The sequence below is a fragment of the Ideonella sp. sgz306126 genome (assembly GCF_056032705.1).
This window is the reverse complement of the sequence record NZ_JBVYWP010000002.1, coordinates 57,192-170,080: the sequence shown is the minus strand read 5'-3', so window position 1 is coordinate 170,080 and position 112,889 is coordinate 57,192. Positions and strand designations below refer to the sequence as shown.

The following is a 112,889-nucleotide window of genomic DNA, read 5'->3' as shown; positions in this document are numbered from 1 at the left end:
TGCGGCGGCCTACGACTTCAACGAGATCTCGATCTACGGCAACAGCGCTTTCTCGGGGGTCGACTATGTCAACGACGCAAACCAGGTCACGATGGGCGCGACCAGCAGCTGGGCGGACCGGGCGACCGGTGCCGAGTTGATGCGCCTGGGGGTGGCGCAGCGCTACCAGTTCCGGCCGTCGCGCATCACCGCGGATCGCCTGACGGCCAACGGGCTCGCACCTGCCACCCCCGGCGCGACCAGCTCGCCGTTCTCGGACCTGATGCTGTTCGGCTCGACCACCTTGCTGCCCCATTGGCGGCTGGATGCCACCGAGGACTACAACGCCGCGGCCGGCCGGACCGAAGGCGCGCTGATGGCCGTGCACTGGCAGCCCGGCCCGTTCCGGACCTTGTCGGCCACCTACCGCTACACCCGGGGCGTCAACGAGCAGGTGGAACTGGGTTGGCAGTGGCCGGTCTATCGCGGCAGGCCGAGCGACGGATCGACCTGCAACGGGACCTTGTACGGCGTGGGACGCGTCAACTACAGCATGATGGACAGCCGCATCACCGACGCCATCGCCGGACTCGAATACGACGCGGGCTGCTGGATCGGCCGGCTGGTGGCGCAACGCCAGTCCACCGGCGCGTCCGAGGCGACGACGCGTCTGATGATCCAGCTGGAACTGGTGGGCCTGTCCCGGCTGGGTTCCAATCCGCTCAAGGTCCTGAAGGACAATATCCCCGGCTACCAGATGTTGCGCGACGACGGCGCACCGACCGCTACCCCCACCGCACCATGACCTCATCTTTCTACCGTCCCCTGCGCCGCCTGGCCTGCCTGCTGTCGCTGGCCTTGTCCTGCGGCATCGGTTTCGCCCAGCAGAAGACGCCGGCGGCACCCGCGACGCCCCGCGCGGCGGATTACATCGTGGCCGTGGTCAACAACGAGCTGGTGACCGAGTTCGAGGTCCAGCAGCGTCTGGCCCAGATCCGGGACGATGCCGGCCGAAAGAACCAGGCCTTGCCGCCGGCGGCCGAATTGCGCCACCAGGTGATCGAATCGCTGATCAACGAACGGGTGCAGGTGACGCATGCGCGCGACAGCGGCATCAAGGTCGACGATCAGGAACTGGATCGCGCGGTGATGAACATCGCGGCGATGAACAAGCTGACGGTCGACCAGCTGCGCCAGCGGCTGAAGGACGAAGGCATGGATTACACCCGCTTTCGCAACAACATCCGGGACCAGATCATGGTCGAGCGGGTGCGCGAGCGCGAGGTGCAGGCCCGCATCAAGGTCTCCGATTCCGAGGTCGAGGACTATCTCGAGAAAGAGCGCGCCAAGGCGGCCAAGGTGCCGATGCTGGACATCGCCCAGATCCTGGTGATGGTGCCGGACGGCGCCTCTGATGCCGAGGTTGCGCAGCGCCGCGCCAAGGCGATGGCGGCGCTGGCACGGGTTCAGAAGGGCGAGCCCTTCGACGCGGTGGCGCGCGAAGTCTCCGAGGACAACAACCGCCAGCGCGGCGGCGAGATCGGCCTGCGGCCGGCCGACCGCCTGCCCGACCTGTTCGTCAATGCCGTCAAGGCGCTGCCGGTGGGCGGCGTGACCCCCGACCTGGTGCGCAGCGGGGCTGGTTTCCATATCCTGAAGCTGGTGTCGCGCAGCGATGCGGGTGCGCCGACGACCATCCAGACCCATGCCCGCCACATCCTGTTGCGGCCGTCGGAACGGCTCAGCGTTGCGGAAGCCACGCAACGCCTGTCGGAATTCCGCGATCAGATCCTGGCCGGCAAGGCCACGTTCGAGCAGCTGGCGCGCAAGTATTCGGAAGACGGCAGCGCGCCCAACGGCGGCGACCTGGGCTGGGTGTCGCAGGGCGCCTTCGTACCCGAGTTCGAGCAGGCGATGAACGAACTGCCGCTGGGCGGCATCTCGCTTCCGGTGCAATCGCGCTTCGGGGTGCACCTGATCCAGGTGCTGGAGCGCCGCAGCGTACCGATCGATCCCCGCCAGCTGCGCGAACAGGCCGTCAACGCGTTGCGCGAGCAGAAGTATCCGGCCGCCTATGCCGAATGGGCGGACGAGCTGCGCTCGCGTGCGTACGTCGAGATGCGCGAGCCGCCTCAGTGAGCGCGGCCCACCACGCGCGCAAGCGCTTCGGTCAGCATTTCCTGACCGATGGCGCGATCATCGACGCGATCATCCGCGCCATCCAGCCCAAGGCCGGCCAGGCGCTGGTCGAAATCGGTCCCGGGCTGGGCGCGCTGACCCAGCCGCTGGTCGAACGCTGCGGTCGCCTGACGGTGATCGAGCTCGACCGCGATCTGGCCGCGCGGCTGCGGCAGCGGCCCGATCTGAACGTGATCGAGTCCGATGTGCTGATGGTGGATTTCGCGGCGCTGAGTGCGACCCTGGGGGCGAAGCTCCGTGTGGTGGGCAACCTGCCCTACAACATTTCCACCCCGATCCTGTTTCATCTGCTCGGACAGGCGCAGCACATCGAAGACCAGCATTTCATGCTGCAAAAGGAAGTGGTCGACCGGATGGCCGCGGCGCCTTGCAGCAAGGCCTATGGCCGGCTGTCGGTGATGCTGCAGTGGCGCTACGACATCGAGGCCTTGATCGACGTGCCCCCCAGCTCGTTTGATCCGCCGCCCAAGGTCGATTCGGCGGTGGTGCGCATGCTGCCTTTGCCTGGGGTGGCGGCGATCGACCTCGCGCGCTTCGAATCCCTGGTGCAGGCCGCGTTCTCGCAGCGACGCAAGCTGCTGCGCCACACCCTGGGCAAATGGCTGGACGCCGAAGGGTTCCAAGGGGTCTTCGATCTGCAACGGCGCGCCGAGGAGGTGCCTGTGGCCGAGTTCGTCGCGTTGGCGCAGGCCTTGCCCGCACGCTGAGCGCCGGACCGAGGGGGCACGCCTCAGGGTCCGTGGCGCTGGTTGCCGCGATCCACCCCAGAAACGAGAAAGGCCCGCGGATGCGGGCCTTTCAGCATCAGGAACGACGCGGCACTCAGGCCGCGCTCAACCACATCGCCGTGTCGAAGGCGCTGCTCATCATCGGCATGTTCATGCCGAAGTTGGGGTTGGTGCCGTTCTTGGCACTGGCCTTGGTGGCCGGCTTTTCCGCGGGGGCCGTCTCAGCAGCCCGCTCCCATGACCCGATTTCTTGGGAGCGGGCTACTGAAAAGAATAGAAACATCTGAACGGGACCTTTCGGTCGGCCCAGAAGTCGGCGGCGTCTCGGAACACGTCGAGCAACTGCTCCCGCGATTCGCGATCGAAGCGTGGATTGTCCGGAATCTGCTCCAGCACCACCACGAAGCCCGGTTGGGCGCCCGACTTGTTGACCAGGTCGGTCATGCAGTCGTACAGCGCGTCCAGGTTCTTGCCGAAATGGGCCGGAAACAGGAACGAGGTGGCAATGCCTTCCAGCACGTCCTGCTTGGACTCGGCCTCGGTGAGGTTGGCGAAGAGAAAGTGCTGCCCAGCCTCCTGGGCTGCGCGCATCAGGTCATCGACCCGATAGGCGCGTATCGCCTGCACGATGTTGGGACGGACGGTCTGCAAGAGCATGGTCGCGTTCCTCCTGTTGTCAAAATGAAAAGTCGCAAGGTTCACAGCAGATCACTGCACGATGCGTCGGAAGCTCGCGTAGTGATCTTCGGTATAGAAACAGGCCGCAGGTTCCGTGAGCTGTCGGCCGCCACAGATGATCCGGCGCGCGCCGCGGTCTCTGGCGCCCGGGGTGCGCACGGTGTATTCGTGGTAATAACCCCGAGGCTGACGGGGCAGCAGGCGTTCGCGATTGCCGAACACCCCACCGTCTTTCTCGTAGGCGAAAGGCCCGCCGCGGCGGATCAGCTGCTCGACCCGCTGCGCCTCGGGCGGCAACTCGGCCAGGCTCACCACCCCGACGTCGGCCTGAGCGGTCGGCCGGGGTTCGCGCGCTTGCGCGCACCCAACACCGCCCAGCAAACCCAGCACCGTGAACGCCATGACGGCGAAGGTCCGTCCCGCTGCGAGCGAGGACTTTCCCACCGACGATGTCACTGTCAAAGCCACGGGTTTACCCTGAACCATCAAACTACAATCGTATCTGATTGGCGGGAAAACCACAAGTCCGCTGCTCAAAGAATGGGCAGGGAACGGTGCCGTAAGTGTTTACTGACTTGCTAATTTTTCCAGGAAAATCAACGGGCTGCGTTGGCGTCCGCGACCGTCAGGGCGGTCATGTTGACGATCCGACGCACGGTGGCCGAAGGCGTGAGGATGTGCACCGGCTTGGCCGATCCCAGCAGCACCGGCCCGATCGCAATGCCACCGCCGGCGGTCGTCTTGAGCAGGTTGTAGCTGATGTTCGCCGCGTCGATGTTGGGCAGCACCAGCAAGTTGGCTTCGCCTTTGAGCGTGCTGCGCGGCATCAATTCGGCCCGGTAGGCGGCGTCCAGCGCGGCGTCGCCGTGCATCTCGCCGTCGATTTCCAGCCAGGGCGCGGCCTGTTGCACCAGCGCCAGCGTCTGGCGCATCTTCACGGCGGAGGGCTGATCGCTGGAGCCGAAATTCGAATGTGACAGCAAGGCGGCCTTGGGCTGGATGCCGAAGCGCCGCATCTCCTCGGCGGCCATGATGGTGATTTCGGCCAGTTGCTCGGCGCTGGGGTCGTAGTTGACGTGGGTGTCGACCAGGAAGATCTGGCGGTTGGGCAGCACCAGGCCGTTCATGCAGGCAAAGGTCTTGACGCCGGGGCGGCGTCCGATGATGGCCTCGACATGGTGGAGGTGCATCGCGGTCGACCCCCAGGTGCCGCAGATCATGCCGTCGACCTCGCCCTTGTGAAGCAGCATGGTGCTGATCAGCGTCAGGCGGCGGCGCATCTCGATCTTGGCGAACTGCTCGGTCACGCCGCGCCGCTCCATCATGCGGTGGTAGGTCTGCCAGTAGTCGCGATAACGGCCATCGTCGTCGATGTTGACGATCTCGAAGTCGCGGCCCTCCTCGATGCGCAGCCCCAGCTTCTCGATGCGGGCCTCGATGACGCTGGCGCGCCCCACCAGCACCGGCCGCGCCAGGCCCTCGTCGGCGATCACCTGGACGGCGCGCAGCACGCGCCGGTCTTCGCCCTCGGCGAAGGCCACGCGGCGCGCCTTGGCGCGCTTGGCCACCGCGAAGATCGGCTTCATCAGCGTGCCCGACGCGTAGACGAAGGTCTGCAGCTTGCCGCGGTAGGCGTCCAGATCGGCGATCGGGCGGGTGGCCACGCCGCAGGCGCGGGCCGCCTCGGCCACGGCCGGCGCGATCTCCATCATCAGGCGCGGATCGAAGGGTTTGGGGATCAGGTACTCGGGGCCGAAGCTCAGCGTGGCGCCAGCGTAGGCCGAGGCCACTACGTCGTTCTGCTCTGCCTGGGCGAGTTCGGCGATGGCCCGCACTGCGGCGATTTCCATCTCGTCGGTGATGGTGCTGGCGCCGCAGTCCAGCGCGCCCCTGAAGATGTACGGGAAGCACAGGACGTTGTTGACCTGGTTCGGGTAATCGGTGCGACCGGTGGCCATGATCGCGTCGTCACGCACCGCCTTGACCTCCTCGGGCATGATCTCCGGCGTCGGATTGGCCAGCGCGAAGATCAGCGGCCTGGCGGCCATCGACGCCACCATGTCGGGCTTCAGCACGCCGCCGGCGGACAGGCCCAGGAAGATGTCTGCGCCCGCGATCGCCTCGCGCAGGCTGCGCTGCGGCGTGTCCTGCGCGAATTCGGCCTTGTCCGGGTCCATCAGTTCGGTGCGGCCCTTCCAGACCACGCCGGCCAGGTCGGTCACGAAGATGTTCTCGCGCGGCAGGCCCAGCTTGACCAGCAGGTTCAGGCAGGCCAGCGCTGCGGCGCCCGCACCGGAGGACACCAGCTTGACGTGCTTGATGTCCTTGCCCACCACCTTCAGGCCATTCAGCAGTGCGGCGCCGACGACGATCGCCGTGCCGTGCTGGTCGTCGTGGAACACCGGGATGTGCAGGCGTTCGCGCAGCTTGCGCTCGACATAGAAGCAGTCGGGAGCCTTGATGTCTTCGAGGTTGATCCCGCCGAAGGTGGGTTCCAGCGCGGCGATGACATCGACCAGCTTGTCGAGGTTGTCTTCCTTGATCTCCAGGTCGAAGACGTCGATGCCGGCAAACTTCTTGAACAGGACCGCCTTGCCCTCCATCACCGGCTTGGACGCCAGCGGACCGATGTTGCCCAGGCCCAGCACCGCGGTGCCATTGGTGACCACGGCCACCAAATTGCCGCGCGAGGTGTAGCGGAAGGCGTTGGCCGGGTCGTCGACGATTTCCTCGCAGGCCGCCGCCACGCCCGGCGAGTAGGCCAGCGCGAGGTCGCGCTGGTTGATCAGCTGCTTGGTCGCGGTGACCGCGATCTTGCCCGGGGTCGGGAACTCGTGGTACTCCAGCGCCGCCCGGCGCAGTTCGGTTTGCTTTTCTTCGGCGGTGGACATCGGCGACCTCGGTAGTTCCGGAACGGGGCAGCGATTGTAGGAGCCGGCCACTGCCCCGGTGCTCGGGCCTTGCCCCGCCGCGTCCCGAGGGCAGCGACCCCGGTGGCGCCGGCGATCTCAGTGAGGCTTCGTGGAGGCGCCCATCAACTCGGTGGCCGCGAACGTGGTGGTCGCCGTGTCTTCCGCGGTGCCGCCGACGGACCGGCCCTGGCCTGCGGGCAGATGGCTGCGCCAGTCCTGGCGAAGCCGGTCAAGCTCGGCCTCCAGCGCCTTGACGTGGCTGGCATGGGTCTTGTGGATGCCGTCGACCTGCTCGACCAACAAGGCCATCAGGTACTTCAGTTCCGAAGAGTGGGTCTGGCGCAGCTCTTCGACACGCTGGTCGTAGTCTTCCTTCAAGGCCGCGACCTCGTCGTCCTTGTCCTTCAGCAGGCGGGCGTGCTGTGCCGCGCTGGCTCGCAGCTGCGCGCTCAGGTCGAGGTTGCTTTCGCGCAGCCGCTCCAGCAGGCGCTGCTGCGGTGAATCGGTCCGGTTGGGCAATTGGCTGTTGCTGCCGAAGGACGAGTTGTCGCCGGCCATCAAGGTGGTCAGCGGAGCGAGCTTGCTGTCGGAAGGGCGCAGGTCGTGGGCCGACTTGCGGCGCGGGGCCGGCTTCCGGCGCAGCATCCACGCGCCCAGCAGCAGGCCCAGCGCCAATCCTGCTGCAGCCCCCAGCACTTGCCACAACCAGCCCGGCACGGACGAAAAGAGCACGTTCACCTCCACGATGCGCTGCGGTCGGTCCTCGAGAGAAGCCATCGACTCGCGCGCTTTTGTGATGGAACATTGTGAAGGGTGCGACCCGAAAACACCGACGGCGGCGAGGCAATTCGGCGGTAACAAAATGTGTTGTTTGTCGGCGTCCACAGATCCGGTCGTGTGTCACGTCGAGCGGCGCAGGCCGCCTCCTAGAATCCGGCCGATGCGCCGTGACTCCCCGCCCTGTGACGCCGAGCCGGCGGCCGCTTCCCTCCCGGGTTCCTTGCCGCTCCGCCCGGCCTTGACCGCGGCCGGCGTGCACCGATGGCTGGTCGTCTGCGTGCTCGGCTTCGCCTCGGGCCTGCCGCTGGCATTGACCGGCCAGGCGCTGCAGGCCTGGCTCAGCACGGCGGGCATCGACGTGGCGACGATCGGCTTCCTGAGCCTGGTGGGCCTGCCCTACACCTTCAAGTTCCTGTGGGCGCCGCTGATGGATCGCTTCGACCTGCCGTGGCTGGGGCGGCGCCGCGGCTGGCTGGCGCTGACCCAGTTGCTGCTGGCCGGTGGCTTGTGGGCGCTTGCGGCCACCCCGCCGCAAGCGTCGCTGCAGTTGTTCGCCTTGCTGGCGGTCGGGGTGGCGTTCCTGTCCGCGTCGCAGGATGTCGCGCTGGATGCCTATCGCACCGATCTGCTGCTGCCGCGGGAGCGCGGCCTGGGCTCGTCGCTCAACGTGATGGGATACCGGCTGGCGATGATTCTGTCGGGCGGCGTGGCCTTGATCTGGACCGATGCCGGCCAGGGCGGCGGCTGGACCTGGCCTCAGGTCTACCGCCTGATGGCGGGGCTGATGGCCGGTGCGGCGGCGTTCAGCGTCAGCGTCACCCCACGCCTGCCGCAGCCGCAGGTGCGCGCCGCACCCGCTTCGCGCGAGGTGCTGGGCTTTGCGTCCGTGGCGGCCGTGGCCGTGCTGGGCTACCTGGTGACGCAGCAGTTGTTCACCCCGGTGCTGAGCGCGCTGCTGGCGCCGTGGTGGCAGGGCAGCCGCTTGCCGCCGCTGCTGCAGCAGCGCTGGACGGATCTGGCGGCGATGTTCGCCGGCCTGGCGTTCACCCTGCCGCTGGCGGCCTGGGCGGCAAGACGCACCGGCTTCGAGACCTTGCGCGCCGGCCTGGCCGACTACTTCGCGCGGCCGGGTGCCAAGGCGTTCTTGCTGCTGATCGTGCTCTACAAGCTGGGCGACGCGTTCGCGCTCTCGCTGATGACCCCGTTCCTGCTCAAGAGCATGGCGTTCGCGTCGGCAGAGGTCGGCGTGGTTAACAAGGTGCTGGGCCTGTGGCTCACCCTGTTCGGGGCCTTGCTCGGTGGCGCGTTGATGCTGCGCCTGCGCCTGTGGCGTTCGCTGCTGATGTTCGGCGTCCTGCAAGGGCTCAGCAACCTGGGCTTCTGGTGGCTGGCGGTGCATGGCAAAGGCGCCTTGCCGGGGCTGCTGCTGCCTGCTTTCGATTGGGGCATCGTCAAGCTGACCCATCCGACGACGGTGGATGGCGGCTTGCTGATGGCCGTCGCGCTGGAGAACCTGACCGGCGGCATGGGCACGGCGGCCTTCGTGGCGCTGTTGATGAGCCTGACGAGTCGTCGCTTCACGGCCACCCAGTTCGCGCTGCTCTCTGCGTTCGCATCGGTCGGCCGCGTCTGGATCGGGCCGTTGGCTGGCGTGCTGGCCGAGTCGATCGGCTGGCCGAATTTCTTCATCGTCGCCACCGTGCTCTCGGCGCCCGCGCTGCTGATGCTGTGGCGCCTGCGGGGCCCCATCCGGGTGCTGGAGGGCGAGTCGGCCGACGCGGAGGGCGCCGGCCCCTGACCCGGCCCGCGCCGGCCGGCGGCTCAGGTGCCGCGGACGTAGGGGTTGTGGCGGCGTTCCTCGCCGAAGCTGCTCTCCGGCCCGTGGCCGGGGATGAACACCGTGTCGTCGCCCATCGGCCACAGGCGCTGGGTGATGCTGGCGATCAGCGTGTCGTGGTCGCCGCCGGGAAAGTCCGTGCGGCCGATCGAGCCGGCGAACAGCACGTCACCGACGAAGCAGCGCTTGGCTTCGGCGCTGTGGAACACCACATGTCCCGGCGTGTGGCCGGGGCAGTGGCGCACCCGCACGGTGCTGTGCCCCAGCGCCACCGTGTCGCCATCGGCCAGCCAGCGCGTCGGCACGAAGGGCTCGGCCGGCGGGAACCCGAACATCTGGCTCTGCTGCCCGAGTCCGTCGATCCAGAACTGGTCGCCCGGGTGCGGCCCGACGATAGGCAGCCCCAGCTCGCGCGCGAGCGTGCCCGTTCCCCCGGCATGGTCGATGTGCGCGTGGGTCAGCCACAGGGCTCGCAGATGGACGCCCAGGCGCGCGACCTCCGCCTTCAACCGGTCCAGGTCGCCGCCCGGATCGATCAAGGCCGCGTCCATCGTCTCGTCGCACCAGACGATGGAGCAGTTTTGCTGGAAGCCGGTGACCGGTACGGTGCGATAGCGAAGCATGGTGAAGAAAGGTTCCAGGGGAACGGGGTGCTGATCCGGCAACCGGGGGGACGACTCTTCAGAGCCCCTCGCGAGGGGCCCACCCGCTCGGCGTCGATGCCGCAAAACTGCACCAGCAAACCCCGAGTATGCCCGCCGAGGCCGATCGGGCACCGAGGTCTTGTTGGTCGGGAGGGGGGCTGCTTCAGACTGGGTGCGGGCGGTGCGGTTTGGCGCTCGAATGTCGGCGCGCATCGGAACCTGTCATTCGCTGGCCGCCCTGGCATGCGACCGCTGCGCCTGGACTTCGACTCGTCCCTCCCGACCCGTTGCGGTCGATTTCCTCATCGGCGCGGACGTCTGCCTGCAGCTCCATGGGAGCGGCTGGGATGTGCCGTTATTTCGCCAGTTCAGGCCAAGGGCGACGTCAGCGCTTGAACGCAAGCACGAAGACGCCGGCACCCACCATCAGAATGCCGATCCATTCCCGCAGCGACGGCCGCTCACCCAGGAAGGCTACGGCAAACACAGTCACCAGAAGCACGCTGAGCTTGTCGACTGGCGCCACCTTCGACGCATCTCCGATCTTCAGTGCGCGGAAGTAGCAGACCCACGACGCACCGGTCGCCAGACCCGACAGCACCAGGAAAAGCCATGTCTTTCCTGAGAGCTCGAACGGGTTCGACAGCTTGCCTGTTGCATAGACGAAGGCGCCGAGCACGACGAAGATGATCACCGTGCGGATCAGCGTGGCGAGGTCGGAATCGACCCCTGCCAAGCCAATCTTGGCGAAGATTGCGGTGAGCGCCGCGAACACGGCCGAGAAAAGCGCCCAGGTAAACCAGTTGGAAGCGAGGAACATGTTTTTTCCACAATGGCAGACCGAAGTCGGAGACACCCGCTTCACGGGTGGATCATTGTCCGCACGAAGCCGCAGCATAGACCGCCGAGGCACTCAGCGCCTACTCGATCTGCATCAGCTACCTGCATTTCTCCTCCCACTCGGCCTTGGATCGGGCACGGTTGCGCAAACCTTGCGACGCGGCGACCCAGCGGGCCATCAGCGGAGCCGTGAGCTGTCACCGGCGAGCACCTGCTGCCGGCCAGGACTGCGAGTCGTTGCAGAGTGAAGGTTGCCGACGATCATTGAGAAGGGATCCACCCACCAGATTGCTCCGCTTGACGGACGGATTCCAAACCCTGCTTATGCAGGGGGGCACCCATGGCGCCTACTTGAGCTCGATCAGCGGGTCGGGCGCCACGAAGCGTCCGAATCGAAGCGCGAACGCCGGCAACAACAGCAGGTTGAGCAGCGTCGAGGTGACCAGGCCGCCGAGGATCACGATCGCCATCGGTCCTTCGACCTCGTTGCCCGGCTCACCACTGCGCAGCGCAAGCGGCAGCAGGCCCAGCGCGGTGACGCAGGCGGTCATCAGGATGGGCAACAGGCGCTCGCGCGCGCCACGCAGCGCTGCCTCCGGTCCCCAGCGCAGGCCTTCGTGCTCGACCAAGTGCTGGTAGTGCGAGACGAGCATGATCGAGTTGCGCAAGGTGATGCCGAACAAGGTCACGAAACCGACCATCGATCCCAGGCTGAGGTCTGCGCCGGTCATGAACACCGCAGCGACGCCGCCCACCAGCGCGAACGGCAGGTTCAGTAGCACCAGCGCTCGGGCCCGCCCGGTGCGCAGCGCCAAGGTCAGCAGCACGCCGATGCCGCCCAGGGCCAGCGCCGAGTTCACCAGCAGCTCGTGCAGGGATTGCGTGCGCGCCTGGGCTTCGCCTTCGAAGACCGCGTAGGTGCCGCGAGGCATCGGAACCTCGCGGCGCACGCGGGCCTGGGCGTCTCGCACGAAGTCGGCCACCGGGCGGCCACGCACGCCGCAGGTCACGGTCTGCAGCCGTTGCCCCCCGCTGTGGGCGATCTGCGCGCGCCCGGCCTGCTCGCGGATGTCGGCGACTTCGGCGAGCGGCACGAGCGTCCCCTGGCCATTGCGCAACTTCAACTGCCCGACGTCGGCCGGTTGCCGCCGGTGATTCGCATCGAGCTGGACCGTGATGTCGGTGACTTGATTGCTGTGCACCAGTTGGGCCACGGTGACGCCTTCGAACGCGGCCTGCACGGCGTCGAGCACCTCCAGCGGACGCAGCGCATTGCGCTGCAGCATCGCCGGACGCAGGCGGATCACGAGCTGTGGCGTGGACGGCGGAGCCGGGATGTTCACGCCGATCGCGCCGGGCACCTCGCCCAGCACCCTCGCGATGGTGCGCGCCTGGGCATCAATCAGGTCGAGGTCGTCGCCGTACACATTGACGATCACGGGCGAGGCGAAGCCCGAGAGGGTCTCGTCGATGCGCTCGGTCAGAAAGGTGTTGACCGAGGTGGTCATGCCCGGGAAGCGTTGACGCTCGGCGTTGATGCGGGCCAGCGTCGTCGACTGCGCGGCGGCGCCCATGGGCGCCAGATCGACCTCGAATTCGCTCAGGTTCACGTCCACCGGATCCACCACGTCGGCGGCTCGGCCCGCGCGCTGCGCCACCCGCCGCACGCCAGGGATCGCCCGCAGCGCGGCCGTGACACGATCGCCGATGCGCACCGCCTCCGCCAGGGAGGTACCGGGCGCCAGTGCCATGTGCACCGTGTAATGGTCCTCCTTGAGTTCCGGAATGAAACTGCCGCCCAGCAAAGGCACGCAGGCCAGCGCCGCCAGGCAGGCGACGGCCACGACGGCCACCAGACGCAGGCTGTGCCGCTCGACCGCCGCCAGCCAGCCGGTGTAGCGCCGCTGGAGCGCCTGCACGAAGCGCGGCTCGTCGCGGTCCGGCGGGGCCCCGGCCAGCAGTACGCAGGCCAGCGCCGGTGTCAGCGTCAGCGCCACGCCCAGCGAGGCCAGGACCGAGAACACATAGGCTTCGCCCAGAGGCGAGAACAAGGCGCCTGCGACGCCGGTCAGGGCCAGGACCGGCAGGAAGGCCAGCGTGACGATGAAGCTGGCGTAAACGACGGCCCCGCGGACTTCGACCGACGCGCGCCAGATCACCACCGGCGCGGGAAGCGGGCGTTCGGCACTGCGGTTTTCGCGCAGGCGGCGGACGATGTTCTCGACGTCGACGATTGCGTCGTCCACCACCTCGCCAAGCGCGATCGCCAGACCGCCGAGCGTCATCGTGTTGAGGCTGACACCGAAGCGATGCAGCACGATCACCGAGACCAGCAGCGACAGCGGGATCGCGCAAGCCGAGATCAGGGCAGTTCGCAGGTTGTGGAGGAACAGGAACAACACCGCGACCACCAGCGCGGCGCCGATCAGCAGGGCGGTGCGCAGGTGCTGCATCGCCACCGTGATGAACCGGGCGGGTCGGAACACGGTCGTGTCCAGCACCACGCCCTGGGCGAACAACAGCGGCGCCAGCGGCTCGAAGGCGCGGTCGAGCTCGCGGCTGACGGCCAGCGGGTCGGCCCCGTACTGGCTTTCGATCACCAGCATCACGGCGGGTTGCCCGTCGAGGCGGGCCGCGCCCACCGGTGGCGCCACGCCTTCGCGCACCCGCCCCAGGTCGCCCAGCCGGATCGGCACGCCCGCCCGCCACGCCACCGGGATCTGCGCCAGCTCCTGCACCGAGCGCAACTGGCCCTCGGTGCGCAAAGCCAGGCGCTGGTTCACCCCTTCGATGAAGCCGGCACTGCGCACACCCGTGGCCTGCCGCGCGGCTGCCAGCACCTCGTCCAGGCTCAGGCCGTCGGCCACCAGGCGCTGCGGATCCACCTGCACCTGCCACTGGCGCACATCGCCGCCGAACACCACCACATCGGCCACGCCGGGCAGACCGGTCAGATGCGGCTTGATCGTCCAGGCGGCGAGGTCGTGCAAATCGGCCAGCGAGCGGTGGGAGGAAGTCAGTGCGGCCACCAGCACGACGCCGGTCGACGAGGTCAGAGGCAGGAGCGCCGGCGGCAACACCCCCGCGGGCAGGCTGGCGCCCACTGCGCCCAGCCGCGAGCTGACGCTTTGCTGTGCCTGTTGAACGTCGGTGCGGGCTTTGAAGGTGATCGTGATCAGCGAGAGCCCGGGCAGGGACTTGGATTTCATCGTGTCCACATCGGGCAGGCCGCCCAGGACGTTCTCGACCGGCTGGGACACCAGTGCCTCGACCTGCTCGGCCGACAGCCCGGGTGCCTCGGTCTGAACGATCGCCAGCGGCGGCGCGAACTCCGGAAACACGTCCATGCGCGAGCTGCGCAAGGTCTCGACGCCATAGCCGAACAGCAGGCAGGCCAGCACGATGACGATGCCGCGATAGCGGATCGACAGGCGGACGAGGGCATTCACCACCGCGTGCGTCCCCGGCGGTTCGGTCGACTCAGTCGTCGCATTCGGGGTCTTTGCAGCCGACGGCGCTGCCCGGCGGCGGCAGTTGCTCCAGCGACAGCAGCAGGCCGGCGCCGCGCGTCACGACCCGCTGTCCGGGTCGCAGCCCGGCCGACACGAAGACGCCCTGCGGCGCCTGCCTCGCATCGAGCAGCGCAATGCGCGCGAAATGCGTGGCGTCGCGCTGCACGTAAGTCCACGCCTGATTGGCGTACCACACCACGGCTTGCTGCGGCACCAGGACGCCAGCCACCGGCGCGGAGCCCGGCAACTCGACGGTGACATGGGCCTGCGCCGGCAGCATCCGGCCGACCAGGTAGAGCTGCATCGTCGCGCCGAGCTGTGGGTCGGCTTGCACGGCCTGCGACAGCCAAGCGGCGGGCACGCCAGGACCGCCGGCCAGCGCCAGTTGCACTCGGCCCGGTGGCGTCGTGCCGTCCGGCAGCGCCACGCTCACGATGGCGCGCTGCCCGCCGAACAGCGCCCGGGCGTCGCTGTCGCGCTCGGCCAGGCGCACCAGCGCCGGGCCGAAACGCAACTCGCCCTCCCGCTGCAATGCCTGCAAGGCGGCGCGGGCGGTCGCCAGCACCGCGTCGGCCTGCGCCGCCGCGACATCGGCCGCCTGCCGGCTCTTGAGCGAGGCGTTCTGGTGGTCCTGGTACAAGGCCTCGGTCCGCACCAGATCGGCCCGGGCGGCCCGGGCCTGGACCTCGGCCGCGGCGACCTGGGCGCCCGCCGAGCGACGGCGGGCGGCCCAGTCGGCCAGCGGCAGCAGGTCCATCACGGCAGCGTCGGCGGTCGCATCGGGCGGCGGATCGGCGAGGGCAAGCGCCTGTTCGACGAAGCCGCCGCGACGCTGCGAGGCCATGTCGATCTGGACGATCGTCGTGCCGTCGACCACCGTCACCGGGCCGGCGGGCTGCGCGACGGGCGCCACCGCGGCCGGGCCCGCCACCGACATGGCATGCACCCACAAGCCCGCCAATGCCGGCAGCACCGACACCAGACCGAGCCAGGCCCTTGGCTTGGGAAACCTCATCGTGGCGCCTCCGCGAGCAAAGGGAACCGGGTGCGACCGGCCAGGACAGGCCTCACCGGCTAGACCGTCAAGGCCAGCAGCGGCCGGATGACGCGTTCACCGAACAGGGCCCCCGATGCCAGCGCGAGCAGCAACAGGGGGAGCAGCCACCAGGCCATTCGCGCGCTAAGCGAGCGATCCTGTCCTGACCGGGGCGGGAGCGGTTGCAGCAGGCGCTCCACGCGGAACTTCAGGCCAGCAGGGTCCCCCGTCAGTGCCGCCCGCGCCCAGGGGCCGCAGGCGCGCTGCAAGCGCAGCGAGGAGAGCACTGCCGCTGCGAGATCCGCGCCGTCGATGCCATGCGCCCGCGCCTCGTCGTCGCGCGCCAGTTCGAGCGCGCAGAGCCAAGCCTGAAAGCGCCGGTGCGCAGAGGGCCAGGGCCATTGCAGGTCGCTGGCAAACTGCCCGAGCCAGATCCGCAGCGGATCGCGATGCCGGACATGCGCAAGCTCGTGCTCGATCGCGGCGCGCCGGGCACGCTCGTCCAGCACGGCTGCAAGTCGCGGGGCGAACACGATGCGCGGACGCCAGAGGCCCACGGTCACGATCCCGCAATCGGTCGAGGCCGCGCGCAGTGACCAGGCCGCGCGGATCGCAGCACGGGCCACGACGACACAGAACGGAACCGCCACCGCGAGCGCCCACGGGTCGATCCGGTCGGGAACCGGATCGGGTTCGGACCACGCCCATCCGCACAGCCAAACCGCCACTGTCACGGCGGGGATCAAGGGCCACCACAAGAGCCACCAGAGCCGGTGCTCCAACGGCCTGGCGGTGGTCCCGTCACGCCCCCGCGCGGGCCAAGGCGCGCACAGCTGGAGCATCGCGCCGCCCAGCGCCGCGATCAGCAGGCACAGCAGGGTTTCACGCTCCATGGCCGCCCCTGCGGCGCGCCGCAGCGACTTCTCGCTCCAGCTCGTCGAGCAAGGCGGGATCCAGCGCGGCCACGGCATCCACCAGCGCCGCCACCGCGGCATGCGGCGTCGAGCTGAACAAGGGCTTCACCGCCTGCCGGGCGCGTGCCCGGTCCACCTCTTCGCGGCTGAGCCGCGGCCGGTAGACGAACGCCGCGCCATGCTGCCGACGCTGGAGCAAGCCCTTGGCACGCAGGCGATCGACGACCTTGGCGGTGGTCGTGTACGCGAGTCCGTCGGGCACCCCGAGCTGATCGTGCAGCTCACGCACCGAAGCGGCGCCCAGCTCCCACAGCCTGACCATGACGGCGTATTCCAGGTCGTCGCCGGGGAGACGGAACGGTGTGTTCATGCGGTCATGCTACGACACGTTGTCGTAGTATGGCAAGCGCTAGTCTCCTGCGCCAAAGGACCGGCGTCGGAATCGATGGGCTTCAGCAACAATAAGTTGGAGAGGAAACGACGGTGACCTCCACCTCGTAACCGTACCCGTGCCTGTTTGAGGTCCTTGTCGAACAGGCCTTGATCGAGATCCACTTCATCACGGTGGCTGGGACGTTGGCAGTACAACCTAGAGGGGTCATTCAGCGCTGGAGGACGCCGACTTCCGAATGACCGGTTGGTAGCACAGAGCGTGAATTCAGGTGGCTACGCCGACCGACATCATCCGCGGCACAGGCGAATTCCGTTCAGCCTCGCTTGCTTCCGCGTTCAGGTTCGTGCTCGTGACTCTTGCTGCGATCGCTCGAATTCAAGGCCTCAAAGCCGCCCCCCTAACTTGGATGGGCGGCGCTCCCGCCGCTTGACTCCGATCAATCGCGACGAGAAACTGAAACGGCCGGTGGGTCGACCACTGGGCGTACTTTGCCGAGTGCAACAACAAGGGAACCCGCATGAAATTTCTGACGAAGGCCACACTGGCCCTGAGTGTCATTGGCTTTGCACAAGTCGCTTGTGCGAGCTTGAATCTCACGCTGACCAACAGCGCCAATCAAGTGATTGACTCGTTCAGCCTGGACCTGCATGCCGGCCAGCCGGATGGCGCGGGATCCGACTACGTTTTCTACAACATTGCCAACGATGCGAAGGGCTACAACAGCGCCTTCTTCGGCGACAGCGCCACCGGTGGCTGGTTCGGAATCGGCAACAACATGGGCGGCAATGTGGTCGCCCAGTCCATCAGCGAGTATTTCGCTCCGGCGCTGTATTCAGGATCTGGCCTGGTCGCAAACCTGTCCCCCGGTGCAAGCTATTTGTCGACCACGGGAGACAGGCTGAACGTGGCCGCCGTGCCCGAGCCCTCTTCGCTGGCCTTGATGCTGCTCGGTGGACTCACCTTGTTCGGGCTGCGCGCGCGCCGCCGCACGTGATCCGTTCGCCCACGGCGCGGCGTCACCGCCCAGGGCATGAACGGGGTCTCCAAAAGCCAGGTCTCGCGCTGGTGTGGCGAGTTTGATGAACAGGTCGGCGCGTTCCTGAACTGATCGCTTGCCGGCGACGGGCCGTACCTGTGGATCGGCGTCACCTGCGTCAACATGCGCGGGGCCGGACGCATCATGAGCGGAGCGGTGATCCGTGGCAGCCATTCCAGCGCCACGGTCACGCTGTGCCCTCGGGACGATCGCCTCCAAGCACGTCCGCCCGCGAAGGCAGAGCGCCGTCGCCGATGGCCTGGCCGGTGTGCCGGCCCTTTGATCCCGCCGTGCCCGGCCGCCCGGCCGGTGGTGGTACTGTGGCACCGTCCATTCCAGCCAGAAGGTGTCGGTCGCGCACGGGGTGCGCGGCCCGGGATCGATAGCCACGCGAGCAGGCCATCCACCGTGCAAAGCTCTCCCGTCACCGACCTGCGTCACGACGGCTCCTCGGGCATTCCGTCGGGGGCCGTGTTCAGCCTGCGGTCGGTGAGCAAGGTCTACCGCATGGGCGAGTCGGAGGTCCGTGCGCTGCAGTCGATCGACCTGGACCTGCGGCCGGGGGAATTCGTCGTCCTGCTGGGGGCGTCCGGCAGCGGCAAGTCGACCTTGCTGAACATCCTCGGCGGCCTGGACCGCCCGAGCTCCGGTGAGGTGCGTTATCGCGACCATGATCTGGCCAGGGCGTCGACGGCCGAGCTCACGAGGTTCCGGCGCGAGCACATCGGCTTCGTGTTCCAGTTCTACAACCTGATTCCCAGCCTCACGGCGCAGGAGAACGTGGCCCTGGTCACCGAGATCGCTGCGTCGCCGATGGCGCCGGCCGAGGCGCTGGCGCGGGTGGGCATGGCGGAACGAAAAGATCATTTCCCGTCCCAGTTGTCCGGCGGCGAGCAGCAACGGGTGGCGATCGCGAGGGCGGTGGCCAAGCGCCCCGACGTGCTGCTGTGCGACGAACCCACCGGGGCGCTCGACTACCCGACCGGCAAGCTGGTGCTGTCGGCCTTGCAGCGCATCAACCAGGAGCTGGGGACGATCACGGTCGTCATCACGCACAACGCCGCGATCGCGGCACTGGCCGACCGGGTGATCCGCATCAGCGGTGGCCGCATCGTCGATGTCCGCCACAACCCCGTCCGGGCCTCACCGGACGACATCTCATGGTGACGATGCTGGGCCGGATGCTGCGGCGCGACCTGTGGCATCTGAGGGGACAGGTCATCGCCGCGGCGCTGGTGGTGGCCTGCGGGATCGCGACCCTGGTCGCCACGCGCGGCACCTACGAGTCGCTGCATGCGGCGCGGGACGACTATTACGCCGGCCACCGGTTCGCCGATGTCTTCGTCCACCTGAAGCGGGCGCCCGACGCCTTGGTGGCGGACATCCTGCGCCTGCCCGGCGTGGCCCAGGTGCGCAGCCGCATCGTGGTCGAGGTGTCGGTGGAGGTGCCGGGGCTTGCGGAGCCCGCCGTGGCTCGGCTGGTGTCCGTTCCGGGCCTGCGGACGCCGATGCTGAACGACCTCCAGATCGTGCACGGACGCTACATCGATCCCGGAGCGACGGATCAGGTGATCGTCAGCGAGGCCTTCGCGAAGGCCAATGCCCTGAAGGTCGGCGACCGGGTCGGGGCCGTGCTCCATGGTCGATGGCGGGCCTTGTCGATCGTCGGCATCGGCTTGTCGCCGGAGTTCGTCTACGAGGTCGGCAGCGGCATGCTGTTCCCGGACAACCGGCGCTACGGGGTGATGTGGATGGCCGCCGAGACGCTGGCCCCCGCGTTCGACATGCAGGGATCGTTCAACGACCTCGTGCTGTCGCTGGCCGCCGGCGCGCGCGAGCGCGACGTCATCGATGCCCTGGACACCCTGCTGCGCCGCTACGGCGGGCTCGGCGCCCATGGCCGCGACGCGCAGCTGTCGCACCGCTTCCTGTCCGACGAACTGGCCGAGCTCGGCGTGATGACGACCACCTTGCCGGCGCTGTTCCTCGCGGTCTCGGCCTTTCTGGTCTATGTCGTGCTGTCGCGCCTGGTCGCCACGCAGCGCACGCAGATCGGCCTGCTCAAGGCCTTCGGCCACACCGACTTCCGCGTCGGCCTGCACTACCTGCAGATCGCGCTGGCCACGGTGGCCATCGGCATCCTGATGGGATTCCCGCTGGGCATCGGCCTGGGCCATGCGTTCGTCGGCGTCTACAGGGACTACTTCCATTTCCCGCGGCTGACGCTGATCATCTCGCCCACCCTCTTGCTCGTCGCGGGCGGGGTGAGCCTGGCCAGCGGCAGCGTCGGCGCGCTGCTGGCGGTCCGACGCGCGGTGGCGCTGGCACCGGCCGAGGCGATGCGGCCCGAGGCGCCGGCCTCGTTTCGTGCCGGCCTCCTGGAGCGCCAGGGGATCGCCCGCCAGCTGCCTGCTTCCTTGCGGATGATCGTGCGCAATCTGCTGCGCCGGCCCTGGAAGGCCATGCTGTCGATGCTGGGCATCGCGCTGGCAATCGGCCTGATGGTGGTCGGCCGCTTCGCGCTGGATGCCGCCAACCACATGATGTCGGTGCAGTTCAACGAGGTGCAGCGCGAGGACGTGACGGTGCTCTACGCCGAGCCGCGCGGTCCCCAGGCCGCGCTCGCGATGTCGAAGATGGACGGCGTGGTGCAGGTCGAACCGTTCCGTCAGGTGCCGGTCTGGTTGCGGCGCGAGCATCGCAGCCAACGCGTCGAGCTCACCGGCCTGCCGCCGGATCACCCGTTGCGGCGCTTGCTGGGGCGGGACCTGCGGCCGGTCGACCTGCCGCCGCAAGGCCTGGTGCTCGGCGACAAGCTGGCGCGCATCCTCGCGGTCCGGCCGGGCGATGTCGTCACCATCGAGGTGCTGGAAGGCGCACGGCCCGTGCTGCAGGTGCCGGTGGCCGCCATCGTCGACGAGATGCTGGGGCTGGGCGCCTACATGGACGCGGGGGCGCTGGCGCGCCTGCTGGGCCAGGAGGACAACAGCTCGGGGGCCCATCTCCGGATCGAGGCCGACCATGCGGACGCGCTCTACCGCGAGCTCAAGCGCCTTCCCGCGGTGGCCGGCGTGGCCGTGCGCAGCGCGATGCAGCAAAGCCTGCGGGAGACGATGGACCGGTCGTTCTTTTTCTTCAGCGCGGTGCTGGTGGCGTTCTCCTGCGTGATCATCGCCGGCATGGTCTACAACAGTGCCCGCATCGCGCTGTCGGAGCGCGGCAATGAACTCGCGAGCCTGTCGGTCCTGGGCTTCACGCAGCGCGAGGTCGGACGGCTGCTGCTGGGAGAACAGGCCTTGCTGTTGCTGATGGCGATCCCAGTCGGCCTCGGTCTGGGCTATGGTCTGTGCGCGCTGCTGGTGCCGCTGTTCGACCGAGAATTGTTCCGCCTGCCGCTGGTGATCGGCACCGGGTCCTTCGTTCTGCCGGTCGTGGCGGCGCTGGCGGCCTCCGGCCTGTCCGGTCTGCTCGTGGCGCGCCGGGTGAGCCGCCTCGACCTGATCGCGGTCCTTAAGACCCGCGAGTGAAACGGAGCCCACGGCATGTTCTGGAAACGCTTGCTCCTCGGCGCCAGCCTCGTGGCCGGGATCGGATGGCTGGTCTGGATCCTGTTGCCGCCGCCGCTGGCGGTCGACCTGGCCACGGTCCGAACCGGGCCCATGCAGGTGACGGTGGACGATGTCGGCGAGACGCGCAGCCACGCACGGTTCCTGGTCTCGGCCCCGGTGGCCGGGCGCCTGTTGCGGATCGACCTGCACGACGGCGACGCGGTGGCCGAGAACCAGGTGCTGGCGCAGATCGCACCGGTGCCACTGTCGAGCCGCGAACGCGCCGAGATCACCGCGCGGGTGGCGTCGGCCGAGGCGACGGCGCGCGAGGCCGGGCAGCGGGTCCGGCATGCCGACGAGGACCTGGCGCAGGCCCGGCGCGAACTCGATCGCGTGGGGCGGCTGGTCCGCGACGGCTTCATGGCGCCGCAAGCGGCCGAGCAGGCCAGAAACCTGGCGATCACCGCAGCCAGCGAGGCCGAGGCCGCCCGGTTCCGGGCCAGGGCGGCGGAGGCGGACGTCAAGGTGGCGCGCTCGGGCCTCGAAGCCACGCGTGCGCTCGCGGCCGGCGAGGGTGGGCTGATGCCCATCCGCGCGCCGATGGCCGGGCGCGTCCTGCGCATCTCCGATGCCAGCGAGCGCGTGGTCTCGGCCGGCACGCCCTTGCTGACGCTTGGCGACCTGGACACGCTGGAGGTCGTCATCGAACTGCTGTCCACCGACGCGGTGAAGGTGGCGCCGGCCATGCCGGTGCTGGTGGAAGGCTGGGGCGGCGACCGGATCCTGCGGGCCCGGGTCCGACGGGTGGAGCCCTATGCGGTGACCAAGGTCTCGGCGCTCGGCATCGAGGAAAAACGCGTCAACGTCATCGCCGAGTTCGTGGACCCGCCGGACCGCATCGGCGACGGCTTCCGCGTGACCGCGCGCATCGTGACCTGGCAGGCCGAGCAGGTCCTCAAGGTGCCCACCAGCGCGCTGTTCGGGTGCGAGGGAGGCTGGTGCGTCTTCGTCGTCGACGGCGGACGCGCGCATCGGCGTCCCCTCGGACTGGGCCACCGCAATCTCGTGGAGGCGGAAGTCACCTCGGGGCTGGCCGCCGGGCAGCGCGTGATCCGCTATCCGGGCAATGCGCTGCAGGACGGCGCGCGAGTCCGGGGTCGGCCCGAGGGCTGAGCAGCGCCGAGCCTGCCGGCCGTCGACGCCTTCGCCAGCACCCGCTTTGTTGACCTGAGGCAGGCCGCGCGGCCGGCATCGGGACTACAAGTGAGCTTTGGTTCCGACGAACCAAGTCAACGCAACCAGGAGCTGACATGAAGCGCAAGAACATCGCATGGGTGGGACTGTTGGGCATGATCGCGGGGCTGTCCCTGGCGCAGGCCAAGGAGCCCGGTGGCGCCCCCCGGCTGGAGTTCCGCACGATCCCGATCGAGGGCGCCGACTCGTCGGTGCACAGCGTGACGCCGTACCGGATCTACGACCGGGTCGTCGTCACCGTGTCGGACCCCGTCGCCTGCGGCCAGAAGCCGAAGGACCCGGCGATGGCGATCGAGGGCAACCGGCTGTCGCTGAGCTACAAGCTGACGCCGGCATCGCCGGTCGCCAAGGCCTGCACGTTGATTTCCGAGTTCATCGTGCTGAACGCGCCGAAGCGGGACCTGGAGGTCAGCTTCGCGGGTGGACCGGAGCCGTATGTCGTGGCCCGCATGCGCAAGTGCCCGTTCTACGAGCCGAAGACCGCCGACATCTGGGAATGCCTGGCACCGGATGCCAATTGAGCCGGACCTGACACCGCGCCTCACGCCAGGCCGGCGTTCCTGATCAGCACATAGGCGCCGGTGCCGACCAGGATGCTGAGCAGCGCATGGCGCCGGTACCACTGCAGCAGCACCACGAGCGCCACCGCGAGCCCTTCGGGCCATGGCGGGCCGGGGTGCGTTGCCGCAGCGTCGACGCCGGTGTTCACCAGCAGCAGCGTCATGATGGCCAGCGGCAGGAACCGCCCCAGGCCTTGCACGATCGGATGATGCTCCAGCCACTGCGCGGCCAGGAAGGGCAGTGCCCGCAGCGCGAAGGTGACCAGCCCCATCGCGGCGATCGCCGCGATCACGTAGCCGGCGTCAGTCATGGGGCGCCTCCCGGGTCGAAGCGGCGGCCCGTGCCTGCCAGACGAGGCCGGCCGCGAAGCACAGGGCGATGGCGATCATCAGCGCCTGCTTCGGCGCCGCGGCGTGGGCCACCGCGTAGGCGGCCAGCGCCACCCAGAGCGGCGCGCGGGAGCGAGCCGTTCGCCACTGTTCCACGGTGAGCACCGCGAACAGCGCCGCCAGCGCGAAATCCAGCCCCACCAGCGTGATGCGCGCCTGGGCACCGATCACCGCCCCGATGGCCGTGCCGAGCACCCACCAGCCCTGGTTGAGCAACGCGACCCAGGCCAGTCGGGAGCGGTTGCCGGTGGCCGGCATCGCGGTCAGCACCGAATAGGTTTCGTCGGTCAGGCCGAACACCAGGTACCACCGCAGCCACCGGCCCGGCGGCAGGCGGTTCAGCAGCGACAGGCCGTAGAAGACGTGCCGCAGGTTCACGACCAGGGTCGCCAGCGCGATCGTCCCCACCGAGAGCCCGGCCGACAGCATCGGAATCATCATGTACTGGGCCGCCCCGGCGTACACCACCAGGCTGGACAGGATGGCCAGCCACCACGCCGCACCGGCCTGCACGCACAGGAAGCCGAAGACCGTTCCCAGCGGGATGTAGCCCATCGCGACCGGCGCGGTGAGCGCCAGCAGCGACAGCGGGCGTGCGGGGGCGGGCGATGGCGCGGGGCGGGTGGGCGGGTTCATGGCAGGCAAGGACACGATCAGCCTTGCATTGTCGATGGGAACCTCGGCCCTCGCCGGCGCGCGGCGGCGGCGGGATGGAGAATCGCGGCCAACGCGGCGGCACGACCGGTCGCCGCGCCCTGGCGATCCGGCCCTCGTCGCCGGCCGTCGCCGCATCCTCACCCCAGGAGACCGACCATGAAGCTCTATTACTCGCCCGGCGCCTGCTCAATGGCGCCGCACATCGTGGCCACCGAGGCCGGCACGCAGCTCGATCTGGTGAAGGTCGACATCCCGAACAAGAAGACTGCTGATGGCGGCGACTTCTGGAAGGTCAACCCCAAGGGGTACGTGCCGGCCCTGCAGCTCGACGACGGCACGGTGCTGACCGAGGTCGGCGTGATCTGCCAGTACCTCGCCGACCAATCGCCGCAGAGCGGCCTGGTGGCGAAGGCGGGCACGCTGGAGCGCTACCGCCAGATGGAGGCGCTGAATTTCGCCGCCACCGAAGTGCACAAGCAGATCGGCGCGCTGTTCAACCCCGCCATGACCGCCGAGATGAAGGCCGTGCAGCAAGGCGTGATCGAGCGGCGGCTGAACGCGCTGGAGCAGGCGCTGCAAGGCAAGTCCTACATCATGGGAGACACCTTCAGCGCGCCGGATGCCTATCTGTTCACGGTGCTGAACTGGACGGTGCCGCTCAAGCTGGACCTCGGCCGGTGGCCCAACATCCAGGCCTTCATGGCCCGCGTCGGCGCCCGCCCGAAGGTGCAGCAGACCTTGAAGGCCGAGGGCCTGCTGAACGCCTGATCGACCTGGCCAGGCGGCTCGTCCGGGCCACCTGGCCGGAAGGCCGCTGCCAGGTCGCGCGGGCCGGTCGCCCGACCCGCGCAGCGCCCGCTCACTTCGCCACGCGCTGCGCCACCTTCAGGCCGCCCCCGGGGCCGTTGTGGCAGTCGTAGCAGCTGACCTGATGGTCTGCGGCGAAATGCACCGTGCCGTTCTCGGTCTTGAAGTCGCGCGGGCTCTTGGTCTTGGACAGCGGGCTGCCGCGGAAATCCGCCGCGTGGCAGTAGGCGCAGGCGTTGCGGTTCTTGTCCGCATAGTCGCCGTGCGCGCCGACCCAGGCCGAGCCGATCGTGTGCAGCCCGTGCGGTCCGCCGTTGGGGGTGGTCTTCAGGCCGGTGTGGCAGGCCGCGCATTCGGCGATCATGCCGACATGGCCCTGGGTTTCGACCGACTGCACGTTGTCGCCGTCGTGCGAGCTGGTGTACTCGGCATGGGTCGAGCCGTGGCAGGCTTCGCACTGAAGACCGCCGTGCCCCTTGCTGAAGCGGTAGAGGTTGTAGCCGGGGGCGGGCACGTCGGCGTTGGTCGCGAAGGTGGGGTCCTTGGGCTGCTTCAGGTTGCCCTTGGCGTTCACTGCCATCAGGTCGCGCTGGCCGTCATGGTGGCAGGCCTGGCAGGTGGGTTCCTGCAGCCAGCCGATGCGCTTGGCGCCGCCCACCTTGCTCATGCCGGCGTGGCAGCTCTGGCACTGGATGGCCTGGGTGCCATCGGGTAGCAACGCGTTGCCCATCACGCCGCGCAGGCACTGAGTCAGCGCGCCGGGGTGGCACAGGTAGCAGGCGCCGCGGTCGCGCTCGTCGTCGAGCGGCAGGCCGGTGGCGGGGTTGATCACCCGGGCGTGCAGGCTGTGCGTCGCCTGGGTCAACGGCGAGATGCCGACGATGCCGGTACCGGCAAGGGCATTCGAGGCATGGCAGGCCGCGCACAGGATCGGCTTGCCGCTGTCTGCGGTGGCCAGCAGCCCCTGCTTCTTGTAGCCCAGGGCCTGCAGGGCCTTGCGGTACTTGGCGGTGGCGAGTTGGCGGTCGTCGTGCAGGGCCAGCGCATTGCGGCGGTAGTCTTTGTCGGGGCTGCGCGGGTCGTAGACCCAGCCGGCCACCGGTTTGGCGGCGTCGTCGGAACCCGAGGCGTGGCAGGCGATGCAGGTCATCTCGTCGGACACCGGCAGGATCACGTGCCCTGCCGCCAGCGCGTTGCCGGCGGCGTCGTGCGCCACGACCTTGACCATCGGGTAGGTGTTCTTGACGAGGTTGTCGTCGAACGGCGTCATCGGGATGCCCACCGCCTGGTGCATTCCGGCGGCGGCCTGGAAGCTCATGGTCTGCGGCGCGTAGCCCGCGGCCAGGAATCCGGCCAGGCCCTGGCCGGGGGGCAGGTCGACGCCGAACAGCGGCTTCGCATAGTCCCAGAAATTGGTCTTGCCCAGCGAGTAGCTGTTGACCGAGCCGTTCAGGTCGGGCGTGGCCTCGAAGCTCACGCTCACCCCGCTCGTGACGAGCTTGTTGTTGGTGATGTCGACGACCTGGGCGTGCAAGGTGTTGTACGGCGGCAGGATGGAGAACACCGAGTAGTCGGAGTCCATGCAGTGCATGCCCAGATCGTTCCATCCCAGGACCTTGTACTGCGCCGCCCGGGCGCCTGGCGAGGCCCCGGCGGCCAGCACAGCGAGCGCGAACGCGCCCAACCAACGGTGAAGACCGCGCATGATCAACCTCCTCCAGCCGGATGCGATGTGAAGGGGCTCACCCCTCCGGCCGAGGCGACCCGCGAAGCCCGGCGTCGATCGGCCGGGACTGCTTTTGCGGACCATGATGGGCGTGCGCTGCAGCCACCGTCAATCCCTTGGCGGTAAGCATTCGGCCTCGCTTTGTAAGGTGTCGTGACACGCCGGCGGACCTGGACGGGCGGTGCGGAGATGCCCGTCCTGACCCAGGTCAAGACTCGCTCGTGTCGTCCCTGGCGCGGCCGAGCTTGTACCAGAGCGATCGCTCGCTGATGCCCAGCAGCGCGGCGGCGCGGCGCTTGTTGTCGCCGCTGCGCTGGAGCGCCAGCGCGATCAGCTGCTGCTCCAGTTGCTCGACGGCGTCGGGCAGGTTCAGCGTCGCGGGTTCCGCCTGCATCGGGAGCAGGACATCGGCGGCGGCGGGCGCGGCGAGCGATGCCGGCAGGGCGGCGACCGCCGCGCGGAGATCGGCCGGCAGGTGGTTGTCGCTGATCAAGTCACCGCGGCACAGCACCAGCGCGCGCTGGATCACGTTGTCGAGCTCGCGCACATTGCCCGGCCAGCGATAGGCCTTCAGGCAGGCCAGGGCCTGCGCGGTCAGCTCGATCCGGCGGCCCTGGCGGCGGGCCAGGTGGCTGACCAGGCCGGGCAGATCGTCCACGCGCTCGCGCAGCGGCGGCAGGTCCAGCGCGAAGACATTGAGGCGGTAGTAGAGGTCTTCGCGCAGCCGTCCTTCGCGCACCGCCTCGCGCGGGTCGCGGTTGCAGGCGGCGATCACCCGCACGTCGAGCGCGATGCTGCGGTTGCTGCCCAGGCGTTCGATGCTGCCCTCCTGCAGCACGCGCAGCAGCTTGGATTGCAGCGCGATCGGCATCTCGGTGATCTCGTCGAGAAAGATCGTGCCGCCGCTGGCGAGTTCGAACTTGCCGATCCGCTCTTTCACCGCACCGGTGAACGCGCCCTTGTCGTGGCCGAACAGCTCGGCCTCGACCATCTCGGCCGGCAGGGCCGCGCAGTTGATCGGCACGAACAGCTGGGCGGCGCGGTCGGACGCGCGGTGCACGGCGCGCGCGGCCAGCTCCTTGCCGGTGCCGGTCTCGCCGGTGATGAGCACCGAGGTCCGGGTCGGGCCCACCTGCTCGATCTGCTCGAACACCGCCCGCATCGCCGGGCTGCGGCCGAAGAAATCCTCGCCCGGGCGCTCGACCTGTTCGCGCAGGAAGTCATGCGCCAGGCGCATCTGCTCGCCGGCGAGCACGCGGCGCACCGCCAGTTCCAGGACGTCGACGTCGAAGGGCCGCAACAGGTAGTCGCGCGCGCCCAGCTTCATCGCCTGCACCGCCGATTCGACGCTGCCCTGCGCGGTCATCACGATCGTCGGCACCAGGCGGTCGCGCTCGGCCATCGCCTGCAGCAGGCCCAGGCCATCGAGCACGGGCATGCGCAAATCGGTCAACACCAGGTCGAAGGATTCGTCCTCCAGCCAGGCCAGGGCCTGGCGCCCATCGGCGGCGCTGCGCACGCGGTGGCCGAGCTGGCCCAGCATGATCTCCAGCACCCGCCGCATGTGGGCTTCATCGTCGACGACCAGGATGTTCGCGGGGCTCATGCTCGGGCAGTCTCCAGAAGGGGGGCGGGCGGGTGGCGCGGCAGGTGGAGGGTGAACAGCGCGCCGCCCAGCGCGCTGCGGCCCACGCTGATCTGGCCGCCGTGGGCATCGACGATCTGGCGCACCACCGCCAGCCCCAGGCCGATGCCGCCTTCGCGGCCGGACACGAAGGGATCGAACAGGCGCTCGGCGACGGCCGGCGCGATGCCGGGGCCGTCGTCCTCGCAACGCAACTGCAGCCAGTCGCCGGCATCGGCGGTCGACAGCAGCACGTGCCCGGTCGGGCCCGCCGCCTGCTGCGCGTTGCTGAGCAGGTTGAACAGGGTCTGCATCAGCTGCTCGGCGTCGGCGTCGAGCCGCGGGTCGGTGGCCTCCAGGTGCAGCGTGATCGACGCGGATGTGGGCGCACCCGACGGCTGCACGCTGCGCATCTGGGTGCAGCGGCGCAGCAGCTCGTGCAGGTCGCAGGGGCCGAGCTGGGGCCGGCGCGGGCGCGCGGTGTCGAGCATGGTCGAGACCAGGCGGTTCAGCCGCTCGGTCTCCGATTCGATGAAGCCCATCAGTTCGCGGCTGTCGGCGCTGAGCCCGGGGTCGCGCAGCAGCACTTGCGCCGAGGAGCGCAGGATGCCCAGCGGCGTGCGGACCTCGTGGGCCAGCACCGCCGAGAACTCGCCCAGCATCGCGAGCTTGGAGCTGCGCACCAGTTCGCGCCGCGAGTGTTCGACCGACCGGATCATCGCCAGATAGGCTCGCCCCAGCTCGTCGAGTTCGGTGATGCGCGACGCCACGTTCGGCGTCGTCGGCAGGCGACCGTCCCGCTGATAGCGCACGGCGGTCTCGGTCAGCGCCGCGATCGGGCGCTCGATCATCGAGGCGGCCAGCGTGGCGGCGGCCAGCGTGGCCAGCAGCACGGCCAGCAACAGCACCAGGAAGGTCCTGGCGATGCTGCCGACCGGCGCCAGCGCCTCGTCGACCGGCTGCAGCACCAGCGTGGTCCAGCCCGACCCGCCGAAGGCGCGGGTGGCGCGCGACGGGCCGCGTCCGATCAGCATCGGCGCCGCCGACCACGGCTGGCCCGAGTCCACGCGGGTCGCACCCGACGCCGCGACGGCCAGGCCCGCCAGGCGCTGCGCGGCGTCGGGCAGGGCGAGTCCGCGCAGGCCGCGCGAGCCGGCGACCCAGCGTCCCTGGGCGTCCAGCACGACGACCTGCCGGCCGCCGAGGGCGGCGTTGTCGAGCAGGCGGCTGATCTGCGCCGGGTTGAACGCCAGGCGCAGCTGGGCGCCGGCGGTGCCGGCCGGGGCATCGCCGGCGCCCAGGTCGGTGTCGATCCAGATCGGCAGTCGATCGTTCAAGGTACCCGATGGCGGCAGGTAGAGCCGGGCCTGGCCGCCGGGCAGGCGGGCGATCGCCGACAGCTGGCGCGGGTCGTCGGCGGGCACGCGTTGGCCGATGTCGCTGGCCATCGAGCTGGCCAGCACGACGCCGTCCGTGCTGCGGCATTGCAGGCGCTGGTAGACGTCGCCGTAGCCGTCGGCCAGCCCGACCAGGTAGGAGGTCACCCGCTTGTCGACGTCGCCGAAGCGAAGATCCTGCATCAGCTCGGAGCGGCTCCAGACCAGCACGTTCTGGAAGCGCTCGAACAGCATCGTGTCGATGTCGGCCTGCAGGCTCTGCGCCTGCACGTTCAGCCCCTGGGCGATCTTGGCCTCCATCGCCGAGCGGGTGCGGCTGAAGCTGAGCCAGGACAGCACCACGCTGGGCAGGATGCCCAGCAGCAGAAAGGCCAGCAGCAGGGTTCGCCTGAGGGTCAACGCCATCCGCTCCGAGACCGTCCCCGGGCCGGCCGCAGCGCCGCCCGGGACCGTGCGCGCGACCACGCCGACAGGGCACGGAGATTGCGGTGCCGGCCATTGTGGACAATCACCGCTCCGTGCCTCACGCCATGAACCTCCTCCCCCCCGTCCGCGGGCGACGCCGCGACCGAGCGCTGACGACGATCTGGCGAGGCTGGCTGCATGGGCTCGGATTGTGCGCGCTGCTGGGCGCACCGCTGCTCGCCCGGGCCGACGCGGTGGAGGCGCCGGTGGCCGAGGAACTGCCCGCCGCGCCGCCGGCCGGCCGGGTGTTCGGCCCGGGCGTCCACCTGGCCGGATACGGCACGCTGCAGTTGCTGGTGCCGCAGTCCGGCGGCGCGGGCGTGGCGGCGGGTTCGGCGTCCAGCGACCCCCAGTTCAGCGACCGCAGCCGGCTCAACCTGAGCCACCTCAGCGCGATCCTGTGGTGGGAGCCCAGCGCGACCTGGAAGCTGCTGGGCGAAGTCGACGCCGAGGACGCGGCCCAACTGCCCTCGCACGTCGACAGCCAGGACGGCGCCGCCTCCGCGGCCTTCGTCTCGCTGGAGCGCCTGTACGCCGATTACCGGGCCAGCGACGCGCTGACGCTGCGGGTGGGCAAGTTCCTGACGCCGATCGGGCGCTGGAACCAGGAACACTCCGACCCGCTGACCTGGACCACGCTGCGGCCGCTGATTTCCGATTCGGCCTTCCCCACCAACGCCACCGGGGCGATGGCTTTCGGCAGCCTGCCGGTGGGCAATCACTGGGTCGACTACCAGCTCTGGGCCTCGCAGGGCAGCGGCTGGCGCGCCAGCCCGCGCGAGGATCCGTTCCGGCGCGCGCTCGGGCTGCGCCTGGCGACCGCGCTGACGCCGGCCCTGCAGGTCGGCGCCTCGCTGAGCGACTTCGTGCAACGCGACGACAGCACCGACAGCTTCCGGCTGGCCGGCATCGACCTGGTCTGGAGTTCGCACGGCACCGAGCTCAGCACCGAAGCGATCGCGCGGCGCAGCGCCACCGGCCAGCCGGGCGCCACCGAGCACGGCGGCTTCGTCCAGGCGGTCTTCCCGCTGACGCTGCGCTGGTTCGCGGTGACGCGGATCGAGACCTACAAGCGCGCCGACGACGCCTTGAGCAGCCGCTCGGCACTGCTCGGCGTGGTCTACCGCAGCGGGCGGCATTGGGTGGCCAAGGCCGAATGGGTGCGGTCGAACGCATCGGCCGAAGGGCTGCCGCAAGGCCTGTTGACCTCGGTGACGCTGCTGTTCTGAGCGGATGCCCGGCGTGCTTCGATCCGCTGCCAACCCGCTGTCGACCGCGCGGCGTCGCCTGGCCCTGGCGCTGTGGCTGGCGCTCTCGGTGCCGGCGGTGCGGGCCGGTCCGCCCGAGCCGCCGATCGCGGTGGTCGTCGCTCCCTCGTCGTCGCTGGCCTTGCCGCTGTCGCGCTCCCTGGTCTATGCCATCTACGCGCGCAAGCGGCTGCTGTGGCCGGACCGCAGCCGGGTGCTGCCGGTGAACTTGCCGGCGTCGCACCCGTTGCGGCGCAACTTCTCGATGTGGCTGTTCAAGCGCAGTCCCGAAGACCTGCAGGATTACTGGAACGACGAATACTTCCACGGCGTGCTGCCGCCGCCGGTGCTGGCCTCGGAGGAGGCGGTGCTGCGTTTCGTGGCGGCGACGCCGGGGGCGGTCGGCTACGTGTCGGCCTGCTCGGTCGATCCGCGCGTCGACGTGGCCGCGCTGATCGCCAGTCCGGACGGCACCGCACCCTGCCCGCATTGAGGCCGGGCGCCGTGTGCGCAAGTCTCGTCGGCTTGCGCAGCGCTCTCTGCAAGTTCTTGCGCACTGGGGCGTCGACCGACGCCGGCGCGGGCGTCGCGACGGGGCGGCCGATCGACCGCTTCGCCCTTGGCCACGCCCGGCGGACCGGCGCGGCGGCCCGCGCCGCGGACGGGTTGGCCCGCCGATTGCGTTGAAGCCTCGGCAGGCACCTCGCGATCCCCGCGCAGGACTTGTTCACCGCCCCGCCGGGCGCTGTCCGTTGTCGTCTTGTCGCCGCCGCCCACGCTGCGGGGCGTTCGTCGCGGAACAGCGTTACCGGGGTTCATGGAGGTATCGCCATGTTGATGCGAGGAACCCCGATCACGATTCGCTATGGCGACCGGATCTTCGGTGGCTTCTACGCCACGCAGTCGGACATGCTGACGGTCTGGAACCGCGACTTCGGCAGCCGCAGCGTCCAGCTGGAGGGACGCATCGCCACCGACGTGGCGCGCGGCCTGTTGCTGGAACTCGTGCAGGGCTGCAGCGTCGACGTCCTGCGCCGCACCATGCGGGCGGCCTGAGCGCGGGGTCGCCGCCGGCACAGGGGCCGGCGACCCGCGGCGACCCCCGCGGTTCGGGCCACGGCGGCGGTGCCCGCCACCTCGCGCAGGCGCGCGGGCCGGCAATGTACGAAAATGCGCCGCTGCCCAGCGGCTCGCCCGCCGATCCCGCTCGCCCGCAAGACCCGGTGCTGCTCGCGCGAGCAGGCCCTCCCCGGGGGCAGTCCACGCCTCTTCACCAGCAGTTTGAAAAGAGTTCGACCTTGGAAAGCTCCCGCCCGATCACGCCGCCAGACCTCTCGACGGCGGCCTTTCCTGCGCCAGCCGGCTCGCCGTGGCGGTTCCTGGCGCGCGTGCTGCCGGCCTCCTTTGCCTGGCGGGTCGTGCTGGGGCTGGCGGCGTTCGCCGCCGTCTGGCTCGGCGAGCTGAGCCTGGTCAGCCTGACGCCGCCGATGGACAACGTCGAGCAGCTGACCTGGGTGCGCTCCTTGCAGTGGGGCTACTACAAGCACCCGCCGCTGCCCACCTGGCTGCTGTGGCCGGTGGTGCACGAACTGGGCTTGCGCGCCAGCAGCAGCTACCTGATGGGGGCCTTGCTGACCCTGGCGTCGATGGGCGTGTTCGCCGGCCTGCTGTTCCGCCTGCGCGGCCGCACCTTCGCCAGCGTCGCGCTGCTGGCGGGGCTGTGCATCACCTACTACAACGGCCGCCTGCATTTCTACAACCACAACACGGTGCTGATGCTGTTCGTCACGACCAGCGCGGTGGCCTGCTGGCAGGCCTTTCGCACCCGCAGCCTGGGGTGGTGGGCCGCACTGGGCCTGAGCCTGGGCCTGGGCGGCATCAGCAAGTACCAGATCGCCGTCACCGGGGTGTGCGTCGCGGTCGTCTGGTGGCAGCAGCGCGGCTGGGCGGACCGGGTGCATCGCACCGGCGCCTGGCTGGCCACGCTGGTCGCGCTGCTGGTGATGACGCCGCACCTGGTCTGGCTGGTAAACCACGATTTCGGGCCGATCCACTATGCGATGAACTCGTCGCTGGCCGCCGACATGTCGGTGCGCAAGCGGGTGTCCGACGTGCTCTGGTGGCTGGTCGACCAGGGCTTCAACCGCCTGCTGCCGGCCTGGCTGCTGCTGGCCTTCGCGATCGCCTCGCCGGGCTCCGGCGCCGCGGCGCAGGACGGCGAACCGCCCGCTTCGGCAAGGCCTGCGGCGATCGATCTGGACCGCGCGCTGCTGTGGTCCTTCGGTTTCGTGCCGCTGCTGTTCATGGCCGGGATGGGGCTGGTCTTCGGATCCGACCTGCAGGCGCAATGGGGCACGGCCTTCGTGCACTTCACCGTGCCGGCGGTGATGGAGCTGTGGGCCTGGCGCCGCGGCGGCCGGCTGAGTTTGCATGTGCCGCGGGCGCTCAAGGCCTTCGTGGTCCTGCAGGGCTTGTTGCTGGCCATCAACCTGGCGACCTCGCCCAAGGCGCCGGCCGGCCTGCAAAGCCCCCACTGGAGCCGTTTCCCGTCGGCACGCCTCGCCCACGATCTGAGCCGGCCGGTGCGGCGGGCTCTGGGGGGCCCGGTGCGGGTGATCGATGGGCCGGGCGCGGTGGCCGGCGCCCTGTCGCTGCGCATGCACGAGCATCCGCTGGTGCTGATCGACGGCGACGCCACGATCAGCCCGTGGGTGAGCGACTCCGCCCGTCTGCACTGCGCCCGCCTGGTGCTGCGCGACAACCCGCCGGCGTCGGCCGAGGGCTGGCAGCCGGCCGGCGCGGATTTCCCCGGCCTGGTCTGGCGTGTCCAGCCGGCGCTCGATCCGAGCCGGCCCTGCGCGCGTTAGCCCGTGGCCTTGACGCGAGGGTGAGCGCTCGCGCGGCCGGCGCACCGCCTCCCGGCGGCGCGCCGCAGGCTCAACCGCCCCAGCCGAACGGCGAGTGGCGGCTCGATACCCGGTTGTCGCCGGTGAAGAACACCGAGCCGGTGCCGATCGACGGGTACACGTAGTACCAGACGGTGCGGCCGTCGACGGTGAAGATCTTCGACGGCTTGCCCAGCAGGGTCGAGACCTCGCTGGCCGGCATCGCCGCGGCGATCTTCGCCCAGTTGAGCCGCAGCAGCGCCTCGGGGCCGAGGTCGGCCGGGGTCGCGCCTGGTTGCAGCGCGGCCAGTGGGGCGGCCACCGGCGCCGGTTGGGCGGCCAGTGGCACCGTCACCGGCGCGGCCGGCATCGCCGCCGGCAGGGCGTTCGGTTTCGGCACCGCAGGGGCAGCCGCGGCGGCTGCCGCGGCCGGCGGCGAGGTGCCCTCCAGCCGTTCGACCCGTGCGTTCAGCTGCAACACCATGGTCTGGAGCGCCTGGACCTCGCTTTGCAGCGTGGCGACGTCGGGTTCGCCGGCCCAGGCGGCCTGCGTGCCGAGCAGCGCCAGCGACGCGATCAGCGGCAGGACCCGGCCTGGGCGGGTCACCCTGCGGGTCAGATCGGCACGTGGCATGTCATGCACCCCGGCCGGTCACTTCGCCGCCGCGTAGCTGGCCACCGCCTGCATCTGCTCGGTGCTCAGCGTGCGGGCCACGTTCAGCATGATGGGCGCGTTGGCGCGCACGCCGGACTGGAAGCCCTGCAGTTGCGCCACCAGATACTCGACATGCTGGCCGCTCAGGCGCGGGAACGCCGCCGCCCCTTCGGCATTGGCGCCATGGCAGCTGGCGCAGGCCGGCACGCTCTGCGCCGGGATGCCCTGGGTGTAGATCTTCTCGCCCTCGGCCATCAGCGCCGGCGTGCCGGCCTTCTCCTTGACGGCCGGCTGCTTGGCGTAGTACTCGGCCAGGCCGTTGATCGAATCGTCGCTCAGCTGCGAGGCCATGCCCCACATGTAGGCCTGCGCGTTCGGGTCGCCGCGGACATGGCCGCGGAAGGCGTCGAGCTGCAGCACGATGTAGGCGGCCTGCTGTCCCGCGAGGCGCGGGAACACCGGCGACACGCTGCGGCCTTCCGGGCCGTGGCAGGCCGAGCAGACGCCGGCAGCCAGCGCTTGAGGGGTCTGCTGCGCGAACGCCAGCCCCGAGGTGGCGCCCAGCAGGGCGGTCAGTGCGAATGCGGTGATCTTCTTCATGGTGGCCTGCTCAGAAGTTAATCCAGCCCAGGAGGTACACGGTGTTGTTGTCGCTGGCGTTGCGGCCCATGCCGTCGTAGTTGCTGCCGCCGCCGTTGAACTTGCTGTACGCGGTGTACTGCAGCGCGAACTTGGTGTTCTCGTAAGGCACCCAGTCGAACTCGGCGCTCCAGCCGCGGCTGTCGGGCGAGCCGTTGGCGTAGCCGCCGACCGGGACGCCGGTGGGATAGAGGGTGGCGTCGGTCGTGCCGGTGGTCGAGAAGTAGCCCAGCGCGCCACCGTAGCGGCGTTGGTAGTAGTAGCTGGTGCCGACGCGCAGCGTCTTCAGGCTGTTGGTCGGGTTGGCGGAGCCGCCGGCCGCGTAGGTGGCGTCCAGCGTCTGGTTTTCCTTGATGTAGGTGGCGGTCACCGACACCAGGTTCTCGTCGCCGATGTACTGGTATTGCGAGTCGATCGCCCAGTCGCGGTAGTGGTTGGTCGGGCCGGACAGGGCGTTGCCGCCGCCCGGGAACATGTTGACGTCCACGCCGTAGGCGCCCACCTCCCAGGAGTTGCGGTCCCACTGGCGCTCGTAGGCCAGGCGCCAGTACGGGGCCATGCCATGGACCACGTTGGTGCTGGTGCTGTCGATCTGCGCCGCCGCCGGGGCCGAGCGGTAGGCACCGACCTCGCCGAAGACCACGTCGTTCCACGAACCGTAGACGCTCAGGCCCGCGACGCCGGCGCCTGCCAGGCCGCCGTCGATCATGGTCGAGACGCCCGGCGTCGGCGCGGTGGCGCTGCGCTGGTCGAACGGCGACTGCCAGGCCGGGGTGGTGTTCCACAGGTCCTGCACGGTCGGGTTGTTGTTGGCGCTGACGCCCCACAGGAAGGTGTCGCTGGCCGGGCGGGCATAGCGGATGTCGGTGTTGTCCCAGCCGAAGGTGCCCGCGGTGCCGTCATAGGTCATCTGCACGAAGGCGCCGAAGTTCGGCGCGATGCGTCCGGCATAGAACAGGCTGGCCTGCTGGGGGAACAGCACCTGGCCGTTTTGTGCCAGCGCGTCGGCCGGCACCGAGCCCACGCCTTGCTGCGAGTCCGGCAGCTTGGCCTTGGTGCTGGTGTACGAGGCCTGCAGCATGAACGACAGCGGCGGCACCTGGTTGAGCACCAGGGTCTGGTCCTTGTTGGCGCTCATGCCGCTGACCTGCGGCAGGTTGTCGATGGTGTAGGCGTGCATCTTGAAGCGGCGCCCGAACGGCGTCAGCTCCGGGAACACGGTGTGGCAGGCCTCGCAGGCCATGCCGGTCTGGCGTGCGAAGCTGGGCACGGCCTGGGCGCTGCCGGGCGCCAGCAGCAGGGCGCCGCTGGCCGCGGCCATGGTGGCGAGGAATGTCCTCAGTTTGCTGGGTCTCATGACGATCTCCTGTTCAGCCTGGGTGGGATGTCGGGGCCTGGGTGGATCCCATGCCATCAATGATCGGAAGGCGTTCCGTCGGAGGCTTCATGCCCCGTTCGGCCGTGCGGTCCGCGTCGGCCGCGGGAACGAGTTCCCACGACGTGGTGGCGGTCGGCTTCAGAGGGGGGCACATCGATCGGTTCTCTGGCGGCAGGACGCCATGAGACGCTTTCAGGGTCGCGCGAAGGTTGACAGATGTCAACCTGGACGCATTGCGGACACCGACCTGCATTTGCATCGATATTTGTGCCCTGCACACCACAGAGGGTAAAGATTTATGTCTGTCAGGCTGACAAAAACGCTCGCCTTTACCCCGTGGTCCAGGCGCCACGACCCTCCCGGCACCCCGATCGGCGGCGGCGCCGCACCGGGCACGCCGGGTGGCCCGCCGGCCCACCGGCCGCGATCGGCGCGAGACTGATCGCTATCAAGCCGCCGCGGCCGGTCCGGACAGCGCGGCGGCGGACCCGGTCCTCGCGGCCCCGCGCCTCGGCTTCGCCGCCCGCCTCGGCTAGGGTTCGCCTAAGTGTGCGCGGGGATACTGGATGCTCCTCGCCTCATCCGCCGGCCCACCGGGGCCTGCCACGGCGACCTGATGGAATGGACGACCGATGAACAAGCGCACCGACCTGGCCCTGAGCAAGGTCCCCGAAGTCACTCTGGTGTTCTGGCTGATCAAGATCGCCGCCACCACCCTGGGCGAGACCGGCGGCGACGCCGTGTCGATGTCGATGAACCTCGGCTACCTGGTGGCCACCGCCATCTTCGCCGCCGTCTTCGCCGTGGCGGTGGCCGCGCAGATCCGGGCCCAGGGCTTCCACCCGCTGCTGTACTGGACGACCATCATCGCCACCACCACGGTCGGCACGACGCTGGCCGACTTCGCCGATCGCTCGCTGGGCATCGGCTACGCGGGCGGCGCCTCGCTGCTGCTGGGCTTGCTGCTGGCCTCGCTGTTCGTCTGGCACCGCACGATGGGCACCGTGTCGGTGACGTCGATCCGCACGCCCCGGGCCGAGATGTTCTACTGGACGACGATCATGTTCTCGCAGACCCTGGGCACCGCGCTGGGCGACTGGACGGCCGATTCGGAAGGCCTGGGCTACCGCGGCGGCATGCTCGTGTTTGGCGTGCTGCTGGCGCTGCTGGTCGCGGCCTACCTGTGGACCCGGCTGTCCCGCACTGCGCTGTTCTGGGCCGCCTTCATCCTGACCCGCCCGCTGGGCGCCGTGGTCGGCGATTTCCTCGACAAGCCGGTGGCGGCCGGCGGCCTGGCACTGAGCCGCTACACCGCGTCGGCGGTGCTGCTGGGCTTCATGCTGCTCAGCCTGACGCTCTTCAGGCACCGCGCGGCCGAGCGGGCGCACTGAGCGCCGCGGCGCCAACGCCATGCGGGTGCTGCTGGTCGAAGACGACGCGATGATCGGCGAGGCCGTCCAGGCTGCGCTGCGCGACGCCTCGTATGCCGTGGACTGGGTGCGCAACGGCCAGACGGCGCTGGACACGTTCGCGACCCAGTCCTACGACCTGGTGCTGCTGGACCTGGGCCTGCCCGGCCGGGACGGACTGGACGTGCTCAAGCGCCTGCGCGGCCAGGGCAGCCCGGTGCCGCTGCTGATCCTCACCGCCCGCGACGGGCTGGAGGATCGCATCCGGGGCCTGGACGGCGGCGCCGACGACTACGTCCTCAAACCCTTCGCGATGAGCGAGCTGCTGGCCCGGATGCGCGCGGTCGAGCGCCGCAAGGGCGGCGCGGCGGCGCCGTTGCTGGGCAATGGCGAACTGCTGCTCGATCCGGCGACCCGCGAGGCACGCTGCGGCGACGCGGCGGCGGTGCGCCTGTCGAACCGCGAATTCGCGCTGCTGCGGGCCTTGCTGCAGCGGCCCGGGGCGATCCTCTCGCGGGCCGAACTCGAAGAGCGCATCTACGGCTGGGGCGAGGAGGTCGAGAGCAACGCCGTGGAGTTCCTGATCCACGCGCTGCGCAAGAAGCTGGGCAGCCAGGCGATCCGCAACGTGCGAGGCGTGGGATGGATGGTTTCCAAGAGCGCCTGAAGCATTCGCTGCGGCTGCGGCTGTCGCTGGAGCTGCTGCTGGCCATTGTCGCGGTGGCCGTGGCGGCCGGCGCGCTGGCGTTCCTGAATGCGCTGCAGGAGGCCAACGAACTGCAGGACGACGTGCTGCGCCAGGTGGCCGCGCTGTTCGACCGGCAGCACCTGCCCGCGCCGCGCCCGGCCGACGCCCCCGACGCGTCCGCCGGGGACGTCGATTTCCCGGTCGCCGTGCAGATGCTGCCGTCGGCGGGGCAGCCCGCGGCGGCGGCGGCCGGCACGATGGCCTGGAGCGTCCCGTTGGTCGAGGGCCTGCAGACCGCGCCGGCGGGCGCGCGCCGCTACCGCGTGCTGGTGCGCACGCTCGCCACCGGCCAGCGCCTGGCCGTGGCGCAGGACACCGCGGTGCGCGACGAGGCCGCCCGGGCCGGCGCGCTGCGCACCGTGCTGCCCTTCCTGGTGCTGGTGCCGCTGCTGCTGCTGCTGGTGGCCCGGCTGGTGAGGTCGAGCTTCCGCCCGATCGCCGATCTGTCGGCCGAACTCGACCAGCGCAGCGAGTTGGGCCTGCATCCGATCGCGCCGCAGCCGCTGCCGCTCGAAGTGCGCCCGTTTGTGGTCGCGCTGAACCGCTTGCTGGCGCGGCTGGCGCAGTCGATCGAAACGCAGCAGCGCTTCGTCGCCGACGCGGCGCACGAACTGCGCTCGCCCCTGACTGCGCTGTCGCTGCAGGCGGAGCGCCTGGCCGACAGCGAGCTGCCGGCGGAGGCGGCCGAGCGTCTGGCCCGTCTGCGCGAAGGCTTGGCGCGCAATCGCCTGCTGCTCGAGCAACTGCTGGCACTGGCCCGTGCCCAGTCGGCCGCCGCGTCGCCTCCGGCGGATCGGGTGAGCGTGCAGGCGGTGATCCGCCGCGTGCTCGAAGACCTGATGCCGCTCGCCCAGGCCAAGGGCATCGACCTGGGGGTCACCGGTCAGGACGACGTGCGGTTGAGCGCCAGCGAGATCGACTTGTTCACGCTGCTGCGCAACGGCATCGACAACGCCGTCCGCTACACGCCTGCCGGCGGCCGGGTCGATGTCGCGCTGGAACTGCGGGACGGCGCCGCGCTGCTGCACATCGACGACAGCGGCCCGGGCATTCCTCAGCACGAGCGCGAGCGGGTGTTCGACGCCTTCTACCGCGTGCTCGGCAATGGCCAGCCGGGCTCCGGCCTGGGTCTGTCCATCGTCAAGACGCTGGTGGAACGCCTGGGCGGCGAGGTGCGGCTGGCATCCGCGCCGCCGCCGCTCGACGGGCTGCGCCTGAGCCTGCGGCTGCCGCTGCCGCCGGAGCGGGTTGACGCTGCGTCACCCGCGATCGGCTGATCCCCCGGAGTAATGCCGCGAGCCCCCGGGGGCTTGCGCGCTTACCGGGGACCGCCTTGCGGCAGTTCCGGTAGGACGTGCACGTGCTGGGCCGAGACCGCCTGCAAGGCGTCGGGCTTCAACCCCAGGGCCCGCAGCAGCGTGGGAGCGACCTGCACCGTGCTCACCGCCCGGCTCACCTGGGCCGGGCCGCTGAACGCCACCGGGTTCGACAGCAGCAGCGCGACATGGCGGTCGTCGTCCGAGAAGCCGCCGTGCTCGGCGCGCTTGTCGTCGCCGGCCTCGACGTAGATCACGCCGGCGCGCGGCACCACCACCAGGTCCGGCTGCCGGCGCGGCAACCCGCGGCCGCCGAAGGCGCGCGCCAGGCTCGGACCCCAGAGCACCCGGTCGATGCCCAGTTCGGCGGCGTGGCGGGTCAAGGCCGCGGCCACGTCGCGCGGCTTCGCGGGGTGGGTCGGGTCCAGCCAGACCAATGCGGCGGTGTCGGTGGTCAGCTGGGCCGGCGCCGCGCCGGCGGTCTGCGCGATCACGCGCTGCAAGCCGGCCTGGTCGATGCGGCGCAAGCGGGACGGATCGATCGGGCCGTTGCCGTGCTTGGCGCTCAGCACCACCAGGGTCGAATCGGCCAGGCCGTGCTGCCGCAGCGCCTGCATCAGGTCGCCCAGCAGCGCGTCGGTGTCGGCGAGCGCCTTGTCCAGCGCCGGGCCGGGGCGGCCGGCGGCGTCGAGGTAGCCGCCGCGCTTCTGCCCCACGCTGACGGCCTGCAGGTTCATCCCGAACAGCGCCGGCACCGGTTCGTCGCGGCTGCCGGCGTGGTCCTTGCCGGCGATCCAGTTCAGCACCGCCTGGGCCTTGTCGCGGTCGTAGGCCGCGGTGCGCTCGACCGACGCCGTGATCTTGTCGGCGCCCGGGTCGCTCGCGCCGCGGAAGTTGTCGCCGATCTCGGGCGTGTACAAGTCATCGATACCGTGACCCGACGGACCCTGGACCAGGTCGTAGGCGGGGTGTTTGTCGGCCCAGGCGGTGCGTCCGCCGGCGGCGTGCACCACGTCGAAGACGGTGTTGACCTGCAGGTACTGGTGCGGCGCGACCGGCGCGCAGCCATGAGCCGGATCCAGCGGCAGCTGGTGCGGGTCGAGCACCGCCGCCCCCTTGGGCGCGCCGGGCAGGTCCAGCGACTCGTCGTAGCGCACGACGCTGCCGTGGGAGCGGCAGTCGCTGCCGGGGGGCGACAGCGTGCGGTCGTAGGTGACGTCGTAGTAGACGCCGGTGGCCGAGGGCGTGCCGCCGGTGGTCAACGCGAGCAGGCCCGGAAACGAATCGGCCGGCGCCGGCGTGCGGGCCTGGGTGTAGGTGATGCCATGGGCCGCCAGCGTGGCGAACGTGGAAGCCGGATGGCTGGCGACGTAGCGTTGCAGGTCCTGCGCGTGCAGGCCGTCGACGCTGATCAGCATCACATGCTGGAAGCGCGGTGCCGGGGCCGGCGCGGCCACGGCGGTGGCGCTGGCGAGCGTGGCGACGGCGAAGGCCGCCAGCGCGAGCCGGCGGGGCCGCTGGCGACGGGAGAAGCGGTTGGTCATGGGATGGGGCGGGCAGGGCGCCCGGGTGAGCGACAGCGTGCTGCGCCGACCGACCGCGGAGTGGTCTGGTCGGCGCAGCACCGGAGTGCGCGCCAAGGCGCGCGCGGGATCAGAACGGGACCGAGAAGTTCAGCGTCACGCCGCGGCCCGGCAGCGAGAAGAACAGCGGCACGTTGTTGGCGGTGTAGGCCGCCAGCGCGTTCAGGTCGCGATGATCGAAGACGTTGTTGACCTGCACGCCGATCTTGGTGCCGGCCGGCACGCGCAAGCCATGCGGCACGGTGTAGTTGACGCTCAGGTTGGTGACGTTGTTGGCCGCGAAGTTGTAGATGCCCACCGGCGCACCCGAGGCGTCGGCATGGATGTCGCCATAGCGCGAGCCCACCACCTTGGTCACCGCCGAGGCGTACCACGGCCCGTCGTTGAAGATCAGGCCCAGCGTGGCGGTCGTCTTGGGCACGCCCGGCAGTTGCAGGCCGTTGGCGGTCTGCTTGGCCTGGTTGTAGGCCGCGTTGCCGTACAGGCTGAAGCCGGCGCCGACGTAGTAGGTGACCTCGGCCTCGGCACCGCGGTAGCGCGTGCCGCCCAGGTTGTAGAACTCCTTGACCCCGCCCACGGTGCGCGAGGCGATCTGGTTGTCGAAGTTGATCGCGTACAGGTCACCCGAGACCGTCATGGTGTGCGACTTCCAGGTGCTGCCGACCTGGAAGTTGTCGGTGCTCTCGGGCGTCGCGCCCTGGTCGGTCACCTGCGGGTTGGCGACGTAGAACAGGTTCAGGTTCGGCGCCAGGAAGCCCTTGGCGGCCTGCACGTAGGCGCTCCATTCCGGGTTGACCATGTAATGCAGGTCGATGCTGGGCAGCGCCTTGGACCAGCTGTGCGAATAGTTCAGCGGCAGCCCGGTCTTCTGGTTGACCGCGGCGTCGATCGTGCGGCGGAAGTCGGCGTACTTCAGACCCGGCGTCACGGTCAGCTGCGGCGCCGCGTGCCACGCGAAGGCGACATAGGGCTGGACGGACAGCAGCGTGTCGTGCATCAGGCGGTCGGTCGCGGCGGCGGCGTTCGCGGCGTTGAAGCCGCCGCCGTTGGTCCAGTCGATCTCGTACTGGAAGCGGTCGTTGGTCTGGTCGTCGACCCACACGCCATAGTTCAGCGTGCCAGCGGCCAGGTCCTGCGACAGGCGCAGCGTGTCGCCGACCGAGCGGTAGTTCATCATCATGCGCTGGCCGGGCACGTTCAGGCCGCTGTTGACCGTGCCGTTGGTGGTGCCTGCGCCGGCGGGGAAGGTGCCGTCGCCGGTCGAGCCGGCCGGGCCGTTGCCCGTGCCGTAGGCCAGGTTGCCGCCGTTCGGGTCCAGGCCGTTGTAGCCGCGGTGGTAGTAGGCGTAGGTGTAGAGCTTGTTGTCGATGCGGACCGCGCCCAGCTGCGTCTTCAGGCCGGCATAGGCCATGTTGGACGAGATGTCGTCGTAGTTGTAGCCGCTGTAGGCCTGGCTTTGCGGGTCGCTGCTCAGGCCATAGTTGCTGCCGAACTGCTGCATCTGGCCCGGCAGCGTGCTGGTGACGGGCTGGCCGTCGGCCTGCACGGCGACGTAGGGGTAGGAGGTGGCGCCGAACGAGTAGTGCTGGTTCAGCACGTTCTTCATCGCCACCAGGGTCAAGGTCGATGCCTCGCCCACCGGCTTCACGGCCTTGATGAACAGGTTCTCGCGCCGCAGGCCGGCGCCGGTGAGGTAGCCGTCGGTCTTGACCTGGCGGTAGTCGATGAAGGCTTGCAGGCCGCCGTAGTCCTTGAGCGTGCCGGTGTCGAATTCCGTGCCCAGCAGGCGCGTGCCGAAGCTGCCGATCGAGCCGTAGAGCGTGGTGCCTGCGGTGGCCAGCGGATCTTTCGATTCCACCGCCACGGTGCCGCCGAAGGTCGCGGTGCCGATCGTCGTGGCGTCGCCCGGGCCGCGGTCGACCACGATGCGGCCCAGGTCCTGCGGCATGAAGTACGAGGTGGAGTGGTGCGTGAAGTCGTTCGAGTCGCCCCAGGGGATGCCGTCGAAGGTCACGTTGTACTGGCCGTCCTGGAAGCCGCGGATCGTCGGGCCGCCCTGCGATTCCATCAGGCCCGGGCCGTTCGGGTCGACGCTGACGACGCTAGGCGAGATCGCGATCAGGTCGGTGTAGCTGGAGGTCGGCGCGGCGATGTTCTCGATCACGTGCTGGCTGAGCACCGACTGCGGCTGCGTCGACAGCAGCGAGCCTTGCGTGATCGCCTGCTCGGGCGCGCTGTGCTGCAGCGCCTTGAGCTTGTCGGCGTCGCTCTGGTTGCCCACCACGTTGATCACCTGCACCGCCGCGTCGACGGTCTGTGCATGGGCGGCCGGCCAGCCGATGGCCAGCGCGCACAGCAGCGCCTGGTTCACGGCCGTGAGGGGATGGGTCCTGAGGTGGAGAGGGATGCGCATGGTGGCCTTTTGTTTGTGAGCAAATGAAAAAAGGCGATTGAATGCAGCCGCCGTGACGTGGCCGTGACACCGGCGCGCCTTTGCGCGGGCGAAACGCAGGCGTTGCTTTCGTGCTTCAGCGCGATCCGGCGCTCACGCCGTGGTTGGCGTGGCAGGCAGCCGCATCAGGGCCTGGCCCGCGCGCAGCCGTGCACCGGGCGCCACGCCCTCGGCCAGCACGAAGCCCTTGGGGGCGAAGACGATGATCGTCGAGCCGTGCTGGAACCAGCCCAGTTCCTGCCCCTTGGCCACCGCGGCGTCGCAGGGCAGTTCGTGCGGTCCCGGGTAGCGGCCGTGCAGCAGCAGGTCGAGAAAGTGCAGGCGCAGGCTGGCCACCAGCACCGCGGCCACCGGCACCAGCGCGATCGGGTGGCCGCCCTGCGCCAACCTCAGGTGGAGGGCGGCACGCTCGTTCTTGCAGAACAGGCGCTCGACCCGCTTGAGCGCGATCGGGTTGACGTTCCAGGTGTCGCCGGCCAGGTGCGTCACGTGGGTCACCCGCGCATCGTGCGGCGCGTGGAAGCGGTGGTACATCGCCGAGGTCAGTCGCAAGGTGGCGAAGCAGCCGTCGCGAAAGGCCTCGGCGCGCCCGGCGTGGCCGAACAAGTCGTCCAGGGTGTAAGGGAAGCCTTTGGCCTGCCACAGGCTCAGCCCGTGCATCTGGCCGCAGGCGCCGACGATCGCGTCGCAGGGGCTGGCCAGCACGGCGGGGTCGGGGTCCACCGGGCGGGCGCCGGGCCGCAGTTCGCGCGTGAAGCACTCGTGCAGGCTGGCGAAGCGGGTCTGCCGGGCGTCGCTGAGGTCCAGGTCGGTGAAGCCGCGCCACACCGCGAGCGAGAGGCGGCAGACCAGCGGATGGCGGATCTGGCTGAACCAGCCCATGAAGCGGGTGGCGGCGATGCGCGGAATGCGGTTGGTGAGCAGGAAGTTCAGGTCTTCCTGCTGCAGCAGGCGGTCGCGCCAGGAGCGGGGTTTCATCACGCTGTCAATTCCTCAAGGTACAGATGCGTTCAGGCATCACTTCATGGGCATTCATGGATCACAGGTTCACTCTGACGGCGTTGGGGGCTGCGGCCCTCGCCACCGTGCTGCCGCCGTTGTGGCGCCGGCTGGCGTTGTCGCGCGCCAAGCACCCTTCGCTCGCCGGTCATGCGCGCATGGCCAAGCGGGTGGCCCGGTGGCTGCCCGGCTACGCCTACGACGCGACGCGCGTCTTCGGCTGCGACGGCGCACCGGCCGAGGTGACGGCCCGGCGCCGCGCCGGCATGGACCGGCTCTCGGCGGCCTTCGTGCAGCGCTGCCCGCGGTCGCTGGCGTGGACGGCCCAGGCTCGCGAGACCTTGTCCGACCTGCAGTTCACCGCGGCCTACCGCGTGCCGTTCCAGTTCAGCGCCTATGTGCGCCAGCGCCTGCCGGTGGGCGCGGTGCTGCAGGCCAGCAGCGGCGTGCAGCTGACCGACCTGGACGGCAACACCTACTACGATCTCGCCGGCTCGTACGGCGTCAACGTGTTCGGCTACGACGTCTACAAGCGCTGCATCGCCGACGGCAGCGCGCAGGTCCAGGCGCTGGGGCCGGTGCTGGGCAACTACCACCCGTGCGTGGCGGCCAACCTGGAGCGGCTCAAGCGCATCTCGGGGCTGGACGAAGTCTCGTTCCACATGTCGGGTACCGAGGCCGTGATGCAGGCGGTGCGCCTGGCGCGCTACCACACTGGCCGCAACTACTTGGTGCGCTTCTGCGGGGCCTACCACGGCTGGTGGGAGGACGTGCAGCCCGGCCCGGGCAACCCGCTGCCGCCGCGCGAGACCTACACCTTGAGCGACCTGAGCGAGCGCAGCCTGCAGGTGCTGCGCAGCCGGCGCGACGTCGCCTGCGTGCTGGTGAACCCGCTGCAGGCGCTGCATCCGAACCGCGGCGCGCCGGGCGATTCGTCGCTGGTCGACGGCTCGCGCAGCGCGGGCGTCGACCGCGCCGCCTACACGGCGTGGCTGAAGCGGCTGCGCGAGGTCTGCAGCGAGCGCGGCATCGTGCTGATCTTCGACGAGATCTTCGTCGGCTTCCGGCTGGCTCCGGGCGGCGCGCAGCAGTACTTCGGCGTCCAGGCCGACATGGTGACCTACGGCAAGACGCTGGGCGGCGGCCTGCCGGTGGGCGTGGTCTGCGGCCGGCGCGAGCTGATGAAGCGCTACCGCGACGACCATCCGGCCGATCTCTGCTTCGCCCGCGGCACCTTCAATGCCCACCCCTACGTGATGGGCGCGATGGCGGCCTTCCTGGACCATCTGGAGAGCGACGAGGCGGCCGCGCAGTACCGGGATCTGGACGCCGTGCAGGACCGCCGCGCCGCCGCGCTGAACGAACGCCTGGCGCAGGCCGGCCTGCCGGTGCGGGTGGCCCATCTGTCGTCGATCTGGACCGTCGACTACACCGTCGCGTCGCGTTATCACTGGATGCTGCAGTACTACCTGCGCGAGCAGGGCCTGGCGCTGAGCTGGGTCGGGACCGGCCGCCTGATCTTCAGCCTGAACTACCGCGAGGCGGACTTCGATGAGGTCAGCCGCCGCTTCGTGGCGGCGGCGCAGCAGATGAGCGACGACGGCTGGTGGTGGCGCGGGCCGGCCAGCAGCCGCCGGGCCATCCGCCTGAGCTTGCTGCGCGAGATGCTGATGCCGTCGCGTCGCTGAGGCGGTGGGGCGGCACCCCGGCCGGCCGCCGGGGCGGCCCACCGCTCAGCCCTGGCGCACGTGGGTCATCGGGTCGATCCACTCGCCGCGCAGCAGGTGCAGCGGCGCGCGGTGGTACAGCGCGATGTCGTGGAACGGGTCGGTCAGGATCTTGGTCATCCACGCCAGGCCCGGCTGCATGCCCTTCAAGAAGAACAGGTGCACGGTACGCGCCAGCAGGCCGGCCGCGCCCAGCGCCAGCCAGGCCCAGCCGACCTGGTGCCAGAAGGCCCAGGCGCCGGTGGCCGGCGCCACCCAGCCGCCGAGGCTGGGGCTGGCCCACAGCAGCAGCGGCGCGGCCACCCACAGCGTCAGCAGCACGAGCTTGCGCCGCAGGTTGTAGCCGACCTTGATTGCTTCCTTGTGCTCGTTGCTGGCCTGGTTGACCTCGTCGTAGCCCAGCGGCTCGAAGAAGAAATGGCCGGACTGGCGGGTGACCATCGACACCCCCCAGCCCAGCAGCGCGGCCGACGGCGGGTCGATGAACAGCAGCGCGTAGGCGATCAGGAAGCAGATCGCGCTGACCAGGTGCAGGCTCTGGTTGATGCGGCTGTGGTGGTAGTAGCGGTGATCGTCCCAGCGTTGACGGGCCAGTTCGTTGCGGAAGTCGGTGAGCATCGGCGGTCCTCGGGTGCCGGCGGGCCGGCGAAAAGGGGGGGTGACCGGATGGTGACGAGGCTTCATGAAACGTCGGTGACGGTCACGCGATGGACACCGACACGCGGCCGTCGTGCCGGTGTCACACCGGTGTCGCCGTGGCGCACGACGATCGCGCCATGCCGAACGATGCCGACGCTGATCCCGACGCCGATCTCGATATCCGGGTCGATGATTTCCCGGCGCAGCGGCGCTCGCTGCGCGTGGCCATCGTCACCGAGACCTACCCGCCCGAAGTCAACGGGGTGGCGCGCAGCATCGCCAGCGTGGTCGACGGCCTGCGCGAGCGCAATCACGAGATCCAGCTGATCCGGCCCAGCCAGGTCCGCCACGAGACGGCCACCAGCGACGTGCGCTTCCACGAGGTCCTGATGCGCGGGCTGCCGATCCCGCGCTACCCGCACCTGCGCATGGGGCTGACCTCGCGCAAGGCGCTGGTCCGGCTGTGGTCGCTGCGCCGTCCCGACGTGGTGCACATCGCCACCGAAGGCCCGATGGGCTGGACCGCGCTGCAGGCCGCGGTGCAGCTGAAGCTGCCGGTGTGCTCGGACTTTCGCACCAATTTTCACGCCTACAGCAAGCACTACGGCGTCGGTTGGCTGCACAAGCCCATCATGGCCTACCTGCGCAAGTTCCATAACCTGACCCAGTGCACGATGACGCCCGACGAGGGCCTGCGCCGCAGCCTGACCGAGTACGGCTTCCACAACGTGACCGTGGTGTCGCGCGGCGTCGACACCGCGCTGTTCGACCCGGCCAAGCGCTCCGAGGCCTTGCGGGCCCAGTGGGGTGCGGCGCCGGACGATCTGGTGGTGCTGCATGTCGGCCGGCTCGCGGCCGAGAAGAACCTGGTCACGCTGCTCCAGGCCTTCGAGGCGATGCGCCAGGTCGAGCCGCGGGCACGGCTGGTGCTGGTGGGCGACGGGCCGGCGCGGCGCGAGGCGCAGGCGCGCTGCCCGACGGCGATCTTCGCCGGCATGCGCCATGGCGACGACCTGGCGGCGCATTACGCCAGCGGCGACCTGTTCGTCTTCCCCAGCCTCACCGAGACCTACGGCAACGTGACGCCGGAGGCGATGGCCAGCGGCCTGCCGGTGCTGGCCTACGACTACGCCGCGGCACAGCAGCTCGTGCGCCCGATGATGAGCGGCCTGCTGGCGCCGTTCGGCGATGCGCCGGAATTCATCCGGCTGGCCCGCAGTCTGGCGCAGGACAAGGCGGTGCTGCGCACGATGGGCCTGCGCGCGCGCCAGGCGACCGTCGACGTCAGCTGGCAGGGCGTCCTGTCCAAGGTGGAGGCGGTCTACAACGCGCTGACCGCCACCGGACTCGCCGCGGCGGCCAGCCGGCCGTTGGCGTCCGAGGTCGTGGCCCGCCGGCTGGCCCGGCCCGGCGCGGACACCGGCTCGAGCCGGCCGCAGTCGGTGGCGCGGGCCAAGCCTTAACGCCCGGGTGCCACGCCGTCGGATGAACCGGTTTGCGTCGTGCCGCGTGGTGCCTGCCAGCGCCGCGACGACCAGCGGCCCCGTGCCAGCGCCCACACCTCGATCAGCCCGCCCAGTGCCGCGCCGGTCAGCGCCAGGGCGGGGTGGGTCAGCCAGCGGTGGACGGGGGGCGGAAAGATCATGGCGGGCAGGCTCGTGCAAGGGCGAAGAAGCGGCCAGACTAGGCTCGGCATGTGACGCGGTGATGGCACGGTCCGGCCCTATGCTGCCCCCTTCGACTCCATGGCCCGACGCCGCGTGATGCCTCCCGACCTGCCCGAGCTGCACGAACTGCAGGCGCTGTCCGACCTGGCCGGCCCGGCGATGGCGACGCAGCTGCTGTGCGAGGTCCGGGTCGGCCCGGCGCGCTGGCCGGTGCACGCCTACACGCTGGGCCGGGACGACCCGAGCCTGCCGGCGGTGGGCTTCTTCGGCGGGGTGCACGGGCTGGAACGCATCGGCGCCGAGGTGGTCATCGCCTACCTGCGCAGCCTGGTGATGCGGCTGCGCTGGGACGACAGCCTGCACCGGCTGCTGGCGTCGCTGCGCCTGGTCTTCGTGCCCTTGGTCAACCCGGGTGGGCTGTGGCACGGCACGCGGGCCAACCCGAACGGCATCGACCTGATGCGCAACGCCCCGGTGGAGGCGCCGGGCGCGCCGTTCCTGGTCGGCGGGCAGCGCTTCAGCGCCAAGCTGCCCTGGTACCGGGGCGCCGAGGGCGCGCCGATGGAGCCGGAGAGCCAGGCGCTGTGCGCGGTGGTGCAACGGGAGCTGCTGGGGCGCCCGTTCAGCCTCGCGGTCGACTGCCATTCCGGCTTCGGCCTGATCGACCGGATCTGGTTTCCGTTCGCCCACACCGCGCGCCCGATCCACCATCTCGCCGAACTGCACGCGCTCGGCGAGATGATCGACCAGAGCCTGCTCCACCACCGCTATGTGTTCGAACCGCAAAGCCGGCAATACCTGGCCCATGGCGATCTGTGGGACCACCTCTACCTGCAGGCCTGCGAGCGCCCGGGCCCGGTCTTCCTGCCGCTGACGCTGGAAATGGGGTCGTGGCTGTGGATCAAGAAGAACCCGCGCCAGCTGTTCTCCCGCCACGGCATCTTCAACCCGCTGGTGCAGCACCGCCAGCACCGGGTGCTGCGCCGCCACCTGGGCTGGCTCGACCTGATCACCCGCGCGACCGCCAGCTACCGCAACTGGCTGCCCGAGGGCGACGCTCGGCGGCAGCATCAGGCGCAGGCCCTGGCGCGCTGGTACGACCGGCGAGCGCGGCCGTGATGCCCGCCTGGATCCTGCTCCGGGGGCTGAGCCGCGAAAGCGGCCACTGGGGCCCGTTCGCCGAGCAGCTGCGCGCCGCGTGGCCGGACGCCCGCGTGATCGCGCCGGACCTGCCCGGCAACGGCGCGCTGTACCGGCTGCGCAGCCCGGCGAGCGTCGCGGCGATGACCGAGGCCTGCCGCGCCCAGCTCCAGGCCCAGGGCGTGCCGCCCCCCTACCGGCTGCTGGCCTTGTCGCTGGGCGGCATGGTGGCGGCCGACTGGGCCGCACGCCATCCGCAGGAGCTGGCCGGCGGCGTGCTGGTCAACACCAGCCTGCGCGGCGTGGCGCCCTGGTACTGGCGCATGCGCCCGGCGAACGCGCCCCGCCTGCTGCGCCTGCTGCTGGCGCACAAGGAGCCGCGCCGCCAGGAGGAGATCGTGCTGCGCCTGACCAGCCGGCTGCACCCGGCGGGCGACCCGGTGGTCGAGGACTGGGTCGGCCTGCGCCGCCGCCATCCGGTGTCGGCCGCCAACACGCTGCGCCAGCTGTGGGCCGCCTGGCGCTTCCACGCGCCGCGGCAGCGGCCGGCCGTGCCCTTGCTGGTGCTGGCCAGCGCACGCGACGGCCTGGTCGATGTGCGCTGCTCGCGGCGTCTGGCGAGCCGGTGGCAGCTGACGCTGGCCGAGCATCCCCGGGCCGGGCACGACCTGCCGCTCGACGACGCCGACTGGGTGCTGGCGCAGATCCAGCACTGGCTGAGCACGCCGCCGCCGCCGGCCTGACGCGCCGCGGCCGCCCCCGCCGGCCGCTCATCGCCCCACCGTTGCTGGCAGGGGAACTCGGCTGCCTTTCGGCGCCTGCGTGCACGTGGGTGCTTGCAAACCAAGCGTTAACCCTTAGATACTCGCCTGACCCCTCTCCCCACGGACTCATCCTGTCCACCGCGATCGAGCTCATCCAAGCTCCGGTCCCTTCGCTGAAGGCGCGCCATGAACCCGAATCTCCCGTCCGAAGAACGCCTCGTCGTTCCCGATCTGTGCCCCTTGGGCCGGGTCGGCATGCAGGTGGCGCAAGCTGTCCTGGGCCTGCCTTTCGACGCGATGCGGCTTCAGTACGCGACCGCGGTGCGGGCCGGCTGGATCGAGCGCTCGATGATCGCCTCGACCCGATTCGAGCGCTCGGTGGCGGCGCTGGAGCGGCTGTCGTGCGGCGCGCTGGCGCGCTCGGTCTGAGGCTCAGCGCCGGCGTCGCGGGTTGACGACCAGCAGCGCGAGCGTCAGCAGGCAGAACGCCGCGCCGGCATGGAAGGTCGCCGCGGCGCCGTAGCGCTCCCACAGCAGCCCGGCCAGCGCGCTGGAGGCCAGCAGCGCCACGCCGCTCATCAGGTTGAACAGGCCGAAGGCGGTGCCGCGCAAGTCCTTGGGCGCGACGTCGGCCACCATCGTCGCCAGCAGGCCCTGGGTCATGCCCATGTGCACGCCCCACAGCGCCATGCCCACCAGCATCAGCCCTTCGCTGCGGGCCAGGCCCAGCACCATGTCGGAGACGGCCAGCACCGCCATGCCCAGGGCCAGCAGGCGGCGATGGCTCATCCGGTCCGACAGCTTGCCGAAGGGGTAGGCGCTGGCGGCGTAGACGATGTTCATCGCCACCATCACCAGCGGCACCAGCGCGATCGGCGTGCCCAGTTGCTGCGCCCGCAGCACCAGAAAGGCCTCGCTGAAGCGCGCCAGCGTGAACACCGCGCCGACGCCGACGATCCACCAGTAGCCGCGGCCGAGCTGGGCCAGCGCCTCGCGCCGCACCGGGTTGAGCCGCACCGGCACGCCGGGACGGTCCGGCTCGTGCACGCCCCATACCAGCAGCGCGACGCACAGCGCGGCCGGCAGGCAGGCGGCCCAGAACACGGCGCGGAAGTTGTCGGCCCATAGCAGCATCAGCGCCGTGGCGGTGAGCGGGCCCAGGAACGCGCCCACCGTGTCCAGCGACTGACGCAGCCCGAAGGCCTCGCCGCGCCGCTCCACCGGTGCGATGTCGGCCACCAGCGCGTCGCGCGGCGCGCCGCGAATGCCTTTGCCGACACGGTCCAGCAAGCGCGCTGCCACCACCGTGCCGACGCCGGGCGCCAGCGCGAACAAGGGCTTGGTCACCGCCGCCAGGCCATAGCCCAGTACGGCCAGGCCCTTGCGGCGGCCCAGGTAGTCGCTCAGCGCGCCCGAGAACACCTTGACGATCAGCGCGGTGGATTCCGCCAGGCCTTCGATCACGCCCACCGCCTCGACGCTGGCGCCCAGGCCGGTGACCAGGAACATCGGCAGCAGGCTGTGGATCAGCTCGGACGAGGTGTCCATCAGCAGGCTGACGAAGCCCAGCACCCAGATGCCGGCCGGCAGGCCGCGCACGGTGCGCGTGACGAAAGCGTTCATGAGGCGCCGGGTCGTCGTCGGTCCGCGCTCAGGCCTGGCCCATGGCGGCGGCCACCAGGTCCAGCGAGCGCAGGCGCAGGGCCGGGTCGAACACGTCGCAGACCAGCATGAACTCGTCGGCCGCGGTGGCCTGGCGCAAGGCTTCCAGGCCCTGGCGCAGGGTCTGCGGGCCACCGATCACCGCGGCGCCGAGGAAATCGCCGATCGCGGCCTGCTCCTGCGGATGCAGGCGCGCCAGGTAGTCGGCCACCGGCGGCTGCAGCCGTTGGCGGTCGCCGTGCAGGATGCCCAGCACCCGCTGGTAGGTGCTGCTGGCGAGGAATTGCGCTTCCTCGTCGGTCGGCGCGCCGATCGCCGGCACGCCGATCACCACGTACGGACGGGCCAGCGTCGGCGAGGGCTGGAAGCGCTGGCGGTACAGGTCCAGCGCCGGCAACAGCAGGCGCGGCGCGAAGTGCGAGGCGAAGGCGTAAGGCAGCCCGCGTTCGGCCGCCAGCTGCGCCGAGAACAGGCTGGAGCCCAGCAGCCACAGCGGCACCCGGGTGTCGGCGCCGGGCATCGCGATCAGGCGCTGGCCGGGCTGCGGCGGGCCCAGCAGGCGCTGCAGCTCGGCGACGTCGCGCGGGAAGTCGGCCTCGGTCTCGGCCCGGTCGCGGCGCAGGGCGCGCATCGTCTCGCGGTCGGTGCCCGGGGCGCGGCCCAGGCCCAGGTCGATGCGGCCGGGATACAGCTCCGCCAGCGTGCCGAAGGCCTCGGCCACCACCAGTGGCGCATGGTTGGGCAGCATGATGCCGCCCGAGCCGACCCGGATGCGTTGCGTGCCGCCGGCGATGTGGCCCACCAGCACGGCCGTGGCCGAGCTGGCGATGCCCGCCATGTTGTGGTGTTCGGCCAGCCAGTAGCGGGTGAAGCCCAGGGCCTCGGCGTGCTGCGCGGTGCGCAGCGCGATCGCCAGCGCGTCGGCCACGCTGCCGCCTTCGCGCACGGCGACCAGGTCGAGCATGGACAAGGCGATATCGGGAAGGGTTTTCATCGTACGAGCGCGACCGCGCCTGCGCGGCGCGGCCATCATGCCATCACCGGCCGGGTGACCCCGGCCGGCGGTGCGAACGGCCCTGCGGCGACAGGGCCTCCGCCGGCACGCCAGAATGCAGCGACCCACAGGCCTGCCGCAGCGGTGGGCTGCCCTCTTTCGATGACCTGCTTTTGATGACCCTGAACGACGACTTCTCAGCGCGCATCGTGCTGCTTACGCCCGAGCTGCCCTGGGCGGCGTCGCCGATGCCGGGTGTCGAGCGCCGCCTGCTCGACCGCGTCGGCGGTGAACTGGCGCGCGCCACCAGCGTGGTGCGCTATGCGCCCGGAGCACGCTTCGAGCACCACGGCCACGACGGGGGCGAGGAAATCCTGGTGCTGGAGGGCGTCTTCTCGGACGAGACCGGCGACCACCCGGCCGGCACCTACCTGCGCAATCCGCCCGGCAGCCACCATGCGCCGTTCTCGCAGCCGGGCTGCCTGCTGTTCGTCAAGCTGCGGCAGTTCTCGCCGTACGATAGCGAACGGGTGCGGATCGACACCCATCGCGGGGTCTGGCGCCAAGGGCTGGTTCCCGGCCTGACGGTGCTGCCGCTGCACTCGCACGACGGCATCGACACTGCGCTGGTGCGCTGGGCGCCCGACACCCGCTTCAACGCCCATGCCCATCCGGGCGGCGAGGAGATCCTGGTGCTGGACGGGGTGTTTTGCGACGAGGCCGGCCGCTATCCGCAAGGAACCTGGCTGCGCAGCCCGCGCTGGAGCCGGCACACGCCGTTCACCGGGCCCGAGGGCGCCCTGATCTATGTGAAGGTGGGGCACCTCGGCGCGGCGTTCTAGCGCCCCCGGCACGCGCACCGCGCCGGGCGGCGCGATCAGGCAGGCGGGCCGCCCGGCGCCGCCCGCCAAGGACTCGCTCAGGCCTTCTTCGCGAAGGCGCTGCACCAGCCGGTGGGCACCACTTCCTTGCCGGCGAACAGCGGGCAGGCGCCCGACTTGGCACCCGGCTTGCCCTGGTACAGCGCGCAGACGCCGCACTTCTGGCCGGCGGCGTACATCGGGTACTTCTTGGCGTTGGCCTTGGTGGCGTCAGGCACGTAGCCCAGCGCGATGGCCTGGGCGTCCTTCTCGGTGACCAGCGACTGCGCCTGCGACAGCGTACTGACCGCCGCACCGGAAGCGGCGAGGGTCATCAGGAAGACACGACGGGGGATCTGCATGGGGTTCTCCATCAAGGGCGAAACAAGGGGTAGGGGCGTCGGCCCGGCGAGGTGCCGAGCGGCGATGGCAAGGGGAAGCGAGCGGGCCCGTCAACCCCCAGACCGACGGACCTTAGCAAAGTCCCTCGGCGCCAAGCTGGATCCAGATCAATTTACTGCGGGGCGGTGTGGCCAAACCGCGTCATACACGATCCAGCAACATCGGCCCGGGCCTCAATCCCGCTGCTGCAGGAAGCGGTTTGCCCGCAGGGCCAGCAGCGTGCAGGCCACGGCCGACAGCAGGTACAGGCTCACCGCGGCGAGGCCGAAGCGCGCCGACAGCCCCAGCGCCACCAGCGGGGCAAAGCCGGCGCCGATCAGCCAGGACACATCGGCGGTCAGCGCGGCGCCGGTGTAGCGAAAGTGCGGCAGGAAGTTCGAGGTGACCGCGCCGGCCGCCTGGCCATAGGACAGCCCGAGCAAGGCGAAGCCGATCAGGATGAACGCGTCCTGGCGGGTGGCGCTGCCGTCGAGCAGCCAGGGCACGCACAGGCTGAACAGGCCGATCAGCACGGCCAGCGCGCCGAGTGTGCTGCGGCGGCCGATGCGATCGGCGACCCAGCCCGACAGCGGCATCGCCGCGGCGGCCAGCACCGCGCCCGCCAGCTCCACCTGCAGGAAGCTGCCCACCTCGTGGCGCGAGTACAACGTGATCCACGACAGCGGGAACACCGTGACGATGTGGAACAGCGCGTAGCTGGCCAAGGCGGCGAAGGCGCCGAGGAAGACGTTGTGGCCCTGCTGGCCCAGCAGCTCGCCGACGTCGCAGGGTTCCAGCTCGTGCGCCTGCAGCTCGCGCTCGTATTCGTGCGTCACCACCAGACGCAGGCGGGCGAACAGCGCCACCACGTTGATGGCGAAGGCGGCGAAGAACGGGTAGCGCCAGCCCCAGCTGAGGAAATCGGCCGCCGGCAGGCTGCCCCACAGGTAGGCGAACAGGCCGCAGGCGACGACGAAGCCCAGCGGCGCGCCGAGTTGCCCCAGCATCGCGTACCAGCCGCGGCGGTGCTCGGGCGCATTGAGCGCCAGCAGCGACGGCAGGCCGTCCCAGGAGCCGCCCAGCGCCAGGCCCTGGCCGATGCGGCACAGCGCCAGCAGGCCGATCGCCAGCGCCCCCATGCTGCGGTAGCCGGGCAGCAAGGCCATGCCGGCCGTCGAGCTGCCCAGCAGGAACAGCGCGACGGTCAGCTTCGCGCCGCGGCCGAAGCGGCGCTGCACCGCCATCCCCGCCAGCGTGCCGAGCGGTCGGACGACGAAGGCGGCGGCGAACAGCGCGAACGCCATCAGCGTGCCGTGCAGCGCGTCGAGGAACGGAAAGAACACCGACGGGAACACCAGCACCGAGGCGATGCCGTAGACGAAGAAGTCGAAGTACTCGGAGGCGCGCCCGATGATCACGCCGACCGCGATGTCGCCGGGGGCGACGCTATCGGCCGCGTGACGCGACGGGGCCGGGCTGTTCCGGCCGGGCTGCAGGGGAGGGAGGAGCGCGGTGGCAGAGCTGGACATGATGGGTTCGACGCCGTGAGCTAGGACAAAATGTCCAATCGTTGATCTGCATCAATCAGGATACATTCCGGCCCCGCACGCAACTGTCGTTTTCCCGAGCGCTCGGTGTCCCTGATGTCTTCTCTTCGTATCCACAGTAAAACGCGCCTGGCCGGGCTCGCCGCCCTGCTGCCGCTGGCCGGCTGCAACACCGTGGTGATGCACCCGTCGGGCTTCGTCGCCGCCCAGCAGGCCCACCTGGTCGTCCAGTCGACGGTGCTGATGCTGCTGATCATCGTCCCGGTGATCGCGCTGACCCTGATCTTCGCCTGGCGCTACCGGCAGGCCAACACCGCGGCCGTGTACGAGCCCGAGTGGGACCACTCGACCCGGCTGGAACTGGTGATCTGGGGCGCGCCGCTGCTGATCATCATCGCGCTGGGCGCGCTGACCTGGATCGGCACCCACCGCCTCGACCCGTACCGCCCGCTGGACCAGATCGACGCGCAGCGTGCCGTGCCGCCGGAGGTCAAGCCGCTGGTGGTGGACGTGGTGGCGATGGACTGGAAGTGGCTGTTCGTCTACCCCGAGCAAGGCATCGCGACGGTCAACGAGCTGGCCGCGCCGGTGGACCGGCCGATCGAGTTCCGCATCACCGCGTCCACCGTGATGAACTCGTTCTACATCCCGGCGCTGGCCGGGCAGGTCTATGCGATGCCGGGCATGCAGACCCAGCTGCACGCGGTGATCAACCAGGCCGGCCGCTACGAGGGCTTCTCCGCCAACTACAGCGGCGCGGGTTTCTCGCAGATGCACTTCGGCTTCCTGGGCCTGAGCGGCGCGGATTTCGACCGCTGGGTCGCCGCCAACAAGTCGCAAGGGCAGGCGCTGGACCGCGCGACCTACCTGGCGCTGGACCGGCCCAGCATCGCCGAGCCGGTGCGCCGCTACGCCAGCATCGACCCGGGCTTGTACGACGCGATCCTCAACCGCTGTGTCGAGAGCGGCAAGATGTGCATCAGCCAGATGATGGCCATCGACGCCGGCGGCGGGCTGGGCAAGGGCGGCATCGCCGGCCTGGCGCAGCAGCACTGGGGCGCCGGGCGGCGCACCTACGTGGCGTCCGCCTGCAGCGCCGACAAGCTGCGCAGCGCCACGGTGCTGCCCGCCACCGTCCTCTCCCGACCCTGAAGCCGACGCACGGCCCTGGCCGTGTCCCTGTCCGCGCGCGACTTTCCGAGATCCCCCGATGTTTGACCATCTCACCCTGAGCCAGCTCCTCTTCGGCCGCCTGAGCCTGGACGCGATTCCGTACCACGAGCCGATCCTGGTGGTGACCTTCCTGTTCGCCGCGCTGACCGGCGCGTCGGTGTTGGCGGCAGTGACCTACCACGGTCTCTGGGGCAGCCTGTGGCGCAACTGGATCACCAGCATCGACCACAAGAAGATCGGCATCATGTACATCGTGCTGGCGATCGTGATGCTGCTGCGCGGTTTCGCCGATGCGCTGCTGATGCGCGCGCAGCAGGCCGTGTCGTTCGGCGCCAACCACGGTTTCCTGCCGCCCCACCACTACGACCAGATCTTCACGGCGCACGGCGTGATCATGATCTTCTTCGTCGCGATGCCGATGGTCACCGGGCTGATGAACTACGTCGTGCCGCTGCAGATCGGCGCACGCGACGTGGCGTTTCCGTTCCTGAACAACTTCAGCTTCTGGATGACGGTGGGCGGCGCGGTGCTGGTGATGCTGTCGCTGTTCGTCGGCGAGTTCGCGCGCACCGGCTGGCTCGCCTATCCGCCGCTGTCGGGCCTGCTGCAGAGCCCGGACGTGGGGGTGGACTACTACCTCTGGTCGCTGCAGATCGCCGGCGTGGGCACCACGCTGTCGGGCATCAACCTGATCGCCACCATCGTCAAGATGCGCGCGCCGGGCATGACGCTGATGAAGATGCCGGTGTTCACCTGGACGGCGCTGTGCACCAACGTGCTGATCGTCGCCGCCTTCCCGGTGCTGACGGCCATCCTGGTGCTGCTGTCGCTGGACCGCTACCTGGGCACCGCCTTCTTCACCAACGACCTCGGCGGCAACGCCATGCTGTACGTGAACCTGATCTGGATCTGGGGCCACCCCGAGGTCTACATCCTGATCCTGCCGCTGTTCGGCGTGTACTCGGAAGTGGTGTCCACCTTCAGCGGCAAGAAGCTGTTCGGCTACGCCTCGATGGTCTACGCGACGGTGGTGATCACCATCCTGTCCTACCTGGTCTGGCTGCATCACTTCTTCACGATGGGCTCGGGCGCCAGCGTCAACTCGTTCTTCGGCATCACGACGATGATCATCTCGATCCCGACCGGGGCCAAGATGTTCAACTGGCTGTTCACGATGTACCGCGGCCGCATCCGGTTCGAGGTGCCGATGCTGTGGACCCTGGGCTTCATGGTCACCTTCGTGATCGGTGGCATGACCGGCGTGCTGCTCGCGGTGCCGCCGGCCGACTTCGTGCTGCACAACAGCCTGTTCCTGATCGCCCACTTCCACAACGTGATCATCGGCGGCGTGCTGTTCGGCTCGTTCGCCGCGATCAACTACTGGTTCCCCAAGGCCTTCGGCTACAAGCTCGACCCGTTCTGGGGCAAGTGCTCGTTCTGGTTCTGGCTGGTCGGCTTCTACCTGGCCTTCATGCCGCTGTACGTGCTGGGCCTGATGGGCGTGACGCGGCGCCTGAGCCACTTCGACGACCCCTCGCTGCAGATCTGGTTCCAGTGCGCGGCGGTCGGCGCGGTGCTGATCGCGCTGGGCATCGCGTCCTTCCTGATCCAGCTGGTGGTCAGTTACCGCCGCCGAGAGGCCTTGCGCGATCACAGCGGCGATCCGTGGGGCGGCCGCACGCTGGAGTGGTCGACCGCCTCGCCGCCGCCGGACTACAACTTCGCCTTCACGCCCATCGTGCACGAACAGGATGCCTGGCACGACATGAAGCAGCGCGGCCACCAGCGCCCCGTCGACGGCTTCAAGCCCATCCACATGCCCAGCAACACCGGCGCCGGCTTCGTCATCGCGATGCTCGCCACGCTGTGCGGCTTCGGGCTGATCTGGCACATGTGGCTGATCGTCGGCGCCTCGTTCGCCGCGACCCTGGTCGCGGTGATCGCGCACACCTTCAATCTCAAGCGGGACCATCACATCCCCGCGGCCGACGTGGCCCGGACGGAACAGGCCCGCAGCCTGGCCCTGGCGGCCCAGGCCTGACCCACGCAAGGCATCCTCATGCTCAGCCAACCCACCCTCTCCGCCGCCGGCGCCGCGCCGCGCTTCTACGACGACGGCAGCCACCACCCGCCGTCGGGCACGCTGCTCGGCTTCTGGCTCTACCTGATGAGCGACTGCCTCATCTTCGCGGTGCTGTTCGCGGTCTACGCCGTGCTCGGCCGCAGCTATGCCGCCGGTCCGTCGGGCGCCGACCTGTTCGAGCTGCCGGTGGTGGCGGTCAACACCGGCCTGCTGCTGGTCTCGTCGATCACCTACGGCATGGCGATGATCGCGATGCAGCACGGCCGCAAGTCCAGCCTGCTGGCCTGGCTGGTCGTCACCGCGCTGTTCGGCCTGGGCTTCGTCAGCCTGGAGCTGAAGGAATTCGCGCACCTGATCCACGACGGCGCCGGCCCGCAGCGCAGCGCGTTCCTGTCGTCGTTCTTCACGCTGGTGGGCACGCACGGCCTGCACGTCAGCTTCGGCATCGTCTGGCTGGTCACGCTGATGGTGCAGGTGCGCAAGTGGGGCCTGACCGCCGAGAACAAGCGCCGCCTGATGTGCCTGTCGATGTTCTGGCACTTCCTGGACGTGGTCTGGATCGGCGTGTTCACCTTCGTCTACCTGATGGGAGTGCTGCGATGAGCGAGCATGGCGCACAACACGGCGCACAACACGACGGCGATCACCAGGCCGGGCATGGCGACGACGAGGCCTACCACGCCACCGTCAAGGGCTACGCGATCGGCTTCCTGCTGTCGGTGGTGCTGACCGCGCTGCCGTTCTGGCTGGTGATGGGCAAGCTGCTGCCGTCGGAGCACGCCACCGCGCTGGCGATCGTGGTGTTCGCGGCGGTCCAGATGGTGGTCCACATGGTGTACTTCCTGCACATGAACGCCAAGGTGCAGGGCGGCTGGTCGCTGCTGGCGCTGATCTTCACCGCCGGCCTGGTGCTGATCATGCTGGCGGGCTCGACCTGGGTCATGTACCACCTGAACACCAACATGATGCCCGGCACCGCGATGCGCGACATGCCCTGACCGTGGCCGACGCCGCCGCTCCCGGTCCGCGCAGCGCCGGCGCCCTGGCCCTGCTGCTGGCCGTGGGCGCCGGGGTGCTGGCGGGCTTCGTCGCGCTGGGGGTCTGGCAGGTCCACCGCCTGGCCTGGAAGGAGGCGCTGATCGCCCGGGTCGACCGCCGTCTGGCCGCCGCCCCGGTGGCGGCCCCCGGGCCGGCGGCCTGGCCGTCGCTGGCGGCCGAGCGCGACGAGTACCGGCGCGTGCGCGTCGGCGGCCGCTTCGATTGCACGCTGGACACCCGGGTGCGCGCCAGCACCGAACTGGGCCCGGGCGATTGGCTGCTGACCCCGCTGCTGCGCGACGACCACGGCGGCTGGGTGCTGGTCAACCGCGGCTTCGTTCCCGCCGGATGGCAGGAGCCGGCGACCTGCGACACCGCCGCGGCCGGGCCGCAGGCGGTGAGCGGCCTGCTGCGCCTGAGCGAGCCGCGCGGCAGCCTGCTGCAGCCCAACGACCCCGCCGCCTCGCGCTGGTATTCGCGCGATGTGGCGGCCATCGCGGCGGCCCGTGGCCTGGGCGGCGCGGCCCGGCCCGGGCCGGTCGCGCCGTATTTCATCGATGCCGGCGAGCCCGGCGTGGCCGCCCGCGGCTGGCCTCGCGCCGGCCTGACCGTGGTGCGCTTCCGCAACGAGCACCTCGTGTACGCTCTGACTTGGTTCGCGTTGGCGGCGATGACGGTCGGCGCCCTCGCATTTCTGCTCTTCGATGAGCGACGACTGCGCCGCGCCGCAGCAGGCCGTGCCCTTGCCCGAGATTGAATCCCCCGAAGCGCTTGCGCCGGCTGATGCCGGCCAGCCTCCCGAACGACTGGCCGGCCGCAAGAACCTCTTGCTGCTGATCCAGTTGCGCTGGCTGGCCGTGGCCGGCCAGCTGGTGACGGTCGTCGCGGTCGAGTTCCTGTTGAGCGCCCGCCTGCCGCTGGGCCCGATGTTCGGCCTGCTGGGCGCGCTGGTGCTGTTCAACGGCTTCTGCGAACTGCGGCGCCGCTTCGCGCCCGGCGCCGGCACCTGGGAGTTGTTCGGCGGCCTGGTGGTCGACGTGCTGGTGCTGAGCGGTCAGCTTTATTTCTCGGGCGGCATCACCAACCCGTTCATCTACCTCTACCTGCTGCAGATCGCCGTGGCGGCGGTGCTGCTGCGCCCGGCGTTCAGCTGGGCCATCGTCGCGCTGTCGGGCCTGTGCTTCGACGCGCTCACCCGCTGGCACCTGCCGCTGTACCTGCCCGACTCGACCCGCCTGGAGCTGTCGGCGCACTACGTCGGCGGCCTGCTGGTCTGCTTCGCGTTGAACGCCGCGCTGCTGGTGGTCTTCATCGGCCGCATCAGCCGCAATCTGCGCCAGCGCGACGCCAGCCTGGCCGACCTGCGCCAGCGCGCGGTCGAGGAGGAGCACATCGTCCGCATGGGCCTGCTGGCCTCGGGCGCGGCCCATGAACTCGGCACGCCGCTGGCCACGATGGCGGTGATCCTGGGCGACTGGGCCCGCATGCCGGCCTTCGCGCGCGAGCCCGAACTGCAGGCCGAGATCCAGGAGATGCAGGCCCAGCTCGGGCGCTGCAAGTCCATCGTCACCGGCATCCTGCGTTCGGCCGGCGATGCCCGCGGCGACGCGCCGACGCAGACCTCGCTCGCCGCTTTCCTGGATGACCTGGTGGCGCAGTGGTGCCGCACCCGCTCGGTGGTCGCGCTGCCCTATCGGCGCGAGCACCTGCCGGCGCTGCGCATCATCTCGGACACCGCGCTGCGGCAGATGATAGGCAACGTGCTCGACAACGCGCTGGAGGCCGCGCCGGATCAGCTGCCGACACTGACGGCGCGCTGCGACGACGCCCAGCTCCGGATCAGCGTGCAGGACCGCGGGCCGGGCTTCCACCCGGACATCCTGGCGCGCTTCGGCAAGCCGTACCAGTCGACCAAGTCGCGCCAGGGCGGCGGGCTGGGCTTGTTCCTGGCGGTCAACGTCGCGCGCTCGCTGGGAGGCAACATCGTGGCCCGCCAACGCGAGCAGGGCGGCGCCGAAGTGCTGATCAGCCTGCCGCTGTCGTCCCTCACGCCCCGCGACCCCGCCGTCCATGACCGCTGACAAGACCCTGCTGATCGTCGAGGACGACGAAGCCTTCGCGCGCACGCTGGGCCGCTCGTTCGAGCGCCGCGGCTACCAGGTCCTGCGCGCCGCCGGCCTGGCGCAGGTGCAGGCGCTGCTGGCCGCGCACCGGCCGGCCTACGCCGTGGTCGACCTGAAGCTGGCCGGCGGCGGCTCGGGCCTGGCCTGCATCCAGGCACTGCGCGCGCACGACGAGTCGCTGGTCATCGTGGTGCTGACCGGCTACGCCAGCATCGCCACCGCGGTCGAGGCGATCAAGCTCGGCGCCCGCCACTACCTCGCCAAGCCGGCTAACACCGACGACATCGAGGCCGCGTTCTCGCGCGCCGAAGGCGACGCCGAGGTCGAGCTGAGCGAGCGCACCACCTCGATCAAGACCGTGGAGTGGGAGCACATCCACGAAACGCTGGCCGCCACCGGCTTCAACATTTCCGAAACGGCGCGCCGGCTGGGCATGCACCGCCGCACACTGGCCCGCAAGCTGGAAAAGCAGCGGGTGCGGTGAGCGCCCGCGCGGCACGGCGCGAGCCGCCGAATCACTCCTGCGGGCTCGGTCCGGCCACACCGGTCAGCGGCCCCGCCACGCGGCGCCGGCGCAGCCAGGCCACGAGCTGGAAGGCGATCAGCAGCGCGCAGGCGGCGACGAAGCCGGTGCTGATCGGGCGCTGGACGAACACCGCCAGGTCGCCGCGCGAAAGCAGCAGCGCGCGGCGGAAGTTCTCTTCCAGCATCGGCCCCAGCACGTAGCCCAGCACGATCGGCGAGATCGGGAAATCGAGCGACAGGAAGATCGCGCCGGCGACGCCGAACAGCGCCACCATGCCGACATCGAACAAGGCGTTGTGCGCGCTGTAGACGCCGACGCAGATGAAGAACACCGCCGACGGGAACAGCAGCCGGTACGGCACCTGCAGCAGCTTGACCCAGACGCCGATCAGCGGCACGTTGAGCAGCACCAGCAGCACGTTGCCGATCCAGAAGCTGGCGATCAGCCCCCAGAAGATGTCGGGATGCTCGCCGATCAGCTGCGGCCCGGGCTGGATGCCCTTGAGGATCAGCGCCCCGAGGATCAGCGACATGATCGCGTCGCCCGGAATGCCCAGCGACATCGTCGGGATGAAGTCGACCTGGGTCTTGGAGTGCGAGGCGGCCTCGGGCGCGGCCACGCCCTCGATCGCGCCGTGGCCGAAGCGCTCGGGCGTCTTCGAGACCTTGCGCTCCAGCGCGTAGGCGATGAAGGTGGTGATCGTCGGCCCGGTGCCCGGCATCGCGCCAAACAGCGTGCCCACCAGCGTGCCGCGCAGCATCGGCACGAAGGCGCGGCGCAGTTCCTCGCGCGTCGGCCGCATGTCGCGCATGCGCACCTTGGCGTCGGACACCCGCGTGACCCGGCGGTTCACGTGGACCAGGAAATCGGCGATGCCGAACAGGCCCATGCTCAGCGCGACCAGCTCGATGCCGTCCGAGATCTCGGGAATGTCGAACGCGAAGCGGATCGTGCCGCTGGTGACGTCGGTGCCCACCGTGCCGCAGATCAGCCCGATCAAGGTCATCGCCACGCCCTTGAGCGGCGAGCCGCGCGACATCGTCGCGCCGGCCAGCAGGCCCAGCAGCATCACCGCGCAGATGTCGGCCGGACCGAACTTGAAAGCCATCAGCACCAGCAGCGGCGAGAGGAAGATCATCACCACGATGCCCACCGACGCGGCGAAGAACGAGGCCATCATCGTGATGCCCAGCGCCGCCCCGCCGCGCCCTTGCTGGGTCATCGGGTAGCCGTCGATGCAGGTCACCGCGTGCGGCGGGTGGCTGGGCAGGTTGAGCAGGATCGCGCCGATCGCCCCGCCGTACTGCGAGCCGTAGAAGATGCCCGCCAGCATCAGGATCGCCGGCACCGGCGCGATCACGTAGGTCAGCGGCAGCAGCATCGAGATCGTGGACATCGCGCCCATGCCCGGCAGCACGCCGATCAGGTTGCCCACCAGCACGCCGAACACCGACCACATCAGGTTGCTCGGTTCCAGCGCGACGCCGAAGCCGTAGGCCAGGTCGATCAGGGTCTGGTGCATGGCGCGTCAGCCCCAGGCGAAGGCCGGCAGCGGCAGGCGCAGCGCCAGGCTGAAGATCAGCTCGCTGGCCACCGTCATCGCCAGCGCCAGCAGCGCGGCGTCGCGCAGCGAGTTCTGGCGGTCGCCCAGCGCGGCGACGAACACCGACGCGAAGGTCGCCGGCAGCAGGCCGCCGTGGCGGCCCAGCAGCACGAAGGCCGCCACCCCGCCCAGGATGCAGGCCCAGCCGCGCCATTGCGGCGTGGCCGCCGTGGCCGGGCCGGCCGGCCGCGCGCCCAGGCCCAGCAGCACGCCGACGGCGATCAGCAGGCTGCCGTACAGCACCGGCATGAAGCCCGCGCCCATGTGGGTCAGGTGGCCCACGTGGTAGCCCGAGCCGATCGTCACCACCGCGGTCCCGATGAGGATCATCAGGGCCGCACCGTAGTGGTCCTTGTGGATGCGGCGCAGTGACGGCAAACGGGTCTCCGTGGGGGTGGCGGCGGGGCGGTGGATCGGCAGCCGCCGCGTGGCGCGCGGGGCCGGGGCAGTCTAGCAGCGGCACTCGGGGCCCCGCCGCGAGGCCGGAGGCGGATGCCGGTGGACGTCGGCGGTGCGACGAACGTTCCGAATCGGACCGGTGGACCTCAGGGATGAATCCCAGGGCCGCCCGTCCTGCCGGCGATCCGGGGCGCCGTGGAATCCTGGCATGCGATTTGTATGACGAGGAAGAACCTGCTCATACTCCACACCGATGCACGATCTTCCCACCGACTGGACGGCCTTGTGCCTCGTGGTCTATCTGCTGGGCATGCGCCACGGCTTCGACGCCGACCACCTGGCCACCATCGACGGCCTGACCCGCCTGAGCCTGCGCCGCGGCAGCCCCCTGGCGCGCTGGTGCGGGACCCTGTTCTCGCTCGGCCACGGCGCGGTGGTCATGGCCATTGCCCTGGCGGTGGGCCTGGTCAGCCGCTCGTGGCTGCCTCCGGCCTGGCTCGATGGCTTCGGCTCCGGTGTGTCCATCATGTTCCTGATCGGGCTGGGGGTCGTCAACCTGCGCGCCGTGCTGTCGGCCACCCCGGGCCAGTTGGTCACACCGGTCGGCTTGAAGGGCCGCTGGCTGGGCCGGCTGGTCCAGGCTCGGAGTGCCTGGGGCGTGGCGGGCGTGGGCTCGCTGTTTGCCCTGTCCTTCGACACGCTGAGCCAATCCGCGCTGTTCGCCGCCACCGCCGCCCAGTTCGGCGGTCCCGGCCGGTCGCTGACGCTGGGGCTGTTGTTCGTCGCCGGCATGTTGGCGACCGACGGCCTGAATGGCTGGTGGATCTCGCACCTGATCGCCCGTGCCGATCAGCTCGCCGTCGTCGCCTCGCGGGTGATGGGCGCCGCGGTCGCCGGCGTCAGCCTGCTGGTCGCCGGGCTGGGCGTGGCGCGCTGGGTGTCACCGCTCTTCAACGCCTGGGAAAGCGGGCGCGAACTGGCGATCGGTGCCTGCGTGCTGGGCGTGATGGCCGCGGGCTACCTCGTGGCCCTGGTGTTGGCAAGGCATAGCGTCCGCTCGGGACGGCGCGCGTGATGAACCGGATGCAGATCGCCGCTCGTTGCCCATGCTCGCAAGGTCGCAGGCCGGCCCTCTTGCAGCGGGGAGTTTGCGCCTACCCTGGCGGGCGGCCCGTATAGTCTCGCCGGGCCGCCAGCGGCGACCCTTGGTCCCATTTCACGAAAGGCAGTCATGTCCACCGGCAAGATCCTCGTCGCGCAGGGCGGCGGCCCCACCGCTGTCATCAACCAGTCGCTGGTCGGCGTGGTGCTGGAAGCACGGCGCCACCGCGGCATCACCCAGGTCTACGGCGCCCGCCACGGCGTGCGTGGCATCGTCAACGAAGACTTCGTCGACCTGACCCAGGAGACCAGCCACAACCTCGAACTGGTCGCCGGCACGCCCGCCTCGGCGCTGGGCAGCACGCGCGACAAGCCCGATCTGGCTTATTGCCAGGAGATCTTCAAGGTGCTGCAGGCGCACGGCATCGAGCACTTTTTCTACATCGGCGGCAACGATTCGTCGGACACGGTGCGCATCGTCAGCGAGCAGGCCCGCGCGGCGGGCTACCCGCTGCGCTGCATTCACATCCCGAAGACCATCGACAACGACCTGGTGGGCAACGACCACACGCCCGGCTTCCCGTCGGCGGCGCGATTCGTGGCCCAGGCCTTCGCCGGCGCCAACCTGGACAACGCCGCGCTGCCCGGCGTCTACCTGGCGGTGGTGATGGGCCGGCACGCCGGCTTCCTGACGGCGGCGTCGGCGCTGGGCAAGAAATTCCCCGATGACGGCCCGCACCTGATCTACGTCCCCGAGCGAAGCTTCGAGATCCCGAAATTCCTGGCCGACGTGAAGGCCATGCACGAGCGCCATGGCCGCTGCGTGATCGCGGTCTCCGAGGGCATCCACGACGCCTCCGGCCAGCTGATCGCCGCCCAGCTCGCCAAGGACCTGGAGCACGATGCCCACGGCAACGTGCAGCTCTCGGGCAGCGGTGCGCTGGCCGACCTGTTGTGCGAGGAGATCAAGCGCAACCTGGGCATCAAACGGGTGCGCGGCGACACCTTCGGCTACGTGCAGCGCAGCTTCATCGGCTGCGTCAGCGACGTCGACCAGCGCGAGGCGCGCGAAGTCGGCGAGAAGGCGGTGCAGTACGCGATGTGGGGCGACCGCGACGGCTCGGTGGCGATCAAACGCACCGGCTTCTACTCGGTCGACTACGAACTGGTGCCGCTGGAGGCGGTCGCCGGCAAGACCCGGGTGATGGACGACGCCTTCATCAGCGCCAGCGGCACCGATGTCACCGATGCCTTCCGGCTGTACCTGCGGCCGCTGCTGGGCTCGGCCATGCCCGACGCCTACCGGCTGCGGCCCAATGCCGTGCCCAAGGTGCTGCGCCGCTGACCGGCCGCCCGATGAATCCTTCCCGCGCCGCGGCCCTGGGTTCAAAATACCGCCCATGAAAGTCCTGCGGCTGCTGCTTGCGGTGTTGTTGTCGATGGCCGTGCCGCTGGTGGCGGCGGCGCGGGTCGCCGCGCCCGACGCGGGCCCGGCCTGTCCGATGCAGCACCCGGTCTCCGCGGGCAGCGGCCCGGCGCATGGCGCTGCCGGTCACCTGGCGCACGCCGCCGCCGGCATGGGAGCGATCAGCGCCACGGCCGGGCACGCGTGCTGCGGCGACGCGCCCGGCCACGCCAGCCTGCACCAGCCCTGCAAGTCGGGCCAGGCGTGCAAGGCCTGCAGCACGTTCAGCGCGTTGCCGGTCGCGGTCGGCGAGCTGCCCGAACCCACCGCGGTGCACCGCGTCGTGGTGGCGATGCACGCGGTGGTCCCGTCGCGCGCGCCGCGCGGCCTGTGGCGACCTCCCCGCGCGCTCTGACCCCGGTCTGAATCGTGGCCCCGGGCGGCGTCGCCGCCGGGCCCTCCGTGCGCTGGCTGCGCACCGATCTGTCATGGAGTTGGAGCATGCTCTCCTGTTTGAGAAGCGCCGTCCTGCCGCTGCTGGCCGGCGTGGCCGGCCTGGCCCAGGCCGCGCCGCTGAGTTTCACGGCCGCGCTCGATCTGGCCGAGCGCCAGTCGCCCGCGCTGGCGGCCGACACCGCGCAGGTGGAGGCCGCCCGCTCGGCCGCCGGCGCTGCCGGCGCCTGGCCCGATCCCAAGCTGTTCGCGGGGATCGAGAATCTGCCGGTGTCCGGCACCGAGGCCTGGCAACTGCAAGCCGACGGCATGACGATGCAGAAGGTCGGCGTGGCGCAGGACGTGCCGAACGCCGACAAGCGCCATGCCCGCGAGGCGGTGGCCGCGGCCCGCATCGACGTGGCCGACGCCCGCCGCCAGGTGGCCCGGCTGGCCGTGCGGCGGGACGCCGCGCTGGCCTGGCTGGACCTTTACTACCTGCGGCGCAAGGAGCGGCTGCTCGACGCGTTGGACCGCGAGAACGCGCTGCTGGCCCGCACGGTCGCTGCGCAGCTGGCGGCCGGCCGCGGACCGGTCGCCGACGCGGTCGCGCCGCAACAGGAAGCGGCCCAGCTGGCCGACCGGCGCGACGACCTGGCGCGCGACATCGCCCAGGCGCGGTCGCGCCTGGGCCAGCAGCTGGGGTCGCAGGCCGACGATGGCCTGGCCGGCGATCCGCCGCAGTGGACGGTCGATGCGCAGCAGCTGCGCGAGCGCCTGCACCGGCATCCCGACTGGCTGGCCTTCGCGGCCGAGACCCGCCAGGCCGAAGCCGAGCTGCGCGAGGCCCAGGCGACGAAGAAGTCGGACTGGGGCGTCGAGCTGGCCTACCAGCGCCGCGCGCCGCAGTACGGCAACATGGTGTCGATCCAGTTCACCTTCGAGCTCCCGGTGTCGCCGGCCACCCGGCAGGACCCGCTGATCGCCGCGCGGCAGCAGGACCTCAGGCGCATCGACGCCGAACGCGACGGCCTGCTGCGCGAGCACGCCGGCGAACTCGACAGCCGGCTGGCCGAGTACGCCGCGCTGACCCGCCAGCGGGACCGGGCCGAGCACACCGTGCTGCCGCTGATCGAGCAAAAGCTCGCGCTGCAGACCGCCAGCTACCAGGCCGGCAAGGGCGACTTGAACGCGGTGCTCGCCGCGCGCAGGGAGCGCATCGACCAGGACCTGCGCATCGTCGATCTGCAGGCCCAGCAAGCCACCGCGGCCGCCCGGCTGCATTTCGCGGACAGCGGAGACGCGCCATGACCCTCGACAAGATCCAGGCGGCCGTGCTGGCCGCCGTCATCGCGGCCCTCGGCGCCGGCCTCGGCTACGGGCTGGCCTCGCATCGCGCCAGCGCGCCGGCCCAGGGCGCGCCGTCCGGCGCGACGGACGGGCGCAAGGTCCTGTACTGGTACGACCCGATGTCGCCCGGGCAGCATTTCGACAAACCGGGCAAGTCGCCGTTCATGGACATGCAGCTGGTCGCCAAGTACGCCGACGACGGCGCCGCCGAGAGCGGCGTCAAGATCGATCCGGGCATGGCGCAGAACCTGGGGCTGCGGCTGGCGACGGTCGAGCGCGGGCCGCTGACGGCGGCGGTCGACGCGGTCGGCACCGTGCAGTGGAACGACCGTCAGGTGGCCGTCGTGCAGGCCCGCAGCGCCGGTTTCGTCGAACGCGTCTACGCCCGCGCGCCGGGTGACGTGGTGGCCAAGGGCGCACCGCTGGCCGACCTGCTGGTGCCGGACTGGGCCGGCTCGCAGACCGAGTTCCTCGCGCTGCTGGCCTCCGGCGACGCCGGGCTGGCGCAGGCCGCCCGCGAGCGCATGGTGCTGCAGGGCATGCCGGCCGAGCTGATCGACCGCGTCGCCGCGACCCGCCGGGTCCACGCGGTGGTGACGGTGGCCGCGCCGATCGGCGGCGTGATCCAGTCGCTGGACGTGCGCACCGGCATGTCGCTCGGCGCCGGCATGCCGCTGGCCCGCATCAACGGCCTGGATCCCGTCTGGATCGACGTGGCGGTGCCCGAGGCGCAGGCCGGTGGGGTCGCGGTCGGCAACCCGGTCCAGGTCAGCCTGGCCACCGATCCCGGCCGGGCGCTGTCCGGCAAGGTGGTGGCGGTGCTGCCGCAGGCCAATGCGGACAGCCGCACGCTCAGCGTGCGCGTCGAGCTGCCCAACCCCGGAGGGCGGCTGCGCGCCGGCCTGTTCGCGCAGGTCCGCGTGGCCGCCGGCAGCGACGGGCCGGTGCTGCACGTGCCCAGCGAGGCCGTGCTGCGCACCGGCACGCGCAATGTCGTGCTGCGCGCGCTGGACGGTGGCCGCTTCGAGCCGGTGGAGGTCCGGCTCGGCCGCGAAGCCCAGGGCCAGGTGGCGGTGCTCGACGGCTTGCGGGAAGGGCAGCGCATCGTCGCGTCGGGCCAGTTCCTGATCGATTCCGAGGCCAGCCTGCAGGGCGTGCTGGCCCGCATGGCGGGCGCGTCGGACGCTGCTGCGGCTCCCGCGGCGACGGCCTCTGCAGCCTCGGCCGCCGCACCGGCCGCATCGGTGCTCCATGAGGCCGACGGCACGGTCGAGTCGATCGATGGCCGCGAGATCGTGTTGTCGCACGGCCCGGTCAAGTCGCTCGGCTGGGGGCCGATGACCATGCCGTTCCAGCTCGCCGACCCGGCGCTGGCCGCGACGCTCAAGCCCGGCGACCGCGTGCACTTCGGCTTCCGCCAGCGCGACGACGAGAACGTCATCGAGCTGCTGCGCAAGAGCGGAGGTGCGCGATGATCGCCGGCCTCATCCGCGGCGCCATCACCCATCGCTTCCTGGTGCTGCTGGCCACGCTGTTCTTCGCCGCCTGGGGCGTCTGGGCGGTGCGCACCACGCCGGTCGATGCGCTGCCCGACCTGTCGGACGTGCAGGTCATCATCCGCACCAGCGACCCGGGCCAGGCGCCGCAGATCGTCGAGAACCAGGTCACCTATCCGCTGGCCACGACCATGATGTCGGTGCCCGGGGCCAAGACGGTGCGCGGCTATTCGTTCTTCGGCGATTCGTTCGTCTACGTGCTGTTCGAGGACGGCACCGACCTGTACTGGGCGCGTTCGCGGGTGCTCGAATACCTGAACCAGGTGCAGGGCCGGCTGCCGGCCGGCGCCCAGGCCTCGCTGGGCCCGGATGCCACCGGCGTGGGCTGGGTCTACGAGTACGCGCTGGTGGACCGCAGCGGCGCGCACGACCTGTCCCAGCTGCGCAGCCTGCAGGACTGGTTCCTGAAATACGAGCTCAAGAGCCTGCCCAACGTGGCCGAGGTCGCGACCGTCGGTGGCATGGTCAAGCAGTACCAGGTGGTGCTCGATCCGCTGAAGCTGGCAGCCTACCGCATCCCGCAGTCCAAGGTCATCGACGCGATCCGCAAGGCCAACCAGGAGACCGGCGGCTCGGTGCTGGAGATGGCCGAGACCGACTACATGGTGCGAGCCAACGGCTACCTGAAGACGCTGGACGACTTCCGCCACATCCCGCTCGCCGCCACGCCGGCCGGCGTGCCGGTCCTGCTGGGCGACGTGGCGACGGTGCAGGTCGGGCCGGAGATGCGGCGCGGCATCGCCGAGCTGGACGGCCAGGGCGAGACGGTGGGCGGCGTGGTGATCCTGCGCTCGGGCAAGAACGCGCGCGAGACCATCGCCGCGGTCAAGGCGAAGCTGGCGACGCTGGCCAGGAGCCTGCCGCCCGGCGTGGAGATCGTGCCGACCTACGACCGCAGCGAGCTGATCGACCGGGCGATCGAGAACCTGTCGCACAAGCTGCTCGAGGAGTTCATCGTGGTGGCGCTGGTCTGCGGCCTGTTCCTGTGGCATCTGCGCTCGGCGCTGGTGGCCATCGTCTCGCTGCCGCTGGGGGTGATGATGGCCTTCGTCGTGATGCGCTACCAGGGCGTCAACGCCAACATCATGTCGCTGGGCGGCATTGCGATCGCGGTCGGCGCGATGGTCGACGCGGCGGTCGTGATGATCGAGAACGCGCACAAGCGGATCGAGGCCTGGCGGCAGCGCCATCCCGGCGAGACGCTGCGCGGCGAGGCCCACTGGACGGTGATCGCCGACGCGGCGGCCGAGGTCGGCCCGGCGCTGTTCTTCTCGCTGCTGATCATCACGCTGTCCTTCATCCCGGTCTTCACGTTGCAGGCCCAGGAGGGCAGGCTGTTCGGGCCGCTGGCCCTGACCAAGACCTACGCGATGGCCGCGGCCGCCGGCCTGTCGGTGACCCTGGTGCCGGTGCTGATGGGGTACTGGATCCGCGGCCGCATCCCGGACGAGCACCAGAACCCGCTCAACCGCTGGCTGATCCGGCACTACAGCCCCTGGCTGGACGCGGTGCTGCGCCGGCCCCGGACGACGCTGGTGCTGGCGGCGCTGGCGCTGCTGACCACGGCCTGGCCGCTCGCCCGGCTGGGCGGCGAATTCATGCCGGCGATGGACGAGGGCGATCTGCTCTACATGCCCTCGGCCTTGCCGGGTCTGTCGACGGCCAAGGCCGGCGAACTGCTGCAGCAGACCGACCGCCTGATCAAGACCGTGCCCGAGGTGGCCCGCGTGTTCGGCAAGGCCGGCCGTGCCGAGAGCGCGACCGACCCGGCGCCGATGGAGATGTTCGAGACGACGATCCAGTTCAAGCCGCGCGACCAGTGGCGGCCGGGCATGACGCCGGCCAAGCTGGTCGACGAGCTGGACCGGGTCGTGAAGGTGCCGGGCCTGGCCAACATCTGGGTGCCGCCGATCCGCAACCGGATCGACATGCTGGCCACCGGCATCAAGAGTCCGATCGGGGTCAAGGTGTCGGGCACCGACCTGGCCGGGATCGACCAGGTGGCGCAGCAGGTCGAACAGGTGGCCAAGACGGTGCCGGGCGTCAGCTCGGCGCTGGCCGAGCGGTTGACCGGCGGGCGCTATGTCGACGTCGACATCGATCGCGCGGCGGCTGCGCGCTACGGGCTCAACATCGCCGACGTGCAGTCCATCGTGTCGTCCAGCATCGGCGGAGAGAACGTCGGCGAGACGGTCGAGGGCCTGGCGCGCTACCCGATCAACGTGCGCTATCCGCGCGAACTGCGCGACTCGCTCGACGGTCTGCGCCAGCTGCCGATCTTGACCGAGACCGGCCAGCAGATCACGCTGGGCACGGTGGCGCGCCTGCGCGTCAGCGACGGCCCGCCGATGCTCAAGAGCGAGAACGGCCGGCCGTCGGGCTGGGTCTACGTGGACGTGCGCGGACGCGACCTGGCCTCGGTGGTGGCCGACCTGCGCAGCGCGGTGGCGTCGCAGGTCCGGCTGCAGCCGGGCATCAGCATCGCCTACTCGGGCCAGTTCGAATACATGGAGCGCGCCAACGCGCGGCTGAAGCTGGTCGTGCCGGCGACGCTGATGATCATCTTCGTGCTGCTCTACCTGACCTTCGGCGGCGTCGGCGATGCCTTGCTGATCATGGCCACGCTGCCGTTCGCGCTGGTGGGCGGCGTGTGGTTCCTCTACCTGGCGGGCTACAACCTGTCGGTGGCGACCGGCGTCGGGTTCATCGCGCTGGCCGGCGTCTCGGCCGAGTTCGGCGTGATCATGCTGCTGTACCTGAAGCAGGCCACGGCGGCGCGCGAGGCCGACGGCACGCTGCACGGCGAGGCCGATCTCGACCAGGCGATCCGGCACGGCGCGGTGTTGCGGGTGCGGCCCAAGGCGATGACGGTGGCGGTGATCCTGGCCGGCCTGCTGCCCATCCTGCTCGGCAGCGGCGCCGGCTCCGAGGTGATGCGCCGGATCGCGGCGCCGATGGTCGGCGGCATGATCACCGCGCCGCTGCTGTCGATGTTCGTGATCCCGGCGGCGTATCGCTTGCTGCGGCGGCCGCGGCCGCCGCGTCGCGACTGACCGGGCTCAGGGGCCGGCGTGGCGCTGCAGCAGCACGGTCAGCAGCAGCGCGCTGTCCTCGACCGCCGCCACGCCGTGGGCCGTGCCGCCGGCCAGGTAGACCCAGTCGCCGTGCGACAGGGTCCGGTCGCCGTCGTCCAGCGTCAGCGCCACCCGGCCTTCCAGGCAGTGCAGCGTGAGCTCGCCGGCCACCTGGTGCACCGGCAGCGATTTGCCGGCCAGCAGGATCACGTGCATGACTTCCAGCGCGTCGGTCTTGACGATCGCGCGGCTGCGGTGCGCGGCGAGATCGGCCTGGAGCGGGCGCAGGCTGAGCACCTGGGCGGATGTGGCGTGTTCGATGGCCATGACAAGTCCTCCGTGGCGAGATCGAGGGGCCAGTCTGCCCCCTCCGCGATGCCCCCACTGCGGTGGGTGCTGCCCGGCCGTGCCGCCGCGGCGGGTCAGCGCCTGCGCGGCGCGGCCGGCACCGGGCCGGCGATCGCCACCACCTTGCGGCCCGCGCGGGCCGGCGGCGGGGCGGGGCGGGCCGTCGTCACCGACGGGCCGGCGATGTCGTCCAGCGTGACCGCGTCCAAGGCCGCGAAGTAGGCGCCCAGCGCCTGGCCCAGCGCGCCCTTGAGCCGGCAGTGCGGGGTCAGGGTGCAGGTGTCGGACGCGGCATCGAAGCATTCGACCAGCCGGAAATCGGTCTCCGCCGCGCGCACCACGTCGCCGACGCGGATCGACGACGGCGGCTTGAGCAGGCGCAGCCCGCCGCCGCGGCCGCGCGTGGTCTCCAGCACGCCCTGGCGGGCCAGGTCGTTGACGATCTTCATCAGATGATTCTTCGAGACCCGGTGCGCCTCGGCGATCTCGGCGATCGTGACCAGTCGCTCATGGTGGGTCGCGCAGTACATCAGCACCCGCAACGTGTAGTCGGTGTAGTCGGACAGTCGCATCGAAAAGACCCTCTAAAGATGCATTTCTTGTATTGCTTCAAGTCGGCCGGCGACATATCATGCATCAAAAATGCATCTTACAGCCCTGCCTGCCGAACGCCAACCCGCCTCGTCGCCGCCGCCATGAAATCGCCCGTCCTGCCTCTGTTCGTCGCCGCCGCGGCACCCGCGTCCGTGAGTCCGCCCGCGGGCTGGCCGGGGTTGCGCCTGGGCTTCCGGCCGTTCTACCTGCTGGCGGCGGTGTTGGCCTGCGCCGCGGTGCCGCTGTGGGCGGCGATCGCGCTGGGGCGGCTCTCGCCGCGCCTGCCGCTGGCACCGATGCTGTGGCATGCCCACGAGATGCTGTTCGGGTTCGCGACGGCGGTGATCGTCGGCTTCCTGCTGACCGCGGGCAAGGCCTGGACCGGGCTGGCCACGCCGCGCGGCGCCGGCCTCGGCGCGCTGGCCCTGCTCTGGGTCGCCACCCGCATCGCGGGCGTGCTCGGGCCGTACGGGCTCTACGCCGCCCTCGACCTGCCGCTGCTGCCGCTGGTGGCGGGCGTGCTGGCGACGGTGCTGCTGCGCGCACGCAATGTGCGCAACCTGCCGCTGGTGCTGATCCTCGGCCTGCTGTCGCTGAGCAACGCCGCGTTCCACGCCGCGATGCTGGGCTGGCTGGCGCTGCCGCCGCTGGCCGCGCTGCATGCGGGCCTGGCGTTGATCGTGCTCGTCGAGTGCGTGATCGCCGGCCGGGTGATCCCCGCGTTCACCCTCAGCGCGATGCCGGGGCTGAAGCTGGTTCCGCAGCCGCGCCTGGCGCAGGCCACGCTGGCCGCGACCTCGGCCGGGCTGGCCGCCTGGGTGTTCCTGCCCGGCACGCCGCTGGCGGCCGGCGCGCTGGGTCTGGCCGCGCTGCTGCACGCCCTGCGGCTGTGGCGCTGGAAGCCCTGGGTCACCCGCCAGCGCCCCATCCTCTGGGTCCTGCATGCCGCGTACGGCTGGCTGCCGATCGGCCTGGGCCTGCTGGCGCTGAACGCGCTGGGCACGCTGCCCGAGTCGGCCGGCGTGCACGCGCTGACCGTCGGCGCCACCGGTGGCTTGGTGATCGGCATGATCACCCGCACCGCGCGCGGCCACACCGGCCGCCCGCTGAAGGTGTCGCGGCCGGAGGTGCTGGCCTATGCGCTGGTGATGGCGGCGGCCCTGCTGCGCAGCGCGGTGCCGCTGTGGGTGCAACCCGGCACCGGCTGGCCGCTGGCCGCCGCGGCCGCCGCCTGGAGCGGCGCCTTCGCGATCTACCTGAAGGTCTTCACCCCGTGGCTGCTCAGCCCCCGCCTCGACGGCAAGGACGGCTGAGCCCCTTCCTGCAGCGGCCCGCCGGGCCGAGCCGGACCTTTGCATTTCCTCAACGACAAGGACTGACCATGACGACGACGACTGTTTCGACCCTGGACGTGCGCACCCTGCCCCCGGTCGACCGCCACCGCCTGATCTTCGCCCAGCTCGATGGCCTGGCCGAGCGCCAGGCGATCGCGCTGGTCAACGACCACGATCCGGTGCCTCTGCTGCAGCAGATCGAACGGCTGCGTCCGGGGGCGTTCGGCGTCGCCTACCTGGAGCGCGGCCCGGCGATCTGGCGCCTGGAGATCGCCCGGCTGGCACCCGCCGCGCGGGCCGAAGCGGGCAGCTGCTGCTCGGGCGGCGCCTGCTGCGGCTGAGCGCGCACCCATCCCCTCCTCGTCCTGCGCCGGCGCCGCGCCGCGCCTTCACCCGACCTGCCCATGTCCCTGCCGCGAACCATCCCCATCGTCCCGCTGCCGGCCGCGCCGCCGTCATCGCCGGCCCGCGACGGCGCGGGTACCGAACTTGTGTCGATGTATCAGAAGCGCATCGAGATCTACGCCCGCTCGGTGCGCGGCTGGTTCGCCGGCTGGCGCTGGGTCTTTGTCTGGCTCACCCAGCTGTTCTTCTACGGCCTGCCCTGGCTGAGCTGGAACGGTCGCCAGGCGGTGCTGTTCGACCTGGAGGAGCAGCGCTTCTACATCGGCGGGTTGGTGCTGTACCCGCAGGACCTGATCTTCCTGGCCGCGCTGCTGGTGATCTCGGCGCTGGCGCTGTTCCTGTTCACCGCGGTGGCCGGGCGGCTGTGGTGCGGCTACAGCTGTCCGCAGACCGTCTACACCGAGATCTTCATGTGGGTCGAGCGCCACACCGAAGGCGACCGCATCGCCCGCATGCGGCTGGACCAGGCGCCGTGGAGCGCGGCCAAGCTGGCGCGCAAGTCGGCCAAGCATGGCGCGTGGCTGGCGATCAGCCTGCTGACCGGGCTGAGCTTCGTCGGCTACTTCACGCCGGTCCGCGCGCTGGTGTCGTCGGTGGGGCACGGCGCGGTGTCGCCGTGGGACAGCTTCTGGATCCTGTTCTATGCCTTCGCGGTCTATGCCAACGCGGGCTACCTGCGCGAGCAGATGTGCAAGTACATCTGCCCCTATGCGCGCTTCCAGAGCGCGCTGATCGACAAGGATTCGCTGATCATCACCTACGACGCCGGCCGCGGCGAGTCCCGCGGCTCGCGCCCGCGCCAGGCCGACCCCGCCGTGCTGGGCCTGGGCGACTGCATCGACTGCAGCCTGTGCGTCCAGGTCTGCCCGACCGGCATCGACATCCGCAACGGCCTGCAGAACGAGTGCATCGGCTGCGCCGCCTGCATCGACGTCTGCAATGGCGTGATGGGCAAGATGGGCTACGCCCCCGGATTGATCCGCTATTCGACCGAGAACGGCGTGACGCAGGGATTGTCGAAGCGGCAGATGTTCCGGCGTGCGCTGCGGCCGCGGGTGCTGATCTACGGCGGCCTGCTGGCAGCGGCGGCGCTGGCCTTCGGCACCAGCCTGGCGCTGCGCAGCCCATTCCGCTTCGACGTCATCAAGGACCGCGGCGCGCTGGCCCGCGAGGTCGACAACGGCGCGATCGAGAACATCTACCGCATCCAGATCATGAACCGCACCGAGACGCCGCAGCGCTACCGCGTGTCGGCCAGCGGCCCGGCCGGGCTCAGCGTGTCGGCGCCCGAGGTGACGGTGCCGCCGACGAAGATCCGAGACATGGTGGTCAGCCTGCGCCTGCCGCAGGCGGCGGCGGTGCCGCTGCAGGGCCGGTCGGTGCCGGTCCGCTTCACCGTGTCGGCGCTGTCGGGCGTGGCGCGGCAGACGGAGAAGTCGACCTTCCTGGTGCTGCAGTAACGGGCGGCGGCCTCAGGCGGGCCGCTCGCCGCGGCCGGCCATCATCACCGCGGCCTGCACCCGCGAGCTGAGCTTGAGCTTGCGAAGAATGTGCTGCACGTGGATCTTGACCGTGGTCTCGGCGATCGCCAGCGCGCGGGCGATCTCCTTGTTGCTCGCCCCCTGGGCGATGTGGGCCAGGATCTGCTGCTCGCGCGCCGACAGCGCCTGCAGAGGGTCCGCCGGCGCCGGGTCGGCCTCGGCCTGCTGGGCCTGGAAGGCGTTGACCAGCTTGCCGGTCATCTCCGGGCTGATCACCGAGTGGCCGGCCATCGCCCGCTCGATGGCGGCGGCCAGGAAATCGCCGTCGGCGGTCTTGAGCAGGTAGCCGCGCGCGCCGGACCGCAGCGCGCGGGCCAGGTCGTCGCCGTCCTCGCTGACGGTCAGCATCAGGATCTTCGCGGCGGGCGCCGCCGTCTTCAGGTCGGCCAGCGCGTCGACCCCGCGCACGCCGGGCAGGTGGATGTCGAGCAGGATCACGTCGGGCTGCTGCTCGGCGGCGCGCCGCTCGGCCTCGCTGGCGTCGCCGGCCTCGGCAACGACGGCGAAGCGCGGGTCGCCGGCCAGCAGCGCGATCAGGCCGCGGCGGAACAGCGTGTGGTCGTCGACCACCAGGATGCGGATCGGCATGGCAGTCATCCGGTCAGGCCGCCTGCCGGCGTTCGGGCAGCGTCAGCGTGACGCAGGTGCCGGCGCCGGGTTCGCTGGCCACGACCACGCTCGCGCCGATGTTGTGCGCGCGCTCGCGCATGATGCGCAGGCCGACGTGGGTCTGGTCGTCGGCGGCCGGATCGATGGCGAAGCCCTGGCCGTCGTCGCGCACCTCCACGCGCCAGGTCGGGCGCTGCTGGACGGTCACGCGGACCTGGCGCGCCCGCGCATGCTTGCGCACGTTGGACAAGGCCTCCTGCACCACGTGCAGCACCTGGATCTGCACGTCGGCATCGAGCGGCAGGCCATGGCCTTCGATCCGCAGTTCGGTGGCCAGGCCGGTCTGATGCTCGAACTTGCGCAGCGTGGTCTGCAGCGCCGGGGCGATGTCGTCGGGGTTGGCGCGGGTGCGGAAGTGCATCAGCAATTCTCGGACATCGGAGGTGCTCTCGTGCACGCCCGCGTCGAGTTCGTCCAGCGTCTTGTCGATCTGCGCCTGATCCTGCCGGCGCAGCGCGCTGCGCAGCAGGCCGACCTGGATCTTCAGGAAGGCCAGGCTCTGGGCGATCGAGTCGTGCAGCTCGCGAGCCAGCAGGCTGCGCTCCTCGGAGACCGCGGTCTCGCGCTCGAGCGCGCCGGCGCGCAGGCTCTCGGCCGCGCCGGCCAGGTGGCTGGCCAGGGTTTCGAGCAGCGCGCGGTCGTCCGGGGCCAGCGTGACGGCGTGGCGGAAGAACAGATCCAGCTCGCCGACCACGCGCTCCTGCAGCCGCACCGGCACGCGGATCATGGACTCGAAGCCGAGCTGCTCGCAGGACCGCGTCGAGGCGCCGGCGGCGTGCTCGCCGCGGATCGGGATCACGCGCGTGGTGGCCTCGTGCAGCGCGGCGCCGCACAGGCACGCGCCGGTGGCGATGCAGTGCTCGTCGTCCACCAGCGCTTGAGGCAGGCCGTCGCCGGCCAGCAGCACGTAGCGCTGGTTGTCGTCGTTGGCCCAGCGCACCGCGGCGCCGTCGGCCTGGGCGACCCGGCGGATCTGCTCGGCGAAGCCGCGCGCCAGTTCGTCCAGCGTCGCGGCCTGGGCCACGAAGGCGGCGGCGTCGTACAGCGCCGCGAGTCGGGCATGCTGGGCGGCCAGGCCGACGGTCTTTTCCCGCACCTTGGCCTCCAGGTCCTGATAGAAGCCCTGCAGCGTCTGCGCCATGTGGTTGAAGCCGGCCGACAGCGCGCCGAACTCGTCGTCGGACTGCACTTCCACCCGGGCGCTGAAATCGCCGGCGGCCACCTCGTTCAGGCCGGACTGCAGCCGCGACAGCGGGTTGAAGACGAACAGGTAGGCGGCGTAGAGCAGCGTGACGGCGCTGCCGATGGCCAGCGCCACCATCACGAACTGGAAGGCGTTGAGGATCGCGGTCAAGCGCGACATCTGGGTCTCGATCGCCAGCACGAAGGCGTCGACCTTGGCCACGAAGGCTTCGGCCTGGCGGGCGACCTGGCCGGCCGGGTGGTCGAGCCCCGGCTGCCACTGCCGGCGCAGCCGCAGCCAGTCGCGCTGCACCTCGGCGAAGGCGGCCTGCGAGCGGCCGTCCTGCGGCACGAACAGCGGCCGTGCGGGATCGCCGGTGCGCAGCAGCAGCACGGTCTGGTCGAAGTCGGCGAGGAAGGTGGCGATGCGCTGCGCGTCGCCGCCGGCCAGGGTCTGGGCCAGGCGCCAGGTCTGCATGCGCATGCGGCCGGCTTCGTTGACGGCGGCCGCCCCGCCTTCGAGCTGCCAGGTGACCCACAGCGTCAGCCCGATCGAGATCAGCGCCATCACCAGCAGCGAGCCACCGATCGCGCCCAGCTTGGCCGACAGGCTCCAGCCCTTGCGCCGCGGCCCGCGCGGCGCCGCCGTGGCGGTGTCCGCGGCCGCGGGCGCGCTCCGGGGCCGGTCGCCCGGGTCGTCCGGGAGGAACGTCGGCGGGTTCACCGCGCGGGCCCGCGGGCGCCGCGCCGCCGGGCCATCTCGTCGCCCATCGCGGCCAGCGCGTCCGGGCCGAGCTGCGCGGTCGCGAGCGGGTAGGCGTCGCGCTCCTCGGTCGCGATGTGGTCGCGGTAGAGCGCGCCGAAGGCCTGCCCGCGCGGGCCGAAGCCGGCAGGCGGCAGGTGTCGATCGGCCACCGCCTGCACATCGGCGCGCAGCGCCTCCCATTGCCGGGTCATCTGGCGGTGGTCGGCCTGCAGGCGTTCCACCAGCGCCAGCACGCGGGGCGCGGCCGTGGCGCGCAGGACCGGAAAGACGTGGCGTTCCTCGTCCTCGTGGTGGGCCGGGCCGGCGAGGTCGAAGTAGCGCAGCACGTCCAGCGCCGCCTGGCGGGCGTCGGCGTCGGCGCCGTGGCGCTGCAGATGCTGCTGCAGGCGCTCGAGCAGCGTCAGCATGCGCTCGACCCGCTCGTGGCAGGCCACCAGCATCTCGAACGGCTGGTCGAAGCCGGCCGCCGGCGCGGCGTGAAGCGAGAGGGGGGTGGTCATGGCGCGGGCTGCAGCAGAGGGGAGAAGGCGCCCAGCGGGCGGTGGGTCCAGGCGATCGACGCGATGAACAGGAAGACCAGCAGCGCGGCGCCATAGCTGGCCCGCTGACCGGCCGGGCTGCGGGCGCGCTTGAGCGCGAACGACCCCAGCACGATGTAGACCCCCAGCCAGGCCAGCTTGGCGGCCAGCCACGGCGAGCTCGACAGGTGCAGCCCCAGCAGCGCCCACAGCGACAGGCCGGCGGCCAGCAGCAGCGTGTCGACGGTGTAGCTCAGCCAGCGCCAGCGCCGGTCCATCACGCCGCCGCGGCCGGCCAGCCGCGCCGCGCCGCGCCCGGCGAACAGCGCGCCGCTGCAGGCCACCAGGCTCACGTGGACGGCCTTGAGCGCCGGGTAGATCTCGATCGGTGCCATCTGTCGATGATGCCTCAGCGGCGGCGGCATGGCGGCGGCAGGGGCGGCCGCCGGCGCGCCGCGGCCCTCATTGCACCAGCGGCGAATCGGCGGCTTCGAGCGCGACCCCGACGATGCGGGCCTGCCCCGCCAGCAGCTGCAGGTACTGGCGCAGCGCGGTCGCGAAGGCCTGGCGCTGCAGCGCCTGGGCCAGCGCGGGCCGCACGGACTCGAACGGCGGGATGGTGCCGGGCTCGCGCGCCAGCACCTCCACCACGTGCAGACCGAAGCGGCTGCGCACCAGGCGCGGCAGCACGCCCACCTCGGGATGGCCGAACAGCTCGGCCCCCAGCTCGGGAGCGCAGTCGCCCGCGCTCAGCCAGCCCAGGGCGCCGCCCTGCTCGCCGCTGGGGCAGTTCGACTGCGTGCGGGCCACCTCGGAGAAGCGATCCTCGGCCACGGCGCCGTCGGGCGCGACCTGGCAGCGCAGGTCCAGCAGGCAGGCCTCGGCGCGCTGGCGCAGCGCGGCCACATCCAGCCCGGGCGTGACCGCGAACAACACGTGGCGCGCCAGCACCCGTTCGCCGATCGCGTAGCGGGCGGGGTGGGCGTCGTACAGGCGCCGGCAGGCGTCCTCCGACGGGTCGGGCAGCGGCAGCTCGCGCTCCAGCAAGGTCTCGATGGCCGCCGAGGCCTCGTCCGACACCGCGCCGTCGGTCGGCTCGGCGTCCGTCGGGCTCAGCAGGCCGGCGCGGATTGCGGCCTGGCGCAACAGTTCGGTGCAGGCGCGCTGGCGCAGCGCCGTCGGGTCCAGCGCCTCGTCGGGGCGCAGCAGGGGCACGCCGTTGATGCGGGCCAGCTCGGTCGTCGTGGTCATGGTCAGGGTCATGGCTGGGCTCCGACGATCACAGCGAACGGCGGGGCTGCGTGTGGCCGGCCGGCAGGTTCAGGCGCCGCGAGCGCACGATCTGGTACGGGCGGAACAGGTAGCTGACCGAGGCCAGACCGCTCCACACATGCACCAGGCGGCTGAAAGGCAGCAGCAGGAAGATCGTCATGCCCAGCACCATGTGCAGCTTGAAGGGCCATTCGATCACCGCCAGCGCGCCGGCCTCCGGGCGGAGCGTGACGATGTGCTGGGCCCAGTCGGCCAGGATCAGCATCGCGTGGGCATCGGCCCGGTGGGCGAACGAGAACGGCAGCGTCACCAGCCCGAGACTCAACTGGATCCACAGGATGACCAGGATCGCCAGGTCGGTGCGGTGGCTGGTCAGGCGGATGCGCGGGTCGAAGATGCGCCGGTGCAGCAGCAACGTCAGCCCGACGAAGCAGACCAGCCCCGCCAGGCCGCCCGAGACCACCGCCACCATCTGCTTGGCCGGCGCGCTGATGAAGGGCTCGTAGACCGCGTGCGGTGTCAGCAGGCCCACCGTGTGGCCGAACAGCAGGAACAGGATGCCGACGTGGAACAGGTTGCTGCCCCAGCGTAGTTGGCCGGCGCGCAGCAGCTGCGACGAATCGCTCTTCCAGGTGTACTGGTCGCGGTCGAAGCGGGCCAGGCTGCCCATCAGGAACACCGACAGGCAGATGTAGGGGTAGACGGTGAAGAAGAAGGTCTGGACGGCGGTGCTCATGGTCGCGCTCCCGGTTGGGCTGGGCGGGGAAGGTCGGCGGGCGGCCGTTGGACGATCTGGATCGGCTGCGACGAGCCGGGCCGGGCCTGGCCCTGGACCGAGCAGCCATCGAAGGCCAGCGGCTCGGCCCAGCTCTCGTCGAGCGGCATCTCGGCGGGCACGTTGACGGCCTGGGCGGGCTCGCCCGCCAGGTCGAGCACCGCGGCCAGCACGCTGGCGTAGGGGCTGCGGCGCTGGAGCAGCGCGCTGAAGATCACCCGCAGCAGGTGGCTGAGCTCGCGCAGGAAGTCGCGGGCCTGCGCCGGCGGCTGGGTCGAGGCGTACTCCAGCACCACGCTCAGGTGATCCGGCAACTCGCCCGGCGCGAGGTACAGGCCGGCCTGCTCATAGGTCTTGAGCAGGTCCACCATCGCCGGGCCGCGGTCGCGCGAGTCGCCGTGCACATGCTCGAACAGGTGCAGCGCCGTGCCGCGTCCGCGGTCGAAGACCTCGACATAGGCTTCCTCGGCGCCGAGCGTGGTCGTGCCGGCCAGCCGGTCGAGCAGCGCCGCCAGCTCGGCGCGGCGGCCGGCCGACAGCGCCTGCTCCTGCTGCAGCGCCTGGTTCATTTCCTGCGCATGGGCGCGCAGCGCCGCGTCGGGGTAGCTCAGCAGGTGAGCCAGCACGCGCAGCGTCCGTGACATCGTCTTCATCTCACAGCTCCGCCTTGATGGGAATGGTGCGCTTCTTCTCGCTGCCGAACAGGCTGGTCTCGGTCGTGCCCTCGCTGCAGCCGTTGCCGAAGCTGAAGCCGCAGCCGCCGCGCACGTTGAACGCGTTCTCGGCGTACTCGCGGTGCGTGGTGGGGATGACGAAGCGGTCCTCGTAGTTGGCGATGGCCATCGTGCGGTACATGTCCTCGACCTCCGCCTTGCCCAGGCCGACCTGGTTCAGCACCTCGGCGTTGTCGACCCCGTCGACATGCTTGCCGCGCTGGTAGGCCCGCATCGCCAGCATGCGTTCCAGCGCGCGCACCACGGGGCCGGTGTTGCCGGCGGTCAGCAGGTTGGCCAGGTACTGGACGGGTATGCGCAGCTGGTTGACGTCGGGGATCTCGCCGTTGGCGCCGACGTGTCCGGCGCTCGCCGCGGCGGTGATCGGCGACAGCGGCGGCACATACCAGACCATCGGCAGCGTGCGGTACTCCGGGTGCAGCGGCAGCGCCACCTTCCAGTCCACCGCCATCTTGTAGACGGGGCTGCTGCGGGCGGCCTCCAGCCAGTTCTCGGGAATGCCGTCGCGGCGGGCCTGGGCGATCACCTGCGGGTCGTGCGGGTCGAGGAAGATGTCGAGCTGGGCCTGGTACAGGTCCTTGTCCTTCTCGACGCTGGCGGCTTCCTGGATGCGGTCGGCGTCGTACAGCAGCACGCCCAGGTAGCGGATGCGGCCGACGCAGGTCTCGCTGCACACCGTAGGCTGGCCGGCCTCGATGCGCGGGTAGCAGAAGATGCACTTCTCGGCCTTGCCGCTCTTCCAGTTGTAGTAGATCTTCTTGTAGGGGCAGCCGCTGACGCACATGCGCCAGCCGCGGCATTTGTCCTGGTCGATCAGGACGATGCCGTCCTCCTCGCGCTTGTAGATGCTGCCGCTGGGACACGAGGCCACGCAGGCCGGGTTCAGGCAGTGCTCGCACAGCCGCGGCAGGTACATCATGAAGGTGTTCTCGAACTGCCCGTAGATGTCCTTCTGGATGTCGTCGAAGTTCCTGTCCTTGGAGCGCTTGCTGAACTCGCCGCCCAGGATCTCCTCCCAGTTCGGGCCCCAGACGATCTTCTCCATGCGCTGGCCGGTGATCAGGCTGCGCGGCCGCGCGGTCGGCGCGTGCTTCATCTCGGGCGCCGACTGCAGGTGGTCGTAGTCGAAGGTGAACGGCTCGTAGTAGTCGTCGATCTGCGGCATGTTCGGGTTGGCGAAGATGCGCATCAGCAGCTTCCACTTGCCGCCCTGTCGCGGCTCGATCGCACCGTTGGCCTTGCGCACCCAGCCGCCGTGCCACTTGTCCTGGTTCTCCCATTCCTTGGGGTAGCCGATGCCGGGCTTGGTCTCGACGTTGTTGAACCAGGCGTATTCGACGCCGGGCCGGCTGGTCCAGACGTTCTTGCAGGTGACGCTGCAGGTGTGGCAGCCGATGCACTTGTCCAGGTTCAGCACCATGCCGATCTGTGCGCGAATCTTCACGGGTTTTCTCCTTGACCTTGGTAGGCGGCGGCGAGATGGTCGTCGCGCGGCGTGTCCAGCCAGTCGACCTTGTCCATCTTGCGCACGACGACGAACTCGTCGCGGTTGGAGCCGATGGTTCCGTAGTAGTTGAAACCGTAGCTCTGCTGCGCGTAGCCGCCGATCATGTGGGTCGGCTTGAGCACGACGCGCGTCACGCTGTTGTGGATGCCGCCGCGCACGCCGGTGATCTCCGATCCCGGTGTGTTGATGATCTTCTCCTGCGAGTGGTACATCATCACCATGCCGGGCTTGACCCGCTGGCTGACCACCGCCCGCGCGGCCACCGCGCCGTTGACGTTGAACAGCTCGACCCAGTCGTTGTCGACGATGCCGGCCGCCTTCGCGTCGTCCTCGCTGAGCCAGATCACGGTGCCGCCGCGGTTGAGCGTCAGCATCATCAGGTTGTCGCTGTAGGTGCTGTGGATGCCCCACTTCTGGTGCGGCGTGATGAAGTTGAGCAGGATTTCCGGGTGGCCGTTGCCCCGGATGTTGTGGATGCCGGAGGTGGTCTTCAGGTCCACCGGCGGGCGGTAGCTGGAGAAGCCCTCGCCGAAGGCGATCATCCACGGATGGTCCTGGTAGAACTGCTGCCGCCCGGTCAGCGTGCGCCAGGGGATCAGCTCGTGCACGTTGGTGTAGCCGGCGGTGTAGCTGACGGTCTCGCTCTCGATGCCGCTCCAGGTCGGGCTGCTGATGATCTTGCGCGGCTGGGCCTGGATGTCGCGGTAGCGGATCTTCTCGTCCTCGCGGTAGAGCGCCAGGTGGGTGTGGTCGCGCCCGGTCTGCCGTCCCAGCGCCTGCCAGGCCTTGACCGCGACATGGCCGTTGGTCTCGGGCGCGAGCTGCAGGATGACCTCGCAGGCGTCGATGTCGCTGACGATCTTCGGCAGGCCCTGGGTCACGCCCTCGGTGAGGGTCCGGCCGTTGAGCTGGCCGAGCTGCTCGACCTCGGTGCCGGTCTTCCAGGCGATGCCCTTGCCGCCATTGCCCAGCTGGTCCATCAACGGACCCAGCGCGATGAAGCGCTTGTAGACGTTGGGGTAGTCGCGCTCGACCAGCGTGACCTGCGGCGCGGTCTTGCCGGGGACCAGCTCGCACTGGCCCTTCTTCCATTCGTGCACGCCCATCGCCTGCGCCAGCTCGGCCGGCGTGTCGTGCATCAGCGGGGTCAGCACCACGTCCTTCTCGACGCCCAGGTGGCCGACGCAGACCTCGCTGAAGGCCTTGGCGAAGCCCTTGTAGATCTCCCAGTCGGAGCGCGCCTGCCAGACCGGGTCGATGGCCGCGCTCAGCGGGTGGATGAAGGGATGCATGTCGCTGGTGTTGAGGTCGTTCTTCTCGTACCAGCTGGCGGTGGGCAGCACGATGTCGCTGTAGAGGCAGGTCGTGCTCATGCGGAAGTCCAGCGTCACCAGCAGGTCGAGCTTGCCTTCGGGCGCCTGCTCGTGCCAGACGACCTCGGCCGGCCGGGCCTCGTCGCGGCCCAGGTCCTTGCCCTGCACGCCGTGCTCGGTGCCGAGCAGGTGCTTGCAGAAGTACTCGTGGCCCTTGCCGCTGGAGCCCAGCAGGTTCGAGCGCCAGACCAGCATGTTGCGCGGCCAGTTCTGCGGCGCGTCGGGGTCCTCGCAGCTCATCTGCAGCGTGCCGTCCTTGAGCGCGCGGGCGACGTAGTCCCTCGCGTCCAGGCCGGCCGCGCCGGCGTCCTTGGCGACCTGCAGCGGGTTGGTCCTGAGCTGCGGGGCCGACGGCAGCCAGCCCATGCGCTCGGCGCGCACGTTGTAGTCGATCATGCTGCCGGAGAACAGCGCCCGGTCGGCCGCGCTCAGCGTCGGCGAGACGATCTCGTCCATGCCGAGCTTCTCGTAGCGCCACTGGTCGGTGTGGGCATAGAAGAAGCTGGTGCCGTTCATCTGGCGCGGCGGGCGGATCCAGTCCAGCGCGAAGGCCAGTGCCGTCCAGCCGGTCTGCGGGCGCAGCTTTTCCTGGCCCACGTAATGCGCCCAGCCGCCGCCGCTCTGGCCGATGCAGCCGCACATCATCAGCAGGTTGATGACGCCGCGGTAGTTCATGTCGGCGTGGTACCAGTGGTTCACGCCCGCGCCGATGATCACCATCGAACGGCCGCGGGTCTTGTCGGCGTTGTCGGCGAACTGGCGTGCGACGGTGATGATCTGGTCGCGCGGCACCCCGGTGAGGGTCTCGGCCCAGGCCGGGGTGTAGGCGGCGTCGGCGTCGTAGCTCGCGGCGCCGCTGCCCAGGCCGCGGTCGATGCCGTACTGCGCGGCCTGCAGGTCGAACACCGTGGCCACCAGCGCGTGGCGCTCGTCGCCGGCCTTGCCCAGGCGCAGCCGCACGGCCGGCACCCTGACCCGGTTGACGTCACCCTGCTGGGCGTTGGCGGTGAAGTGCGGCGTGCTGACGCCGCCGAAGTAGGGCAGCGCGACGTCGATCACCTCGTGCGCCTGCGGCCCGTCTTCCATCACCGAGAGCTTGAGCCTGACGTCGGCGCCGTGGCGGGCCTCCTTGGCCTCCAGGTTCCAGCGGCCCAGGTCGGCGCGCTCCTCGGCGCCCCAGCGAAAGCCGATGCTGCCGTTGGGCAGCACCGCGCGGCCGTCGGTGTCGAAGGCCACCGTCTTCCACTCGGGGTTGTTGGACTGGCCCAGCCGGCCGTTGAAGTCGCTGGCGCGCAGGTAGCGGTCGGGCACCCAGGTCGCGCTGCCGTCGGCCAGCGTGTGCTCCTTGAGCATCACCAGCAGCGGCAGGTCGGTGTAGCGGCGCGCGTAGTCGTCGAAGTACGGGCTGCGTTTGACGAAGTAGAACTCGTTCAGCGCCACGTGGCCCATCGCCATCGCCAGCGCCGCGTCGGTGCCCTGCTTGGGGTGCAGCCAGAGATCGGACAGCTTGGCGACCTCGGAGTAGTCCGGCGTCACCGCGACGGTCTTGGTGCCCTTGTAGCGCACCTCGGTGAAGAAGTGCGCGTCCGGCGTGCGCGTCTGCGGCACATTGGAGCCCCAGGCGATGATGTAGCTGCTGTTGTACCAGTCGGCCGATTCCGGCACGTCGGTCTGCTCGCCCCAGACCTGCGGGCTGGCCGGCGGCAGGTCGCAGTACCAGTCGTAGAAGCTCAGCGGCACGCCGCCGATCAGGTTCAGGTAGCGGCTGCCGGCGGCGTAGCTGACCATGCTCATCGCCGGGATCGGCGAGAAGCCGACGATGCGGTCCGGCCCGTGCTTCTTGATCGTGTAGACGTTCGCCGCCGCGATCATCTGGTTCACCTCGTCCCAGTGGCTGCGGACGAAGCCGCCCATGCCGCGCACCTTCTGGTAATCGCGCCGGGCCTCGGGGTTCTCGACGATGCTGGCCCAGGCGTCGACCGGCGTCCTGGCGGTCTTGAGCGCGTCGCGCCAGCGCGCCAGCAGGCGGCCGCGCACCATCGGGTACTTCACCCGGTTGGCGCTGTAGAGGTACCAGCTGTAGCTGGCGCCGCGCGCGCAGCCGCGGGGCTCGTGGTTGGGCATGTCCCAGCGCGTGCGCGGGTAGTCGGTCTGCTGGGTCTCCCAGGTGACGATGCCGCCCTTGACGTAGATCTTCCACGAGCAGGAGCCCGTGCAGTTCACGCCGTGCGTGCTGCGCACGATCTTGTCGTGCGCCCAGCGGTTGCGGTAGGCGTCTTCCCAGGTGCGGTCTTCGCCGGTGACCTTGCCGTGGCCGTCGGAGAAGCTCTCCTGGGGCAGGCGGAAGTGGGTCAGGCGGTCGAGAAAATGGCTCATGGTCGTGGGTCCGGTTTCAGCAGGGCATCGGCGCGTTGCGGCGGGCGTAGTGCCACCAAGTCACCGCGATGCACAGCAGGTAGAAGACGATGAAGACGTACAGCGCCGCCTCGGGGCCGCCGGTCAGCGCGATCGAGCTGCCGTAGCTCTTCGGGATGAAGAAGCCGCCGTAGGCCGCGAACGCGGCGGTGAAGCCGAGCGTCGCGGCCGCCTCGGTATTGCCTTCCTTGGTCGCGCGGGCCACCGCCTGGGCGTTGCCCGGGTCGACGCCGCGCAGCTTCAGGGTCTGGAAGATCACCGGGATCATCCGGAAGGTCGAGCCATTGCCGATGCCGGTGGTGAAGAACAGCACCAGGAAGCTGACGAAGAAGCCGGCGAAGTTGCCGTGCGCCGGGCCGGTGGGCAGGAAGTACAGCACCCCGCCGACGGCGCAGGCCATCACGATGAAGTTCCACAGCGTGACCCGTGCGCCGCCCAGCCGGTCGGCCAGCCAGCCGCCGAACGGCCGCACCGCCGCGCCGACCAGCGGCCCCAGCCAGGCGTAGGCGAGCGGGTTGACCTGCGGGAACTGGCTCTTGATCAGCAGCGGAAAGCCCGCGGCGTAGCCGATGAACGAGCCGAAGGTGCCCAGGTACAGGATGCACATCAGCCAGTTGTGCTTGCGGCGGAAGATCACCGCCTGATCGGCGAACGAGGCCTTGGCGTCGGCCAGGTCGTTCATGCCGAACCAGGCCACCAGCGCGGCGATGGCGATCCACGGCACCCAGATGAAGGCCGCGTTCTGCGTCCACACCTGCACCGGCTCGCCGGCCTTGACGATGGTTTGCGGGTCGCCGCCGAAGATGCCGAACAGGCCGGCGGTGACCACCAGCGGACTCAGGAACTGCACCACCGACACGCCCAGGTTGCCCAGCCCCGCGTTGACCCCCAGCGCCGAGCCCTTGCGCTCCTTCGGGAAGAAGAAGCTGATGTTGGCCATGCTGGAGCTGAAGTTGCCGCCGCCGAAGCCGCACAGCAGCGCCAGCGCCATCATGGTCGGGTAGCTGGTGGTGTTGTCCTGCACCGCGAAGCCGAGGCCGAGGGCCGGGATCAGCAGCGAGGCGGTGGAGATCGCGGTCCAGCGCCGTCCGCCGACCAGCGGCACCATGAAGCTGTAGAAGATGCGCAGCGTCGCGCCGGACAGCGCCGGTGCCGCCGTCAGCCAGAACAGCTGGTTGGTCGAGTACTTGAAGCCGAGCGAGGGCAGGCTCACCGCCACCACGCTCCAGACCTGCCAGATCGCGAAGGCCAGGAACAGCGCCGGCACCGAGATCCACAGGTTGAGCTTGGCGACGGCCTCGCCCTCGCGTTCCCAGAAGGCCTTGTCTTCCGGGGTCCAGAGGTCGAGCGTGCGGCCACGCGCACGGCTCGCTGAAGTGGCATGCATGAGGGGTCTCCGATCAAAAAAGGGGATCAGCGCGAGAAGCTGCGCGAGAAGGGGCCGTCCGGTGCGTTCTGGCCGATGACTTCGGTGCGGCGGATTTCGGTCCAGTACATCCAGATCAGCGACACCCAGACCACGCCGTACATCAGCATGAAGGCGCTGGAGCGCACGCCGGTGAGGTCCATCAGCAGGCCGAACAGGATGGGCATCAGGAAGCCGCCCATGCCGCCCGCCAGACCGACCACGCCGCTGACCGCGCCGATGTTCTCGGGGTAGTCGTCGCTGATGTACTTGAAGACGCTTGCCTTGCCGAACGCGAAGGCGATGCCCAGCAGGAACAGCAGCGCGGTGAAGGCGTAGACGTTCAGGCCGAGGTGGAAGCTGCGCAGGCCGTGGACCGTCAGCACGCTGAAATCGGTCTGCGGGTAGCTCAGCAGGAACAGGCAGATCCACGCCACCCACAGCACCCACCAGGTGATCTTGTGGGCGCCGTGCCGGTCGGACAGCACGCCGCCGACCGCGCGCAGCACGCCGCCCGGCAGCGAGAAGCAGGCCGCCAGCAGCGCGGCCCAGCGGATGTCCAGGCCGTACTCGCCGACGTAGTACTGGACCATCCACAGGCTCAGCGCGACATAGCCGCCGAAGACGATGCTGTAATACTGGCAGTACTTCAGCACGGTCGGGTCCTTCAGCGTCTTCAACTGGTCGGCGAAGCGCGTCGTCGACGGCACGAGGTGCCGCGGGTCGCTGGCGCTGCCCAGCCAGAACACGATCAGCGTGCCCAGCATGACGGCGGCGTAGACCTTGGGCACGGCGGTCCAGCCGAACGCCAGCAGCAGGGCCGGTGCGACGAACTTGTTGACCGCCGCGCCCGAGTTGCCGGCGCCGAAGACCCCCATCGCCATGCCCTGGCGCGAGCGCGGAAACCAGCGTGCGACATACGGCGTGCCGACCGAGAACGAGCCTCCCGCCAGCCCCAGCATCAGGCCGATCGCCAGGAAGTGCCAGTACGCCGTGGCGTAGGCCAGCAGCCAGATCGCCGGCACCGTCAGCGCCAGCAGCGCCGCCATCACCACGCGGCCGCCGAAGCGGTCGGTCCAGATGCCCAGCGGCACCCGGATCAGCGAGCCCGACAGCACCGGCATCGCGGTCAGCAGGCCGAACTCGGTGGCGTTCAGGCCCAGGGTCTTGCGGATCGGGATGCCGATCACCGCGAACATCATCCAGACCATGAAGCAGACCGTGAAGGCCAGCGTGCTGACGACCAGCACCGACCAGGCCTGGCGGGGAATCGACGTCGAGGAAGGGCGTGACATGGGCAGAGAGGGATGAAGCGACCGTGCCACTGTCGGCCAGGCACGTGCCGGGCGCCATCCATCGCCAGCACAGGCGGCGCGCGGCGAAGGAACGATGGCGCCGCCGGGGCCATCGTTCTGAAGAACGACCCGGCCGAATTCCCGGCGCTTGTTTGACTCAGGTCAAATCCATGCCCGCTGCAGGCTGCTGTCATCAGCGCCGCCAGCGAGTCCCGCGAAGGGGACTGCCCGGGTCTGCCGACCCGCTCGCCAGGAGATCCAGCCGCGATGACGCCCTCGACCACCGACCTGCCGACCCTCGACGACGAGGGCTACCTGATCGATCCCGACGACTGGAACGAAACCGTCGCCAGCCGGCTGGCCGAGCCGATGGGGCTGGTGCTCGGCGACGACCACTGGTTCGTGATCGGCTTCATGCGCGACTACTACCAGGAGCACCGCATCACGCCCGACGCGCGCCACGCGATGCGCCACCTCGAACAGCGCCATCCCGGCCAAGGCCGCCAGGCCTTGTTCGCTCTGTTCCCCTACGGCTACGTCGCCCAGGCCTGCAAGATCGCCGGCATGCGCCGGCCTCGGGCGTGGAGCACGGGTTGAGCGCCGGCCGCCTTCTCCACCCGGACCACGTTCGCTGCAACGAAGCGCATGCCCAGGAAGACGCCCGCGGCGGATGAAGGCCTCCCTCCGCTCGTCCTCATAGATCGGCGGGTGGCGGAGCTTCAGGATTGGCGAGGGGACCTTCTTGCCCGGCTCAGAACGCTGATCCGGAGCGCAGATCCCGGCGTGGTTGAAGAGTGGAAATGGAACACGCCGGTCTGGTCCTGCGCCGGGATCGTCTGCACCGGAGAAACCTACAAGAAGGTCGTGAAGCTGACCTTCGCGAAGGGCGCGTCGCTCGCGGATCCCAAGCGACTGTTCAACGCCAGCCTGGACGGCCATGTCCGGCGCGCCATCGACTTTTCGGAGGCTGCTCCGCTGGATGACGAGGCGCTGATCGCGCTCGTTCGCGCCGCGGTCGCGCTCAACCAGTCCGCTGCGGCGGGCAAGCCGCCGAGGACGGCCTGATGGAGGGGCCGCCGGCTCAGCTCACGATCCGGCCGTCCACCACCTGCAGGATCTTGTCGCAGCGCCCGGCCAGCTCCGGGTTGTGGGTGACGAACAGCACCGCGGTGCCGTGCTCGCGGGTGAAGCGGCGCAGCAGCTCAAACACCGTGTCGGCGCTCTTGGTGTCGAGGTTGCCGGTGGGCTCGTCGGCCAGCAGCAGCGGCGGGTTCATGGCCAGCGCGCGGGCCACCGCCACGCGCTGCTGCTGGCCGCCGGACAGCGCATTGGCCAGGTGATCCTGCTGCGGCGTCAGGCCGACGCTGGCCAGCAGCGCGGCGGCGCGCTCGCGCATCGCGTCGTTGGGGAAACCGGCGTCGCCGAGCATCGGCAGCATCACGTTTTCGAGCGCGGTGAACGCGCTCAGCAGGTGGTGGTACTGGAACACGAAGCCCACGTTGTGACCACGCAGCCGCGTCAGCGCCTGGTCGTCCAGACCGAGGGTCTGCTCGCCGCACAGGCTCAGCCGGCCGGCGGTCGGCCGGTCCAGCAGGCCCACCAGGTTCAGCAAGGTGCTCTTGCCCGAGCCGGACGGGCCCATCACCGCGCAGAACTCGCCGGGCGACAGCGTCAGGTCGATGCCGTGCAGCACCTCGGTCTCGATCGGCGTGCCGACGTTGAAGGACTTGCGGATGCCTTCCAGCACCAGCACCGGCGCGGCGGCGGCGGGGCGCATCGGCTCAGCCACGGATCGCCACCACCGGGTCGAGCCGGGCCGCCCGCAGCGCCGGCGCAAAGGCCGAGACCAGGCCGGTCAGCGTCGCCAGAACCAGTGCGCCGACGTAGAGCGCGGGCTCGAAGCTCAGCGGGAACAGCGGCGTGCCGTCAGCATTTCGCGCCAGGTGCTGCCACAGCGTCAGCGCCAGCGCACCGATGGCCGAACCGACGATCGAACCGGCCAGCCCCATCAGCCCGCCCTGCAGCAGGAACACGCGCAGGATCTGGCCGCGGCTGATGCCCATGGCGCGCAGGATGCCGATCTCGCGCGATTTCTGCACCACCGACACCACCAGCACGCTGGCGATGCCGAAGGCCACCGACAGCCCGACGAAGAAGCGGATCGCGGTGTTGGCGGTGGTCTGGGCGCTGACCGCGGCGAAGAACTGCGCGCTGGTCTTGATCCAGCTGTCGGCCTCGATGCCGGTGTCGGCGGTGATGCGCTGGGCCACGCGCTCGGCGGCGTAGACGTCGTCCAGCGTCACCTCCAGCGTGGTCGCGCCGCCGGGCAGGCCGAGCAGGCTTTGCGCGGTGTGCAGGGCCATGAAGGTGGTGCGCATGTTGGCCCCCTTGTTGCCGAGGTCGAACAGGCCGGCGATGGTCAGCGTGCTGCTGGCGCCGGCCGCGGTGCTGACGCGCAGCTTGTCGCCGACGGCCACACCCAGGTCGCTCGCCAGGTCGACGCCGATCAGGATGTCGCTGACCGACAGGCGCATGGTTCCGGCGACGCGCTTGCCGGGGAGGTCGACGATGCGGTAGTAGGCGTCGGGCTCGATGCCCACCGCCGTGATCGCCCGGCTGGCGTCGCCGCGCACCACCAGCATCGAGCCGGCCACGGTCGGCGTGACCACGCGCACGCCGGCCATCGTCCGGATGTGCGCCGCGATGGTCTGCCACTGGTCGATCGACTTGATCCGCTGCAGCGGCGGCTGCATCACGATGGCGACCTCGGTCGAGGTGTCGCCCGCCGGCCGCTGCGGCCGCGCGACCTGCTGCGGCGGCAGCAGCTGGATGTGCGACTGCGCCGTCAGCACGCGGCGGATGAAATTGGACTGCAGGCCCGACAGCAGCGCCGACATGAAGACGATCACGCCGACGCCGATCGCCACGCCGCTGACGATGAAGGCGGTCTGCATGCGGCCCTCGCGCAGGAAGCGGATCGCGACGATCCACTCGAACGGCAACCAGCGCCGGTTCATCGCGCGCCGGCCCTCACGGTGCCGCCGGGTCGGTGTCGGCGCGGGCGCGCACGCGCTGGCCATCGCGCACGCCCGCGTCGGCCGGCAGCACCCGGTCGCCCGGCTGCAGCCCGGCCAGCACCTCGACCCATCCGGCGCTGCGCAGGCCGGTGCGCAGGGTCTGCCGCTGCGCCCGCCCCTGCGACACCCGCCAGGCCCATGGCGAGCCGGCGGGATCGTCATGCACCGCGTCCAGCGGCACCAGCACCGCGCCGGCGTGGCGGGCCACCTCGATGTCCACCGACACCGTCATGTCCTGCACCAGGGTGGGCGGCGGATGCGCGACGTCGAGCTTGACCTGGACCGCGCCGGTCTGCGCGTTGACGCCCGGGTTGATGTAGGCGAGCCGGGCGTCGAAGCGCTGCTGCGGGTAGGCGTCCGCCGAGGCGCGGGCGAGCTGCCCGAGCGACAGCAGGTGCATGTTCTTTTCATCGATCTCCACCACCAGCTGGGTGGCCCCCGAGGGCGACAGCGTCATCAGCACCTTGCCGGGCTGGACCACGTCGCCGACCTCGACATTGCGTGCGATCAAGGTGCCCGCGCGCGGTGCGGTGAGGGTCAGGTAGCCGACGCGGGCGTGGGCCGCGTCCAGCGCCGCCCGGGCCTGGGTCAGGCCGGTGCGGGCCACCGCGTCGTCGCTGCCGCCCGGCCGCGCCGACTCGGCCTGCCTGCGGGCGGCCTGCCATTGCGCCTCGGCCAGATCGGCGGCCTTGCGGGCGTCGTCGAGCGCCGCCTCGCCGATGAAGCCCTGGCGCTTCAGGTCCCGTTGCCGCTCCCATTGGCGCTGCGCGACGTCGCGCGTGACCTGGGCCTGGCGCAGCGCCTGCTCGGCCACCGGCGCCTGGGCCTCCTCGACCTGGCGCAGCCTGGCGCGCGCCTGCTGCCACGCCGATGCGGCCTGCGCCTCGGCGGCGCGGGCCTCGGTCGAGTCCAGGCGAACCAGCACGGCGCCGGCGGCCACGGTCTGACCCTCGGCCACCGGCACGGCCACCACGCTGCCGGTGATCTGGGCGCCGAGGTCGATGCGGTGCGGCGATTCGACATGGCCGCTGGCCACCACGGTCTGCACGAAATCGCGCCGCACGACGCTGCGGCTGACCACCTGGGGGCCGGCCCAGACACCGAATCCCCACCAGAGCAAGGCCCCCAGCACCGCCGCAGCCGCCAGCCCCTTGCCGGCATGGCGCCGCGACGCGGCAACGATGTCGTTCCACCGCATGGTCCGAATTCCTGATTCAACGTGATACATGCCACCGACGGCACGCCTGTCCGCAAGCATGCGCCAGATGCGGACAGGGCACGCGACAAAGCGCGCGTCTCTTGACTCGCATCAAGCCGCAAGCACGGTGGCCACCCCGCCGGCCGCCACCGCGCGCTTCACATTCAGGGATGGGCGGCGATCACCTCGGCCACCGCGGCGGTGAGCCGGGTGCCATAGCCGATGTGCAGGAACTCGTTCGGCCCATGGGCGTTGCTCTTCGGGCCCAGCACCCCGCAGACCATCATCTGCGCCAGCGGAAAGCCCTGCTGCAGCAAATTCATCAGCGGGATCGTGCCGCCCTGGCCGATGAAGCCCAGCGGCGCGCCGAAATGGCGCCGCGAGGCGCGGTCCATCCCCGCCTCCAGCCACGGCGCCAGCGCGGGCGCATTCCAGCCAGTCGCGCCCCAGTCGTCCATGCGCCCGTCCGGGTGGAAGGTCACCCGGGCGTTGTAGGGCGCGTTGTCTTCCAGCAGGGCCTTGAGTTGCACCGCAGCGGCGTGGCCTTCGACCAGCGGCGGCAGGCGCAGGCTGAGCTTGAAGGCGGTGTAGGGACGCAGCACGTTGCCGGCATTGGACAGGCTGGGCAAGCCGTCCACCCCGGTGATGCTCAGCGTCGGCCGCCAGGTGCGGTTCAGCAAGGCCTCGGTGGGGTCGGTGGTGGTGGGCAGCGTGAACGTGCCGTCGGCGCCGCAGGCCCAGGGGTAGCGCTTCCAGACCTCGTCGCCCAGCGTCGCGGCGGTGGCGCGGGCCTGGGCCACGCGGTCGGCCGGCACCTCGCAGTGGAAGGCGGCCGGCAGCAGGCGTCCGGTTTGCGCGTCCTCGAGCCGGTCCAGCACCATCCGCAGGATGCGGAAGCTCGACGGCACCAGGCCGCTGGCATCGCCGGAGTGGATACCCTCGGTCAGCACCTCGACCTTGAGCGTGCCGGTGACGTTGCCGCGCAGGCTGGTGGTGAGCCAGAGCTGGTCGTAGTTGCCGGCGCCCGAATCCAGGCAGACCACCAGGCTGACCTCGCCCAGCCGGTCGCGCAGCGCGTCCAGGTAGGCCGGCAGGTCGAACGAGCCCGATTCCTCGCAGGTCTCGATCAGGCCGACGATGCGCGGGTGCGGCAGGTTCTGCGCCTTCAGCGCCTCGATCGCGCTGATGGCCGCGTAGATCGCGTAGCCGTCGTCGGCACCGCCCCGGCCGTAGAGCTTGCCGTCCTCGATCTTGGGCGTCCATGGCCCCAGGTCGGAACGCCAGCCGCTGAACTCGGGCTGCTTGTCCAGATGGCCGTACATCAGCACCGTCTGCGTGCTCGCCGCCCGGGTGGCCTCGACCTCGAAGAAGATCAGCGGCGTGCGGCCTTCCAGCTGGATCACTTCCAGCCGCAGGCCCGGCACGCGGCGCGCCTCGACCCAGGCGGCGGCGTCGCGCACCACGCGGGCGATCAGGCCGTGGGCCTGCCAGTCGGCGTCGAACATCGGACTCTTGGCCGGCACGGCGATGTAATCGACCAGCTGCGGCACGATGCGCTCGCGCCAGGCCTGGTCGGCGAAGCGGCCCAGCGCGGCCGCATCAAGCGTGGGAAGGGTCTCGGGGGCGTTCATGGCAGCGGCCTTTCGTCAGCGGCAGGGGCACGATTGTGCCGCGGCCCGCTTCCCGGCGCGCGTCACGCCGCCCGGGGAAAACGCGCGTCCAGCCAGCCGGCCAGCGCATCCAGCACCTCGGCCCGCTCGGGCTCGTTGAAGATCTCGTGCGACAGGCCGGGCCACTCGTGCGAGCGGACCACGCCGGGCGGCGCGGCCCGTGCGAAACGGCGGCTGCCGGCCGGGGCGACGCAGCGGTCGGCGCCGGCCCACATCAACAGCGTCGGCACCCGCCAGCGCACCGCCTCGGCCTGCACAGCGTGGCCCGCATCGGCCATGAAGCGGGCCAGCCGGGCGCTGATGCGGTCGTGCACCTGCGGGTCGTCACGGTAGGCCTGGACGACCGCCGGGTCGCGCGAAATCCACTGCGGGTCCAGCCCGTTGGACACGGTCAGGCGCGGCATCAGGCGTGGCAGCACCGCCATCATCAAGCGCTGGTGGGGCCGCAGGCCCAGGTCCAGGGCCGGCGACGACAGCACCAGCGCGTCGACCTCGCGGGCCCAGCGGGCCGGTGCGGGGCGCAGGCGCTCGGCGACGAAGCGCGCCGCCACCAGGCCGCCCAGGCTGTGGCCCAGCAGCACCAGCGGGCCGGCGCAGGACGCCCGGGCCGCCTCCAGCACCGGCGCCAGGTCGGCCAGCAGGCTGTCGTCGCGGGCGATGCCGCCGCGCGGGCCGCCGGAGGCGCCGTGGCCGCGCTGATCGAAGGCCAGCACCTGCCAGCCCCGGGCGTTCAGCGCCTCGGCCACCGCGGCGTAACGGCCGCCGTGCTCGCCCAGGCCGTGAACGATCACCACCTGGCCGCGCGGCGCCGACGCCGCCTCCCAGCGATGCAGGTGCAGCGTCAGTCCGTCGGCGGTGGACACGGGAGGGAGCATGCGGCCAGTCTAAGACCTGGCGCGCGCGAGACAGGCCGGCCGGCCGATTCGCGCTAACCTGTCCGGCTCCGCAACGACCCCGCACCAGGAGACGCGCATGGGCACTGCCTACTTTCAGATCGAGGCCGACGCCGGCGTGGCGCGGCTGACGCTCAACCGCCCCGAGCGCATGAACACGATGGACCCGGGCTTCTTTCCGGCGCTGCGCGACGCGGTGCGGGCGCTCGACGACGGCGGCCAGACGCGGGTGCTGGTGATCGCTTCGACCGGCAAGCACTTCTCGGCCGGCATGGCGCTGGAGGTGTTCGGCGGCGGCATGGACCTGCTCGCCACCCGCGACGCCCGCCAGCGCCTGGCCTTCCAGGCCACGCTGCGCCAGCTGATGGCGTGCTTCAGCGCGCTCGACGAAGCGCGCTTCCCGGTGCTGTGCGCGGTGCAGGGCGGCTGCATCGGCGGCGCGCTGGACCTGGCCTGCGCCTGCGACCTGCGCGTCTGCACGGCCGACGCCTTCTTCACGGTGCAGGAGATCCACATCGGCATGGCGGCCGACCTGGGCACGCTGCAACGCCTGCCCAGAATCGTGCCGCCCGGCCTGGCCCGGCAGATGGCCTACACCGGCGAACGACTGGAGGCCTCGCGGGCGCTGGCGGCCGGCCTGGTCAACGCGGTGCTGCCCGATGCCGCGGCGCTGGACGCGCATGTGATGGCGCTGGCGCGCGAAATCGCCGCCAAGAGCCCGCTGGCGGTGACGGCCAGCAAGCTGGCGCTGAACCACGCGCGCGATCACGGCACGGCCGAGGCCTTGGCGCAGATGACGCTGCTGCAGAGCGCGCTGTTCGACGTCGACGAAATGGCGCTGGCGATCCAGGGCTGGAAGGACAAGCGTCCGGCCGAGTTCGCGCCGCTGCCGCCGCAGGCGCCGCGCTGAAACCCGGCGCCCGGTGTGCCGGGCCGGTTCAGGGCACACTGCGCTGTCCATCGACCGCTGCCCCTCGACTTTTCACGCCCATGAAACTGCTGTTCGTCGCCGACCCGCTGGCCACCATCAAGACCCACAAGGACACCACCTTCGCGATGATGCGCGAGGCCGCCCGGCGCGGCCACACACTGTTCGCCTGCGAGGTCGGCAGCCTGCACTGGCAGCGCGGTGGCCGGGTCAGCGCCCGGGTGCAGCCGCTCACGCTGACCGGCCGCTCGGGCTACGGCGTGCACGACTGGTACGCCGCCGGCGAGGCCGCCACCACCGCGCTGGCCGAGTTCGATGCGGTGCTGATGCGCAAGGACCCGCCGTTCGACAGCGAGTACTTCTACGCCACCCACCTGCTGGAGCGCGCCGAGGTCGAGGGCGCGAAGGTCTTCAATGCGCCGCGGGCGCTGCGCGACCACCCCGAGAAGCTGGCGATCCTCGAGTTTCCCGAGTTGATCGCGCCGACCCTGGTCACCCGCTCGGCCGACGACGTGCGCGCCTTCCACGCCGAGCAGCGCGACATCATCCTCAAGCCGCTGGACGGCATGGGCGGCATGGGCATCTTCCGCGTGCGCGAGGACGGCCTGAACCTGGGCGCCATCATCGAGACGCTGAACCGCGATGGCGCGCAGACGCTGATGGTGCAGCGCTTCGTGCCCCAGATCTCCGAAGGCGACAAGCGCGTGCTGGTGATCGGCGGCGAGGTCGTGCCGTTCTGCCTGGCGCGCATCCCGCAGGGCACCGAGGTGCGCGGCAATCTGGCGGTGGGCGGCAAGGGCGTCGCGCGGGCGATCAGCGAGCGCGACCGCGAGATCGCCGCGGCCGTCGGCTCGCGGCTCGCCCCGCGCGGCCTGCTGCTGCTGGGCCTGGACGTGATCGGCGACTGCCTGACCGAGATCAACGTCACCAGCCCGACCGGCTTCCAGGAGATCACCGAGCAGAGCGGCGTCGATGTCGCGGCGCGCTTCGTCGACGCGCTGGAGCGCGCGAGCCAGGCGCGTGCGGCGGGCGGCTGAGGCGGGCGGCGCCGGCGTCGGCAACAGGGGCAGCGCCCGGCCGACGCGACGCGACAACGCCGGGCAAGGGACAATCGGCCCATGGCCCTGCTCACCCTCACCAACGCCCACCTCGCTTTCGGCCACGTGGCCCTGCTCGACGGTACCGATTTTTCCCTGGAGGCCGGCGAGCGCGTCGCGCTGATCGGCCGCAACGGCACCGGCAAGTCCTCGCTGCTGAAGATCCTCGCCGGGCTGGACCGGCCCGACGACGGCGAGTTGCAGGTCCAGGGCGGCGTGCAGCGCTTCTATGTGCCGCAGGAGCCGCAGTTCGCCCCGGGGGCGACCGTGTTCGAGGCGGTCAGCGAGGGGCTGGCCGAAGTCAAGGCCCTGCGCGAGCGCTACGAGCGCCACGACCCGGCCGACGACCTGGACCAGGTGCAGACGCGCCTGGAAGCGCTGGACGGCTGGATGTGGGAGCGCCGCGTCGACGAGACCCTGCAGCGCCTGCACCTGAACGCCGAGGCGCGGGTGGACGCGCTGTCGGGCGGCACCAAGAAGCGGGTCGCGCTGGCCCAGGCGCTGGTGGCCAATCCCGACGTGCTGCTGCTCGACGAACCCACCAACCACCTGGACCTGGACGCGATCCAGTGGCTGGGCGAGCTGCTGGTGGGTTTTCGCGGCGCGCTGCTGCTGATCACTCACGACCGCGCCTTCCTCGACGTGGTGGCCACCCGCATCGTCGAACTCGACCGCGGCCAGCTGCGCGGCTACCCCGGCAATTTCACGGCCTTCGAGGCGGCCAAGCAGCGCGAGCTCGATGCCGAGGCCCAGGCCAACGCGCGCTTCGACAAACTGCTGGCGCAGGAAGAGGTGTGGATCCGCAAGGGCGTGGAGGCGCGCCGCACCCGCAGCGTGGCGCGCGTGCAGCGGCTGCAACAGCTGCGCCTGGACCGCGCGGCCCGGCGAGACCAGGTCGGCAAGGTGCGGTTGGAGATCGACCGCGGCAGCAGCTCGGGCAAGCTGGTGGCCGAGCTCGACGGCGTGAGCAAGGGCTTTGCCGGCGCGCCGCTGCTGGTCGACAACTTCAGCACGACGATCCTGCGCGGCGACAAGATCGGCTTCGTCGGCCCGAACGGTGCCGGCAAGACCACGCTGCTGAAAATGATCCTGGGCGAGTTGCAGCCCGACCGCGGCACGATCCGCGTCGGCACCAACCAGCAGGTGGCCTACTTCGACCAGATGCGCGAGGCGCTGAACCCCGAGGCCACGCTGGCCGACACGATCAGCCCGGGCAGCGAGTGGATCGAGATCGGCAACCAGCGCAAGCACGTGATGAGCTACCTGGGCGATTTCCTGTTCGCGCCGGCACGCGCCAACTCGCCGGTCAAGAGCCTGTCGGGCGGCGAGCGCAACCGGCTGCTGCTGGCACGCCTGTTCGCCCGGCCGGCCAACGTGCTGGTGATGGACGAGCCGACCAACGACCTCGACATCGAGACGCTCGAACTGCTCGAAGAGTTGCTGCAGGACTATCCCGGCACCGTGTTCCTGGTCAGCCATGACCGGCGTTTCGTCGACAACGTGGTCACCAGCGTGATCGCGTGGGAAGGCGACGACTCGCCCGGCCTGTGGCGCGAGTACGAAGGCGGCATCGGCGATTGGCTGCAGCAGCGCGCCCGGGCCCGCGCCCTGGCGGCCAAGAGCGCCGTCGCCGCCAAGGCGCCCCCCGCGCCGGCGCCCGCGCCCGCCCCGGCGCCGGCCGTGGCCAGGCCCGCCGCCAAGCTCAGCTACAAGGTCCAGCGCGAGCTCGACGAGCTGCCGGCGCGCATCGACGCGCTGGAGCGCGAGCAGACGGTGCTGGCCGGCCTGCTGGGCGGCAGCGAGCTCTACACCCAGGGCGCCGGGCGGATCCAGGAGGTCACGGCCCGCCATGCCCGGATCGAGGAGGAACTGATGCAATTGCTCGAGCGCTGGGAAGAACTGGCGCCGCGCGCCTGAGTCCGGAGCCGCAGATGCCCTGGCGAGCGTGGACCCGGCTCAGCGCAGCCCAGCTCAACGGCCTGATGGTGGCGCTGGGCGTCGCGCTGGCCCAGGTCCTGTTCACGCTGCTGCTGGGGCCGGGCGTGGCGCTGGCGGCGGGCGGCGGCGCGGTGTGCGCCAGCCTGCCCGACGTGCCCAACCCGGCGCAGCGCACCTGGCGCCGGGTGCTGCCCGCGTCGCTGGTGGTGACGCTGGTGACGCTGGCGGTCGGGCTGAGCCGTCATTCGCCGGCGGCGATGACGGCGGTGGTCGCCGCCGTCGCCTTCCTGACCCTGATGGCGATGGCCTGGGGGCCGCGCGCCGGTCCGCTGTCCTTCACTGGCACGCTGGCGATGGTCTTCGCGATGGCCTGGCCGGCGCCCGCGTCGCCGCGCGACGCGCTGCAGCACGCGGCGTGGGTGCTGGCCGGCGCGCTGTTCTACGCCGCCTGGGCGCTGGCCATGGCCTGGGCGCTGCGGCGGCGCTACCGCGAGCTGGCCGTCGCGGCGGCGTTGCGGGCGGCGGCGGCGCGGCTGCGTTCGCGGGCCGCCCGGATCGGTGGCACGGTGGCGGCGGCGGACGACACGATCCGCGTCTCGATCCGCGACGACGCGAGCTTCGCCGAGGCCTTGCAGGCGGCACGCGATCTGGTGTTCGCGGCCCGCCCGTCGCCGCACAGCCGCCGCCTGACCGATCTGGTGCTGAGCCTGATCGAGTTGCGCGACCTGCTGCTGGCGAGCCGGCTCGACCTCAACCTGCTCGGTCAGGACGCGACCAGCCTGGCGTGGCGCCGGGCGCTGGCCGACACGCTGACGCCGCTGGCCGAGCAGGTCGAGGCGCTGGCCGAGGCGATCAGCGATCGGGTGGACCGGCTGCCGTTCGCGCCGTCGGCCGCCGCCTGGCATGCCGCGCTGGCGGCCCGCCTGATGGCCGTGCCGGCCGAGGCCGCCGATCCGCGCCGCCCGCTGGTGCAGGCGCTGCAGAGCCGGCTCGGCCACATGCTCGACGACGTCGCGGCGATGGCCGAACGGTGGGTCGGCCCGGATCGCGGCACGCCATGGACCCGCGAACAGCTGCAGCTGTTCGTCTCGCCGGAGGGGTGGCCGCTGGCCGCATTGCGGCCGCACCTGAGTTTGCAGTCCGGCGTCATGCGCCATGCGTTGCGCGGCGCGCTGGCGATGACCACGGCCTGGCTGATCGGCCTGGCGCTGCCCTGGGCCACCCATCCCCACTGGCTGGTGCTGAGCGTCGCGGTGGTGCTGCGGGGCAACCTGGAGCAGACGCTGTCGCGCCGCAACGAGCGGGTGATCGGCACCGTCATCGGTTGCCTGCTGGTGCTGGCGCTGGCTCACCTGCACTGGCATGCCGGGCTGGCGCTGGTGTTCCTGGCGGCCGTCGGCACCGCCCACGCCTACGTCAACCGCTACTACCGCGTGGCGGCGGCGGCGGCCACGCTGATGGCCTTGCTGCAGCCATTGCTGGTGGATCCGGGCCACGGCCCGGCGGTGGGCGAGCGCCTGGCCGACACGGTGATCGGTGCGCTGCTGGCCTGGGGCTTCTGCTTCGTGTTGCCCTCCTGGGAGCGGCGCACGTTGACGCGCCAGACCGCGCAGCTGCTGTCGGCGCTGTCGCGCCATGCCGTCAACGTGCTGCGCTGGGCACCGACGCCGGCCCAGCAACTGGCGCAGCGCCTGAGCCGGCAGCAGGCCTACACCGCGTTGGGGGCGGTCGCCGCCGCGGCCCAGCGCCATGCCGCGGAGCCGCGCCAGGTGCGCTTGTCCGAGGCGCGGATCGAGGCCTTGCTGAGCCGCGGCTATCGCCAGATGGCCTTGCTGGGCGCGGTGCAGCAGACCTTGGCTCGCCGCGCGTCCCGATTGGACGCGGCCGCGGTGCAGGCCGAGCTGGCACGCTGCGTCGAGCGCTGCATCCGGGCGGGCGAGCGCGGCCTGACGGGCGCGACGCCGTCGGGCCCGTCGCTGCCGGCGATGTCTGCCGAGGCCGACAGCGGCGACTGGCCCGACCTGGGCGCGGACAGCGACCTGACGCCCTGGCTGCTGCGTCGCCTGCGGCTGTGCGGTCTCGAGGCCGAGCGCCTGGCCGACGCGGCCCGGATCGTCGCGGCGGAGGCGGCGGCCCCCGGCCATCTCCGGGTCCGGCCGGGCTGAACCGGGCCGCGCTCAGGTCGGCGTCGGCGTGCCGGCCATGCGGTCGTACTTCAGGAAGTACTGGCGCGCCAGCGCCACCAGCTGATGGTCGGTCGGGTGGTCGGCCTTCTCGGTGCCGACCAGGACCTTGGCCAGCGCCGGCTGGTGCTGGGCGCACCAGACCTTGAATTCGTCGTGGGCCTGGGCCGGGCCGGTCAGCAGCACCTCCCGGGCGCCGGCCAGCGCGCCGGCGATCTGTTCGAAGAACTGGTGCAGCGCGCGCTCGTCGACGCCGTGATGGCGCGGGTGGTGCGAGCGCGCCTTCACGCGCTGGGATTCGATCGATTCGGCATCGAACTGCAGCACGTGGGCTTGCTGGTGGTCCATCCAGACGACGGCATGAAACAGGGACATCGACAACTCCGGCATTGAGGGATTGAAAACGGATTCAGAGGCTGTGTCGGGCCGCACCCGGTGCCTCGGTGCGCGCCTCGCAGGCCACGCAGCGCAAGGTCCAGGGCTCCAGCATCAGGCGCTCGAAGGCGATCGCCTGGCCGCAGTCGATGCACCAACCGTACTCGGGCTGGTGGATGCGCTTCAAGGCCTCGCTGACCTGGCCGAGCTCGGCCAGTTCGCGGTCGCTGCGCGCCAGCTCGACCTCGCGGTCGGCATCGCGTTCGCGCGCGTCCTGGCTGTCTTGCTCGAGCCATTCGCGGGCCTGCTCGGCACGGCTGTGACCGCCTTGATGTTCGGCAAGCTGCTGATCCAACTCGGCCCGGCGACGTTGCAGGCCGGCTTCCAGCTGGGCCCGCTGGCTGGGGGTGAGGGCGACGCTCATGATGATCTCCTGGTTGGGTCCATCGTCTCGCCGAAGCCCGGTTGCCGTCTTGACGGGCATCAATCGGGCGGTCCTGGCGACGGCGCTTCCTACAATCCCCCTTGCCCCCTGTTCTCGCGAGAGCTCCGCCATGTGCCAATTGCTGGGCATGAACGCCAACACGCCGACCGATGTGATGTTCAGCTTCACCGGCCTGGCCACGCGCGCGCACGAGCACAAGGACGGCTTCGGCATCGGGTTTTTCGAGCGCCGCGGCGCGCGCCTGTTCGTCGACCCGCGCAGCGCCCGCGACAGCCCGGTGGCCGAGCTGATCAAGCGCTGGCCGATCCACAGCGACAACGTCATCGCCCACATCCGCAAGGCCACCCAGGGACGCGTGGCGCTGGAGAACACCCACCCGTTCGTGCGGGAGCTGTGGGGCCGCTACTGGGTCTTTGCCCACAACGGCGATCTGAAGACGTTCCGGCCGCGCCTGCACGGCAGCTTCAGGCCGGTCGGCGACACCGACAGCGAACACGCTTTCTGCTGGCTGATGCAGGAGCTGGCCAAGGCCCACGCCGGCGTGCCCGCGGTCGACGAGTTGAGCCGCAGCCTGCGCGAGCTGCTGCCCCAGCTGCACCGGCACGGCAACTTCAACATGTTGCTGTCCAACGGCCAGGCCCTGTGGGCCCACGGATCGACCCATCTGCACTGGCTGCAGCGCCAGCATCCGTTCCAGACCGCCGCGCTGCGCGACGAAGACCTGCGGGTGGACTTCGCGCGCGTCACCACGCCCAGCGACCGGGTGGTGATCGTCGCGACCGAGCCTTTGACGGCGGGCGAACCCTGGCTCGCGTTCGAGCCCGGCGAGCTGAAGGCCTTCGTCGACGGGCAGGTCGTGGCCTGACCCGGCGGCGCGCGGGCGCAAGAAAAAAGGCCCGGCGGGGCCGGGCCGGTTCGTGCACCTCGCACACGGCGGCGGGCGCCGCCGCGGCGATCAGAAGGTGTGGCGCAGGCCGAGGGCGAAGGTGTTGCCGGAGTTGGCGCCGGTCAGCTTGTCGTTCATCGCCACGCCGTACACGTCGGTGCGCTTGGACAGCGTGTAGTCGTAGCCCGCGCTGACGGTGGTGCGGCTGGCGCCGGCATCGGGCACCAGATGGCCGTACTGCAGCAGCACCTTGCCGCCGCCCAGCGGCACCGACAGGCCGATGTCGCTCAGCTTGTAGGCGTTGCTGACGGTGTCGTCCTTGACCTTGCCGTACTGGCCGTAGAGCTTGGCCACGCCGAAGTCGTACGACGCGCCGACCTGGTAGGTGGTGGTGGCGTCGGCGGAGCCGGCGTCGACCTTCTGGTAAGCCACGGTGCCGGCGAACGGGCCGCTGAAGTACAGCACGTTGCCGCCGACCTTGCGGCCGTTGGTGGAGCCATCGGCGTTGGCGCCGTTGCCCGATACCTGCAACTGGCCCGACAGGCCGCTGAAATTCGGCGTGCTGTACGAGATCGACTGGCTCCAGCCGGTGTCGCCTGAGACGTAGTTCGAGAAGGTGCCCGGAACGAAATCGGAGAAATACTGCTGGATCACCGGGGAGAAGCCGAACGAATCGCCGAAGGCGTTGAAGATCAGCGTCGAGACGAACAGCGAGGTGGTGTTGCGGCCCATCGTCAGGGTGCCGAAGTCGCCGGACAGGCCGACATAGGCGTTGCGGGCCCAGAAGGAATGATCCCAGGAACCGCGTCCTGCGCCGCCGTTGTTGGCGGTGAAGAAGGTCTCGATCGCGAACTTGGCCGACAGGCCGCCGCCCAGGTCTTCACTGCCCTTGAAGCCCAGGTAGCTGGTGCTCATCTCGCCGCTCTGGACCGATTTGTCCTTGGCCGCGCCGGCGGCCTGGAACTGGCCGGCCGACAGGTCGATCAGGCCATAGGCCTGCACGCTGGACTGGGCGTGGGCGGCCCCGGTGGCGACCAGCGCCGCCAGGGCGATCAGACGGCCGGCACGGCGCTGGGAGGGAGACACGGAAAACGACATGGAGCACTCCAGAGGTGAGGATGGGGAGGCAACAACCCGGAGCTGCTGCAGCCCGGATGGACCGTGGAATATCTTTGCACAAAGCATGCCCGGCGCGTCGTTGTGCCCCATGACGCCGTGATGACCGTTGTTTTCCGCTTACAGGCGACGGCCCTGGCGGGTCTGCCGGCGCCGCGTCCGGGCGTGGCGCCCCGTTCAGGGGCCGTCCGGATTGCGCGCGCGCAGGCTGCGCACCAAGCTGTGGCGCAGGCGCTGGGCATCGATCGGCTTGGTCAGGAAGTCGTTCATGCCGACCGCCAGGGCCTGGTTGCGCTCGGACACCAGGGCCGCGGCGGTGAGGGCGATGATCGGCAGTTCCCGGGCATCGAAGCGCTGGCGCAGGGCTTCCGTGGCCTGGTAGCCGCTCATGCCCGGCATCTGCACGTCCATCAGCACGGCGTCGAACGGGTGGCCCCGGGCCCAGGCGGCCTCGACGGCCGCGACCGCTTCGGCGCCGTCGCCGGCCTGGCCGACCACCGCGCCCCATTGCTCCAGCAAGGCCACGGCGATCATCATGTTCACCGGGTTGTCCTCGACCATCAGCAGGTGCGCGCCGTCGATCGGGTCGGCGCCGCCGCTGGTGGGCCCGGATTCGAGTTCTTCGGCGTCGCCCGAGGGCAAGGGCAGGTCGGCCCAGAAACAGCTGCCCTGGCCGGGCAGGCTGACGACGCCGACCTGCCCGCCCATCAGCTCGGCGAGCTCGCGGCAGATCGACAGCCCCAGGCCGGTGCCGCCGTAGGATCGCGTGACCGAGTTGTCGGCCTGGGTGAACGGGCTGAACAGGCGGGCCTGGGTCTCGGCGTCGATGCCGGGTCCGGTGTCGGTCACCTCGAAGCGCACCAGGCCCGGGCGCACGCTACGTGCGCTCAGGCGCAGGCGGCCGGCGTCGGTGAACTTGAGGGCGTTGTTGAGGTAGTTGCTGAGGATCTGCCGCACCCGGGTCGGGTCGCCCACCACGGCCTCGGGCAGGCCCTCGTCGCGCTCGACCTCGAAGTCCAGGCCCTTGGTGTCGGCCAGCGCGCTGTAGGCATGGTGCAGCGAGGTCAACAGCGCGCCCAGGTCGAACACGATGCGGTCGAGGTGCATCTTGCCGGCCTCGATCTTCGACAGGTCGAGGATGTCGGACAGGATGCCCGACAAGGTTTCGGCGCTCTCGCTGATCTGCTCGATGTACTGGCGCCGGCGGCTGTCCTCGAGGCCCGGGTGGCGTGCCAGCCGGGCCAGGCCGAGCAAGGCGTTGAGTGGCGTGCGGATCTCATGGCTGGTGTTGGCCAGGAAGGCGCTCTTGGCATGGCTGGCGGCTTCGGCATCGTCGCGGGCGCGGGCCAGGGCCTGCTCGACCTGCCGCCGTTCGGTGATGTCCTCGGCCAGCCAGATCGTGCCGCCGCGGCTGGGATGGTTCGGGTCGACCGCCTTGGCCAACAGGCGGCACAGGAACTGGCTGCCGTCGCGCCGACGCAGCGCCTGCTCGATCTCGACGCGTTCGCTGCGCGCCAGCGGCGGGCCGATGCGGCGGCCGGTTTCGTCGTAGTTGTCGCGACTGGGCCAGACCACCGCCGCGTGCTGGCCGACCAGCAGCCCCGGCGGCCAGCCCAGCATCTGTTCGAGACGGGGGTTGACCATCATGAAGTGCTCGTCGCGGATCAGGCAGATGCCGGCCTGCGCGTTGTCGAGGATGGCCTCGCGCTCCAGCCGGGCCTGCTCGGCCGCCGTGACGTCGCGGGCGCTGATCAGCAGGTATTCGCGCTCGTCCATCATGAAGCGCGCGGCCGACATCAGCATCGTCACGCGCGCCCCACGACGGGTCACGAAGCTGGTCGGCAGGTTCTGCACGGCCGGCGCCTGGCGCAAGGCCTCGATCAGCCGCTTGCGCGCGTCGGTGTCGGCCCAGATGCCCAGTTCCAGGCTGGTCCTTCCCACCACCTCGGCGATCGTGTAGCCGGTCATCCTCTCGAAGCTCGGGTTGACCATCACGTAACGCCCGGTGGCCATCTCGGTCAGCGTGATCAGGTCCGGGTTGTTGGCCACCAACAGGCTGAGCATGGCCTCGGAGCGCTGCACCGCGGCCTCGGCCTGGCGCCGCTCGGTCTCGTCGACGTAGATGGTCAGCGTGGCGCTGCGGTCCTCCCCTGCATCGACCGTGACGCTGCTGGCCTGCACGACGAGTTCGATGCCCGGCCGCGGCCGCAGCATGAATTCGGCCGGCGGCAGGCGCCGGCCCGGGGGCAGCGCCGCCAGCTCCTCCAACCGCTGCCGCGCGAGGGCCTGCGATGTGCCCGGGGCGTAGAAGGACAACAGGTCCTGGCCCACCATGCTCGCCAGATCGCCGAAGCCGAACATCGCCACGGCGGCCGGGTTGGCATCCAGCACCCGGCCGCCGCGATGCACCACCAGGGCGGTGGGAATCCGGCGGAACAGGTCGTGGAAACGCGATTCGCTGATCTGCAGGGCCTCGCGGGCCTGCACTTCCACGGTCACGTCGCGCAGCATGGCCCAGTGGCCGCCCAGCGGGCCGCCGCCGTCGCGCCGCGGTTCGGCGCTGAGGCGCAGATGGCGCAGGCGGCCTTCGGCGTCGCTGCGTTGCAGCGGCAGCTCGCGCCAGCCCCGGCCCAGGCGCAGGTCATCGCGCAGGGCCCGCAATGCGGCAGCGTCGATCACGACCCCCTGCAGCTCCCACAGCTTGTGGTCCAGGTCGGACGGCCCCAGCACGGCGCCGTCGCGTCGGCTCGATTCGAAGAGCTTGCGCACCCGGCCCTGGGCGTCGAGCTCGCAGCAGATGTCGGCGGCCATGCCCAGCAGGCTGGCGGTGCGCTGCTCCTGGGCCGCCTGCCGGGCGTCGGCGAGCGCCTGCCGGCGCAGCCGCTCGACGGAGCAGACGAGCGTGCCGGCGATCATCAAGCCCACGCCGGCCAGCGCGGCCCAGGCGGTGACCGGGCCGCTCAGCAGGGACGCCAGCGCCGTCACCGCGCCGGCCACGCTCAGGGCCGCCCCGGCCAGCATCGGGCCGGGCGGGCGGTTCAGCCGGACGCGGGATCCGGAAGCGGGGTCATCTGGCAGGGGCACGGGACAACTCGGACGGGACGGCCGACCCAGTGTCCGCGCAATCGCCGCCAAAGCGAAACGCCGCCGGCGCGAGTTTGTCGCCGGCGCCACAGTCAGGCCGATCCGTCAAGGCCGGCCGCAGGCCAGCGCAAGCTCGTGCCGGGTGGCCGCGGCGGCGGCCCGTGCCCGCTGGGCGAAGTCGTCGCCCGCACCGGCGTAGAGCACGGCCCGCGACGAGTTGACGATGATCGGTCCGTCCGGCCGCCACGCCGCGCGCACGGTGGCGGCGGCGTCGCCGCCCTGGGCGCCGACCCCTGGAATCAGCAGCGGCAGGGTCGGCGCCAGCTCGCGCACCCGTGCCAGTTCGGCCGGGAAGGTGGCGCCCACCACCAGGCCCAGCCGGCCATCGCGGTTCCAGGGACCGGCGGCCAGCTTTGCCACGTGCTCGAACAGGCGGTCGCCGTTGGCCAGGGTCTGGAACTGCAGGTCCGAGCCGCCGGGATTGGAGGTCCGGCACAGCAGGATCAGGCCCTTGCCGTCGTACGGCAGGTAGGGCTCGATCGAGTCCCAGCCCATGAACGGCGACAGCGTCACCGCATCGGCCTGGTAGCGCACGAAGGCCTCGCGGGCGTATTGCTCGGCTGTCGAGCCGATGTCGCCGCGCTTGGCGTCGAGGACGATGGGCACGCCCGGCGCGGTACGCCGGATCGTGGCCATCAGCCGCTCCAGCTGGTCTTCGGCGCGGTGGGCGGCAAAGTAGGCGATCTGCGGCTTGAACGCGCACACCAGGTCTTTCGTGGCCTCGACGATGCGGGCGCAGAAATCGTGGATCTGCGACGGGTCGTCGCGCATCGCGCCGGGAAAGCGCGCCGGATCCGGGTCCAGGCCGACGCACAGCAGCGAGTCGTGGCGGGCCGAGGCCTCGGCCAGCAGGCGGGGGAAGCTCATGCCCTCATTCTAGGTGGGCCGCCCGACCCCGCCCGGCCCGCGCAGAGCCTATGCTGCGCCACCGTGCCAACGCGCCCGCCGGGGCCGATCCGGCGGCGGCAGGAGTTCAGGTGCCGGACGATCTTTCCTTGACGCAGTGGATCCACCGGGCGGCCGAAGGCCAGCCCGGCGCGATCGACCACCTGTTCGGGCAGCTCTATCCCGAGTTGCGCCGCATCGCCCATGCGCGGCTGTACGTCGGCGGCGGGCATGACCTGCTGTGCACCACCGAGCTGGTGCACGAGAGCTTTCTGCGCTTCACCCGGACACGCCAGCTCGACCTGGCCGACCGGCGCCACTTCTTCACCTACGCGGCCACCGTGATGCGGCATGTCATCGTCGACCTGGCGCGCGAACACCGGGCCCTGCATCGCGGCGGCGGGGCACCGCATGTGCCGCTGGACGACCTGCTTCCGGCCGACCACCCG

At 70.6% G+C, this 112,889-nt stretch carries 100 protein-coding genes and 1 pseudogene (2 of these 101 cut by a window edge); 49 read left to right on the top strand and 52 right to left on the bottom strand.

The genetic code is table 11. The features are described 5' to 3' along the window. The 4 genes in view from AC0N04_RS05165 to AC0N04_RS05150 are tightly spaced (at most 32 nt apart) and all read left to right on the top strand, a layout consistent with a single transcriptional unit that may run on beyond the window. Positions 1-784, top strand: the final stretch of a protein-coding gene (locus tag AC0N04_RS05165) for an LPS-assembly protein LptD (protein WP_474279353.1). 1,544 nt of this gene lie to the left of the window's left edge; only the last 784 of its 2,328 coding nucleotides appear in the window; its start codon lies beyond the left edge, outside the window; the stop codon is at positions 782-784. Further along, on the top strand, positions 781-2,118 hold the full coding sequence (locus AC0N04_RS05160; protein ID WP_474279351.1) for a peptidylprolyl isomerase: 1,338 nt from the start codon (positions 781-783) through the stop codon (positions 2,116-2,118). The genes AC0N04_RS05165 and AC0N04_RS05160 overlap by 4 nt, the downstream gene beginning before the upstream one ends. Beyond that, positions 2,061-2,885, top strand: coding sequence for a 16S rRNA (adenine(1518)-N(6)/adenine(1519)-N(6))-dimethyltransferase RsmA (gene rsmA, locus AC0N04_RS05155; RefSeq protein WP_474279349.1), 825 nt, complete (start codon positions 2,061-2,063; stop codon positions 2,883-2,885). The genes AC0N04_RS05160 and rsmA overlap by 58 nt, the downstream gene beginning before the upstream one ends. Positions 2,886-2,917: 32 nt before the next feature. Beyond that, positions 2,918-3,193, top strand: coding sequence for a hypothetical protein (locus tag AC0N04_RS05150; RefSeq protein ID WP_474279347.1), 276 nt, complete (start codon positions 2,918-2,920; stop codon positions 3,191-3,193). Here the strand turns inward: AC0N04_RS05150 and AC0N04_RS05145 are convergent. The 4 genes from AC0N04_RS05145 to AC0N04_RS05130 all read right to left on the bottom strand — a co-directional run bounded on the left by AC0N04_RS05145 (position 3,168) and on the right by AC0N04_RS05130 (position 7,228). Beyond that, positions 3,168-3,563: a barstar family protein gene (locus AC0N04_RS05145; protein ID WP_474279345.1), complete on the bottom strand. Its 396-nt coding sequence runs from the start codon at positions 3,561-3,563 to the stop codon at positions 3,168-3,170. The genes AC0N04_RS05150 and AC0N04_RS05145 overlap by 26 nt on opposite strands. A 51-nt stretch (positions 3,564-3,614) precedes the next feature. Then, positions 3,615-3,986, bottom strand: coding sequence for a guanyl-specific ribonuclease (locus AC0N04_RS05140; protein ID WP_474279343.1), 372 nt, complete (start codon positions 3,984-3,986; stop codon positions 3,615-3,617). A 194-nt stretch (positions 3,987-4,180) separates the two neighbouring features. Further along, the gene (locus tag AC0N04_RS05135) at positions 4,181-6,475 is read right to left on the bottom strand and encodes an NADP-dependent malic enzyme (protein WP_474279341.1); all 2,295 of its coding nucleotides are present in this window, start codon (positions 6,473-6,475) and stop codon (positions 4,181-4,183) included. 117 nt (positions 6,476-6,592) lie between these two features. After that, entirely contained in the window at positions 6,593-7,228 is a 636-nt protein-coding gene (locus tag AC0N04_RS05130) for a hypothetical protein (RefSeq protein WP_474279339.1), read from the bottom strand. A gap of 208 nt (positions 7,229-7,436) precedes the next feature. Between AC0N04_RS05130 and AC0N04_RS05125 the strand changes: the two genes are divergently transcribed. Beyond that, positions 7,437-9,074, top strand: coding sequence for an AmpG family muropeptide MFS transporter (locus AC0N04_RS05125; protein WP_474279337.1), 1,638 nt, complete (start codon positions 7,437-7,439; stop codon positions 9,072-9,074). Positions 9,075-9,097: 23 nt separating this feature from the next. Here the strand turns inward: AC0N04_RS05125 and AC0N04_RS05120 are convergent, their stop codons facing one another. The 6 genes from AC0N04_RS05120 to AC0N04_RS05095 form a co-directional block, all read right to left on the bottom strand. Then, entirely contained in the window at positions 9,098-9,736 is a 639-nt protein-coding gene (locus AC0N04_RS05120) for an MBL fold metallo-hydrolase (protein WP_474279335.1), read from the bottom strand. A 406-nt stretch (positions 9,737-10,142) separates the two neighbouring features. Further along, entirely contained in the window at positions 10,143-10,577 is a 435-nt protein-coding gene (locus tag AC0N04_RS05115; protein ID WP_474279333.1) for an EamA family transporter, read from the bottom strand. Positions 10,578-10,944: 367 nt separating this feature from the next. Further along, complete coding sequence (locus AC0N04_RS05110) at positions 10,945-14,049, bottom strand: efflux RND transporter permease subunit (RefSeq protein WP_474279331.1); 3,105 nt, start codon at positions 14,047-14,049, stop codon at positions 10,945-10,947. Positions 14,050-14,077: 28 nt separating this feature from the next. Next, positions 14,078-15,124 (bottom strand): efflux RND transporter periplasmic adaptor subunit, encoded by a 1,047-nt coding sequence (locus AC0N04_RS05105; protein ID WP_474279329.1) that lies wholly within the window; start codon positions 15,122-15,124, stop codon positions 14,078-14,080. Positions 15,125-15,183: 59 nt separating this feature from the next. Continuing rightward, on the bottom strand, positions 15,184-16,038 hold the full coding sequence (locus AC0N04_RS05100; protein ID WP_474279327.1) for a M56 family metallopeptidase: 855 nt from the start codon (positions 16,036-16,038) through the stop codon (positions 15,184-15,186). Beyond that, on the bottom strand, positions 16,028-16,429 hold the full coding sequence (locus AC0N04_RS05095; protein ID WP_474279325.1) for a BlaI/MecI/CopY family transcriptional regulator: 402 nt from the start codon (positions 16,427-16,429) through the stop codon (positions 16,028-16,030). The genes AC0N04_RS05100 and AC0N04_RS05095 overlap by 11 nt, the downstream gene beginning before the upstream one ends. A 541-nt stretch (positions 16,430-16,970) precedes the next feature. Here AC0N04_RS05095 and AC0N04_RS05090 point away from each other — a divergent pair. The 6 genes and pseudogenes from AC0N04_RS05090 (at position 16,971) to AC0N04_RS05065 (ending at position 22,812) form a co-directional block, all read left to right on the top strand. Then, a complete protein-coding gene (locus AC0N04_RS05090) occupies positions 16,971-17,447 on the top strand; it encodes a PEP-CTERM sorting domain-containing protein (protein WP_474279323.1) in 477 nt (158 codons plus the stop codon). 21 nt (positions 17,448-17,468) lie between these two features. Continuing rightward, positions 17,469-17,651 (top strand): annotated as a pseudogene (locus AC0N04_RS05085) (transposase); the annotation flags it as partial. Between the two features lie 345 nt (positions 17,652-17,996). Beyond that, positions 17,997-18,656, top strand: coding sequence for an ABC transporter ATP-binding protein (locus tag AC0N04_RS05080; protein ID WP_474280492.1), 660 nt, complete (start codon positions 17,997-17,999; stop codon positions 18,654-18,656). Then, positions 18,650-21,016, top strand: coding sequence for an ABC transporter permease (locus tag AC0N04_RS05075; protein ID WP_474279321.1), 2,367 nt, complete (start codon positions 18,650-18,652; stop codon positions 21,014-21,016). Before AC0N04_RS05080 ends, AC0N04_RS05075 begins: the two co-directional genes overlap by 7 nt. 15 nt (positions 21,017-21,031) lie before the next feature. Continuing rightward, complete coding sequence (locus tag AC0N04_RS05070) at positions 21,032-22,210, top strand: efflux RND transporter periplasmic adaptor subunit (RefSeq protein WP_474279318.1); 1,179 nt, start codon at positions 21,032-21,034, stop codon at positions 22,208-22,210. A gap of 137 nt (positions 22,211-22,347) precedes the next feature. Then, entirely contained in the window at positions 22,348-22,812 is a 465-nt protein-coding gene (locus AC0N04_RS05065) for a hypothetical protein (RefSeq protein WP_474279316.1), read from the top strand. 20 nt (positions 22,813-22,832) lie between these two features. Here AC0N04_RS05065 and AC0N04_RS05060 read toward each other — a convergent pair whose 3' ends face one another. Together AC0N04_RS05060 and AC0N04_RS05055 are read right to left on the bottom strand one after the other, a co-directional pair. Further along, positions 22,833-23,162 (bottom strand): branched-chain amino acid transporter permease, encoded by a 330-nt coding sequence (locus tag AC0N04_RS05060; protein ID WP_474279314.1) that lies wholly within the window; start codon positions 23,160-23,162, stop codon positions 22,833-22,835. Further along, complete coding sequence (locus AC0N04_RS05055) at positions 23,155-23,877, bottom strand: AzlC family ABC transporter permease (RefSeq protein ID WP_474279312.1); 723 nt, start codon at positions 23,875-23,877, stop codon at positions 23,155-23,157. Before AC0N04_RS05055 ends, AC0N04_RS05060 begins: the two co-directional genes overlap by 8 nt. A gap of 177 nt (positions 23,878-24,054) precedes the next feature. Between AC0N04_RS05055 and gstA the strand changes: the two genes are divergently transcribed. Continuing rightward, a complete protein-coding gene (gene gstA / locus AC0N04_RS05050) occupies positions 24,055-24,666 on the top strand; it encodes a glutathione transferase GstA (RefSeq protein WP_474279310.1) in 612 nt (203 codons plus the stop codon). 91 nt (positions 24,667-24,757) lie between these two features. Here gstA and AC0N04_RS05045 read toward each other — a convergent pair whose 3' ends face one another. The 3 genes from AC0N04_RS05045 to AC0N04_RS05035 form a co-directional block, all read right to left on the bottom strand. After that, positions 24,758-26,410, bottom strand: a complete 1,653-nt coding sequence (locus AC0N04_RS05045; RefSeq protein ID WP_474279308.1) for a hypothetical protein — start codon at positions 26,408-26,410, stop codon at positions 24,758-24,760. A gap of 229 nt (positions 26,411-26,639) precedes the next feature. Then, on the bottom strand, positions 26,640-28,037 hold the full coding sequence (locus AC0N04_RS05040; protein ID WP_474279306.1) for a sigma-54-dependent transcriptional regulator: 1,398 nt from the start codon (positions 28,035-28,037) through the stop codon (positions 26,640-26,642). After that, positions 28,034-29,857 carry an ATP-binding protein gene (locus AC0N04_RS05035; protein ID WP_474279304.1) on the bottom strand — a complete coding sequence of 608 codons (1,824 nt, stop codon included), beginning with the start codon at positions 29,855-29,857 and terminating at the stop codon, positions 28,034-28,036. Before AC0N04_RS05035 ends, AC0N04_RS05040 begins: the two co-directional genes overlap by 4 nt. Positions 29,858-29,982: 125 nt before the next feature. On the opposite strand from AC0N04_RS05035, the gene AC0N04_RS05030 reads away from it, so the two are divergent. The 4 genes from AC0N04_RS05030 to AC0N04_RS05015 all read left to right on the top strand — a co-directional run bounded on the left by AC0N04_RS05030 (position 29,983) and on the right by AC0N04_RS05015 (position 34,031). Then, positions 29,983-31,146, top strand: a complete 1,164-nt coding sequence (locus tag AC0N04_RS05030) for a hypothetical protein (protein ID WP_474279302.1) — start codon at positions 29,983-29,985, stop codon at positions 31,144-31,146. 13 nt (positions 31,147-31,159) lie between these two features. Then, the gene (locus tag AC0N04_RS05025) at positions 31,160-31,657 is read left to right on the top strand and encodes a hypothetical protein (protein ID WP_474279300.1); all 498 of its coding nucleotides are present in this window, start codon (positions 31,160-31,162) and stop codon (positions 31,655-31,657) included. A 338-nt stretch (positions 31,658-31,995) separates the two neighbouring features. Continuing rightward, positions 31,996-32,220, top strand: a complete 225-nt coding sequence (locus tag AC0N04_RS05020; RefSeq protein WP_474279298.1) for a hypothetical protein — start codon at positions 31,996-31,998, stop codon at positions 32,218-32,220. A gap of 242 nt (positions 32,221-32,462) precedes the next feature. Next, positions 32,463-34,031, top strand: a complete 1,569-nt coding sequence (locus tag AC0N04_RS05015) for an ArnT family glycosyltransferase (RefSeq protein ID WP_474279296.1) — start codon at positions 32,463-32,465, stop codon at positions 34,029-34,031. A gap of 70 nt (positions 34,032-34,101) precedes the next feature. On the opposite strand, the gene AC0N04_RS05010 is transcribed toward AC0N04_RS05015, so the two are convergent. Genes AC0N04_RS05010 through AC0N04_RS05000 form a run of 3 tightly spaced genes read right to left on the bottom strand, consistent with a single transcriptional unit; the run spans position 34,102 to position 36,700 of the window. Further along, on the bottom strand, positions 34,102-34,683 hold the full coding sequence (locus tag AC0N04_RS05010; protein ID WP_474279294.1) for a hypothetical protein: 582 nt from the start codon (positions 34,681-34,683) through the stop codon (positions 34,102-34,104). An 18-nt stretch (positions 34,684-34,701) separates the two neighbouring features. After that, positions 34,702-35,304 (bottom strand): c-type cytochrome, encoded by a 603-nt coding sequence (locus AC0N04_RS05005; RefSeq protein ID WP_474279292.1) that lies wholly within the window; start codon positions 35,302-35,304, stop codon positions 34,702-34,704. 10 nt (positions 35,305-35,314) lie between these two features. Next, on the bottom strand, positions 35,315-36,700 hold the full coding sequence (locus tag AC0N04_RS05000; RefSeq protein WP_474279290.1) for a cytochrome C: 1,386 nt from the start codon (positions 36,698-36,700) through the stop codon (positions 35,315-35,317). 653 nt (positions 36,701-37,353) lie between these two features. Here AC0N04_RS05000 and AC0N04_RS04995 point away from each other — a divergent pair. Genes AC0N04_RS04995 through AC0N04_RS04985 form a run of 3 tightly spaced genes read left to right on the top strand, consistent with a single transcriptional unit; the run spans position 37,354 to position 40,155 of the window. Next, positions 37,354-38,112: a COG4705 family protein gene (locus AC0N04_RS04995; protein WP_474279288.1), complete on the top strand. Its 759-nt coding sequence runs from the start codon at positions 37,354-37,356 to the stop codon at positions 38,110-38,112. Between the two features lie 19 nt (positions 38,113-38,131). Continuing rightward, on the top strand, positions 38,132-38,797 hold the full coding sequence (locus tag AC0N04_RS04990; RefSeq protein ID WP_474279286.1) for a response regulator transcription factor: 666 nt from the start codon (positions 38,132-38,134) through the stop codon (positions 38,795-38,797). Beyond that, complete coding sequence (locus AC0N04_RS04985) at positions 38,773-40,155, top strand: sensor histidine kinase (protein ID WP_474279284.1); 1,383 nt, start codon at positions 38,773-38,775, stop codon at positions 40,153-40,155. The genes AC0N04_RS04990 and AC0N04_RS04985 overlap by 25 nt, the downstream gene beginning before the upstream one ends. A 41-nt stretch (positions 40,156-40,196) precedes the next feature. Here AC0N04_RS04985 and AC0N04_RS04980 read toward each other — a convergent pair whose 3' ends face one another. The 3 genes from AC0N04_RS04980 to asd all read right to left on the bottom strand — a co-directional run bounded on the left by AC0N04_RS04980 (position 40,197) and on the right by asd (position 45,207). Further along, a complete protein-coding gene (locus AC0N04_RS04980) occupies positions 40,197-41,738 on the bottom strand; it encodes an alkaline phosphatase family protein (protein ID WP_474279282.1) in 1,542 nt (513 codons plus the stop codon). 109 nt (positions 41,739-41,847) lie between these two features. Continuing rightward, complete coding sequence (locus tag AC0N04_RS04975) at positions 41,848-44,190, bottom strand: TonB-dependent receptor (protein WP_474279280.1); 2,343 nt, start codon at positions 44,188-44,190, stop codon at positions 41,848-41,850. 132 nt (positions 44,191-44,322) lie between these two features. Next, entirely contained in the window at positions 44,323-45,207 is an 885-nt protein-coding gene (asd, locus tag AC0N04_RS04970; protein WP_474280490.1) for an archaetidylserine decarboxylase, read from the bottom strand. Between the two features lie 56 nt (positions 45,208-45,263). On the opposite strand from asd, the gene AC0N04_RS04965 reads away from it, so the two are divergent. After that, entirely contained in the window at positions 45,264-46,916 is a 1,653-nt protein-coding gene (locus AC0N04_RS04965) for an aminotransferase class III-fold pyridoxal phosphate-dependent enzyme (RefSeq protein WP_474279278.1), read from the top strand. Between the two features lie 45 nt (positions 46,917-46,961). Here the strand turns inward: AC0N04_RS04965 and AC0N04_RS04960 are convergent, their stop codons facing one another. Beyond that, a complete protein-coding gene (locus AC0N04_RS04960) occupies positions 46,962-47,573 on the bottom strand; it encodes a hypothetical protein (protein WP_474279276.1) in 612 nt (203 codons plus the stop codon). A gap of 158 nt (positions 47,574-47,731) precedes the next feature. Between AC0N04_RS04960 and AC0N04_RS04955 the strand changes: the two genes are divergently transcribed. Continuing rightward, positions 47,732-49,057, top strand: a complete 1,326-nt coding sequence (locus tag AC0N04_RS04955; protein ID WP_474279274.1) for a glycosyltransferase family 4 protein — start codon at positions 47,732-47,734, stop codon at positions 49,055-49,057. On the opposite strand, the gene AC0N04_RS04950 is transcribed toward AC0N04_RS04955, so the two are convergent. Next, positions 49,054-49,239, bottom strand: a complete 186-nt coding sequence (locus AC0N04_RS04950; protein ID WP_474279272.1) for a hypothetical protein — start codon at positions 49,237-49,239, stop codon at positions 49,054-49,056. The genes AC0N04_RS04955 and AC0N04_RS04950 overlap by 4 nt on opposite strands. 100 nt (positions 49,240-49,339) lie before the next feature. On the opposite strand from AC0N04_RS04950, the gene AC0N04_RS04945 reads away from it, so the two are divergent. From AC0N04_RS04945 to AC0N04_RS04935, 3 genes are all read left to right on the top strand, one after another. Next, complete coding sequence (locus AC0N04_RS04945; RefSeq protein WP_474279270.1) at positions 49,340-50,380, top strand: M14 family zinc carboxypeptidase; 1,041 nt, start codon at positions 49,340-49,342, stop codon at positions 50,378-50,380. Next, complete coding sequence (locus AC0N04_RS04940) at positions 50,380-51,144, top strand: alpha/beta fold hydrolase (RefSeq protein ID WP_474279268.1); 765 nt, start codon at positions 50,380-50,382, stop codon at positions 51,142-51,144. The genes AC0N04_RS04945 and AC0N04_RS04940 overlap by 1 nt, the downstream gene beginning before the upstream one ends. Positions 51,145-51,351: 207 nt before the next feature. Continuing rightward, positions 51,352-51,594: a hypothetical protein gene (locus AC0N04_RS04935; protein ID WP_474279266.1), complete on the top strand. Its 243-nt coding sequence runs from the start codon at positions 51,352-51,354 to the stop codon at positions 51,592-51,594. A 3-nt stretch (positions 51,595-51,597) separates the two neighbouring features. On the opposite strand, the gene AC0N04_RS04930 is transcribed toward AC0N04_RS04935, so the two are convergent. Then, the gene (locus tag AC0N04_RS04930) at positions 51,598-52,788 is read right to left on the bottom strand and encodes an MFS transporter (RefSeq protein ID WP_474279263.1); all 1,191 of its coding nucleotides are present in this window, start codon (positions 52,786-52,788) and stop codon (positions 51,598-51,600) included. 28 nt (positions 52,789-52,816) lie between these two features. After that, positions 52,817-53,821 carry an LLM class flavin-dependent oxidoreductase gene (locus AC0N04_RS04925; protein WP_474279262.1) on the bottom strand — a complete coding sequence of 335 codons (1,005 nt, stop codon included), beginning with the start codon at positions 53,819-53,821 and terminating at the stop codon, positions 52,817-52,819. Positions 53,822-53,997: 176 nt separating this feature from the next. On the opposite strand from AC0N04_RS04925, the gene AC0N04_RS04920 reads away from it, so the two are divergent. Continuing rightward, positions 53,998-54,663, top strand: a complete 666-nt coding sequence (locus AC0N04_RS04920; protein WP_474279260.1) for a cupin domain-containing protein — start codon at positions 53,998-54,000, stop codon at positions 54,661-54,663. Between the two features lie 77 nt (positions 54,664-54,740). Here AC0N04_RS04920 and AC0N04_RS04915 read toward each other — a convergent pair whose 3' ends face one another. Further along, positions 54,741-55,043, bottom strand: a complete 303-nt coding sequence (locus AC0N04_RS04915) for a high-potential iron-sulfur protein (RefSeq protein ID WP_474279258.1) — start codon at positions 55,041-55,043, stop codon at positions 54,741-54,743. Positions 55,044-55,256: 213 nt separating this feature from the next. Beyond that, entirely contained in the window at positions 55,257-56,591 is a 1,335-nt protein-coding gene (locus AC0N04_RS04910; RefSeq protein WP_474279256.1) for an MFS transporter, read from the bottom strand. 114 nt (positions 56,592-56,705) lie between these two features. Between AC0N04_RS04910 and cyoA the strand changes: the two genes are divergently transcribed. Genes cyoA through AC0N04_RS04875 form a run of 7 tightly spaced genes read left to right on the top strand, consistent with a single transcriptional unit; the run spans position 56,706 to position 63,510 of the window. Then, on the top strand, positions 56,706-57,761 hold the full coding sequence (gene cyoA / locus AC0N04_RS04905) for a ubiquinol oxidase subunit II (RefSeq protein WP_474279254.1): 1,056 nt from the start codon (positions 56,706-56,708) through the stop codon (positions 57,759-57,761). 58 nt (positions 57,762-57,819) lie between these two features. Next, positions 57,820-59,823, top strand: coding sequence for a cytochrome o ubiquinol oxidase subunit I (gene cyoB, locus AC0N04_RS04900; RefSeq protein ID WP_474279252.1), 2,004 nt, complete (start codon positions 57,820-57,822; stop codon positions 59,821-59,823). An 18-nt stretch (positions 59,824-59,841) separates the two neighbouring features. Then, the gene (gene cyoC, locus AC0N04_RS04895) at positions 59,842-60,468 is read left to right on the top strand and encodes a cytochrome o ubiquinol oxidase subunit III (RefSeq protein WP_474279250.1); all 627 of its coding nucleotides are present in this window, start codon (positions 59,842-59,844) and stop codon (positions 60,466-60,468) included. After that, complete coding sequence (gene cyoD / locus AC0N04_RS04890; protein WP_474279248.1) at positions 60,465-60,863, top strand: cytochrome o ubiquinol oxidase subunit IV; 399 nt, start codon at positions 60,465-60,467, stop codon at positions 60,861-60,863. The genes cyoC and cyoD overlap by 4 nt, the downstream gene beginning before the upstream one ends. A gap of 2 nt (positions 60,864-60,865) precedes the next feature. Beyond that, complete coding sequence (locus AC0N04_RS04885; RefSeq protein WP_474279247.1) at positions 60,866-61,660, top strand: SURF1 family protein; 795 nt, start codon at positions 60,866-60,868, stop codon at positions 61,658-61,660. Further along, positions 61,608-62,984 (top strand): ATP-binding protein, encoded by a 1,377-nt coding sequence (locus AC0N04_RS04880; RefSeq protein WP_474279245.1) that lies wholly within the window; start codon positions 61,608-61,610, stop codon positions 62,982-62,984. The genes AC0N04_RS04885 and AC0N04_RS04880 overlap by 53 nt, the downstream gene beginning before the upstream one ends. Next, complete coding sequence (locus tag AC0N04_RS04875; RefSeq protein WP_474279243.1) at positions 62,974-63,510, top strand: response regulator transcription factor; 537 nt, start codon at positions 62,974-62,976, stop codon at positions 63,508-63,510. Before AC0N04_RS04880 ends, AC0N04_RS04875 begins: the two co-directional genes overlap by 11 nt. A 31-nt stretch (positions 63,511-63,541) precedes the next feature. Here the strand turns inward: AC0N04_RS04875 and AC0N04_RS04870 are convergent, their stop codons facing one another. Then, positions 63,542-65,074, bottom strand: coding sequence for a tripartite tricarboxylate transporter permease (locus AC0N04_RS04870; RefSeq protein WP_474279241.1), 1,533 nt, complete (start codon positions 65,072-65,074; stop codon positions 63,542-63,544). A gap of 6 nt (positions 65,075-65,080) precedes the next feature. Next, positions 65,081-65,533 carry a tripartite tricarboxylate transporter TctB family protein gene (locus AC0N04_RS04865; RefSeq protein ID WP_474279239.1) on the bottom strand — a complete coding sequence of 151 codons (453 nt, stop codon included), beginning with the start codon at positions 65,531-65,533 and terminating at the stop codon, positions 65,081-65,083. 274 nt (positions 65,534-65,807) lie between these two features. Here AC0N04_RS04865 and AC0N04_RS04860 point away from each other — a divergent pair, with 274 nt between their 5' ends. From AC0N04_RS04860 to AC0N04_RS04835, 6 genes are all read left to right on the top strand, one after another. Further along, complete coding sequence (locus tag AC0N04_RS04860; protein WP_474279237.1) at positions 65,808-66,629, top strand: HoxN/HupN/NixA family nickel/cobalt transporter; 822 nt, start codon at positions 65,808-65,810, stop codon at positions 66,627-66,629. 156 nt (positions 66,630-66,785) lie between these two features. Continuing rightward, complete coding sequence (locus AC0N04_RS04855; protein ID WP_474279235.1) at positions 66,786-68,000, top strand: 6-phosphofructokinase; 1,215 nt, start codon at positions 66,786-66,788, stop codon at positions 67,998-68,000. 55 nt (positions 68,001-68,055) lie between these two features. Continuing rightward, positions 68,056-68,475: a hypothetical protein gene (locus tag AC0N04_RS04850; RefSeq protein ID WP_474279233.1), complete on the top strand. Its 420-nt coding sequence runs from the start codon at positions 68,056-68,058 to the stop codon at positions 68,473-68,475. Between the two features lie 86 nt (positions 68,476-68,561). Next, positions 68,562-69,803, top strand: a complete 1,242-nt coding sequence (locus AC0N04_RS04845; protein WP_474279231.1) for a TolC family protein — start codon at positions 68,562-68,564, stop codon at positions 69,801-69,803. Continuing rightward, complete coding sequence (locus AC0N04_RS04840; protein ID WP_474279229.1) at positions 69,800-71,317, top strand: efflux RND transporter periplasmic adaptor subunit; 1,518 nt, start codon at positions 69,800-69,802, stop codon at positions 71,315-71,317. The genes AC0N04_RS04845 and AC0N04_RS04840 overlap by 4 nt, the downstream gene beginning before the upstream one ends. Next, positions 71,314-74,451, top strand: a complete 3,138-nt coding sequence (locus AC0N04_RS04835; protein WP_474279227.1) for an efflux RND transporter permease subunit — start codon at positions 71,314-71,316, stop codon at positions 74,449-74,451. Before AC0N04_RS04840 ends, AC0N04_RS04835 begins: the two co-directional genes overlap by 4 nt. A gap of 6 nt (positions 74,452-74,457) precedes the next feature. Here the strand turns inward: AC0N04_RS04835 and AC0N04_RS04830 are convergent, their stop codons facing one another. Together AC0N04_RS04830 and AC0N04_RS04825 are read right to left on the bottom strand one after the other, a co-directional pair. Next, complete coding sequence (locus tag AC0N04_RS04830; protein ID WP_474279225.1) at positions 74,458-74,799, bottom strand: cupin domain-containing protein; 342 nt, start codon at positions 74,797-74,799, stop codon at positions 74,458-74,460. A 95-nt stretch (positions 74,800-74,894) separates the two neighbouring features. After that, complete coding sequence (locus tag AC0N04_RS04825) at positions 74,895-75,392, bottom strand: RrF2 family transcriptional regulator (protein WP_474279223.1); 498 nt, start codon at positions 75,390-75,392, stop codon at positions 74,895-74,897. A 123-nt stretch (positions 75,393-75,515) separates the two neighbouring features. Here AC0N04_RS04825 and AC0N04_RS04820 point away from each other — a divergent pair, with 123 nt between their 5' ends. From AC0N04_RS04820 to ccoG, 3 genes are all read left to right on the top strand, one after another. Then, complete coding sequence (locus tag AC0N04_RS04820; protein WP_474279221.1) at positions 75,516-76,727, top strand: NnrS family protein; 1,212 nt, start codon at positions 75,516-75,518, stop codon at positions 76,725-76,727. Between the two features lie 68 nt (positions 76,728-76,795). Next, on the top strand, positions 76,796-77,089 hold the full coding sequence (locus AC0N04_RS04815) for a DUF2249 domain-containing protein (protein ID WP_474279219.1): 294 nt from the start codon (positions 76,796-76,798) through the stop codon (positions 77,087-77,089). A gap of 63 nt (positions 77,090-77,152) precedes the next feature. Then, positions 77,153-78,613 carry a cytochrome c oxidase accessory protein CcoG gene (ccoG, locus tag AC0N04_RS04810; RefSeq protein ID WP_474279217.1) on the top strand — a complete coding sequence of 487 codons (1,461 nt, stop codon included), beginning with the start codon at positions 77,153-77,155 and terminating at the stop codon, positions 78,611-78,613. 12 nt (positions 78,614-78,625) lie between these two features. Here the strand turns inward: ccoG and AC0N04_RS04805 are convergent, their stop codons facing one another. From AC0N04_RS04805 to AC0N04_RS04755, 11 genes are all read right to left on the bottom strand, one after another. After that, positions 78,626-79,291 (bottom strand): response regulator, encoded by a 666-nt coding sequence (locus AC0N04_RS04805; protein WP_474279215.1) that lies wholly within the window; start codon positions 79,289-79,291, stop codon positions 78,626-78,628. A 4-nt stretch (positions 79,292-79,295) separates the two neighbouring features. Beyond that, a complete protein-coding gene (locus tag AC0N04_RS04800; protein ID WP_474279213.1) occupies positions 79,296-81,269 on the bottom strand; it encodes a type IV pili methyl-accepting chemotaxis transducer N-terminal domain-containing protein in 1,974 nt (657 codons plus the stop codon). Continuing rightward, entirely contained in the window at positions 81,266-81,811 is a 546-nt protein-coding gene (locus AC0N04_RS04795) for a hemerythrin domain-containing protein (protein ID WP_474279211.1), read from the bottom strand. The genes AC0N04_RS04800 and AC0N04_RS04795 overlap by 4 nt, the downstream gene beginning before the upstream one ends. Then, entirely contained in the window at positions 81,808-82,224 is a 417-nt protein-coding gene (locus AC0N04_RS04790) for a SirB2 family protein (RefSeq protein WP_474279209.1), read from the bottom strand. The genes AC0N04_RS04795 and AC0N04_RS04790 overlap by 4 nt, the downstream gene beginning before the upstream one ends. Positions 82,225-82,291: 67 nt before the next feature. Continuing rightward, complete coding sequence (locus AC0N04_RS04785) at positions 82,292-83,092, bottom strand: peptidylprolyl isomerase (protein ID WP_474279207.1); 801 nt, start codon at positions 83,090-83,092, stop codon at positions 82,292-82,294. Positions 83,093-83,108: 16 nt separating this feature from the next. Continuing rightward, positions 83,109-83,837, bottom strand: a complete 729-nt coding sequence (narI, locus tag AC0N04_RS04780) for a respiratory nitrate reductase subunit gamma (protein ID WP_474279205.1) — start codon at positions 83,835-83,837, stop codon at positions 83,109-83,111. After that, positions 83,834-84,529 carry a nitrate reductase molybdenum cofactor assembly chaperone gene (narJ, locus tag AC0N04_RS04775; RefSeq protein ID WP_474279203.1) on the bottom strand — a complete coding sequence of 232 codons (696 nt, stop codon included), beginning with the start codon at positions 84,527-84,529 and terminating at the stop codon, positions 83,834-83,836. The genes narI and narJ overlap by 4 nt, the downstream gene beginning before the upstream one ends. A 1-nt stretch (position 84,530) precedes the next feature. Beyond that, positions 84,531-86,054 (bottom strand): nitrate reductase subunit beta, encoded by a 1,524-nt coding sequence (gene narH, locus AC0N04_RS04770; protein WP_474279201.1) that lies wholly within the window; start codon positions 86,052-86,054, stop codon positions 84,531-84,533. Further along, entirely contained in the window at positions 86,051-89,866 is a 3,816-nt protein-coding gene (locus AC0N04_RS04765) for a nitrate reductase subunit alpha (RefSeq protein WP_474279199.1), read from the bottom strand. The genes narH and AC0N04_RS04765 overlap by 4 nt, the downstream gene beginning before the upstream one ends. A 16-nt stretch (positions 89,867-89,882) precedes the next feature. After that, on the bottom strand, positions 89,883-91,292 hold the full coding sequence (locus tag AC0N04_RS04760; RefSeq protein WP_474279197.1) for a NarK family nitrate/nitrite MFS transporter: 1,410 nt from the start codon (positions 91,290-91,292) through the stop codon (positions 89,883-89,885). A 26-nt stretch (positions 91,293-91,318) separates the two neighbouring features. Further along, entirely contained in the window at positions 91,319-92,605 is a 1,287-nt protein-coding gene (locus AC0N04_RS04755) for an MFS transporter (protein WP_474279195.1), read from the bottom strand. Between the two features lie 267 nt (positions 92,606-92,872). Here AC0N04_RS04755 and AC0N04_RS04750 point away from each other — a divergent pair, with 267 nt between their 5' ends. Both AC0N04_RS04750 and AC0N04_RS04745 read left to right on the top strand, forming a co-directional pair. After that, the gene (locus AC0N04_RS04750; RefSeq protein WP_474279193.1) at positions 92,873-93,202 is read left to right on the top strand and encodes a TusE/DsrC/DsvC family sulfur relay protein; all 330 of its coding nucleotides are present in this window, start codon (positions 92,873-92,875) and stop codon (positions 93,200-93,202) included. A gap of 48 nt (positions 93,203-93,250) precedes the next feature. Then, positions 93,251-93,670 carry a DUF1801 domain-containing protein gene (locus tag AC0N04_RS04745; protein ID WP_474279191.1) on the top strand — a complete coding sequence of 140 codons (420 nt, stop codon included), beginning with the start codon at positions 93,251-93,253 and terminating at the stop codon, positions 93,668-93,670. A gap of 16 nt (positions 93,671-93,686) precedes the next feature. Here AC0N04_RS04745 and AC0N04_RS04740 read toward each other — a convergent pair whose 3' ends face one another. The 5 genes from AC0N04_RS04740 to AC0N04_RS04720 all read right to left on the bottom strand — a co-directional run bounded on the left by AC0N04_RS04740 (position 93,687) and on the right by AC0N04_RS04720 (position 99,425). Then, a complete protein-coding gene (locus tag AC0N04_RS04740) occupies positions 93,687-94,382 on the bottom strand; it encodes an ABC transporter ATP-binding protein (protein WP_474279189.1) in 696 nt (231 codons plus the stop codon). 4 nt (positions 94,383-94,386) lie between these two features. Continuing rightward, positions 94,387-95,622: an ABC transporter permease gene (locus tag AC0N04_RS04735; protein WP_474279187.1), complete on the bottom strand. Its 1,236-nt coding sequence runs from the start codon at positions 95,620-95,622 to the stop codon at positions 94,387-94,389. A gap of 13 nt (positions 95,623-95,635) precedes the next feature. Further along, the gene (locus AC0N04_RS04730; protein ID WP_474279185.1) at positions 95,636-96,880 is read right to left on the bottom strand and encodes an efflux RND transporter periplasmic adaptor subunit; all 1,245 of its coding nucleotides are present in this window, start codon (positions 96,878-96,880) and stop codon (positions 95,636-95,638) included. 164 nt (positions 96,881-97,044) lie between these two features. After that, complete coding sequence (locus AC0N04_RS04725; RefSeq protein ID WP_474279182.1) at positions 97,045-98,511, bottom strand: M20 family metallopeptidase; 1,467 nt, start codon at positions 98,509-98,511, stop codon at positions 97,045-97,047. Positions 98,512-98,573: 62 nt separating this feature from the next. Continuing rightward, on the bottom strand, positions 98,574-99,425 hold the full coding sequence (locus AC0N04_RS04720) for a lysophospholipase (RefSeq protein ID WP_474279180.1): 852 nt from the start codon (positions 99,423-99,425) through the stop codon (positions 98,574-98,576). Positions 99,426-99,522: 97 nt separating this feature from the next. Between AC0N04_RS04720 and AC0N04_RS04715 the strand changes: the two genes are divergently transcribed. The 4 genes from AC0N04_RS04715 (at position 99,523) to AC0N04_RS04700 (ending at position 105,571) form a co-directional block, all read left to right on the top strand. Then, entirely contained in the window at positions 99,523-100,353 is an 831-nt protein-coding gene (locus AC0N04_RS04715; protein WP_474279178.1) for an enoyl-CoA hydratase-related protein, read from the top strand. Between the two features lie 80 nt (positions 100,354-100,433). After that, positions 100,434-101,408: a glutathione synthase gene (gshB, locus tag AC0N04_RS04710; RefSeq protein WP_474279176.1), complete on the top strand. Its 975-nt coding sequence runs from the start codon at positions 100,434-100,436 to the stop codon at positions 101,406-101,408. An 81-nt stretch (positions 101,409-101,489) separates the two neighbouring features. Next, positions 101,490-103,385: an ATP-binding cassette domain-containing protein gene (locus AC0N04_RS04705; RefSeq protein WP_474279174.1), complete on the top strand. Its 1,896-nt coding sequence runs from the start codon at positions 101,490-101,492 to the stop codon at positions 103,383-103,385. A 14-nt stretch (positions 103,386-103,399) separates the two neighbouring features. After that, positions 103,400-105,571, top strand: coding sequence for an FUSC family protein (locus tag AC0N04_RS04700; protein ID WP_474279172.1), 2,172 nt, complete (start codon positions 103,400-103,402; stop codon positions 105,569-105,571). A gap of 12 nt (positions 105,572-105,583) precedes the next feature. On the opposite strand, the gene AC0N04_RS04695 is transcribed toward AC0N04_RS04700, so the two are convergent. Both AC0N04_RS04695 and AC0N04_RS04690 read right to left on the bottom strand, forming a co-directional pair. Next, positions 105,584-105,964: a hypothetical protein gene (locus AC0N04_RS04695; RefSeq protein WP_474279170.1), complete on the bottom strand. Its 381-nt coding sequence runs from the start codon at positions 105,962-105,964 to the stop codon at positions 105,584-105,586. Positions 105,965-105,998: 34 nt separating this feature from the next. Next, complete coding sequence (locus tag AC0N04_RS04690; RefSeq protein WP_474279168.1) at positions 105,999-106,388, bottom strand: TraR/DksA family transcriptional regulator; 390 nt, start codon at positions 106,386-106,388, stop codon at positions 105,999-106,001. A 130-nt stretch (positions 106,389-106,518) separates the two neighbouring features. Between AC0N04_RS04690 and AC0N04_RS04685 the strand changes: the two genes are divergently transcribed. After that, positions 106,519-107,274, top strand: coding sequence for a class II glutamine amidotransferase (locus tag AC0N04_RS04685; protein WP_474279166.1), 756 nt, complete (start codon positions 106,519-106,521; stop codon positions 107,272-107,274). 90 nt (positions 107,275-107,364) lie between these two features. Here the strand turns inward: AC0N04_RS04685 and AC0N04_RS04680 are convergent, their stop codons facing one another. The 3 genes from AC0N04_RS04680 to pyrF form a co-directional block, all read right to left on the bottom strand. Then, positions 107,365-108,393, bottom strand: coding sequence for a porin (locus AC0N04_RS04680; RefSeq protein ID WP_474279164.1), 1,029 nt, complete (start codon positions 108,391-108,393; stop codon positions 107,365-107,367). A gap of 195 nt (positions 108,394-108,588) precedes the next feature. After that, positions 108,589-111,495: a PAS domain S-box protein gene (locus AC0N04_RS04675; RefSeq protein WP_474279162.1), complete on the bottom strand. Its 2,907-nt coding sequence runs from the start codon at positions 111,493-111,495 to the stop codon at positions 108,589-108,591. Positions 111,496-111,600: 105 nt separating this feature from the next. Then, entirely contained in the window at positions 111,601-112,422 is an 822-nt protein-coding gene (pyrF, locus tag AC0N04_RS04670; RefSeq protein ID WP_474279160.1) for an orotidine-5'-phosphate decarboxylase, read from the bottom strand. Positions 112,423-112,472: 50 nt separating this feature from the next. On the opposite strand from pyrF, the gene AC0N04_RS04665 reads away from it, so the two are divergent. Then, positions 112,473-112,889, top strand: the 5' portion of a protein-coding gene (locus tag AC0N04_RS04665) for an ECF-type sigma factor (RefSeq protein WP_474279158.1). Its footprint extends 213 nt past the window's final position; 417 of the gene's 630 nt are visible here — the first part of the coding sequence; its start codon is at positions 112,473-112,475; its stop codon lies beyond the right edge, outside the window.

Coding starts and splice junctions, on each gene's coding strand:
- AC0N04_RS05160 (WP_474279351.1), top strand. CDS start 781: ATGACCTCATCTTTCTACCGTCCCCTGCGCCGCCTGGCCTGCCTGCTG.
- rsmA (WP_474279349.1), top strand. CDS start 2,061: ATGGGCGGACGAGCTGCGCTCGCGTGCGTACGTCGAGATGCGCGAGCC.
- AC0N04_RS05145 (WP_474279345.1), bottom strand. CDS start 3,563: ATGCTCTTGCAGACCGTCCGTCCCAACATCGTGCAGGCGATACGCGCC.
- AC0N04_RS05140 (WP_474279343.1), bottom strand. CDS start 3,986: ATGGCGTTCACGGTGCTGGGTTTGCTGGGCGGTGTTGGGTGCGCGCAA.
- AC0N04_RS05135 (WP_474279341.1), bottom strand. CDS start 6,475: ATGTCCACCGCCGAAGAAAAGCAAACCGAACTGCGCCGGGCGGCGCTG.
- AC0N04_RS05125 (WP_474279337.1), top strand. CDS start 7,437: ATGCGCCGTGACTCCCCGCCCTGTGACGCCGAGCCGGCGGCCGCTTCC.
- AC0N04_RS05120 (WP_474279335.1), bottom strand. CDS start 9,736: ATGCTTCGCTATCGCACCGTACCGGTCACCGGCTTCCAGCAAAACTGC.
- AC0N04_RS05115 (WP_474279333.1), bottom strand. CDS start 10,577: ATGTTCCTCGCTTCCAACTGGTTTACCTGGGCGCTTTTCTCGGCCGTG.
- AC0N04_RS05105 (WP_474279329.1), bottom strand. CDS start 15,124: ATGAGGTTTCCCAAGCCAAGGGCCTGGCTCGGTCTGGTGTCGGTGCTG.
- AC0N04_RS05100 (WP_474279327.1), bottom strand. CDS start 16,038: ATGGAGCGTGAAACCCTGCTGTGCCTGCTGATCGCGGCGCTGGGCGGC.
- AC0N04_RS05095 (WP_474279325.1), bottom strand. CDS start 16,429: ATGAACACACCGTTCCGTCTCCCCGGCGACGACCTGGAATACGCCGTC.
- AC0N04_RS05090 (WP_474279323.1), top strand. CDS start 16,971: ATGAAATTTCTGACGAAGGCCACACTGGCCCTGAGTGTCATTGGCTTT.
- AC0N04_RS05080 (WP_474280492.1), top strand. CDS start 17,997: ATGGGCGAGTCGGAGGTCCGTGCGCTGCAGTCGATCGACCTGGACCTG.
- AC0N04_RS05075 (WP_474279321.1), top strand. CDS start 18,650: ATGGTGACGATGCTGGGCCGGATGCTGCGGCGCGACCTGTGGCATCTG.
- AC0N04_RS05070 (WP_474279318.1), top strand. CDS start 21,032: ATGTTCTGGAAACGCTTGCTCCTCGGCGCCAGCCTCGTGGCCGGGATC.
- AC0N04_RS05065 (WP_474279316.1), top strand. CDS start 22,348: ATGAAGCGCAAGAACATCGCATGGGTGGGACTGTTGGGCATGATCGCG.
- AC0N04_RS05060 (WP_474279314.1), bottom strand. CDS start 23,162: ATGACTGACGCCGGCTACGTGATCGCGGCGATCGCCGCGATGGGGCTG.
- AC0N04_RS05055 (WP_474279312.1), bottom strand. CDS start 23,877: ATGAACCCGCCCACCCGCCCCGCGCCATCGCCCGCCCCCGCACGCCCG.
- gstA (WP_474279310.1), top strand. CDS start 24,055: ATGAAGCTCTATTACTCGCCCGGCGCCTGCTCAATGGCGCCGCACATC.
- AC0N04_RS05045 (WP_474279308.1), bottom strand. CDS start 26,410: ATGCGCGGTCTTCACCGTTGGTTGGGCGCGTTCGCGCTCGCTGTGCTG.
- AC0N04_RS05040 (WP_474279306.1), bottom strand. CDS start 28,037: ATGAGCCCCGCGAACATCCTGGTCGTCGACGATGAAGCCCACATGCGG.
- AC0N04_RS05035 (WP_474279304.1), bottom strand. CDS start 29,857: ATGGCGTTGACCCTCAGGCGAACCCTGCTGCTGGCCTTTCTGCTGCTG.
- AC0N04_RS05030 (WP_474279302.1), top strand. CDS start 29,983: ATGAACCTCCTCCCCCCCGTCCGCGGGCGACGCCGCGACCGAGCGCTG.
- AC0N04_RS05020 (WP_474279298.1), top strand. CDS start 31,996: ATGTTGATGCGAGGAACCCCGATCACGATTCGCTATGGCGACCGGATC.
- AC0N04_RS05010 (WP_474279294.1), bottom strand. CDS start 34,683: ATGCCACGTGCCGATCTGACCCGCAGGGTGACCCGCCCAGGCCGGGTC.
- AC0N04_RS05005 (WP_474279292.1), bottom strand. CDS start 35,304: ATGAAGAAGATCACCGCATTCGCACTGACCGCCCTGCTGGGCGCCACC.
- AC0N04_RS05000 (WP_474279290.1), bottom strand. CDS start 36,700: ATGAGACCCAGCAAACTGAGGACATTCCTCGCCACCATGGCCGCGGCC.
- AC0N04_RS04995 (WP_474279288.1), top strand. CDS start 37,354: ATGAACAAGCGCACCGACCTGGCCCTGAGCAAGGTCCCCGAAGTCACT.
- AC0N04_RS04990 (WP_474279286.1), top strand. CDS start 38,132: ATGCGGGTGCTGCTGGTCGAAGACGACGCGATGATCGGCGAGGCCGTC.
- AC0N04_RS04985 (WP_474279284.1), top strand. CDS start 38,773: ATGGATGGTTTCCAAGAGCGCCTGAAGCATTCGCTGCGGCTGCGGCTG.
- AC0N04_RS04980 (WP_474279282.1), bottom strand. CDS start 41,738: ATGACCAACCGCTTCTCCCGTCGCCAGCGGCCCCGCCGGCTCGCGCTG.
- AC0N04_RS04975 (WP_474279280.1), bottom strand. CDS start 44,190: ATGCGCATCCCTCTCCACCTCAGGACCCATCCCCTCACGGCCGTGAAC.
- asd (WP_474280490.1), bottom strand. CDS start 45,207: ATGAAACCCCGCTCCTGGCGCGACCGCCTGCTGCAGCAGGAAGACCTG.
- AC0N04_RS04965 (WP_474279278.1), top strand. CDS start 45,264: ATGGATCACAGGTTCACTCTGACGGCGTTGGGGGCTGCGGCCCTCGCC.
- AC0N04_RS04960 (WP_474279276.1), bottom strand. CDS start 47,573: ATGCTCACCGACTTCCGCAACGAACTGGCCCGTCAACGCTGGGACGAT.
- AC0N04_RS04955 (WP_474279274.1), top strand. CDS start 47,732: ATGCCGAACGATGCCGACGCTGATCCCGACGCCGATCTCGATATCCGG.
- AC0N04_RS04950 (WP_474279272.1), bottom strand. CDS start 49,239: ATGATCTTTCCGCCCCCCGTCCACCGCTGGCTGACCCACCCCGCCCTG.
- AC0N04_RS04945 (WP_474279270.1), top strand. CDS start 49,340: ATGGCCCGACGCCGCGTGATGCCTCCCGACCTGCCCGAGCTGCACGAA.
- AC0N04_RS04940 (WP_474279268.1), top strand. CDS start 50,380: ATGCCCGCCTGGATCCTGCTCCGGGGGCTGAGCCGCGAAAGCGGCCAC.
- AC0N04_RS04935 (WP_474279266.1), top strand. CDS start 51,352: ATGAACCCGAATCTCCCGTCCGAAGAACGCCTCGTCGTTCCCGATCTG.
- AC0N04_RS04930 (WP_474279263.1), bottom strand. CDS start 52,788: ATGAACGCTTTCGTCACGCGCACCGTGCGCGGCCTGCCGGCCGGCATC.
- AC0N04_RS04925 (WP_474279262.1), bottom strand. CDS start 53,821: ATGAAAACCCTTCCCGATATCGCCTTGTCCATGCTCGACCTGGTCGCC.
- AC0N04_RS04920 (WP_474279260.1), top strand. CDS start 53,998: ATGACCCTGAACGACGACTTCTCAGCGCGCATCGTGCTGCTTACGCCC.
- AC0N04_RS04915 (WP_474279258.1), bottom strand. CDS start 55,043: ATGCAGATCCCCCGTCGTGTCTTCCTGATGACCCTCGCCGCTTCCGGT.
- AC0N04_RS04910 (WP_474279256.1), bottom strand. CDS start 56,591: ATGTCCAGCTCTGCCACCGCGCTCCTCCCTCCCCTGCAGCCCGGCCGG.
- cyoA (WP_474279254.1), top strand. CDS start 56,706: ATGTCTTCTCTTCGTATCCACAGTAAAACGCGCCTGGCCGGGCTCGCC.
- cyoB (WP_474279252.1), top strand. CDS start 57,820: ATGTTTGACCATCTCACCCTGAGCCAGCTCCTCTTCGGCCGCCTGAGC.
- cyoC (WP_474279250.1), top strand. CDS start 59,842: ATGCTCAGCCAACCCACCCTCTCCGCCGCCGGCGCCGCGCCGCGCTTC.
- cyoD (WP_474279248.1), top strand. CDS start 60,465: ATGAGCGAGCATGGCGCACAACACGGCGCACAACACGACGGCGATCAC.
- AC0N04_RS04880 (WP_474279245.1), top strand. CDS start 61,608: ATGAGCGACGACTGCGCCGCGCCGCAGCAGGCCGTGCCCTTGCCCGAG.
- AC0N04_RS04875 (WP_474279243.1), top strand. CDS start 62,974: ATGACCGCTGACAAGACCCTGCTGATCGTCGAGGACGACGAAGCCTTC.
- AC0N04_RS04870 (WP_474279241.1), bottom strand. CDS start 65,074: ATGCACCAGACCCTGATCGACCTGGCCTACGGCTTCGGCGTCGCGCTG.
- AC0N04_RS04860 (WP_474279237.1), top strand. CDS start 65,808: ATGCACGATCTTCCCACCGACTGGACGGCCTTGTGCCTCGTGGTCTAT.
- AC0N04_RS04855 (WP_474279235.1), top strand. CDS start 66,786: ATGTCCACCGGCAAGATCCTCGTCGCGCAGGGCGGCGGCCCCACCGCT.
- AC0N04_RS04850 (WP_474279233.1), top strand. CDS start 68,056: ATGAAAGTCCTGCGGCTGCTGCTTGCGGTGTTGTTGTCGATGGCCGTG.
- AC0N04_RS04845 (WP_474279231.1), top strand. CDS start 68,562: ATGCTCTCCTGTTTGAGAAGCGCCGTCCTGCCGCTGCTGGCCGGCGTG.
- AC0N04_RS04840 (WP_474279229.1), top strand. CDS start 69,800: ATGACCCTCGACAAGATCCAGGCGGCCGTGCTGGCCGCCGTCATCGCG.
- AC0N04_RS04835 (WP_474279227.1), top strand. CDS start 71,314: ATGATCGCCGGCCTCATCCGCGGCGCCATCACCCATCGCTTCCTGGTG.
- AC0N04_RS04830 (WP_474279225.1), bottom strand. CDS start 74,799: ATGGCCATCGAACACGCCACATCCGCCCAGGTGCTCAGCCTGCGCCCG.
- AC0N04_RS04825 (WP_474279223.1), bottom strand. CDS start 75,392: ATGCGACTGTCCGACTACACCGACTACACGTTGCGGGTGCTGATGTAC.
- AC0N04_RS04820 (WP_474279221.1), top strand. CDS start 75,516: ATGAAATCGCCCGTCCTGCCTCTGTTCGTCGCCGCCGCGGCACCCGCG.
- AC0N04_RS04815 (WP_474279219.1), top strand. CDS start 76,796: ATGACGACGACGACTGTTTCGACCCTGGACGTGCGCACCCTGCCCCCG.
- ccoG (WP_474279217.1), top strand. CDS start 77,153: ATGTCCCTGCCGCGAACCATCCCCATCGTCCCGCTGCCGGCCGCGCCG.
- AC0N04_RS04805 (WP_474279215.1), bottom strand. CDS start 79,291: ATGACTGCCATGCCGATCCGCATCCTGGTGGTCGACGACCACACGCTG.
- AC0N04_RS04795 (WP_474279211.1), bottom strand. CDS start 81,811: ATGACCACCCCCCTCTCGCTTCACGCCGCGCCGGCGGCCGGCTTCGAC.
- AC0N04_RS04790 (WP_474279209.1), bottom strand. CDS start 82,224: ATGGCACCGATCGAGATCTACCCGGCGCTCAAGGCCGTCCACGTGAGC.
- AC0N04_RS04785 (WP_474279207.1), bottom strand. CDS start 83,092: ATGACCCTGACCATGACCACGACGACCGAGCTGGCCCGCATCAACGGC.
- narI (WP_474279205.1), bottom strand. CDS start 83,837: ATGAGCACCGCCGTCCAGACCTTCTTCTTCACCGTCTACCCCTACATC.
- narJ (WP_474279203.1), bottom strand. CDS start 84,529: ATGAAGACGATGTCACGGACGCTGCGCGTGCTGGCTCACCTGCTGAGC.
- AC0N04_RS04765 (WP_474279199.1), bottom strand. CDS start 89,866: ATGAGCCATTTTCTCGACCGCCTGACCCACTTCCGCCTGCCCCAGGAG.
- AC0N04_RS04760 (WP_474279197.1), bottom strand. CDS start 91,292: ATGCATGCCACTTCAGCGAGCCGTGCGCGTGGCCGCACGCTCGACCTC.
- AC0N04_RS04755 (WP_474279195.1), bottom strand. CDS start 92,605: ATGTCACGCCCTTCCTCGACGTCGATTCCCCGCCAGGCCTGGTCGGTG.
- AC0N04_RS04750 (WP_474279193.1), top strand. CDS start 92,873: ATGACGCCCTCGACCACCGACCTGCCGACCCTCGACGACGAGGGCTAC.
- AC0N04_RS04745 (WP_474279191.1), top strand. CDS start 93,251: ATGCCCAGGAAGACGCCCGCGGCGGATGAAGGCCTCCCTCCGCTCGTC.
- AC0N04_RS04740 (WP_474279189.1), bottom strand. CDS start 94,382: ATGCGCCCCGCCGCCGCCGCGCCGGTGCTGGTGCTGGAAGGCATCCGC.
- AC0N04_RS04735 (WP_474279187.1), bottom strand. CDS start 95,622: ATGAACCGGCGCTGGTTGCCGTTCGAGTGGATCGTCGCGATCCGCTTC.
- AC0N04_RS04730 (WP_474279185.1), bottom strand. CDS start 96,880: ATGCGGTGGAACGACATCGTTGCCGCGTCGCGGCGCCATGCCGGCAAG.
- AC0N04_RS04725 (WP_474279182.1), bottom strand. CDS start 98,511: ATGAACGCCCCCGAGACCCTTCCCACGCTTGATGCGGCCGCGCTGGGC.
- AC0N04_RS04720 (WP_474279180.1), bottom strand. CDS start 99,425: ATGCTCCCTCCCGTGTCCACCGCCGACGGACTGACGCTGCACCTGCAT.
- AC0N04_RS04715 (WP_474279178.1), top strand. CDS start 99,523: ATGGGCACTGCCTACTTTCAGATCGAGGCCGACGCCGGCGTGGCGCGG.
- gshB (WP_474279176.1), top strand. CDS start 100,434: ATGAAACTGCTGTTCGTCGCCGACCCGCTGGCCACCATCAAGACCCAC.
- AC0N04_RS04705 (WP_474279174.1), top strand. CDS start 101,490: ATGGCCCTGCTCACCCTCACCAACGCCCACCTCGCTTTCGGCCACGTG.
- AC0N04_RS04700 (WP_474279172.1), top strand. CDS start 103,400: ATGCCCTGGCGAGCGTGGACCCGGCTCAGCGCAGCCCAGCTCAACGGC.
- AC0N04_RS04695 (WP_474279170.1), bottom strand. CDS start 105,964: ATGTCCCTGTTTCATGCCGTCGTCTGGATGGACCACCAGCAAGCCCAC.
- AC0N04_RS04690 (WP_474279168.1), bottom strand. CDS start 106,388: ATGAGCGTCGCCCTCACCCCCAGCCAGCGGGCCCAGCTGGAAGCCGGC.
- AC0N04_RS04685 (WP_474279166.1), top strand. CDS start 106,519: ATGTGCCAATTGCTGGGCATGAACGCCAACACGCCGACCGATGTGATG.
- AC0N04_RS04680 (WP_474279164.1), bottom strand. CDS start 108,393: ATGTCGTTTTCCGTGTCTCCCTCCCAGCGCCGTGCCGGCCGTCTGATC.
- pyrF (WP_474279160.1), bottom strand. CDS start 112,422: ATGAGCTTCCCCCGCCTGCTGGCCGAGGCCTCGGCCCGCCACGACTCG.